This window comes from Nonomuraea sp. N2-4H (genome assembly GCF_045291505.1).
Taxonomy (GTDB): domain Bacteria; phylum Actinomycetota; class Actinomycetes; order Streptosporangiales; family Streptosporangiaceae; genus Nonomuraea; species Nonomuraea fastidiosa.
Genome location: NZ_CP147987.1, coordinates 2,170,142 through 2,282,244, shown reverse-complemented (window position 1 = coordinate 2,282,244; position 112,103 = coordinate 2,170,142). Strand labels below are relative to the sequence as shown.

Genomic DNA, 112,103 nt, shown 5'->3' with positions numbered 1-112,103 from the left:
CGCCGCGCAGCCGCTCGTACGCGCTGCCCCCGGCCTGATCGCGGGACGCCTCGGTCACCACGGCGGTCAGCTCGTCGAGCGCGTCGTCGAGCGCCTGGCCGAGCAGCTGCTCCTTGCTGGTGACGTGGTGGTAGATGGCCGCCTTGGTCAGCCCGAGTTCCTTGGCCAGGTCGCCCATGCTGGTGGCGTCGTAGCCGCGGCGGTTGAACAACTCGACGGCGGCACGCAGGATCGCGGACTGGTCATAACCGGGACGGCCCCGCCGGCGGCGCGGGGCTGGTTCGGCCTGCTCAGTCGTGGTCACAAAAGCAGCATCTCACGCGTCCGCCCCACACATCGCCGTCATGCGGCGCGTACGGACGCCCGGAGCGGCACGCGCACGGCGCCTGGCGGCAGCACGGCCAGGGGGCTGTTGGGGGCCGGGCACGAGACGTCCGCCAATAACATCGGGACCATGATGGCGATGCTGCTGTCCGGCCGCAGGCGCGCCAACCGCGACGAGCGGCGGTTCGACGGCGCCGGCGAGATGCGGCTCGACCGCTCGCCCAACCCCCACGTGGCCTTCGGCGCCGGCCCGCACTCCTGCCTCGGCCAGGCGCGGGCCCGCACCGAGCTGCAGACGGTGCTGAAAGTGCTGAAGGTGCTGCTCGCCCGGCTGCCCGGTCTCGGCCTGGCCGTTGCGGCGGCCGGGCTGCGCCGCCGCGACGGGCTGGTCGCCGGCGTGCTGGTCGCCGGCGGGCTGGAGATGGTGCCGGTGAGATGGTGACATCGGACGGGCCCGCGCCCGAGCGTCGGGGCGTACGGGCCAAGGACACGCGCGAGGCGCTGCTCGACACGGCCGAGCGGCTGTTCGCCGAGCGCGGCGTCGGCGAGGTGTCCGCCCGGCAGATCAGCGAGGCCGCCGGGCAGGCCAACAACTTCGCCGTCGGCTACCACTTCGGGTCGAAGGCCGGGCTGGTGCGGGCGATCGTCCGCCGCTACACCTACGACATGGAGCGGCGGCGGCTGCGGCTGCTGGCCGAGATCGGCGAGTCCGAGGAGCTGCGCGACTGGATCTCCTGCCTGGTCCGCCCCGCCACCGACCATCTGGAGGCGCTGGGCGTGCCGAGCGTGCGGGCCCAGTGCATCGCGCAGATCAACACGGTGCCCGCGATGCGGCAGATCGTCATCGACGAGTCGGTGGCCACGCCGTCCATGCAGGCGAGCCTCGCGGGCATGTTCCGGCTGCTGCCCGGCCTGTCGGAGGAGACGCGCCGCGACCGCTCCGACATGAGCCGGCTGCTGCTGGTGCACGCGCTGGCCGAGCGGGAGCGGGCGCTGAACGAGGGCGCGCCGCTCAGCCGCGCCACCTGGGACGATGCCGCCACCAGCCTCATCGACGCCCTCACCGGCCTTTGGACGGCCCCGGCCACCCGTCACCGCTGAGTCACTTTCCCGGCAGGAGGCCGATGTCGGAGACCGGGCCGAGGTGGCGGAGCTTGTCGGGGTTGGCGACCGCGTGCACCGCCTGCACCACGCCGTCGGCGATCGACAGCTCGACCACGCTCGCCACCCGCCCGTCGGCGTCGCGCAGGACCGCTCCCGGGCTGCCGTTGACCCAGGCGAGCCGGAGCGTGACGCCGTACGCCCTGACCCGGCGCAGGCCGCCGAGCAGCAGCCGCGCGACCCGCACGGGATCGTTCGCCGCCATCGTGAGCGCCCGCGCCTTGCCGCCGCCGTCGCCGTGCAGCACCACGTCGGGCGCCAGCATGCCGAGCAGCGCGTCCAGGTCGCCTCCTGCCGCCGCCTCGAAGAACCGGCGGGCCAGCTCCGCGCTCTCCGCCCGCCGCATCGGGCCGGGCGGCCCGCCGGAGCCCCGCGATCCCGCCGCGATCCGCTGCCGGGCGCGGGCGAAGATCTGCCGGCAGTTCGCCTCGGTCTTGCCGGTGATGCGGGCCACGTCGCGGTAGCCGTACCCGAAGACCTCGCGCAGCATGAACACCGCGCGCTCCACCGGCGACAGCGACTCCAGCAGCACGAGGAAGGCCATCGACAGCGAGTCGGCCAGCTCGGCGTGCTCGGCGGGCCCGGTGATGTCCTCGCCGCCCGGCCCGATGCCCGGCATGACGACCGGCTCGGGCAGCCACTCCCCCACGTACGTCTCCCTTCGCACCCGCGCCGAGCGCAGGTGGTCGATGCCGAGCCGGGTCACGGCCGTCGTCAGGTACGCCTTCGGCTCGGCGATCGTGGTGCCCTTCTGCCGGGCGCGGGTGAGTCCGAGGTAGGCGTCCTGCACGATGTCCTCGGCGTCGCCGACGGACCCGGTCATCCCGTACGCGATGGAGAACAACAGCGGCCGGTAGGCGTCGTCGTCGTCATCGTCCATGTCGGGCCCTTTCGTGCGATGTCCGGCAGGGTATCCGGCGCTCACCAGCCGACCGGTCCCAGGCGGTCGATGAAGACGCCGCTCGGGCCGTCCGCGTCGAGGGTGGCGAGGTGGACGATCGGGTCGCTGCCCTGGGTGACGGTGAGCGTGCCGGTGTGGTGGTTCATGTCGGTGGCGGTGAACGCGTGGTTGGCGACCTCGCCGGGGGTGACCGCGTTGAACTTCACGTGCGGGAGCGCCTGCGCGTACCGGACGGTGAGCATGTTGAGCGCGGCCTTGGACGAGGAGTACGCCAGCTCGTGCATCGCCGATACCGGCTGCTCCGGGTCGGTCACGACGGAGAAGGAGCCGCCGGCGCTGCTCACCATCACCACGCGCGGGTTGGCGGACGCCTCCAGCAGCGGCAGGAAGGCGTGCGTGACCCGGACCGGGCCGTACACGTTGGTGTCGTAGACGGCGTGCAGCTCCTCGGCCGTGGCCTGCGCGGGCGGCAGCACCCTGCCGGGCGCGCCCGCGTTGTTGACCAGCACGTCGAGGCGGTCGGTGTGCTCGCGGACCAGCCGGACCGCCGCCGACACCGACGCGTCCGAGGTCACGTCCAGGGGGACCAAGATCGCCTCGATGCCGTCGGCGGCCAGTTTCCCGACGGCCGCGCGGCCCCGCCCCTCGTCGCGGGAGCCGAGGAAGACGGTCCAGTCCATCGCGCCGAGCCGCCTGGCCGTCTCGAAACCCAGTCCCTTGTTCGCACCGGTGATCAATACACTCGTTCGTTCCATGCCCTCTAAGACGGGGCACCCCGTCCGGCTGTGACAGCTGTGATCGAGGTCACTGCCACGGGGGACGCCGGACCGCGGCTACGACGCCCGCACCCGCCGCCTGCTCGACCAGATCGAGGAGGTCGGCAGGGCGTTCCCCGATGACGCGCTCGACGGCGACGACCTCGTGCACACCGACTTCCACGCCGGCAACGTGCTGGTGGACGCGGACGGCGCCATCACCGGCGTGATCGACTGGGACGGCGCCCGTCGCGGCGAGGCCGCCTTCGACCTGTTCACGCTCCGCTTCGACCTCGCGCACCGGGCGCCCGGGCTGCACGTGGACGTGCCGGAGACGGTGGCGCTGCGCTGCTGGGCCCACATGAGCCTGCGCCTGGTGGACTGGGCGATCCGCCACTTCTCCGCCTCCGAGGTGACGTACTGGCTGGAGGTGGCCGAACGCCTCAGACCCTGACCAAAGTCAGGGTCCGTTCCTGTCTTTGGATCATGCCGGAGGCCATGGGCCGCTCCCTAAGGTGTTCCCCATGATCAGAACCACCGCTCTCATGCTCGCCCTCGGCCTCCCCCTCACGGCCGCGGCCCTTCCCGCCGAAGCCGCCGCCCGCACCGCCGATGTGAAGTTCGCGATCCCGCGGCCGACCGGCGCGTACAAGGTCGGGCGGGACGTCCTGCACATGGTGGACACCGGCCGCCGCGATCCCTGGGCGCCGTCCGCCACCCCTCGCGAGCTGATGGTCTCGATGTACTATCCGGCGCGCTCCGGCGGCCGCCCGACCGCGTACATGACGACCGCCGAGGCGGCGGCGCTGCTCAAGGCCCAGAAGCTCGACACCCGCGTCAAACCGGAGCAGGTCGCGGGGGTGCGCACGAACGCGCGCGAGGGCGCCCGCCCGGTCTCGGGCCGGTATCCCCTGGTGGTGCTGTCGCCGGGCTTCACCCTCAACCGGGCCACGCTGACCATGCTCGCCGAGGAGCTGGCCTCGCGCGGGAACGTGGTCGCCCTGGTGGACCACGCCTACGAGTCGTACGGCACGAGGTTCCCCGGCGGCCGTACGCTGACCTGCGCCGCGTGCGAGGCGGTCGAGAAGGCGCCGTCCGACGAGGAGAGCAAGCGGCTGATGGCCAAGGTCGCCACCGGACGGGCGGCCGACCTGTCGTTCGTCATCGACCGCGTCACCCGCGTCACGGGGTGGCGGCGCGCCGCGATGATCGACCAGAAGCGGATCGGCGCGGCCGGTCACTCGATCGGCGGGAACGCCGCCGCCGCGCTCATGGCCGCCGACCGCCGGGTGCGCGCCGGAGTGAACATGGACGGCACGTTCTTCGCGCCCGTCCCCGCGAAGGGGCTCGGCGGCCGGCCGTTCCTCATGCTCGGCACGAAGTCAGGGCACTCCCCCGGCTCGGCCGACACGAGCTGGCCACGTGACTGGCGGCGGCTGGACGGCTGGAAGCGCTGGCTGACCGTCAAGGATTCGGGCCACTTCACGTTCATCGACCTGCCCGTGCTGGGCGGCCAGGCCGGGATGACCGACCCTGCGGCGCCGCTGTCCGGCAAGCGGTCGGGCGAGATCACCACCTCGTACGTGGGCGCGTTCTTCGACCGGCACCTTCAGGGCAGGAAGCGCCCGATCCTGGACGGCCCCACCCGCGCCAACCCGGAGGTCACCTTCCACAACCCCTGACCGCGACCGCTCCGGTCCCCCTCGCCCCGGAGCACGAGGACATGGGTTCTCGATCGCTCTCTCGTCAGCGGCCCACCCGCCAGGGCCCTTTCGAGAACCCCGGACCACGATCACGCGTGTTCTTGACCTCTCCCATTTCCCTGTCTACTGATAGGTATAGCCGGAATGTGAGAGGTGGTCGCATGCCGTATCGAAACGCCGGACGAGAGGACCTGCCGGGCAGGCGCGCCGTGCTCCGCGCGCTTCCCGCCTTGGGCGGGGCCGCGGTGCTGAGCGGGCCGCTCGCGGGCACGGCGGGGGCCACAGCGCAGGGAGCGGCCGAGGCCGTCAGGCGCGCGGCGGGCCCGATCGTCAAGCCGCTGCCGCCCGAGGTGTTCATCGAGCACGGGTCGAACGCCGAGACCCGCTGGGAGGCGCTGCGCGACATCGGTTACCACGTGCCCAACGAGCGGTTCTTCGTCCGCAACCACACCGCCACGCCGCTGATCGACGCGGCCACCTGGCGGCTGCGCGTGCACGGCTCAGGAGTGCCCCGCCCGCAGGAGTTCAGCTACGCGCAGCTGCGCGCGATGCCGTCGGTGACGGTGGACGCGGCCATCGAGTGCGCGGGCAACGGCCGCTCGTTCTTCGCCACCCAGCAGGGCGAGCAGGCGTCGGGCACGCAGTGGCGGCTCGGCGCGATCGGGGTGGCGCGCTGGCGCGGCGTGCCGCTGGGCGCGGTGCTGCGCCGCGCCGGGCTGTCGAAGAACGCGGTGGACGTCATGCCGTCGGGGCTGGACGCCAACTATGTCAGCGACGGGCAGGACCTCGGCCGCGTGCGCCGGCCGCTGCCGATCGGCAAGGCGCTCGACGACGTGCTGCTGGCGTACGAGATGAACGGCGAGCCGCTGCCGCCCGACCACGGCTTCCCCGTGCGGGTGGTGGTGCCGGGGTGGGTCGGCATCGCCTCGATCAAGTGGGTGGGCGACATCGAGGTGTCCACCGAGCCGCTCCTATCACCGTGGAACACGATCTACTACCGCTTCTTCGGGCCCGGCTACCCGGACGAGGGCAGCGCGCCGCTCACCCGGCAGGTCACCAAGAGCGCGTTCGAGCTGGGCTGGGAGGCGAGCATCCCGGCGGGACGGCCGTACCGGCTGCGCGGCAGGTCGTGGTCGGGGCGCGGTCGGATCACCCGCGTCGAGGTGAGCACCGACGGCGGGACCCGCTGGCGGGACGCCCGGCTGCTCGACGGCGGCCGCCGCGGCCCCTGGACGCGCTGGCAGATCACCTGGCCCGACCCGCGTCCCGGCCGCACGGAGCTGCTGGCCCGCGCCACCGACGAGACCGGCGCCGTGCAACCGGTCACCACGCGGTTCAACACGATGGGTTACCTGTTCGACGCGATCGTCGCCCACCCGGTGCAGGTGACCTGAGCCGCGACCCAGCGGGTCCGCACACCCGCGCCCGAGCCGCCGCCCCTCCTCCAGGCAGGCGGAAAGCTCGGCCGCGTAGGCGCGGGCCCGGTCCGGCGCGCCGGCGTCGAGCTGGAGCGGCGGCTCCCAGAGCGCGAGCCGGGTGATCGGCAGGCCCGCCGCGGCGGCGCGCGGCGCCAGCACCGCCCCCGACGAGTTGCCGAACACCGCCGCCGCTCCCCCGGCCGCCTCGACGACCGCGGCGAGGTCCTCGATCTCGCGCTCCACCGCGTAGGGCGGGGTGTCGCCGCTGCCGCCGCGCCCCCGCCGGTCGTCGTCGAGCCGGACGACGTCGGAGGGGACGAAGCGTTCGAGCCTGGCGTACAGGGCGGCGATCTCCCGCCACGGCGTCTCTTCGAAGGAGGGCGCGGTGGCGTGGCAGGCGGCGATGGCCGCCTGGATCCGGTACGGCCCCGCCCCGCCCCGCCGCAGCACGTCGTCGAGCAGCGCCACGCCCTCGTCGATCTGCTCGCGGTCCCACAGGGAGCGGTCCTGCTCCTCCAGCGGCACCAGCTCGCGCCGTCCGGGCCGCGCGCCGGGCGTCGTGCAGAAGCATCAGCGCCAGCAGCCCACCGGCCTCGGGCTCGCCGGGCAGCAGCCGGACGAGCAGCCGCCCCAGCCGGATGGCCTCGTCCGTCAGCGCCCGCCGGATCGGCTCGTCGCCCGCGCCCGCCGCGTACCCCTCGGAGAAGAGCAGGTAGAGCACGCCGAGCACGGCCGTGGTGAGCCCCGCCAGCGTGCGCAGGGTGAGCGCGGCCCTCGGCTCGACGGCAGGCGGGGATGGCAAGACGTGAAGATCAGCCGGAGCGGTCGTCCTCGACGGCGCCCTCGTGCGAGGCGGGCGGCTCGGCGGTTTCATGGAGTACGGCCGGCTCGCGCAGCTTGGCCGCGCCCACCGAGGCCCGGCGCAGCCGGTCGATCGCCTTGTCGCGGGCGGTCATGGCCAGCCACGCGCCGGGGGCGGGCGGCACTCCGCCCGCGGGCCAGCCGGCCACGACTTCCTTGGGCTCGTCGAAGGGGCCGTCGGTCATCAGCACCTCGCCGCCGCGCACCCGCACCGTGGTGGCGTCGGCGGGCGGTTCGAGGCCGCCGCTCGCGATGAGCCCGTCGCCGCGCGCGTCGGCCCACGCCTGCCGTCGGGCAGGAAGCCGGGGCCGGCCAGCATCGCCTGGTAGGACTCCTCGTCCCCGCAGACCAGCAACAGGTACGTCATCCGGTCAGCCTGAGCGGCGGCCCGGCGCTCAGCGGAAGTCGGAGATGCGGAACACGGCCAGCATGTCCTTGGCGCGGGAGCCGTCCGTCGAGAACGACGCCTCCGCACCGACCCAGCCACGGAACGCACCCGAGTCGTCGATGATCTGCAGAAGCGGCTTGACGTGGGAGTTTCCGTTGTAGCAGAACTGCTTGCGCTCCATCGCCAGGCAGGTGCACCAGTGCCACAGGGTGTCGCGGCGGTCACCCTTGCCGACCATGGTCAGGTAGTACTGGATGGAGCTGATGTTGGCCTTCGTCCCGCCGCCGTACCTCGGGCAGCCGCCCTCCTTCTGGCAGGCGCTGTTGGACGAGGGCTGCAGGTACGTCAGGCACGAGGTGGTGCCGGAGCACTGACGGAACGAGGAGAGGCCGAACGGCTGGTTGGCCGACGGCACCAGCTTGCCGCCCGCCCAGCTCGTCAGGTCCTGCCTGAGCCCGCCGGGAAACGCCTTCACCGAGCTCATCGCGCGGCGGGTGGCGTAGGAGGCGTTGCTGCCGTAGCCGTAGCCGTGCGTGGCGAGCGTGCTCCGCTTGAGGTCGAGGCGGGCCAGCTTGCCGTCGGGCGAGGTGCGGACGTACCACTGCTCGGTCCAGGTCTGGGCGATCTTCCACGTGATCGTGAGCACGTTGCCCGACACCGTGTACGTCCCGGTGCGCCGCTCGGACGGACCGCCGGTGAAGCCGCCCGCGGTGAGCACCTGGCAGGCGCGCACCTTGGTGGCCTTGCCCCCGGCCGTGGTGGTGCAGCTCGCGTCCGGCTTCGTCCCGGTGCTCTGCCTGGCCTTGGGCTGGCGCTGCCACCACAGGTAGAAGCCGGCGCTCACGGTGCCGTTCTTGGCGAAGCTGTAGTTGCCCAGCCGTACCCAGTTCTGCTGCGACGAGGCCTTCAGGTGGCCTTGCGAGACGACGAACGTGGACTTGCCGCCGGGCAGTGACGTGGCGGCCGCCGCCTGGCTCGCCGGTAGGAGGGTGGCGGCGAGCAGAAAACTGAGAATCGCTGCTGCGAAGCGCATGAAGTTTCTCCGGGGGTCACACGGCGTGTCCAGCACAGCACGACACCGTAATGGTCCGGCCCGGAAATGTCATCGAAACCGCGCCAGAAGTCCCGCGCCCACCGGGCTTCGCGGGCGCGGGCGACGACCTCCGCCAGGCGCGGTGACGGCCTCCGCGGGCGCGGGCGACGGCCTCCGCAGGCGCGGTGACGGGCGCGCCCTCGCGCCCGCCGTGTGAGCGCCGGCTCCGACCGCCGGCCATCCCCGGGACCGGCGCGCCCTCGCGCCCGCCGTGTGAGCGGGTGGGCGGCGCGAGGGCGCTACGGCGTCAGGTGACGGCGCGGTCCGACTCCGACTCCGTGCCGGGCACCAGGTCGTCGCCGGGCTCGACCGGCGGCTCCTGCTGCGGGGGCGCGATGGGCCGGACGTGGCGCTGCCGGCCACCGGTCAACCTCGTGCGCCAGCGCAGCCCGGCCCGGCGGCGGCCGGAGGCGGGCGTGGCCGCGGGCTCCCGGCGCTGTTCCTGCGGCGCGGCGGCGGCGTGGCCGTTGTCGGGCTCGCCGTCCTCGCCGTGCCAGTGGGCCAGGCGGCCGCCCCTGCCGACGGCGCGCAGCCGCCGTTCGACCTCGGCACGGGTGGCGGGCGTGGTGACGATGAGCACCTCGTCGCCCTCACGCAGGATGGTGTCGGGCTCGGGTACGAGGGTGTCGCCGCCGCGGATGACGAGGGTGACGATGGACGGCTTGGGCAGCCGCAGCTCGAAGATCTCCACGCCGTGCAGCTTCGAGCCGGGCGGGACGGTGAGCGTGAGCAGCTCGGCCGCGAGGACGTCGAGCGGCGCGGCCTCGATCTCGACCTCCCTGGCCTGGTGCGGCTGGGTGACCTTGAGCAGCCTGGCGACCAGCGGCAGCGTCGGGCCCTGTACGAGGGTGTAGAGGACGACCAGGACGAACACGATGTTCAGCAGGTGCTTGCTGCCGGGCACCTCGGCCACGATCGGGTAGGTGGCCAGCACGATCGGCACCGCGCCGCGCAGGCCCGCCCAGGCGATGAACGCCTGGTGCCGCCAGCCCGTACGGAACCAGGTCAGGCAGGCCGCGACGGACGCCGGCCTGGCGATCAGCAGCAGCACCAGCCCGATGACGACGGCGGGCAGCAGCGCGCTGGGCAGCTCGTGCGGGGTGACGAGCAGGCCGAGCATGACGAACAGGCCGATCTGCGCCAGCCAGCCGATGCCGTCGGCGAACGACCGGGTGGCGGCGCGGTGCGGCAGCTCGGCGTTGCCGAGGACGAGGCCGGCCAGGTAGGCGGCGATGAAGCCGGAGGCGTGCAGGGCCCCGGCCGCGGCGAACGCGATGATGCCGAGGCCGACGGTGGCCAGCGGGTACAGGCCGGTGGCGGGCAGTGCGACGTACCGCAGGGCGAGCGTGCCCGCCCAGCCGCAGGCGAGACCGATCGCCGCGCCGACCGCCAGCTCGAACGTGATCTGCGAGACGATCTCCACGGGGCTGGGCAGGTCGGTGAACACCGTCGAGAACACCAGCACCAAGATGACGGTCGGCGCGTCGTTGAATCCCGACTCCGCCTCCACCATTCCGGCCACGCGGCGCGGCAGCGGCAGCGCGCGCAGCACGGAGAACACGGCGGCGGCGTCCGTCGATGACACGATCGCGCCGAGCAGCAAGGACAGTTGCCAGTTCAAGCCCAGCAGGAAATGCGCTCCAGCGGCGGTGATCGTCACGCTGACCGCCACACCGAGCGTGGCCAGCAGCCCGGCGGGCACCATCAGCCGCTTGATGTCGGCCCACCGGGTGCTCAAACCACCTTCGACCAGGATGATGCCCAGCGCCGACGTGCCGAGGGTCTGCGCGAGCTGGGCGTCGTCGAAATCGATGCCCAGGACGTCCTCACCGAGCAGCACGCCCAGGGCGAGGAACAGCAGCAGGCCGGGCAGGCCGAGCCGGCTCGCGGTGCGCGCCGCGGCGATGCTCGCGAGCAAAACCAGTCCACCGGCCAGTAAAACGCCGTACAACTGCTGCAGACTCATCGTGAACCCCCACGTGGCATCGGTGAAGCGGTCATGCGGCGATCATTTCTCATCGCACGTTGATAAAGCTGAATGGACGGACTCCTCCGTGTGGCAGGGACGGTCTCTTTATCTTCCTGGGCCCACCGGGCCAGTGGGGGTACGGCGCGGCCGGTGGATGCACATGTCGATGGTCGCGGGGCTTCCCGTACCCGGAAAAGAGGGAGAAAGCCCGGAAGTCGCACCTGCCGTCCACTTACGGGATCCTGTCATCCTCGTAAAGGATCGATAGGGGGACGACGGCGAGGTCCGCCGGAGTGATCCCCCGGTCGAGCGGTGCAAGACGGACGTGAGGTGACCGGTGGAGATCGAACAAACAGGGCTGCCAGGGATAGGACTGCGACACGAGTTCACGACGCGCTCCGGGCGGCGTGTCGCCGTCGTGTCGCACCGCACCGGCCGCCGCGATCTGGTGATCTACGATCCGCACGATCCCGACCAGGCGTGCGAGACCGTCACGCTCAACGACGACGAGGCCGACGCGCTGGCCGAGCTGCTGGGCGCGCCGCGCATCATCCGGCGGCTCAACGAGCTGCACCGCGAAGTGGAGGGGCTGGTCAGCGAGAAGCTGCCCATCCCCGCGAACTCGCCCTACGCGGGGCGGCCGATGGGCGACGCGCAGGTGCGCACGCGTACGGGCGCCTCGATCGTGGCCATTGTGCGCGGCGCGCAGATCGTCGCCAGCCCTGCCCCCGACTTCGTGCTGGCCGCCGGCGACGTGGTCGTCGTGGTGGGCAGCGCCGACAGCGTGCAGGCGGTCGCCGGCATCCTGGCCGACGGGTGAGCGGGCGGTCTCTCCGCCGTGGGAGGCGATCTCCCCCGCCGGGGCGGCCCCCCTCCCTCTGACGGGGGAGGCGGCGCTCCCCTTCTGGCGACGAGACTGCCGGCATGAGCATGTTTTCCAGGGCGTCTTCCCCGGCGCCTTCCACGGCGCCTTCCCCGGCGTCCTCCATGGCGGCCCGGCAGGCGCCCGCGCCGCCGCCACGCTGGGCGGTGCGCGCCGCGCACGCCGTCGCCCTCGTCACTCTGCCGTCGGGACTGTGGCGCGTCGCGCTCGTGGCCGGGCTGCCCATCGGATACGTCGCCGACGTGCCGCCCGAGGTGCGCGACCTGCCCCCAGGAGAGGTCGCCTACATCGTCGGCCTCAGCGTCGTCAGTGAGCTGGCCGCGCTGCTGACGATCGGGCTCGTCAAGCCCTGGGCGAGGTCCCGCCCCGCTGGCTGCCGCTGGTGGGCGGGCGGCGCATGCGGCCGCGCCTCGTGCTCGCCGCCGCCTACACCGGGGCGGCGCTGATCGTGCTGCTCTGCGGGTACGCGGTGCTCGCGGTGATCCTGCAGCTCGGCTCGGGTTTCCCGTTCCTGTCGGGTGCCGGGCACGCACTCCTCATCGCCTGCTACCTGCCGCTGCTGGCGTGGGGGCCGCTGACGTTCGCGGTCGCGTACTCGTACCAGCGCCGGCACCGGCACCGCGTCACAGCGGGTCGAGACGCCTCCTGAGCAGGCAGAACACGTTACCCTCCGGGTCGGCGAGCACGTGCCAGGGCTCCTCGCCCGTCTGGCCCACGTCGGCGTGGCGGGCGCCGAGCTTGAGCAGGCGTTCGAGCTCGGCGTCCTGATCGCGGTCGGTGGCGTTGATGTCGATGTGCAGCCGGAAGAGGCCCGCGTCGGGCACGTCGTCCTCGGGGCTGAGCACGATCGTCGGCTGCGGCCCGCCGAACCCCTCGCGCGGCCCGATCTCTATGGAGCCGTCCTCTTCGCGGTCGAGCTCGACGTAGTCCAGCACCTCGCACCAGAACCGCGCCAGCAGCTCAGGGTCGCGGCAGGCGAGCACCAGCTCGCTGATCCGGGACGCCACGCAGAACACCCACTTTCGGTCGAAGGCGACCGAACACCCGTCACCTGGGCCCCAGCCGCCGGAACGGTCCCGCGATCGTATCCGAGAGGCCGGCGCGACCGCGAGCGACTTTTCCGCCCGAAAGCGGCGGCCACCCCCCTCTCACCCGGGGTGGCCGCTTTGCGGGCTGGGGGAGGTCAGCGGCGCTCGCTGTCCAGGCTCGCCATGAGGTGCACGGGGTAACGGTCGCCCCTGGCGGCGTCGCGCGGGATGACGGCCTCGATCTCGGCCAGCTCCTCGGCGGTGAGCGCGAGCCCGCCGGCGTCGATCATGGTGCCGACCTGCTCCAGGGTGCGGGAGCCGACGATGGGCACGATGTCCTCGCCCTGCGCGGCGACCCAGGCGATGGCGAGCTGCGCCACCGAGACTCCCCTGGCCGCGGCCGGCTCCTTCAGGCGGTCGGCGAGCGCGGTGTTGTGTTCGAGGTTCTCCCCCTGGAAGCGGGGGTAGGCCGCGCGGCCGCCGGAGGCGGTCCCGCTGCCGCCGATCAGGCCGCGCGACAGCGCGCCGTACGCGGTGACGCCGATGCCGAGCTCGCGGCAGACCGGCAGGATCTCGTCCTCGACGCCCCGGCTGAACAGCGAGTACTCGATCTGCACGTCGGAGATCGGCGCGACGGCGGCGGCCCTGCGGATGGTCTCGGCACCGACCTCGCTGAGCCCGATGTGGCGCACGTACCCCTTCTCCACCCACTCGGCGATCGCACCCACCGTCTCCTCGATGGGCACCGACGGGTCGAGCCGGGCCGGGCGATAGATGTCCACGTGGTCGGTGCCGAGGCGGCGCAGCGTGTAGGCGAGGAAGTTGCCCACGACGGCCGGGCGGCCGTCGAACCCGGTCATCGCGCCGTCCGGGCCGACCAGGGCCCCGAACTTGACCGACAGCACGACGCCGTCGCGGTCGCGCTCGTCGAGCGCGCGCCGGATGAGCAGCTCGTTGTGCCCCGAGCCGTAGAAGTCGCCGGTGTCGAGCAGGGTGCCGCCGGCGTCGAGGTAGGCGTGCACCACACGTACGCCTTCGCGCTCGTCCATGGGTCCGTACGCGCCGGACAGGCCCATGCAGCCGAGCCCCGGCGAGGTGACGGCAGGACCGGTACGGCCGAGGCGGCGCGTCCCGGGGCGAGTCGTTTCAGTCTGAGTCGTCATGGCTCCACAGTGCTCGCCCGCCGCGTGCGGCATCCAGGCATCCTCAATGCCATGACCGCTGGTCACAGGGGCTGGAATGAACGGCGGGGCGCGCGTGCTGTGACGGATGCAGTCACAGGTGAAAGAAGGCGTTTCGCATGTCAGCGCAGGCCACGCAGAAGACGGCGGCCCAGCTCATCGTGCAGGCCCTGGAGGCGGAGGGCGTCGAGTACGTCTTCGGCATCCCGGGCGAGGAGAACATCCACTTCGTCGACGCGCTCAAAGACTCCTCCATCCGCTACATCCTCGTCCGCCACGAGCAGGGCGCGGCGTTCATGGCGGAGCTCTACGGCAGGCTGACCGGCAAGGCCGGGGTCGCCTCGGCCACGCTCGGCCCCGGAGCGATCAACCTGCAGCTCGGCGTGGCCGACGCCACGACCAACAGCACCCCGGTGGTGGCGATCACCGCGCAGGTCGGCCTCGACCGCATCTATAAGGAGACCCACCAGGTGGTGGACCTGGTGTCGCTGTTCAAGCCGATCACGAAGTGGTCGGAGCTGGCCCCCTCGGTGCAGGCGCTGCCCGAGCTGATCCGCAAGGCGTTCAAGACCGCGCAGACCGAGCGGCCCGGCGCCGTCTACCTGGCCATCCCCGAGGATGTCGAGTCCGCGCCCGCGCCCGGCGACCTCGCGCCGCTGCCGCTCAACGTCGTACGCCCGCAGGACCCCTCCGCCGCCCAGGTCGCCCGCGCCGCCGAGGTGCTGGCCACCGCGCGCCGCCCGATCGTGCTGGCCGGCCACGGCGCCACCCGGGCGGGCGCATCCGACGCGCTCGTGCGCTTCTCGGAGAAGCTGGGGCTGCCGGTGGCGACCACGTTCAACGGCAAGGGCGTCTTCCCCGACGACCACCGGCACGCGCTCGGCGCGGTCGGGTTCATGCGGCACGACTACGTGAACTTCGGCTTCGACGAGGCCGACGTGCTCATCACGGTCGGCTACGAGCTGCAGGAGTTCGACCCGGTCAAGATCAACCCGAACCGCGACAAGAAGATCATCCACGTGCACCGGTTCCCCGCCGAGGTGGACGACCACTACCCGGTGGCGGTCGGCGTGCACGGCGACATCTCCCGCTCGCTGCACGCGCTCGGCGACGCCGTGCACCGCCGGTTCACCATGAACGGCACCGGCGAGAAGATCCGCCGCATGCTGCGCGAGGAGCTGGAGCAGGGCCGCGAGGAGCACGGGTTCCCGCTGTCGCCGCGCCGCGTGGTCGCCGACATCCGCGAGGCCATGGGGCGCGAGGACATCGTGCTGGCCGACACGGGCGCGGTGAAGATGTGGATGGCCCGCATGTACCCGGCGTACGAGCCGAACACGATGATCGTCTCGAACGGGCTGTCGTCGATGGGGTTCGCGGTGCCGGGCGCGCTGGCCGCCAAGCTCGCCTGCCCCCGGCGCAAGGTGCTGGCGGCGACCGGCGACGGCGCGTTCCTGATGAACTCCCAGGAGCTGGAGACCGCCGTGCGCGAGCGCATCCCGTTCGTGGTGCTGGTGTGGGAGGACGGCGCGTACGGGCTGATCGAGTGGAAGATGGACCTGGAGCTGGGCCGCGACTCCAACGTGGCCTTCGGCAACCCCGACTTCGTGAAGTACGCCGAGAGCTTCGGCGCCCGCGGCTACCGGATCAGCAGCGCCGGCGAGCTGCTGCCGACGCTGCGCAAGGCGCTGGCCGACGACGTGGTGTCGGTGATCGCGGTGCCGGTCGACTACTCGGCGAACCTTCAGCTGACCGACAAGCTGGGCGAGCTGACCGGACCCTTCTAAGATCGTCCGGGTGAGCCTGCCCGCCGTATCCGCACCGGGCGCGCCGGCGGTCGAACCGGCGCGCGACCCGTACCACGTCTATCTCGACTCCCTGACCAGCCCCGAGTCGCGCCGCACCATGCGCGGCTGCCTCGACCGGCTGGCCCGCATGCTCACCGGCGACGAGAACGCGACGGGCGCGGGCCAGCCGTGGCACCTGCTGCGGTACGAGCACACCGTGCGCATCCGCACGATGCTCACCGAGCAGGGCTGGTCGGCGGCGTACATCAACAAGCATCTGGTGGCGCTGCGCCGGGTGCTGAAGGAGGCGTGGCGGCTCGGCCAGACCAGCGCGGAGGACATGGCGCGCGCCTCCGACCTGGCCCCGGTACGGCAGAGCCGGCTGCCCGCCGGGCACCACGTGCCGCCCGAGGTGGTCGGCGCGGCGCTGGCGGCCTGCGACGACTCCCCCGCGGGCAGGCGCGACGCGGCGCTGATCGCGGTGCTCTACTCGACCGGCTGCCGCCGCGCCGAGCTGGGCGGGCTCACGCTCGCCGACTACGACCCCGGCGCGCGCTCGCTGCGGGTGCGCGGCAAGCGCGACAAGGAACGGCTCGTCTACCTGACCGCCGACGCGATCGGGCTGCTCGAACGGTGGCTCGCGGTGCGCGGCACCACGCCGGGTGCGCTGTTCAGCCCGATCAGCACCGCAGGGCGGCTGCGGATGCGCGACGGGCGTCCCGTGGGGCTGACCGGGCAGGGCATCTCCGACATCCTGACCCGGCGCTTCGAGGCGGCGAGGGCGGCGCGGCGCACCCCGCACGACTTCCGCCGCACGTTCATCGGCGAGCTGCTGGACGCGGGCGTCGACCTGGCCACCGCGCAGGCCCTGGTCGGCCACGCCTCCCCCGCCACCACCGCCCGCTACGACCGCCGCCCAGAACGCACCCGCAGGGAAGCGGTCGACCGCCTGCACCTCCCCCAGCCCCGGCCTCTGGCCTGAGCAGGGAGCCCCGGCCTGCCCGGTCTGAATCCGCCGGGATGCCGGGGCCGGGGACGGGCCGGGACCCGGCTGAGCCAGGCGGGCGCGGGGCCGGGGTCAGGCCACCGCCGTGCCCTCCAGCTCGACCATCAGGCCAGGCAGCGCGAGCCGGGTCACGCCGAGCATCGTGGTGGCCGGCGCGACCCCGGCCGCGCCGAGCCGCGCCGCCAGCACGCCGTAGTGCTCGAAGACCCGGTCCACGTCGGTGGTGTAGACGTTGAGCCGGACGAGGTTCGCCAGGGACATGCCGCCCTCGGCGAGCACCGCCTCCAGGTTGTCGAGGCTCAGCGCGAGCTGCGCGGCCATGTCACCGGCGTGCTGCGGCTTGCCGTCGGCGCTCATCGCGGTCTGACCCGAGCAGTACAGCGTCCTGGTGTGCCCGGAGACGAGCTCGGCCTGGTTGTAGCCCAGCTCCACCGACCACGGCCACGGGTTGACCGCCGTTCGCTCCATGGTGATATCGGCTCCTTCCGTATCGGCCGGCGCACGATGGCGCGCCGGCGCGGTTGTTCGCGTCGCAGCTCAGCCTTCCGACAAATCACGACATCTTGTGTCGTGTATCTCTGTAGGGTTTTCGCATGCGTGCCGACCGGTTGGTCGCGCTGGTGCTGCTGCTGCGCCGGCACGGCCGGATGACCGCCACCGCGCTGGCCCGCGAGCTGGAGGTCTCCACCCGGACGGTGCTGCGCGACATCGAGGCCCTGTCTGCGGCCGGCGTCCCCGTCTACGCCGAACGCGGGCGGCACGGCGGCTTCGCGCTGCTGCCCGGTTTCCGTACCGAGCTGACCGGGCTGAACCGCGACGAAGCCCTCGCCCTGCTGGTCGCCGGGTCGCGGCGCGGCGCGCAGGCGTTCGGCCTCGGCTCCGCGCTGGCCTCGGCGATGCTCAAGGTGGTGGACGCGCTGCCGGACGGTCATCGCGACACGGCGGCCGGCGCCGCGGAACGCCTGCTCATCGAGCCCGAGACCGATCTGCTCGCGCGCCGGATGCCGATGGACGAGGTGCCCGACGCGGTGATGGCCGCGGTGCTGGGCGCGGTCTTCGCCGGGCGCAGGCTGCGGCTGCACTACGCGACCCCCGGCCGGGAGCCGTCGTGGCGCACGGTCGATCCGATCGGGCTGGTCACCGTACGCGGGCGCGGTTACCTGCTGGCCATCCGCTCGGGTGAGGACCGCACGTACCGGCTGTCGCGTGTGCTGGCCGCCGAGGAGCTGGACGAGCCCGCGGAGCGGCCGGAGCGCGTCGATCTCGACCGGGCCTGGCAGGAGCGCAGCACCCGGTTCCGCCACGGCGACGACCAGGTCACCGTGGAGCTGCGGGTGCACCCCGAGCGGCGGGAGGAACTGGTGGGCACCGCGCTGGCCGTGCACGCCGAGGAGACCGGCGCGGACGGCTGGCTGCGGCTGCTGGTGTCCTTCCAGGACCGCAGGCACGCCGTGTGGGCGCTGTGGCAGCTCGCCGCCGCCGCCGAGGCGCTGTCGCCGCAGTGGTTACGCGACGATCTGCACGCCCGCGCCACCGCCATCGCCACCCGCTACGAGCCCAAACCCTGACCGCCGCACATCACCATCCGCCACGGCGCACACCCCGCCCGCCGCACACCACCGCTTGCCACGCGGCACACCCCTGACCGCCGCACATCACCACCCGCTGCCAGTCGCAGCCCTGACCGTCTGTCCCGCCCCGCGCGACTCCGAGCGCGCCCTCCGCGCACTCCCCGTCTGGATCGCAGCCCGCCCTCGGCGCGTGCCGATCGTCTCGGGGAGGGGGTAGCGCGCGTCGCAACCCTGGACGCGTGCAGGCCTCCCGGGCAGGCAGCGCGCGTCGCGACCCGGGGGTGTGCGCGGCCCGCCCGCCCGGGCCGCGCACGTCAGGGATCCGGCAGGACCGCGGCGAGGTCCCGCCGGGCGAACCGGCCCGGGCCGCGTACATCGCGAGTCCGGGGCCGCGTGAGACGGGGTCAGCCAGCCAGGCGGGGGACGACGCCCGTCGTGTGGAGGCGTTCGCGAGCGGCCGCGATGGCCTCGTCGGTGGTGGCGAACACCCGGCCCGCCTGGTGCAGCCGGGCGATCACGCCGAGCGCTTCAAGAGGCCGATGGTGCCCGTCGGGGATGCCGGAGACGTACACGGCGATGCCGCGCTGCTCCAGCCGGGAGACGGCGTCGCCGAGGACGAGCGCGCCGCTGGCGTCGATGGTGGTGACCCGGCGCATGCGCAGCACCACCACCGACACCCCGCTCACCGCCGACACCTCCACCAGGAAGCGGTGGGCGGCGGCGAAGAACAGCGGCCCTTCCAGGCGGTAGGTGACGATGTGCTCGGCCAGCAGGGCGTGTTCCTCCACGGTGTGCTGGGGCTGCAGGTCGTGGCGGAGCGGCTCCTGGTCGAAGCGGACGTTCCCGGCGATGGCCCGCAGCGCCAGCGCTCCGGCGACGACCAGGCCGAGGATGACGGCCAGCACGGTGTCGAGGGTGAGCGTGGCCACGGCGGTCAGAACGAGCACCGCGGCGTCGGCCCTGGTGGAGCGGACCATGGCGCGTACGGCGCCGATCTCGACCATGCGGACGGCGGTGGCGAGCAGCACGCCGGCCAGCGCGGCGAGCGGGATGCGGGCGACCAGCCCGGCGGCGGAGTAGACGAGCGCGCCCAGGATGAGGGCGTGGGCGAGCGCGGCCAGCCGGGACCGGGCTCCCGAGCGCACGTTGACGGCCGTTCGCACGGTGGCGCCGGTGCCGGGCATGCCGCCGAACATCGGGGTGACGAGGTTGGCGACGCCCTGGCCGAACAGCTCGCGGTCGGGGTGGTGGCGGGCGCGGCCGGTCATGCCGTCGGCCACGGTCGCCGACAGCAGCGACTCCAGCGCCGCCAGTGCGGCCACGGCGACGGCGGGGGCGATGAGTGACGGCAGCGCGTCCAGGTCGAGGAAGCCGAGTGACGGCGCGGGCAGCCCGGCGGGCAGGGGCCCGATGCGGGCCAGCGGCAGCCCGGCGATCTCGGCGACGAGCGTGGCGGCGGCCACGGCGATCAGCGAGCACGGCACGGAGGGCCACAGCGCGGCCCCGGCGAGCAGGACGACGGCGACGACCAGGGCGGTGCCCACGGCCCACCAGTGGGGCCGGGCGAGGAAGTCGAGCACGGCGTGCCAGGCGATGACGGCGACCTTGTCGCCGTCGTGGGCCCGCACGCCGAGCGCGTGGGGGAACTGCTGCAGCCCGATGACGCAGGCCATGCCGACGGTGAACCCGGCGATCACGGGCGCGGGCACCATGGCCACGTGGCGGCCCGCGCCGATGAGGGCGAGCCCGATGAGCAGCAGCCCGGCCAGCACGCCGACGGTGAACACGCCGGTGGCGCCGTGAGCGCTCATGATCGGCATGAGGATGACGGTCATCGCGCCGCTCGCGCCCGACACCTGCACCGCGGAGCCGCCGAACAGCGCGGCGAGCGATCCCGCGACCATGGCGGTGGCCAGGCCGGACGCGGCGCCGAGCCCGGATGAGACGCCGAAGCCGAGCGCGAGCGGCAGCGCGACGACGGCGACGGTGAACCCGGCCATGAGGTCGGTGCGGGGCTCGCGGCACATCTCCGCCAGGTCGCCTCGGCGCGGCAGCAGGGCACGCAGGCGGCGGCCGAGCGCGACCATCACGGAGCGAGACCGTTCATATCGGTGCTGTTACTGCGTTGGCGCGCGAAAGAACCGCTCACCCTCACTCCCTTCGAGTGCCGACGACTAGCCCGCAGATGCTCCAGACTGCATAGCCATGCAAGTGGTCAAGGAGTAGTCAGGATCTTAGCCACTACTTTCTGTGTTCAGTCAAATACTCTGCGTAGTCGTCATCGGGCGAACATGCCGGTGGCGATCAGGTGGGCAACATCGCGAAGGCGCGCTCGGCGGCGCGCACCGCCTCGGCCTCCACCTCGGCGAGCGGCCGGCCGCTGGCCAGCATCGCCCAGTTGCGCCGGGCGAGCACCCGCTGGGTCGACACCAGCAGCCCGGCGAGCAGGGTCGCGGTCAGCTCGTCGGAGGTCTCGGCCAGCGCCTCGGCGAGCAGCTCCTCGTCGCGCGCCATGTGCTGGTGCAGCCGGGCCAGCAGGCTGGGCGTGGTGAAGAAGACCATACGGTGGTACGCCACCACCTCGGGGTCGTCGTTGAGCCCCGTCACGGGATCATGCCTGGCCAGGCCGTCGAGGAAGTGGCGGCGCAGCGCCTCGACGGGCGACTCCCCCGGCGCGCGCCCGCGCACCACGCGGGCCGACTCGCCGAGGTGGTCGGCGATGCGGTGCAGGACCAGGTCCTCTTTGGTCGGGAAGTACTTGAACAGCGTCGGCTTGGACACGCCCGCGGCCGCCGCGATCTCCGTCACCGGCACCTCGTCGAAGCCGCGTTCAAGAAAGAGCGTGATGGCCGCCGATGAGATGGCCTCGCGCACCCGCTGCCGCTGCAGCTCCCGAAGTCCCGCCATGAGGCCAACCCTAGCAAAGTGTTAACCTGGTCAATCTCTTAACCGAGTTAACGCTTTGGGAGGTGTCATGGCGACGCTCGACGAGGAGCGCGCGTACGTCGAACGCTGCAAGGACGGCCTGCGCAGGATGCTCCGGGACGCGCGGGAGAACGTCATCGTCGGCGAGACCGTGGCCGGCGACCGCTACAGCGCCGAACGGCTGGGACGCCACCTGAAGAGCCTGGCCAAGGAGCTGAGCGAGGAGCCCGAGGGGCCGCCGTTCTTCGGCCGGCTCGACTTCGGCCAGGACGCCGGCGAGCACCGCGGGCGGGCGTACCACATCGGGCGGCGGCACATCGCGGGCGAGCACGGCGGCACGCCCGTGGTGGTGGACTGGCGCGCGCCGGTCGCGCGCGCCTTCTACCGGGCCAGCGCCCGCGACCCCCAGGGCGTCGCCGTACGCCGCCGCTTCGGCTGGTCGGGCACCACCCTGACGAGCTTCGAGGACGAGCGGCTCGGTCAGGGCGAGGAGGGCGAGAGCAGGATCCTCGCGGCGGAGATCGAGCGTCCCCGCGTGGGCCCGATGCGCGACATCGTCGCCACCATCCAGCCGGAGCAGGACGACCTCGTACGTGCCGACCTCGACACCTCGCTGTGCGTGCAGGGCGCGCCCGGCACCGGCAAGACCGCCGTCGGCCTGCACCGCGCCGCCTACCTGCTGTACGCGCACCGGCGGCGGCTCGAGCGGGACGGCGTGCTCGTCCTCGGCCCCAACCGCGCCTTCCTCGGCTACATCTCCGCCGTGCTGCCCGCGCTCGGCGAGATGGACGTCGAGCAGACCACGCTCGGGCAGCTGCTCGCCACCGTCCCCGTCACCGCCGTCGACGACCCTGACACGGCCGCCGTCAAGCACGACGTGCGCATGGCGGACGTGCTGCGCAGGGCGCTTTATGGGCGCATACGCAAGCCGGTCGAGCCCGTGGCCGTCCCCGACGGCTCCTACCGGTGGCGGGTCTACGAAGACGAGCTGCGCCGCATCGTGGACGACACGCGCCGCGAGTCCGTGCCGTACGCGGTCGGCCGCGAGCGGGTGCGCGCCCGCGTCGTCGAGGCGATCAGACGCCAGGCCGAGCAGCGCGGCGCCACCCCCAACGCCGCCTGGCTGCGCAAGATCGGCCGGGGCGTCACCGGCTGGCTCGACACCGTCTGGCCGTCGGTCAAGCCCGTCCAGGTCCTGTACGAGGTGCTGCGCGGCCCCTCCGACGACGCCCCCGACCCGGCTCGGGGCCTGCTCACCGATGCCGAACGCGCCGCGCTCACCTGGGACAGACCGCCGCGCAGCGCGAAGAGCGCGAAGTGGTCGGCGGCCGACCTCGTGCTGCTCGACGAGATCGCCGCCCTCATCGAGCGGCCACGCGGCTACGGGCACGTCATCGTGGACGAGGCCCAGGACCTGTCGCCGATGGAGTGCCGGGCGGTCGCCCGCCGCAGCGAGCACGGCTCGATCACCGTGCTCGGCGACCTCGCCCAGGGCACCACCCCGTGGGCGGCCACCTCATGGCCGGAGCGGATGGCGCTGCTCGGCAAGCCCGGGGCCCGCGTCGTCGCGCTCACCACCGGCTTCCGGGTGCCGGCGGCCGTGGTCGATCTGGCCAACTCGCTGCTGGCCGCGCTGGAGGTCGAGGTGCCCGAGACGCGCTCGTACCGGTCGGACGGGCGGCTGCGGGTGACCCGCGTCGCCGACCTGGGCGAGGGGGTCGCCGCCGCCGTGCGCGAGGCCATGGCGTTCGAGGGGTCGATCGGCGTCATCGCCGCCGACGCCCACGTCCCCGCGCTCACCGCCGCGCTCCAGGGCCTCGACGCGGGAGAGCGGCTGAGCGTCATGCCCGCGACGCTGTGCAAGGGCCTGGAGTACGACCACGTCGTCGTCGTGGAGCCCGCCGCGATCGTCGAGGCCGAGCGGCGCGGCCTCAACCGCCTGTACGTGGCGCTCACCCGCGCCGTCTCCCGCCTCGACGTCCTGCACCACCGCCCTCTGCCCGCGCGGCTCTCGATCCCGCGGGAGGCGGACTCGCCGGTCGCCGCGCTCTCGGCGAAGGCCCGGTGACACCGTCTCCACGGGGCCATGCCGGACCCGCCACAGGCGGCTTGAGATGGGCCGATGCCGGGAACGAACGACTCGACAGCTCCGCCCACCCAGGCGTGTGATGTCGCGTCACCGCCTTGAGAGAAGCCTGCCCATGACCTCACCTCATGACCCGTACGACGCCACACCGCACACGCCCCGTGACGAGCCCCGCATGAGCGATCAGATGCTGTCCATCATGGGGTTCGCCTGCGCGGCCATGGCCCTGCTGTTCATCCCCATCCTGTTCGGGCTGGGCGGCGTGGTGCTCGGCATCATCGGGCACACGCGCGGCGAGCCGCTCGGCCGCTGGGCCGCCATCGCGGCGGGCGCGGCCATGCTGATCGGCACCATGCTCGGCATCCTGCTCACCACGACCTGACCAGGGTCGGCAGGCCGTGCAGCCGGCGCGCTTTCCGCGCGGCGTGAGATCCTTGACGGGTGCTTCCGCCCATCGACGAGCTGCGCACGCAGGTCACCGCCCGGCTGGCCGCCTTCCGGCGGCGGCAGGTCCCGCCCGCGGACGGGCTGCGCAGGGCCGGGGTCACGGTGTGCGTGCTCGAGGACGCCGAGCGCAGCCCGTACGTCGTGGTGATCAGGCGCTCCGCCGCGGGCCGCAACGCCGGGCAGTGGGCGCTGCCCGGCGGGCGCGCCGAGGACGGCGAGCGGCCGGAGGACGCGGCGCTGCGCGAGCTGGCCGAGGAGATCGGCGTCACCGGGGTCGAGGTGGCCGGGCTGCTCGACGACTTCGTCACCGACTCCGGGTTCGTGATCACGCCGGTGGTGGCGTTCGGCGGGCCGCAGGAGCCGGTGGCCGATCCCCGCGAGGTGGCGTCGGTGCACGCCGTTCCGCTGGAACGTTTCCTCGCACCCGGCGTGCCGCGCTGGCGGGGCGAGCTGCTGCAGATGCCGCTGGGGCCGTCCATCGTGATCCACGCGCCGACCGGTGCGATCCTGTGGCAGTTCGCCGAGGTGGCGCTGCGCGGCCGCGAACAGCGCGTTTTCGACGTCGCCCAGCCCCGCTGGACACGCACCTGACCCCTTCGCCATCCGTCAGCACCCGGCCTCACTGAACGCGCACCCCGCCGCTGTCCGCACCCAACCCCGCCGGACGCGTACGGAAACCCCCGCCGTCTGCCCGGTGTCGGGTCATTTACGGCGGCGGGAAATCCCTGTTCAGAGGCCGCCGGAGAGCCGCCCATCAGGGCCCCAAGGGCCCGCCACGATTACCTTTAGGGACCCCCGGTGTGCTTAACTCGAGATGCCGATGTGGTTTGTGTCCCCCGGGCCGCAAATTACCGCCTTCACGGAATACCGTTCGGCTGGAGCCGTGTTGTGCATCTCGCCGAGGAGGCGACCGCCACATCGGCCTCAAAGCTTTCTCAGGCGCCCCGCAACACCCGCGAGGCGCCTGCTCTATTGTGGGGTGGCCGCCAGCCCGACGATCAGGAGAGCTCGTTGCTTTACCACGTGGCCAAGTTCGCTTCGACGCCGCTCGTCCATGCGATGTGCCGCCCCCACATCTCCGGCGCCGCGTACGTCCCGCGCACAGGCCCGGCGATCCTGGCCGCCAACCACCTGTCGGTGCTCGACTCGTTCCTGCTGCCCGCGCTGCTGCCGCGCCACGTGACGTTCACGGCCAAGAACGAATACTTCTCCGGCGACCCCATCTCGGGTTTCTTCATGCGGCTCGGCCGCAGCCTGCCGGTCGACCGCGAGAGCGGGCGCTCGGCGCAGGCCATGCTGGAGGAGGCGGCCGCGCTGCTGGAGCGCGGCGAGCTGTTCGGCATCCACCCCGAGGGCACCCGCTCCCCCGACGGCCGCCTCTACCGCGGCAAGGTCGGCGTGGCCTGGCTGGCGCTGCGCACCGGCGCCCCGGTGCTGCCGGTGGCGCTCAGCGGCACCGAGAAGGTGATGCCGTACGGCGCGAAGGTGCCGCGCCCCGCGCCCATCGGCATCGCGATCGGCGCGCCCATGCACTTCACCGGCGACCACACCAAGGCGCAGGACCGCCGCCGGGTCACCGACGAGATCATGGCCGCCATCCAGAAGCTGTCCAGCCAGGAGTACGTCCCGAGATACGCCGCCAGCGTCAAAGCCGAGAATGGTATGTCCTGATTGGGAGCTCCCGCTAGTCTCGTAACTTGTCGTCGAGGAGCAGGGGGCTGATCAGTGGCGCGGGGCCGTACCATCGCGATCGTGTCCGTGACCTCCGTGCTCGCGGTGGGGGCCGCGGCTGGAGGCGCCTACTACGTGCTGCACACGCGCGGCACACCGGCCGAGACCGCGCAGCGGTTCGCCGCGGCCTGGCAGGCGGGCGATAAGAGCGCGATGACGAAGGAGCTGGCCAAGCCGCAGCAGCTCACCGCGTACGACCAGCAGCGCAGCGCGCTCGCCGTCAAGTCCACCAAGATCGAGCTGGGCCGGGTCACCGAGGGCGACGACCGGGCCAGCGTCCCCTATACCGCCACGCTCGACCTGAAGAACGTCGGCGAGTGGACGTACCAGGGCAAGATCGACCTGGTGGTGTCCGACCGCACGTGGAAGGTCGACTGGAAGCCCTCGACGCTGCATCCGTCGCTGACCGGCGGGGAGAAGTTCGCGCTGAAGACCCGCTGGCCCGAGCGCGCCGAGATCACCGACAGTGAGGGCTCGCGCATCGACACCGGCGCGGTCGGCGGTTCGGTGCAGCAGCTCGTGGGCTACCTGGACAAGGCGACCAAGAAGGACGTCGCCAAGCTCGGCTCCTCCTACAAGGTCGGTCAGGCGGTGGGGCGCGGCGGGCTGCAGGAGACGTTCCAGAAGCAGCTCGCGGGCACGCCCACGACGGAGATCAAGCTCGGCGACAAGACGCTGAAGACCATCGAGGGCAAGCGTGGCGAGCCGGTGCGCACCACCCTCGATCCGCGCGCCCAGGAGGCCGCGGTGACGGCCGTCAAGCACATGAAGAAGCCCACGTCGCTGGTCGCCATCAAGGCGTCGACCGGCGAGATCCTGGCCGTGGTCAACACCGTGGGCGGGTTCAACAGGGCGCTCGACGGCCGCTATCCGCCCGGGTCGACGTTCAAGGCGGTGACCGCGATCGGGCTGCTCGCGGCCGGCATGTCGCCGCAGGACCGGGTCACCTGCCCCAAATACTCCACCGTCGGCGGCCTGAAGATCCGCAATTCCGGCGAGGAGTCGTTCGGCTCGGTGTCGCTGCTCGACTCCTTCGCCCACTCGTGCAACACCACGTTCGCGCCGCTGGCGAAGGAGAAGCTGGGCGCGGAGAAGCTGCTCGAGGCGGCCGAGGACGTCGGATTCAACCAGCCGCTCAACATCGGCGTGCCGGCCACCAAGGCCAGCTTCCCCCGGGCGCAGTCCGACGCCGAGCTGGCGGCGGAGTCGTTCGGGCAGGCCAGGATCACCGCCAGCCCGCTGTCGATGGCCTCGGTCGCCGCCGCGATCGCCGACGGCACCTGGCGTCCGCCGACGCTGGTGCCCTCGCTGAAGCAGAAGGCGAAGGAGCGCAAGCTGCCCGACGACGTCAAGCAAGGGCTGCACCAGATGATGGCGGCCGTGGTGACCAAGGGCACCGCGAGCAAGGCCGGCCTGCCCGCGGGCACCCACGGCAAGACGGGCACCGCGGAGTTCGGCACCGGGGATGACCTGAACGAGCACGCCTGGTTCATGGGGTTCAAGGGCGACGTGGCGTTCGCGGTGGTCGTCGAGGGCGGTGGCGGCGGCGGTGCGGTCGCGGCGCCGGTCGCGGCCACGTTCCTGAAGAACTACTGATCGCGCAGCAGGAAGCGGCGGATCTCCTCGGCCGCCCGCTCCGGGCTGCCGCGCTCGGCGGTGTCGGAGGTGGCGCTGTGGTCGAGGCCCTCCATCAGCACCTTGGTGGCGTGCGGCAGCACCCGTTCCAGCCCGTCGAGCGCCGCGAGCAGGTAGGGGCGGGTCTTGGTGCCGCCGAGCAGCAGCACCTTCGGGCGTACCTCGCGATAGACCTCCATGTCACCGGCCGCCTCCAGCGCCAGTCCGAGGTCCTGGCGCAGGGTGGGCGCCAGCTCCGCGAACGACGCTCCCGGGCCCTTCATCATCCTGCGGGTCAGCGGCTCCAGCACCGGACGCGGCATCACCTTGAAGATCGGCGGGCCGAGTTCGGCCGCCTTCATGCCGGTGACCAGCGCCGCGGCGGTGTCGCCCGCGTCGAGCTCGCTCTCCAGGCGGCGCAGGTGACCTCTTAGAGCGGTGGCGTCGGGGAGCAGCGGCGGCTCGAACACGACGGCCCTGCGCACGCCGCCCGGCCTGGCGAGCAGCGTCCGCAGCGTGATGATCGCGCCGGAGCTGACACCGGCGACATAGGAGGCTCCGGTGGCCTCCAAGAGCGCGCCGAGGTCGGCGACCTCGCGCTCCAGCCCGTACGCGGGGCCCACCGGGCCGCTCGCTCCCCTGCCGCGCCGGTCGGGCAGGTAGCAGGTGAAGTCGTCCGCCAGGGCGCGGGCGAGGTCGAGCTGGCTGCGGCCGGTCTGCATGGCGCCGTGCACGATCACCAGGCCGGGGCCGCTGCCGACCTCGTGGTAGCCGATCGTGGTGCCGTCGGCGGACGTCACCGCGCCCGTGATGGTCGTGGTCATGAGGGCTCCCTCTCTCTGTTCGGTCATGTGAAGGGAGCCCGGCTATCGTTGTCGGTGCCATCTCGTGGCCGAGGCTCCGCTTCAGGGGTTCTTCGGATGCGAGGTACGCCCGGCGGCGGTGTTGCAGCACCTCCGCCGGGCTCTTCGCGGTCAGCCGTCCGGTGCGCCTCTGGCGGCGACGTCCGCCGATCCGTCCGGGAGCTCGCCCGTACGGTGATAGGTCCGCCACTCGTCGAGGCCGGGGAACGTGCCGCCTTCCAGCTCCTCCACCAGCGCGCGCACCCAGGCGGCCTGGGCCTCGCGCATCGCCAGCGCGTACTCCGACTCGACGAGGAAGAGGCGCGGCAGCTCGGCCCGCTCCGCCTCCAGCGCCCGCCGGTCGGCCTCGATCTGCTCCTCCAGCCGTTCCAGCCTGCGGCGCAGCAGCGGGCCGACCTCGTCGGGGCCGAGCCCGCCCATCACCGACAGCCCCGCCTCGAACGCCGTCGGTTCCCTGGCGGGCTCCGACAGCAGCTCGCGCGTCCAGTCCGCGGCCTCGCGACGACCGGCCTCGGTGATGCGGTAGACGGTCCGCTCGGGCCTGCCGCCCTCGCGGCGGCTCTCCACCTCCTCCAGCAGGCCGTGCTTGTGCAGGTTGCGGACGACGGTGTAGAGCGAGCCCCATTTGATGGGCATGTCCTGATCCTTGCCCCGCGCCCGCAGGACGGAGGCCATCTCGTACGGGTGCATGGGGCGCTGGACGACGGCGGTGAGCACGGCGAGCGCCAGCAGGTTGGTCACCGGTCGCCGCCTGCCCATGGTGTGCCCCCTCGCAGCCGAGTACTCGTATGCGAATATACGCATGCGAGTAATGTGCGAACAAGAGCCACCTCGATGGAAAGCCTGGCGACGCTGTTTCGATACGTTCGTCCTGCCGAACCCCCGACGAGAGCGAGGACGAAGCGCCGATGAGCCGCCTGCACCACCACAAGACCGTCGTCACCTGGACCGGCAACAAAGGCACCGGCACCAGCGGCTATCGCGACTACGGCCGCGAGCACGAGCTGACCGCCGACGGCCGCGAGGTCATCCTCGGCAGCTCGGACCCGGCCTTCCGCGGCGACCCGGCGCGCTGGAACCCCGAGCAGCTCCTGGTGGGCTCGCTCTCGCAGTGCCACATGCTCTGGTACCTGCACAAGTGCTCGACGGCCGGGGTCGTCGTGACCGGCTACGTCGACACCGCCGAGGGCACCATGGCCGAGACCGCAGAGGGCGGCCACTTCACCGAGGTCGTGCTGCGGCCGGTGGTGACGGTGGCCTCGCCGGAGATGGTGGAGACGGCGATCGCGCTGCACGCCGACGCCCACAAGGCCTGCTTCATCGCCGCCTCGGTCAACTTCCCCGTCCGCCACGAGCCCACGGTCCGCGTGGCCGGCTGACCTTGATCCCCGGTGGCCCGCGGCGACCCCGCCGGGCCACCGTCACAAGACGTGGCGACGAGCACGACGGCTCAACGCCCGACGATCCCGTGCCCACCGCGAGCCCGCCACCACACAGAGAGCGTGCAAGATCCGCGACGGCAAGACGTCGGCGTGACCGACGGCGGGGCGTGCCGGTATGACCGGGAGCGGACTGTCACCGTGCGACCGGTAGCGGGCCGTCACAACACAATGGCCGGAGGCGAGACACGCAAGCTCAGCGGACCTCATACGACGCCGACCGCTACCCCGAACCTCCCTCAGAGCATGGTCGTCAGGGCCAAGGCGGCAGCGGCCTCATGACGGAGCACCATGACCAGCAACGTTGCGACCAATGTGGCGATCAGAATCCAGCTGATCAAGATGATGACCGTCGAGCGGCGCGGCCGGCGCTTGAGACCCGGCTGCCCCTTTGACCTCGCCTCATTACGACGCACCCGCTCGTTGAAGGACTCAAGCCGAGCCACAAGTCGCGGATCGTCGTCGACGAGGTGCTGCTCGATCTGGGCCAGCATCCGCTCCTCGTCCTGCGACCAGGCCATAGGTGCACCTCCCGAACGCAAGCTCCGTGGCGTCTTTCTGCCCAACCATGAAGATCATTAGCCCCCTGCTGACCATGTAATTGCGACCTCTTTTCGGTTTGCGATCAAGCTCGAATACTTGTTCTAATCATGGCATGCGCTGGGACAACCTGCGCCTGGCCGGGCCCGGCCGGGACGATCCGGCCGTGCCGCTGTTCGCTCGCGGCGCGGTGACCAGAACGTTCGACACCCCTGAGTTCAAGGGGATGACCTTCTACGAGATTCAGGCCCGATCCATCATCAACCGCGTGCCCGCCGCGAGCCGGGTGCCGTTCGAGTACACGATCAACCCCTACCGCGGGTGCACCCATCGCTGCGTTTACTGCTTTGCCCGAAAAACGCACGAATATCTGGATTTCGATGCCGGGGCCGACTTCGACTCGAAGATCGTGGTCAAGGTCAACGCCGCCGAGCTGGCCCGCAAGGAGCTGGCCTCGCCGCGCTGGGGCGGCCACCACATCGCCATGGGCACCAACGTCGACTGCTACCAGCGCGCCGAGGGCCGCTACAAGCTGATGCGCGGCATCCTGGCCGCGCTGCGCGACGCCGCCAACCCGTTCTCCATCCTCACCAAGGGCACGCTGATCCTGCGCGACCTCGACCTGCTCACCGAGGCCGCCGACGTGACCGAGGTGGGGGCCAACGTGTCGGTCGGCTTCGTCGACCAGGAGCTGTGGCGCGCGGTCGAGCCCGGCACGCCGCACCCGCGACGGCGGCTGGAGACGTGCGCGACGCTCAATGACAACGGCATCGCCTGCGGCGTGCTGATGGCGCCGATCCTGCCCTACCTCACCGACTCCCCCGCCCAGCTCGACCGCACGGTCAAGGAGATCGCCGACTCGGGCGCCACCCACATCTCCCCCATAATCCTGCACTTGCGCCCTGGGGCCCGGGAGTGGTGGCTGTCGTGGCTGTCCCGCGAGCACCCGCGACTCGTCCCGCGCTATCTGGAGCTGTACGGTCGCGGCGCCTACGCGCCGAAGGCGTACCAGCAGCGCGTCATCGGGCTAGTGAGGGAGCTGGCCGAACGGCACGGAGTCGGCCGCGCCACCCCCGCCACCGCCCGCCGCCTCCCACCCGCTCGCCCCGCTCCCCCGGCCAGGCAACCCGCCGCCGAAGCCGAACAGCTACGCCTGCTGTAGAGAACGGGGCGGGGCCTTCGCCGTGCAGCCTGCCCGGAGCCCGGGACACCGCAGGGGCCGCGGCGTACCCGCCGCCGCGTGCGACCCGCCTGCGTGTGACCGGGGCGCGGCGAACCCGAGCTCGAGCGAGCCGAAGCGCGGCCAGGCCGAGGGCGGGTGAGATCCGGCCCAGGCCGGCGACGACCCGCCGAATGCGAAGCCCGGCGCTCACGCACCGCGCCGAGCGGCGCGAACACGGCCGCGCTCGTTGCACACGCCGACCGCGATCGACAGTACCGACTCGGGATCGAGGCGGCGCTCGCGCCGGCGGGGCGCGGGTGGGGGGCGGTCGCCTTACTGCGGGAGGACGAGGACGGCCGCGCGGGCTAGCGACACTCCTGCGGGACGACCGCGACGACCACGCGAACACCGTTCCTCGGGAGGACAGGGGCGGCCGTGCGGCCGGCGGCGTGCCTGCGGAAGGACGGGGGCGACCGCGCGGGCCGGTGGTGTCCCGGTTCGAGGCCCGCGTGGAAAATCGTTGGCGGCGGAAGCGGTGCGGGTGGGACTATGGCCGGCGCACGCGTACGTCGATGATCAGGAGTTCGAGATGAGGTGCCACGGAATCTCCCAGTGCCCTGTTGGCTCGAGAGTTTCCCGAGGCTTCCTCACGCATGCACATACTGAACATCGGCATCCTCGCGCACGTGGATGCGGGCAAGACCAGCCTGACTGAGCGGCTGCTGTTCGAGACCGGCGTCATCGACCGGCTCGGCAGCGTTGACGACGGTAACACCCAGACCGACACCGGCGAGATCGAACGACGCCGGGGCATCACGATCCGCACCGCCGTGGCCTCGTTCACGCTGGGCGACCTGCGGGTCAACCTGGTGGACACGCCGGGGCACGCCGACTTCGTGGCCGAGGTGGAGCGGGCGCTCGGTGTGCTCGACGGCGCCGTGCTGGTGCTGTCGGCCGTCGAAGGGGTGCAGCCGCACACCCGAGTCCTCATGAAGACCTTGCGCAAGCTGCGCCTGCCGACGCTGATCTTCGTGAACAAGATCGACCGGGCGGGGGCACGCGAACACGACCTGCTGGACGAGATGCGGCGGCGGTTGTCGCCGTCCTGCGTGCCGATCACCACCGTCGAGGGGATCGGCGGGCGCGGGGCCGTCACCCGGCCGCTCGCCTCGCTGCGACCCGCCGCAGAGGTGCTGGCCGAACGCGACGACGCTCTCCTGGAGCTGCTGGTCGAGGGCGGCGAGCCGACATCCGGCCAGGTACGTGCGGCGCTGGCCGGGCAGTGCGCGGCCGGGGAGGCGTACCCGGTGCTGTTCGGCTCGGCGATCACCGGGCAGGGCGTGACCGAGCTGCTCGACGGCATCGCCGGCCTGCTCCCCTCCGTGGCCCAGCCAGAAGAGGGAGGGCGGCCGCACGGGCTGGTGTTCGCGGTCGAGCGCGCCCCGTCCGGGGAGAAGGCGGCGTACGTACGGCTGCGCGCGGGCGCACTCCGTACCCGCGAGAAGATCGGCTTCTACCGCGACGGGACGCACGCCTACGACGGACGGCTGACCGCGCTCACCGTGGCCGGTGCGCCGCAGCGGCGGACGGCGCTGGCCGGCGACATCGTCAAGGTGCAGGGCGTGCCGGAGATCCGGGTCGGCGATCACCTGGGCGGGCCGGGCCCGGCCGGGCAGGCGCACTTCACGCCGCCCAGCCTGGAGACGGTGGTGCGGGCGCGCGTCCCCGGCGAGGAGCCGCGGCTGCACGCGGCGCTGCTCGCGCTGGCCGAGCAGGACCCGCTGATCGGCACGCGCACGCTTGCGGGCGGCGAGACCTCGGTCCTGCTGTACGGGGAGGTGCAGAAGGAGGTCATCGGCGAGACCCTGGCCAGGGAGTTCGGGGTGGAGGCGACGTTCGAGCCGAGCCGCCCCGTCTACTTCGAACGTCCCGCGGGCACCGGCGAGGCGCTGGAGGAGATGCAGCGGCACGGCCCCAACGAGTTCATGGCGACGGTGGGGCTGCGGGTCGAGCCGGCCCCGCCGGGCACGGGGGTGCGCTACCGGCTGGAGGTCGCGCTCGGGTCGCTGCCGCTGGCGTACCACCGGGCGATCGAAGAGAGCGTACGCGCGGCGCTGCGCGAGGGCCCGCACAGCTGGCCGGTGACCGACGTGGTGGTGACGGTGACCGAAACCGGTTACGACGCGCCGACCACGGTGGCGGCCGACTTCCGCGGCCGCGCGCCGAGGGTGCTCGCGGAGGCGCTGCGCCGGGCGGGCACGATCGTGCACGAGCCGTGCCACCGGTTCGAGGTGGAGGTGCCGCTGGAGACGTTCGGCCCGGTCACGGCGCAGCTCGCGGCGCTGGGCGGTGAGCTGCGCGAGACGTGGCGGCGGGCCGACACGTGGCTGCTGACCGGGGAGATCCCGGCGGCGGCTGTGCACGTCTTCGAGCAGCGCCTGCCCGGGCTCTCGCATGGCGAGGGGGTGTGGTGGTCGGAAGCGGCGGGTGATCGGCCGGTTCGCCATCCGGCCCCGGGCGCGCGCTCGGCGGCCGTCCGGTGAGAGTCGCACGCGGGTGTTCGCAGGCGATACGGCTGCGTGGTCGAGGCGTTACGAAGAGTACATAGGAGGTATGTCGGGTTTCGTCGTTCGATGGGTATTAAGGGCCGTGGTGCACCAATCCGGTGCGCCACGTCCGTACAGGGGGGATGATCCTCATGGCTGACACGAAGAAGAAACCCGCGGCCAAGTCCGGCAAGTCCAAGAAGCAGGCCATCAAGACGAGCCGGCAGGCCAAGGAGACCAAGCGGGAGACCAAGCCGACCGGCGAAGAGTGATCTTCCGGGCAGCCCTCGCAGGCTGCCCGTCCGGTGAGGTGATCGGACGGCCGAGGCCGGGGCCTCGACCGTCCGATCGACTGTGAGGCTGCGCCCATGTCGGCTTACCTGCGTTTCCCCGCCGTGTTCCAGGACGTGGTGGTGTTCGCCGCCGAGGACGACCTGTGGATGGTCTCCGCCCAGGGCGGCCGCGCGTTCCGGCTGACCGCGGGGCTGGCCGAGGCCGGCTATCCGCGCATCTCGCCGCGCGGCGACCAGCTCGCGTTCGTGGGACGCGAGGAGGGCCCTGAAGAGGTGTACGTGATGCCGGCCGGCGGCGGCGCGGCCCGCCGGGTGACCTTCCACGGCGCCCGCTGCACGGTGACCGGCTGGGATCCGGAAGGGCGCATCCTGTACGCCAGCGACCAGGGCCAGCCCTTCGACGGACGCAAGTGGCTGCACCGGGTGGCGCCGGGCGGGGTGCCGGAGCGGCTGCCGTACGGACCGGCGAACTCGATCGCGTACGCCCTCGACGGCAAGATCGTGCTCGGCCGCAACACCGCGGACCCGGCACGCTGGAAGCGCTACCGCGGCGGCACGGTCGGCGACCTGTGGATCGACCCGACCGGCGACGGCGAGTTCCGCCGCCTGATCCGGCTGCCGGGCAACCTGGCCTCGCCCTGCTGGAGCGACGGCCGGGTGTGCTTCATCTCCGACCACGAGGGCGTCGGGAACGTCTACTCGTGCACCCCCGAAGGCGACGACCTGCGCAAGCACACCCATCACGACGACTATTACGCCCGCAACCTGTCGGGTGACGGGCATCGCCTGGTCTACCACGCCGGCGCGGACCTGTACCTGCTGGAGCCCGGCGAGCCGCCGCGAAGGGTGGAGGTGCGGCTGGCCAGTTCCAGGACGCAGCGCAACCGCAGGTTCGTCGACGCCGCCGAGTACCTCGACAGCGCCACACTCGGCCCTGACGGCAGCACGGTGGCGATCACGACGCGCGGCAAGGCGTACGGGATGGCGAACTGGGAGGGCCCGGTCCGGCGCTACGGCTCACCTGACGGGGTCCGCTACCGCTTCCTCACCTGGCTGAACGACGGGGTCAGGCTCATCGCGGCGGCCAGCGACGACGGCGACGAGGAGCGGCTGGTCATCCTGGAGCCGGGCAAGGTCGGTGACCTGGCAAGCGGTGACGACCTGCGCGCGGGCAGCGGCGCCTGCTCCGGCATGAGTCCCGGTGCCGAGGTGGCCCGCCTGGGGCGGATCAACGAGCTGGTCCCCGACCCCGTCCACGACCGGGTGGCGATCATCAACCACCGCCACGAGCTGCACCTGCTCGACCTGTCCCACGGCCGGTCGGTGCTGGTGGAGGCCAACCCGCACGGCGCGCCCGAGGGTCCGGCGTGGTCGCCGGACGGGCGGTGGCTGGCGTACGCGAGCCCGCTCAACGCCCAGACGACCGCGATCAAGCTGCACCATCCGGAGACGGGCCGCACGGTCCTGGCCAGCGAGCCGGTGCTGAAGGACTCGGCGCCGGCCTTCGACCCCGAGGGCCGCTACCTGTATTTCATCGGCCGGCGCGTCTTCTCGCCGGTCTACGACCAGCTCCAGTTCGACCTGGGCTTCCCGCTGGGCACCCGGCCGTACGCGGTGGCGCTGCGCGCGGACGTGCCGGACCCGTTCGTCCCGGTGCCGCGCCCGCTCACCCAGGACAAGGACGACGACCATGACGAGGGGGACGACGAGGGCAGGGAGCCGCTGCGGGTGGACCTGGACGGTCTGGCCGGGCGGGTGACGGCGTTCCCGCTGCCGGAGGGCCGCTACGAGCAGGTGGCCGGGCTGCGCAAGGGCAAGGCGCTGATCCTCACGACCTCGCTGGAGGGCGAGGGCACGCTGCACCTGTTCGACTTCGCCAAGGGCGAGAACGAGACGTTCGCCGAGGGCGTCACCGCGTTCGAGCTGGGCCGCGATCACCGCACGCTGCTGTATCGCGCCGACGACCGGCTGCGGGTGGTCAAGGCGGGCGAGGTGCCGGCCGACGGCGACACGCCGGGCCGCGACACCGGCTGGATCGACCTGTCACGGGTCAAGGTGCCGGTCTGCCCGGAGGCGGAGTGGCGGCAGATGTTCCGCGAGGCGTGGCGGCTGCAGCTGGAGAACTTCTGGACCGAGGACATGGCGGGCGTGGACTGGCCGGCCGTGTACGACCGCTACCTGCCGCTGGTTGACCGGGTCACGACCAGGAGCGAGTTCTCCGACCTGCTGTGGGAGCTGCACGGTGAGCTGGCCACGAGCCACGCCTTCGAAAGCGGCGGCGAGTACCGTCCAGGCCCGGACTACACCCAGGGCAAGCTGGGCGTGGACTGGGATCTCAGGGACGGCGTCTACCACATCAAGTCCATCGTGACCGGCGACCGGTGGGATCCGCAGGCGACCTCGCCGCTGAACCGGCTCGGTCTCGACGTGCGGCCGGGCGACGCGGTGCTGGCGATCAACGGCGCGCCGATCGGCCCCATGGCCACCCCGAACGAGCGGCTGGTCAACCAGGCGGGCGAGGAGGTCGAGCTGACGCTCCGGCGCGGCGACCGGGTGTTCACGGTCACCGTACGCGCGCTCGCCGACGAGCGCCCGGCCCGCTACCGCGACTGGGTGAACCAGAACCGGGCCCGCTGCCACCAGCGCTCGGGCGGCCGGGTGGGCTACCTGCACGTGCCGGACATGGGGGCCGAGGGGTTCGGCGAGTTCCACCGGGGGTTCCTGGCCGAGTACGACCGCCACGCGCTCATCGTGGACGTGCGGTTCAACGGCGGCGGGCACGTCTCGGCGCTGCTGCTGCAGAAGCTGTCCAGGCGGCGGCTCGGCTACGACTATCCGCGGTGGGGCGACGCGGAGCCGTACCCGCCGGAGTCACCGCGCGGCCCGCTGGTGGCGGTGACCAACGAGTGGGCGGGCTCGGACGGCGACATCTTCAGCCACACCTTCAAGCTGCTCGGTCTCGGCCCGCTGGTGGGCAAGCGCACGTGGGGCGGCGTGATCGGGATCTGGCCGCGCCACCGGCTCGCGGACGGGACGGTGACGACGCAGCCGGAGTTCTCGTTCGCCTTCGACGACGTGGGCTGGCAGGTGGAGAACTACGGCACCGATCCGGACATCGAGGTGGACATCACGCCGCAGGATTACGCCAGGGGTGTGGACCCGCAATTGGAGAAGGCGATCGACGTCGCTCTTGAGCTGCTCGCCGAGCATCCGCCGCACACGCCGGACCCCCGGCACCGGCCCGGCATGCAACCTTAGTCACCTTTATGGCGTCTAACGATCATTGGAGGGGAAAGCGCATAAGAGATGAACAATGCGCACCCCGCCGATCGTGATCGGGCCGGTGGCGAGGCTCACGTCCTCACCACCGGCGATGTGTGTGTACAGCTCATTGGCGGCTGATAGGAGATATGACAGGTGCGCGCACTCGCACGCAAGGGCAAGTCGGCGGTGGGCCGGCTGTATCGGGGGTACAACCGGCGCAAGGCACGCACCGCGCCGCCGCCCTCGACGAGGCGGATACGCATCCTCCTCCTGCATGCGCACGGCATGGGCGGCACGATCAGGACCGTGTTCAACCTCGCCTCTTACCTGGCCGACAGGCACGAGGTGGAGATCGTCTCGGTGCTCAGGGAGGCCGAGCAGCCGTTCTTCCCGATCGACCCGCGGGTGAAGTTCCGCTTCCTCGACGATCGCCTCGAACCGAGTCGTGATCCCGTACGGGCGATGCTGTCGAAGCTGCCGAGCCGGCTGATCCCCAAGGAGGAGTCGGCCTACCACCGGTTCACGCTGTGGACCGACCTCAAGCTGGCGCGGTTCATCCGCTCGGTGGACGGCGGCGTGCTCATGGCCACCCGGCCGGGGCTGAACCTCGCGGTCGCGCAGCTCGCACCGCCCGGCGTCATCACGATCGGGCAGGAGCACGTGGCCCTGGCCACCCAGCCCGAGCCGGTGCAGGAGCTGATCAAGTGGCGCTACCGCCGTCTGGACGCCCTGGTCACGCTCACCAAGGCGGACCTGAACGACTACCGCGAGACGCTCGCCAAGCAGCCGCGCAAGCTGGTCCGCATCCCGAACGCGGTGCCGCCGATGAGCGGCGAGGTGTCGAAGCTCGACGCCAAGGTGGCGGTGGCGGTCGGCAGGATGACCCGCATCAAGGGCTTCCACCGGCTGATCAGCGCCTGGGAGACGGTCGCGCAGGCGCATCCCGACTGGACGCTGCGCATCTTCGGGGCGGGGCCGCAGGAGGAGAACCTGGCCAGGCAGATCGCCGAGGCCGGGCTCGAGGGCAAGGTCGAGCTGCCCGGCCCGACCACGGACATCGGCGCCGAGCTGGAGAAGGCGTCGATCTACGTGATGAGCTCCCGGCACGAGGGCTTCCCGATGACGATCCTGGAGGCCATGGCGAAGGGGCTCGCCATCGTCAGCTTCAACAGCCCGCACGGGCCCAAGGAGATGATCAAGAACGGGGTCGACGGGCTGCTGGTCAAGCCGCGTACGAACGCCAACCTCGCGGCGGCCATCATCCGGGTCATCGAGGACGAGCAGCTACGGCGCGACCTGGGGGCGGGGGCGCTGGAGACCGCGCGGAAGTACGACCTTCCGGTGATCGGGCAGAAGTGGGACAAGCTGCTCGCCGACCTGCTGGCCCGCCGCGAGGCCCGCTACCGCAAGCAGACCGCGGCCAAGCAACCCGCCGAGCCCGCGACCACCTGACGCGAGGTCAGACGCCGGTGCCGGTGAGCTCCACCGGCTCGGCGATGACGTCCACCAGCGCCCCGTTGCGGTGCACGGTGATGGGCAGCGGCCGCCCGATCGCGTCGGCGAACATCAGCCGCTGCAGGCTCTGCGCGTCGCTCACCGGCGTACGGCCCGCGCTCAGCATCAGGTCGCCGGCGCGTAACCCGGCGCGCTGGGCGGGCGAGCCGGGCACCACCTCGACCACGCGCAGCGCCCTGTCCTGCCCGGTGCGCCGCCGCAGCGGCTCGGGCAGCGGGGCGGGCGTGGTCACCAGGCCGAGGAACGCCCGTCTGACCCGGCCGTCCCTGATCAGCGCGGCGATGATGGACCTGGTGGTCGCGTTGACCGGCACGGCCAGGCCCACGCCGACCCCGGCGACCGCCGTGTTGATGCCGACCACCCGCGCGTGCGCGTCGGCCAGCGCCCCGCCCGAGTTGCCGGGGTTGAGCGCGGCGTCGGTCTGGATGACGTCCTCGATGAGCCGCATGCCGGCGCCGCTGCGGGCGGGCAGCGAGCGGCCGAGTCCGGACACCACTCCTGCGGTGACCGATCCGGTCAGCCCGAGCGGGTTGCCCACGGCCACCACGAGCTGCCCCACCACGAGGCCGTCGCTGTCGCCCAGCTCGGCCGGGGGCGGGGTGGGGGTCTGCGCCCTGATGACCGCGAGATCCGACAGCGGGTCGCGGCCGACCACCTCGAAGCCGCCGGAGACGCCGTCGGCGAAGGCGACGGTGCCGGTCCTGGCGCCGTTGATGACGTGCGCGTTGGTCAGCAGGAACCCGTCGGCGGTGAACACCACCGCCGACCCGCTCCCCGGCCGGCCCGTACGCCGGCCACTTTCGGCAGCAACTCGGCCGCCACGGACGACACGACGCGAGAGTAGGCGTCGAGGGGATCGGCCATCACGCCTCCAGGAGATGATTACTTGCTTACACAGTAACTCCAGAAGGCGTCCCAGCCGGAAAGCCGGACACACCCGAATGATCGGACCGCGCAGGCGTGGCCGCATCGCCCGGCCCAGACGGACGCCTGCACGACGGCGACGCCTGCTCAGCGGCTCAGGCGATCGTCTGGGCGATGGCCATGCCGCAGTAGGCCGCACCGAGCCCGGCGACCACGCTGGCCACCGCGTTGGCGACCGAGTGGAAGCGGGCGCCCTCCTCCATCAGGCGGACCGTCTCGTACCCGAACGTCGAGTACGTCGTCAGCGCCCCGCAGAACCCGGTGCCCGCCAGCGCCATCACGCCATCGCCCAGAGGCAGCGCGGTCAGGAAGCCGAGCAGCGCGGATCCCGCGATGTTGACGGTCAGCGTCCCCCAGGGGAAGGACGTGTCGTGGCGCGCCTGCACGGCACGGTCCGCAAGGTAGCGCAGCGGCGCGCCAAGGGCGGCCCCGAGCACGATCAGCAGCAGCGTCATCGGATACGCACCCCGGCCACCCGCCGGGTCAGCCGCATCCCGGCGACCACCGCGAGCAGCGCCGCCACCAGGGTCGCCCCGAGGTAGGCGAGCGCCGTCACCGGCGCGCCCGCGGCGACCGTCCGCAGCGTGTCCACGACGTACGTGGAGAACGTGGTGTAACCGCCGAGCACCCCCACCCCGAGGAACGGCCGCACCAGCCGGTGGGCCGTGCGGACCTCGGTGACGACCACCATGAGCACCCCGATGAGCAGGCAGCCCGACACGTTGGCCAGGAACGTCGCCCACGGGAACCCGCCGGACGGCGTGGGCAGCGCCGCCTGCACACCGTGGCGGGCCAGCGCCCCCAGCGCCCCACCCGCGGCGATCGCGGCGAGCAGCGGCCAGTGGAGTTCGGTACGCCGGGCGGGAACGTGAAGATCAACATCCACATCGGTGGGACGATCAGTCACATAACCCTCCCCGTGTCGTCATGCGGCCAGCCGGGAATCTCTCTAGACAACCCGGAGCTCATGGAGGCTTGCTTGAGCACCAAGGACGCGGTCGCCGTCCTCGCCGGAGCCATCATCGTCGCTTCTCTCATCAGTACTGCGAAAACCCCTCAGGCCGCCACCGCGGCAAGCCCGCTGGGCAACGTCACGGGCACGCTGCCCGGACTGGCCCCCATCATCTCGAAGGCCGACAAGGCCGAGGCACGCGGGATCATCAGACGCCTGCGCACGAAGGGCTTCGGCCCCAACACCGGATACGCGCGCACCCGTTTCGGCGACAACTGGGCCGACTCGGCCACCGGGGTGCCGTACGCGCGCAACGGCTGCCGTACCCGCGACGACCTGCTGGCCCGCGACGGGCGGAACGTGAAGTTCCGCAAGGGCTCCGACTGCGAGGTCGTCTCCATGGAGCTGACCGACCCCTACACGGGCCGGGTCATCCATTGGCGGAAGAAGAACGCCGACGAGGTGCAGGTCGATCACGTGGTACCGCTCAACTACGGCTGGCGCATGGGAGCGCCGCGCTGGCCGATGTCCAAACGGCTCGACTTCGCCAACGACCCGCTCAACCTGCTGCCGGTCTACGGGCGCGCCAACGAGCAGAAGGACGCATCAGGTCCGGCGAGCTGGCTGCCGCCGAGACGCGGCATCCGCTGCGCGTACGTGACCCGTTTCGCGCAGGTCGCGCTCAAGTACGACCTGCCGGTCCGTCCGGCCGACAAGAAGATCATGCTGGCCCAGTGCCGGTGAGCGCCCCCGGCTCAGCGCGGGTCGAGCCAGCGGAAACCGCGGCGATAGGTCTGCTCGGCCAGCACCCGCTGTCCCTCGGAGTTGGGGTGGAAGTAGTCCCACCGGCTGACGTGGTCGAGCGTGAACGGGTAGTCGAAGACCGCTCCCCCGTCGGTGCGGCAGGAGGGGCCGTAGGCGGCGCAGGCCGCGGCGGCGGCCCTGTTGTACGCCATGACGCGGGCCCGCACCCTGGCCCGGCGCTGCTCGTCGGCGCGGCGGGTGGAGGCGGGCTTGGCCAGCATCGACTGGCAGATGCGGCCCGCGCCCCAGAACGTCCTGGCCAGCGCGCTGGACTTGCCGACCTGCCACAGCCGCCGCAGGTCGGGAATGCTGGCGAAGAACACCCTCGCTCCCGGCATGCCGGCGCGCAGCTCGGCGAGCGCGGCGTCGATGCGGCGGCGGTAGGTGGCGACCGGCGTCATCTGCTCCTCGGTGCGGACGCAGGCGTCCTGGGCGCCGATGAGAATCGTCACATAGTCGGCCTTGGCGGCGACCGCCTGCTTCACCTGGCCGAGCAGGTCGGCGCTGGTCGCGCCGGGCTTGGCGAAGGTGAGGTTGTGCTTGTGAAGCGTTCCAGACATCTCCGACAGCCGCAGGTAGTGGCTGTTGACCGTCTTGTTGTCACCCGTGGACCAGGAACGGGCGGTGCAGGAGACGTACCAGCCGCAGGCGTTGAACCCGGTCGAGATGGAGTCGCCGAGCGCGGCCATGACCTGGGGCACCGGCTGGGCGATCGGGGCGGCTTGCACGGCCGTGCCCGAGGCCGTGAGGACGACGGCGGAGGCGAGCACGCAGCCCAGTCGAGCGATCATGGGCACAAAGGTAGAGACGCGATCACCGGCCTGCCATGATCTCGGGACGCGTACTACCTGTTCAGGACCGAGTTCATAGGGCGGCTTGACAGCCGGAGCCGCTCCCCGCCGACCCCTGCACCGGGCCGCAGCCGGCTCTTTCCGCGTTCTTTAGCAGTAACAGTGCATTCACGGGGGTCTGAGTCGAACGTGTTCAGTTCCCGCATAGAGTGTCTTGAGTGAGTGTCGCGCTCGGAACAACCCGCCCGCTGCCGGTTCGCACAACCCCTGTCGGCGACCCCGGTGACCTGCTGGCATCCCTCCCCCACACGGCCCCGTACGCATGGGTCAGGAACGGAGAGGGCCTCGTCGGATGGGGTGAGGCCGCCAGGGTGGCCGTCCCCCGGGACCCGGGCGGTTCGCCTGGGCCCGCAAGTGGCTGGCCACCGTCCTCGGTGAGGCTCAGGTCGACGACTCCGTACGCACGCCGGGCTCCGGGGCGGTCGCCTTCGGCAGCTTCACCTTCGACGAGGACGCCCACGGCTCCGTGCTCGTGGTGCCGCAGGCCGTGCTGGCCCGCCGGGGCGGCCGGGCGTGGCTGACCACGATCGGCGAGTCGCCGCTTGAGACGTTCACGCCCATCCGCGACCCTGGGCGCATCAGCTACGGCGACGGCAGCCTGTCGGCCCCCGAGTGGGAGCACGTCGTGGCGCAGGCCGCCAAGCGCATCCGCGAGGGCGAGCTGGAGAAGGTGGTGCTGGCCCGCGATCTGGTCGCCACCGCCGAGCGGCCGATCGACGTGCGGCTGCTGCTGACGCGGCTGGCCCGCCGCTACCCCGAGTGCTACACGTTCTCGGTCGCCGGGCTGGTGGGCGCCACGCCCGAGCTGCTGATCCGGCGCACCGGGCAGGAGATCGAGTCGCTGGTGCTGGCCGGCACCACGCCGCGGGGCACCGACCCGGCCGACGACCTCGCGCGCGGCGCCGCGCTGCTCGCCTCGGCCAAGGACCGGCACGAGCACGAGTGCGCGATCGCCTCCGTACGCCAGACTCTGGCCCCGCTGTGCTCGTCGCTGACCACGCCCGACGAGCCCGAGCTGCTGGTGCTGCCCAACGTGCAGCACCTGGCCAGCCACGTCACCGGGCGGCTGGCCGACGGGGCGTCGGTGCTCGACGTGGTCGCCGCCATGCACCCGACGGCGGCCGTCGGCGGCACCCCCACCCACACCGCCATCCAGGTCATCCGCGAGCTCGAGGGCATGGACCGCGCCGGCTACGCCGGTCCCGTCGGCTGGATCGACGCGCACGGCGACGGCGAGTGGGGCATCGCGCTGCGCTCGGGGCTGATCGAGGGGCGGCGCGCCCGGCTGTTCGCCGGCGGCGGCATCATGGGCGACTCCGACCCGGCCGCCGAGCTGGCCGAGGCGCAGGCGAAGTTCCGCGTGATGCAGTACGCCCTGGAGGGCTGACCACCCCGCCGCACGCCGGAGAGCGGGGAAGCGGCGGGCGGCGCGGGAAAGGACGCCGGACCAGAGCATGCAGGCGGGACGCTGCGGCGTGGCGGATCAGAACACGCAGGCAGGGCGCTGCGGCGTGGCGGATCAGAGCACCCAGGCAGGGCGCTGCGGCGTTACGGATCAGAGCACGCAGGCGGGGCGCCCCGCCGGAGCGGGTCAGGCGGGGACGTGGAGGCTGTCACCGAGCTCGACGCGGGCGCGCCCGGCCGTCAGCGTGGCCACCCAGTCGGTGAACGCCTCGACCTCGTCATCCCCCACCGCGACGGCGAAGGTCACCTCGGCCGCGTACGTGACATCGCGCACCGCGTACCGGGATGCCCGCAGGTCGTTCTCGACCCGCCCGGCCTGGTCGTGCGCGACGGAGACGTGGACGAGCCTGGCCGGCACCATCCGGACGGGCTCCACCCGGTCGAGCGTCTCGGTGACGGCCGAGCCGTAGGCGCGCACGAGCCCGCCCGCGCCCAGCAGGGTGCCGCCGAAGTAGCGGGTCACCACCGCCACCACGTCGCTGAACCCCCGGCCCACCAGCGCCTGCACCATGGGCGTGCCCGCGGTGCCGCCGGGCTCGCCGTCGTCGTCGCCTTTCTGGATGCGCTCGCCGATCACGTAGGCGGTGCAGTTGTGGGTGGCGTCGGCGTAGAGCCTGCGGCGCTCGGCGATGAACGCGTTGGCCTCCTCCACGCTGCGCGCCGGGGCCAGCGCGCAGATGAAGCGCGAGCGCCGCGCCTCGGTCTCGTGTTCGACGACGGTGTTCAACGTGAGGTACGGGGCTGGCACATCCGACAGATTACGCCCACGCCGGACCGCCCTCGCGCGAGCTACCATCGCGTCGATGCCGCCAGGACCGGGAGGGGTCTCATGGACAGTCAGAAAGACGTCGCGCCCCACGAGACCGCGCCCCACAAGACCGCGGCCCATGAGACCGCGGCCCACGAGACTGCGGCCGCGGTCATGCCGTACGTGACGGCGGCGATCGACGCCTACGGCACGGGCGTGCTGGCCAGGACCCGCGAGCTGGCCTCGGACACGCCGATGGCCAGGGGCGCGCGCATCCTGCAGCGGATCTTCGGCCGGGGCGACGCCGCCTCCCGCGAGGTGATCGGCGCGGTGGCGGGCGCCAAGCCCGACGACGAGAGCTGCCGGGTCGCGCTGAGGCTGGCCATCACGCAGGAGTTCCGCGCCGACCCGCTGCTGCGTGCCGAGGTGGCGGCCATGCTGCCCCGCACGCCCGAGCCCGCGAGCGCCGGACGCGACTCTTCCCCCTGAGGTGCAGGCAGGGGCGGTCTGCACTTCTGAACGGCTCCGTTTGTGCGCGACGCCCAAGATCGCGTGAACGGCGTTACATACCGTTCACAGCATGAGTTACCGCGTCGCCATGGACATCGGCGGCACCTTCACCGACGTCGTCTGCTACGACGAGCGCACGGGTGCCGTGACCGCGTCGAAGGCGCCCACCACCCCGGGCGACCTCGCGGACGGCGTCTTCGCCGCGCTGGGCCGGGTGGTCGGCGACCTCTCGGAGATCTCGTTCTTCGTGCACGGCACCACCCAGGGGCTGAACGCGCTGCTGGAGCGCAAGGGTTCGAGGGTTCTGGTGCTGGCCAGCGCGGGCGGGCGCGACGTCTACCGGATCGCGCGCGGCAACCGCGACCGCATGTTCGACCTGCGCTACCGCAAGCCGGAGCCGCTGGTGCCGCGCCGTCACGTGATGGAGGCGGGCGGCCGGCTGGACTACCGGGGCCGCGAGCTGGTCCCCCTTGACGAGGACGCGGTACGCGACGCGGCCAGGCGGGCGCGGGACGAGCGGTTCGACGCGGTGGCGGTGTGCCTGCTGTTCTCGTACGTCAACCCGGAGCACGAGGTGCGGGCGGGCCGGATCCTGCGCGAGGAGCTGGGCGACGACGTGCAGGTGGTGCTCTCGCACGAGGTGGCGCGCGAGTGGCGCGAGTACGAGCGCACCTCGTCGTCGGTGCTGGAGGCGTACACCGGGCCGGTGGTGCGGCACTACCTCGCGGGCATCGAGCGGCGTTTCGCCGAGCGCGGTCTTCGCGTGCCCGTGCACGTCATGCAGTCGTCGGGCGGGCTGGTCAACGCCTCGTACGCGATGCGCCGGCCGCTGCAGACGCTGCTGTCGGGCCCGGTCGGCGGCACGATGGGCGGGGTGGCGGCGGCCCGGCTGCTGGGCAGGGAGAACGCCATCTGCATCGACATGGGCGGCACCTCGTTCGACGTGTCGCTGGTGGTGGACGGCAGGCCCGACGTCAGCGCGGAGGCGCGCATCGAGGGCCACCCGGTGCTGATGCCGATCGTCAACCTGCACACGATCGGCGCGGGCGGCGGCTCGATCGCCTACACCGAGGCGGGCGCGCTGCGCGTCGGGCCGCAGTCGGCGAGCGCGGTGCCCGGGCCGGCCTGCTACGGCAGGGGCGGCACGCAGCCCACGGTCACCGACGCGAACGTGGCGCTCGGCCGGGTGGATCCGTCCTGGTTCGCGGGCGGGCTGCTGACGCTGGACGCCGAAGCGGCCGGCGCGGCGGTGGCGGATCTGGCCGGTGAGCTGCGGCTCGACCCGCTGCAGCTGGCCGAGGGCGTCTGCGCGGTGGCCAACGCCAAGATGGCGCAGGCCATCCGTACGCTCACCGTGGAGCACGGGCTGGAGCCGCGCGACTTCGCGCTGGTCGCCTTCGGCGGCGCGGGCCCGATGCACGCCGCGTTCATCGCGCAGGAGCTCGGCATCTCGGAGGTGGTGGTGCCGCGCTTCCCCGGCGCGTTCTCCGCCTGGGGCATGCTGGAGGCGGACGTGCGCAGGGACCTGACCGACCCGTACTTCCGGCCGCAGGAGGTCCTCGACGGCGGCGACATGTCGCAGCGGCTGGTGTCGCTGGAGCGGGAGGCGCTCGCCGCGCTCGACGCGCAGGGCGTGCCCGAGGACCGCCGCCGTGTGGAGCACGCGGTGGACATGCGCTACGAGGGCCAGGACTACACGCTGACGATCCCGCTGCGCGACGCCACCGAGCCCGCGCAGGCCGGTTTCCTGGAGTGCATCGCCGCCCGCTACGCCGAGGCGCACACCAGCCGGTACGGGCACGCCACCCCGGAGGCGCCGGTGGAGTTCGTCATGCTGCGCAGCACCGGGTTCGGCTCCTTCCCCCGCGCCGCCGCCCCCGAGGCGGGCGCCGCGGGGCCGCAGGAGGTCGGCGTACGGGACGTGATCTTCGACGGCGAGGTGCACCGCACGCCGGTGCTGCGCCGCGCCGGGCTGGACGGCGAGCTGACCGGGCCGGCGATCGTGGTGGAGGAGACCGCGACCACGGTGATCCCGCCGGGCTGCCTGGCGAGCGTGGACGACAACGGTTTCCTCATCGTGAAAGTGGACAAGTGATCGACCCCGTCACCAATGAGATCATCCGCTGCGCGTTGCTGCAGGCGGCGGAGGACATGAACACCACCCTGATCCGCAGCTCCTACACCCCCGTCATCTACGAGGCCAAGGACTGCGCGGTCGCGCTGCTCGACCGCGACCACAACGTGCTCGGTCAGTCGTCCGGCCTGCCGATCTTCCTCGGGAACCTGGAGGTGTGCACCCGCGAGACCGAGCGCCGGTTCGGGCGGGACGTGTGGCAGGAGGGCGACGTGTGGGTGCTCAACGACTCCTACGTCGGCGGCACCCATCTCAACGACGTCACCGTCTATGGGCCGATCTTCGTGAACGGTGAGCTCGCCGGGTTCGCCGCCTCGCGTGCCCACTGGCTGGACGTCGGCTCGAAGGACCCCGGCGGCTCCATGGACTCCACCTCGATCTACCAGGAGGGCCTGCGGATGGGCCCGGTCAAGGTGTACGAGGGCGGCGAGCCCTGCCGCGACCTGCACGAGGTGATCTTCCGCAACGTGCGCTTCCCCCATGCCGCGCTGGGCGACCTGCGCGCCCAGGTGAGCTGCGTCATGACCGGCCGGCGGCGGCTGAAGGAGATCGCCGGCCGGTGGGGCATGGACACGCTCGCCGAGGCGCGCGAGCAGATCTACGACCAGACCGAGCGCATGGAGCGCGCCGCCATCGCGGCCATCCCCGACGGCGTCTACCGGGCGTCGGGCTTCCTCGACAACGACGGCATCGACCTGGACACCCCGCTGCCGGTCACGGTGGTGATCACGGTGTCGGGCGACTCGATGCACGTGGACCTCACCGACTGCGCCGACCAGGCGACCGGCCCGGTCAACTGCGGCGTCGCGCAGGCGGTGGCGGCCGTACGGGTCGGCTACAAGCTGCTGCTCTCCGGCGATGTGCCGCTCAACGGCGGCTCGTTCCGCCCGCTGACGGTGCGCACCAGGCCGGGCTCGATGCTGGCCGCCGAGTCGCCGGCCGCCTGCCAGTACTACTACTCCCACCTGGGGCTGCTCATCGACCTGGTGGTCAAGGCGCTGGCCCCGGTGCTGCCGGACAAGGCGGCGGCCGCGTCGTACGGCGACTCGATGATCGTGCAGTTCACCGGCATCGACCCGCGCACCGGCAAGCTGTACGTCTCGCAGGAGGCCACGGTCGGCGGCTGGGGCGCCTGGGAGGGCGGCGACGGCGAGAGCTGCCTGATCAACAACGTCAACGGCTCGCTGCGGGACATGCCGATCGAGGTGCTGGAGACGCTGTTCCCGGTCCGCGTCACCCGGTACGAGATCCGCCCCGGCACCGGCGGCGCGGGCCGCTGGCGGGGCGGCAACGGCGTGGTGCGCGAGTACGAGTTCCGCGGCGACGCCGCGCTGTCGCTGTGGTTCGAGCGGTCGGTCACGCCCGCGTGGGGCCTGGCAGGCGGGCGCGACGGCGCGCCGCCGCGCGTGACGCTCAACCCCGGCACGCCCGGCGAGCGGCGCCTGCTGAAGGTGAACGCGCTGCCCGTCAAGGCCGGCGACGTGCTGCGCTGCGAGACGGGCGGTGGCGGCGGCTACGGCCCGCCCGAGCTGCGGGCGCCCGACGCGGTGGCCGAGGACCTCGCCGAAGGCATGGTCACCCGCTGAGGCCCACCCGCCGCACCCCGCCGGCGACGGCCCCGCCCCCGGGACCCGCCCGCCGGACACACCCGCAAGGACCGCCCGCCGGACCCGCCGGCGACGGACAAGCCCGCCAGACCAGCCCGCAAGACCAGCCCGCCGTCCCGATGCTTTCCCCTGGCACCGGGGCGGCGGGCCGCGGCGTTCGGCAGCAGCTCAGGCGTTCCAGGGCTCAGGCGTTCACGAGGACGGCCGGTCCGGCAGCACGTCGCGCAGCAGCCGCCGGTTGCCCGGACGGGGCTTCCACTCGCGCGGGTAGCCGAGCGACACCTCTTCGAAGCGCACCCCGTCGTGGCGGGTGACGCGCGGGATGTGCAGGTGGCCGTAGATCATCGCGGCGGTGGGGTGGCGTACGTGCCAGTCCTTCGTGGCCGTGGTGCCGCACCACTGGGCGAACTCGGGGTAGCGCAGGATGTCGGTCGGCTGGCGTACCAGGGGGTAGTGGTTGACGAACACCAGCGGCACGTCGTCCTCCAGCGCGGCCAGCCGGCGCTCGGTGATCGCCACGCGGGCCCGGCACCAGGCCTCGCGGGTGGGGTAAGGGTCGGGGTGGAGGAGGTATTCGTCGGTGCAGACGACGCCGGTGCTGTGGGCGTAGGCGAGCGCGCTGTCCTTGGTGGTGTGGCCCGCGGGGAGGAAGGTGTAGTCGTACAGGAGGAACAGCGGGACGATCCGCACGGGGCCGCCCGCGCCCAGCCATAACGGATAGCCGTCCTCCGGGGTGAGCACGCCCAGCTCGCGGCACATGCGCACCAGCTCGTTGTAGCGCGCGACGCCGCGCAGCTCGGGCGGGTCGCCGGGCGGGGTCCACAGCTCGTGGTTGCCCGGCACCCACACCACCCGCTCGAACCGGCCGGCCAGCAGGCCGAGCGCCCAGCGGATGTCGTCGAGCCGCTCGCCGACGTCGCCGGCGACCAGCAGCCAGTCGCCCGGTGAGTAAGGCTTCAGCTCTTCCACGATGGCGCGGTTCTCCGGGTAGGCGACGTGCAGGTCGCTGACCGCGAGCAATCTGCCGTCGGGCTGGGGTTCGGGCAACGAGGGTCTCCTTTCCTGCCGCTGCTACGAGCATGTCATGCCGGCGTCGCGTGCGACGTACCCGATGATCTCCGGACGACGTGGCACGCGAGTTGCAGAGCGAGCCGCGTGGTCGGGTCGTCGAGGTCGAACCCGGCCGCCTTGATCCGCTCCAGCCGGGTGGTGATCGTGTTGCGGTGGACGCCGAGCCGTTCCGCGGCGCGCAGCGCGCCTCCTTCGTCGAGCAGCGCGGCCAGCGTCTCCAGCAGCGTGCCGTCCTTGTCGACGGCCAGCAGCGGGCGCAGCACGACCGCCGCCGGGGCCTGAAGCCCGGCGACCGGCAGCGCGCCCAGCAGTTCGGCGGGGCCCATGCGGTCGGCCCGCGCCACCGTGCCGGGACCGGCGACGAATGCCGCCGCCTGCGCGCCCAGCAGCGACTCCTCCGCCGCGGCCAGCCCGTTGACCTGGGTGCCGACGCCCGCGGCGGCCGGCCACGGCATGGCGGGCAGGCAGCGCCGCAGCCGCTCGGCGACGTCCTGCGGGGGCAGCGCCGACCAGCCCGCCCAGCCGCCGCCCCGCATGAGCACCGGCACCTGACCGAGCGAGGCCGTGATGAGCACGGCGGCCGAGGCGGGGTCGGTCTGCGCCGGGGCGCCGTCCTCGTTCGGGCGTACGTGGTAGGCGGTCAGCGGACCCTGCACCTGCCAGCCGAGCGCGACGGCCGCCGCGCGTTCCTCCTGCTCGCCGTCCGCGTCGGTGGCGGGCTGCTTGGCGGCTTTGAGCAGGCGCTCGGCGAGCGACGCCTGCAGCGCGAACTCGCGCGAGGCGTGCAGCCGCTCCCCGGCCGCCCACGCCGTCAGCGGCGCCACCGCGAGGTCCAGCACCGTACGCACGACCGCGGGCCACCCGGGCGAGCGGGACGAGCCCGACGCCACCAGCCGGCCCAGCGCCTCGCCGGCCAGGCCGGGCACCTCCACCTCGGCCGACCACCGGCCGCGCCCCGACGCGGGTTCGCCGGCGTCGCGGCGGCCCGCGAGCGGCAGACCGTACCGGTCGAGGAAGGCCACGGCGGTGCCGGGCAGCTCGGCGTTCAGCACGCCGAGCACCCGACGCGCGGACGGGCCCGCCTCCGCCAGCCGGGTCGCGCAGCGGGCCACGAGCTGCGTACGCGCCGCGTCGGGACGTGAGGCCGCCGACGCCACCCGCAGCGCGACCAGCAGCGGGTCCTCGTCCACGAAGACCAGCGTGACGCCGAGCCGCTCGGCGAGCACCTTGCCCGAGCCCTCGCTGAGCCCGCCCGACGGCGCGATGACGCAGGCCGCGGCCTGCTCCCAGGCGCGGCGCATGGCCATCTCGATCGCCCATCCGCCGCCGGCCGCGGGCCCGGTCAGCACGACCGCCGTGTGCGGCGCGACGGTCGCGAAGACCGACAGCTCGTCGACGATGCGCACGCCGCGTACGGAGTGCTCGCCCGCGCCGTACATGCGGGCTCCGGCCAGCGGTCCCGCGTTGACCAGCTCGGCCACCGTGACGGGGGCCTCCCAGCCGGCCGCGCGCACGCCGCTCACAGCGGCATCCCGAACGCGCGCGGCCCGCCCAGGGCCAGGCCCCGCTCGGAGTGCCACACCGGCGCCGCCCGCACCACCATGATCTCCACCTCCAGGCCGGGCTCGGCGTTGTCCACGTCCACCACCATGCCGCCGGTGGTGGAGATCATGCAGATCTGGTCAGGAACGGTCGCCACCACGGCGCCGTCGGCGAGCGCCAGCACCACCTCGTTGTGCGCCTCCAGGCGTACCAGGCGGCGCAGCCCCTCGGACTCGCGGATCACGATGGACGACGGCTGCGACGGCAGTCCCACGGTGGGGCCGTGCCCGGTGCCGCCCTCCACGGCCAGGATGCGGCCCCGGCAGAGCGTGCGCGCGCCGTACGGGGCCGCCGCCGAGCGCGGCACCCCGGGCTCGCCCGCCCGCATGAGCAGGCTCACCGTCCCCGGCACCACGACCTTGACCAGGTCGCGGGCCGTCATCGGGTAGCAGGCGGCGACTCCCCAGCCGCCGACCGACAGCACCACGGGGCGCAGCAGCTCCTCCACCCGGTCGGCGGCCGTCTCCAGCACCACCAGCTCGCCGGAGCCGCCGGCCAGCGCGAGCGGCGCCACGTTCACCCCGCCCAGCGTGTACGTGGTCTGCTCCACCAGCGGGAACACCCGCCCGGTTCCGTCGCCGTCCACCAGCGGCACCCCCAGCCCGGCGGCCGTGATCAGCGGGAACAGCGCGTTCTCGGCGGCCAGGTTCAGCGCCACCACCGCGCCGACCGGCTCGCCCAGCCGCCGCTCCAGCGCCCGCACCGCCCGCTCGGGCTCGTCGCCCGCCGGGATCTGCTCGCCCAGCGCGGTCGTCGAACCGACCAGCGTGATGGCCACGCATCTCGTTTCGGCGGGCAGCTCGTCCGCCGCGACCAGCTCCACCCCGTCGCCGATGGCCGAGCGCGCCCAGTCCAGCGACAGGTTGAACGACGACTCCGCCGCCCCCGTCGCGAGCACCCGCGACCCGGCCGAGAACCGGCTCAGCCCGTCGCGATCGATCAGACGGGCCACAGCTGCCCGCCCGCGGTCACCCGCACCCGGTACAGCCCGTCGGGCAGGTACGACAGCGGGTTCACCGTCGTCTCGGCGATCCTGGCCGACCCGGGCGCGGCTCCGGCGCTGACCACCCGGGTCAGCGCCTCGTCCCTGGCGTCCTGCAGCACGCGCTCCAGCTCGGCCCTGCCGCGCGCCTGCACGATCCGCTCCACCAGCGCGACCGGCTGGCCGCGTGCGGCGCCGTACGCCGCCGCCACTCCGTCGGGCACGTCGGGCCCCAGCTCGGCGCGGCCCCGCTCGCGGCTCGCCGTCGCGCCCAGGTCGCAGGCCAGCGGGAAGCGGCGGAAGTAGCTCGCCGACACCAGCCCGCCGTCCGATCGCGCGAAGTAGGCGGGCACGCCGGGCAGTTCTCTCGCCACGTCGCCGGCGATGCGGTCCGCCTCCGCCGACAGGGCGGTGTTGCGGATGGCCTGAGCCTCCCGCTCGCGCAGCCCGGGGTGGCCGAACTCGTACGACAGCGTGATGCGCGCCTGCGGCACCTCGGCCATGATGATCGCGGCGACCTCCAGCTCGTGCTCGGGCAGGACGGGCGACCCGGTCGCGGTCACCGCGAAGTCGAGCAGTCCGCATCCGGCCGCGAAGCGCCGGACGGCCTCGGTGTCCAGCGGCGCGAGCCGCCGTCCCGTCAGGCTGTGGCCGCCGCGCACGATGGTCGCCACGCCGGGGTCGGCCACGGGGCGCAGCGCCTCGGGGCAGGGCCCGCCCACCCGGATGGCGGCGACCGGCGCCGTCGGGGCGTCGGTGAGGTCGAGCGCCACGCACACGCGGGCCGCCGTACGCGCCGCCGCCCGCGACACCGGCCACATCGGCCCGCCCTCGCCCGCCGCGACCAGCACGGGAGCGGGGCCCTGCCCGCCCGCCGCCTCCTCAAGCGCGACGCCGAGGATCACTCCAGCTCGCGTCCTTCCGTCTCGGGCAGCGGCAGCGCGAGCAGCGCCGTGGCCACCATGAACGCGTTGATGATCAGCATGGTAGCCGTGAAGCCCGTGGCGGCCGCGAGCAACGCACCCACCGCCGCCGGCGCCACGGTGGTGGCCACGAGCTGCGCCGCCGTGGCCCACGAGTAGCCGGTGCCGCGCAGCCTGGTCGGATAGAACTCGCCGTTCCAGGTGTTCCACACGCCCCAGGCGCCGAGGCTGAAGAACGACAGCACGAAGTTGCCGAGGTACAGGCCGGTCGTGGAGGAGGCGGTGGCGAACCACAGGCCGCCCAGGGCGGCGGCGGCCACGTACGCGAGGAAGACCTTCTTACGGCCGTAGCGGCCGGTCAGCAGGGAGGCGCTGACGTAGCCGGGGATCATCATGAGCGCGCTCAGCGCCGCGAACCCGAGCGAGGCCGACAGCGTCAGCCCGCGCTCCTGCAGCAGCGTCGGCAGCCATGCTTGCAGCCCCCAGTAGCCCCAGCTGAAGACGAAGTTGAGCGCCAGCATGACCACGGTGATCCGGGCGAGGCCGCTGCCGAACAGATCGAGCGGCAGGCCCGCGCGCTCGCCGGCCACGGTGAAGGTGGCCTCGGCGTCGGGGCTGCGCAGCTCGCGCAGCACCGCCCGTGCCTGCTCATGCCTGCCGCGCGCGGCCAGCCAGTACGGCGACTCCGGCACCCATCCGCGCACCGCGAACGCCCACAGCCCGGCCACCGCGCTGGCGATCACCACCACGCGCCAGCCGAGGTCGCCGAGGAGCACGGCCGCGCCGATGGCGGTCAGCATGCCGATGGGCCAGCCGATCGACAGGTAGACCGCCGCCCGGCCCCGGTGCCGGGTCGGCAGCAGTTCCAGGAAGTACGGGAACGTGATCGTGTAGATGCCGGCCAGCGCCAGCCCCGAGGCCACCCGCACCGCCACCAGCATCTCCGCGCTGGTGGCGAAGGCCGAGGCCAGCGCGAGCACCCCGTACGCCAGCAGCGACCAGAACGCGGTGGGCCGGCGGCCGATCCTGTCGGCCACCGGCCCCCACACCAGAACGCCGGGGATCATCCCGAACGCGACCGCCGACAGCACCACGCCGATGCCCGCCTCGCCGATACCGAGCCGCACACCGAGGTCGCCGGAGACGTAGACGAGAGCGAGCTGCTCCCACGACTCGATGACGAACGCGATGAACAGCGCGAGCCCGATGAGCACGTGCCGGCGGGTGAACGGCATATGGTCGAACGCCGCCCCGATGGGCAGCGTCCGCGCACCTGCGGCGGTCATGTAAACTCCCTAGAGGACGGAGTTAACTTCACTGTTACGTGGAGTTAACACGTGGGGAGCTGTGCGACCAGCTCCCCTGAGGTCCGCCCCGCTCTGAGATTGAGCGGACCGCCCCGGCAGGGCGGTCCGCCCGCCGGTCACTCGCCCGGGTGTCAGCACCATCCGGGAGAGGCACCGGCCAGAGCATCATGGCCCGCGTCCTTACCGCGCGGTCTTCAGCCACTCGCGGAGCTTGCTGGTGGCGAGCTCCAGGGCGCCCTTGGCGGCGTTGGTGTTGCGCAGCGTGTCCAGCATCACGAAGTCGTGCACGATCCCGCCGAAGCGCACGGCGGTCACGTCGCCACCGGCCTCGCGGAGCTTGGCGGCGAACGCCTCGCCCTCGTCGCGGAGCACGTCGGCCTCGCCGGTGATGACGAGCGTGGGCGGCAGGGTGCGCAGCTGCTCGGCGCTGGCCCGCAGCGGGGAGGCGTGCGGGTTCGCCCGCTCCTCGGGGTCGGTCGTGTACTGGTCCCAGAACCACTTCATGCCCTCGCGGTGCAGGAAGTAGCCGGTGGCGAACTGCTCGTAGGAGCCGTTGTCGAAGCTCGCGTCCGTCACGGGGTAGAACGCCAGCAGGCCGTTGAGCTCGACATCACCGCGCTCCTTGGCCATGAGGGCGAGCACGATCGACATGTTGCCACCGACCGAGTCACCGGCGACCACCACGCGGGAGGCGTCGAGGCCCTTCTCGGCGCCGTGCTTCACGACCCACTGGGCGGCGGCGTAGTTCTGCTCGATCTGCGTCGGGTACTTCTTCTCCGGCGCCCGGTCGTACTCGACGAAGACGACCGCGGCGTTCGAACGGACCGCCAGCTCGCGGACGAGGCGGTCGTGGGTGTTGGCCGAGCCGAAGACCCATCCGGCGCCGTGGATGTAGATGATCACCGGAAGCGTGCCGGTGGCGCCCTTCGGCTTGACGATCCGCACCGGCACCGACCCGGTCGGGCCGCCCTCGACCTTGATCCACTCTTCGTCGATCTCGGGCTTCTCGACGCCCTCGCCGGACTGGACCTGCTCCACCGTCGCACGGCCCTGCTCGACCGGGACCTGGTAGAGGAAGGGCGGGTTCGCGGTGGCCTCAACGAACTCCTGAGCGGCCTGCTCCAGAACGACTCGACCCGTCGCGGTCGTGGTCATGACGATCACACCTTTCTGTCGTGTTCGGCATGTTCGATGAACTCTGCCTGCCATAAGCCATGATCGACCGCGAGATCATCCCAAATGTTGGCCAAATCACTCCTGACAATCCCTGTAAATTCCGGCGTTTGCGTAAAGTTCCAGGTCAGCGATGGTGTGGCGTGACGCAGACCACATTTGCGCACGCCGGTGTCGAGTGACGTGCACCACAGCGAATGTCAACGCCCGGAGTGACGCACGCCACCATTCACACCCGCGAAAGTGACGCGGGTCTCCTCATTCGCGCCGCAGCTCGTGCTCGAGCTCCGCCAGCTCCGCACCGCCCGCCATGAGCGATGTCAGCTCTTGAGGGGTTATGTCCGCTTTGGCGTAATCGCCGATGCAGGTGCCCCGGTTCAGCAGCAGGAAGCGGTCGCCCACCGGATAGGCGTGATGCGGGTTGTGCGTGATGAAGATCACGCCGAGCCCCCGATCGCGGGCGCGGGCGATGTAGCGCAGCACCACCCCCGCCTGCTTCACGCCGAGCGCCGATGTCGGCTCGTCGAGGATGAGCACGCGCGCACCGAAGTACACGGCCCTGGCGATGGCGACCGACTGACGCTCGCCGCCCGACAGCGTGCCGACCGGCTGGTCCACGTCGCGGATGTCGATGCCCATCGCGCGCAGCTCCTCGCGCGCCACTTTGCGGGCCTTGGCCACGTCGAACGCCAGGCCCTTGCGCGGCTCGGAGCCGAGGAAGAAGTTCCGCCAGACCGACATGAGCGGGATCATCGCCAGGTCCTGGTAGACGGTGGCGATGCCGCGATCGAGCGCGTCGCGCGGGCCGGTCAGCCGCACCTCCTGGCCGTCCACCAGGTACTGGCCAGAGTCGTGCTGGTGCACCCCCGACAGGATCTTGATGAGCGTGGACTTCCCCGCGCCGTTGTCGCCGAGCACGCAGACGACCTGCCCGGCCGACACGCTCATGGACACCTCGCGCAGCGCGAGCACCGAGCCGAACGTCTTGCCGATGCCGCGCGTCTGCAGGATCGGTGTCAATGCCGCACCTCCTCGGCATAGCGCCGGACCAGGCGGTTGGCCAGCGTCGCGAGCAGCAGCATCGCGCCCAGGAAGAAGGTGAACCAGTCGGCGTCCCAGCCCAGGAACACGATGCCCTTGTCGGCCATCCCGAAGATCAGCGCGCCGATGGCGGCACCGATCGCCGAGCCGTAGCCGCCGGTGAGCAGGCAGCCGCCGATGACGGCCGCGATGATGTAGATGAACTCCTGGCCGATGCCGATGTTGGCCTGCACCGACGTGTAGCGCAGCGCCAGGATCGAGCCGACCAGCCAGGCGGCGAACGCCGTCGTCATGAACAGCGCGATCTTCGTACGGGCGGCCGGCACGCCCACCGCCCGCGCCGCCTGCTCGTTGCCGCCGACGGCGAAGATCCAGTTGCCCGCCCGCGTGCGCATGAGCACCCAGGTCGCCACCGCCGTCACCGCGATCCACCACAGGATCGCCACCCGGAACGAGGTGCCGCCGATGTCGATGGTGCCGGCGAAGATCGCGTTGGCGAGCTCGAACCCCTCGGCCCTGCGCAGCCCGCTGACCTGCACGGTTCCGGTGATCGCCTTGGTGACGCCCAGATTGACGCCTTGGAGCATGAGGAACGTGCCCAGCGTCACGATGAAGCTGGGCAGCTTGGTCCTGGTGACCACGATGCCGTTGGCGAACCCGATCGCCAGCGCCACGACCAGCCCGGCCAGCATGGCCGTCCAGACGTTGAAGCCGAACCTGGTGGCCAGCGTCACCAGCACGAGCCCGCTCGTCCCCGTCAGCACGCCCGCCGACAGGTCGAACTCGCCGCCGATCATCAGCAGCGCCACCGCGACCGCCATGATGCCGAGCGTCGCGGCCGGGTCGAGCCAGTTGGCGATGCCGTCGGGCGAGCGGAACACCGCCGACTGCGCGGCGAAGAACGCGAACACCAGCACCAGGCCGACCACCGCGCCGAGCTCCGGCCTGATGAGCAGGCGGCGGGCCAGCCCGGCCTTCGCCACCCGCTCGTCCGCCACCGCCGTCATCGCGTGCCCGCCTCCGCCAGCTCGGCCACCTGCGCGGCGTTCTCCTTGGTGACGAACCCGGGCCCGGTGTTGACCGGCAGCCCGCCGCCGACCGTGTTGAGGTTGGACTTGTACAGGTGGAGGAACGTGATCGGCAGGTAACCCTGCAGGTACTGCTGCTGGTCCACGGCGAAGAGGATGTCGCCGTCGTTGATCGCGCTCACCACGTCGGCCGACAGGTCGAACGTGGCCAGCTTCGCCTGCGAGCCCGCGTCCTTGATGGCGTCCCTGGCGGCCACCGCGACGGCGGGGTTGAGCGCGAGCACGCCGTTGACCTGCTTGTCGGTCTGCAGCTTGGCGGCGACCTTCGAGGTGACGTCGGCCAGGTTGCTCACGTTCACCTGCAGCCGCTCGACCGTGCCGCCGAGCGTCTCCTCCGCGCCCTTGCAGCGCTGGTCGAGCCCGACGTTGCCGGCCTCGTGGATCACGCACAGCAGCTTGGTGACGCCGGCCGCCTTGAGCTGCTCGCCGGCGCCGCGCCCGGCGACGTCCTCCGACTGGCCGACGTGGGTGATCGCGCCGAACTCCTTGGAGAAGTCGGCGCCCGAGTTGATGGTCACCACCGGGATCTCGGCCGCGACGGCCTTGCCGATGGCCTCCTTGAGCGCGTCGGGGTTGGCCATGGAGACGACGATGCCGTCCACCTGCTCGGACACGGCCTGGTCGATGAGCTGTGACTGCCTGGCCGGGTCGTCGTCGCCCTGGTAGGTGACGGTCACGCCGTACTCCTTGCCCGCGGCCTCCGCACCGTTCTTGACCACGTCCCAGAACGAGTCTCCGGCGGCGGCGTGGGTGATCACGGCGTAGGTGGCGTCGCCCGCCTGCGCGGCGGAGGCGGGCGGGGCGCTCTCGCCTCCGGAAGAAGGGGAAGAGGAAGAGGAACAGCCGCTGATGGCGAGCGCTCCTAGCAGGGCCAGCACGATCGGGGTACGTCTCACAGGGCACCTCCAGCACCAACAGGCTCGCCCCGGTTGTACCTCAATATCATTCCTATGTATAGACATGCTGACTTATGGCGTCAGCGTGCCGAGGTCACGGCCGTGCTCCGCCCTCCTGCTCGGTGCCGGTATCCTGACGAGACTTTGCGAATTGTCGTTCTTCTGGACCGCCCATGACCGCCCGCACAGAACCGCAGCTCGACCTGATCGACGTGTTCAAGGCGCTCGCCAATCCCGTGCGCCTGCAGGTGCTGTCCTGGTTGCGCGAGCCCGAACGGCACTTCCCCGTGGCCGAGGGCATCGCCGACCCGCACGAGGCCGGCGTGTGCGTCAGCCACATCCAGGCCAAGACCGGGCTCGCGCAGTCGACCGTGTCGTCCTACATGGCCTCGCTCGAACGCGCCGGGCTGGTGCGCTCCACCCGGATCGGCAAGTGGACGCACTACCGGCGCGACGAGGAGCGCATCGCGGCCTTCGTCGCGCTGCTCGGCCGCGCGCTGTAGCCCGCCTCGCTCTCGTCCGTCAGGGGGCGGTGTCGATCAGGGGCCGGTGTCGATCAGGGGGCGGTGTCCGTCCAGGTGTGCGCGCCCACGGTCACGGTGGCGGCGGCGCTCACCTCGTACGGCTTGGTGAGATCGATCGGCGCGGACTCCAGCGTCGCCCGGTCGAGCGTGACCGCGACGCCCGTCCCCGCGAACGCCGGCTTGGCGGTCACCTCCTTGCCGAACGCCACGACGGTCCACGCGCCCTTGGCACCCGTGAGCGTCACCGTCGCGCTCTCCCCCGACTGGGTGAACGTGGCGGTCCAGCGGCTCTCCCCGGCGCCCTCCGCCGGAGGCTCGGCCGGGACGGCACCGCCGGTGAGCCACTCCAGCCGCACGCTGTCCTCGCCGCCCTTGGCCACCGCCGCCGTCAGGTCCGCGTACGCGGGCGGCGTGCCCGCACCTGGACCGCCCGGCCTGGCGTCACCGGCCGCGTCGCGCACGGCGGCGCCCAGGAACGGCGGCTCCTCCGGCTTCGGCATGCGGCAGGTCAGGTCGGCCTTGGTGGTCTCGTCCGCCTTGACCTTGGCGAGCGTCCAGCACTTGGTGCCGCCGAGCAGCGTCTGGAGGCGGTATCCGCCGGGGAGCAGCGAGAAGCGATAGCCGTCGCGGTCGGCGCGCCGGCCGGTCACGCGCTTGCCCTTGTCGTTGAAGACCTCGACCAGGCCGGGCTGGTACTCCTTGGGCGCGGACGCGCCCGCGTACCGGATGCCGCCCACGATCGCGCCCTCCGTCGGGGTGGGCGTGGGGTCGGCGGGCTCAGGGGACGGGGACGTGGTGGTCCGCGAGGTCTTCGGGGTCTCGCTCGGCTCGGGCTCCTTCGTGTTCGTCACGAAGTCGGGCGTGGGGTCGGCCGGGCGGGACGCCTCCGCCGTCACCTCGGCTCCGGCCTGCGCCGGCGTACGCGCGTCGTCCGGCAGCAGCGCCCACGCGGCGGCGGCCGCGATCGCGGCGCCGGCCAGCGCGCCCGCGGTGGCCGCCGCCCGCTTCCGGCTTCCTGCCCGCTCACGGCTCCTGGCCCGGGCGCGGGTCGTCCCGTCGGCCGCTCTCCCCGCCGGCTCCGCGCCTCCGCCGCGCGGTCCCGCCGGGCCCCTGGCCGCGCCCGCACCGCCGCGTGTCCCGGCCGCCCGGTCCGGGGCGCCGCCCTGCGGCTCCGCCGGGCGTGCGGCCGTCTCAGGGGCGCCGTCGCGCGGGCTCGCCGCTGACGCGGTCTCCGTGCGCTGGCCGGGGACGGGGAAGCCGTCGGTCAGCGGCGAGTCGCCGCTCACCTGGGCGGACAGGGCGCGGGCCGCCGCGGCCATGGCGGCGGCGCTGGGCCAGCGGGCCGCCGGGTCCTTGGCCAGGGCGCGCATCACGACCTCCGCGACCGCCGCGGGCACGTCGCCGGGCAGCGGCTGCGGCGGGTCATGGACGTGCTGGAGCGCGATCGCGACCGCGTTCTCGCCGCGGAACGGCGGCCGTCCCGCCAGGCACTCGTACGCGACCACGCCCAGCGCGTACACGTCCATGGCGGCGCTCGGCTCTGCGCCTTCGGCCTGCTCGGGCGCGCAGTAGGTGGCGGTGCCCAGCACGATGCCGGAGGCGGTCAGCTTGTGCCCCTCGGCGGCGCGGGCGATGCCGAAGTCGGTCAGCACGACGCTGCCGTCGGCCTTGACGATGAGGTTGGCCGGTTTGACGTCCCGGTGCACCACGCCGTTGTCGTGCGCGGCCTGCAGCGCCTCGGCGGTCTGGGCGACGAGGTCGAGCGTCGCACCCGCCGAGATGCGCCCCCTGCGCTCGAGCAGCAGGTGCAGCGGCTCGCCGTCGAGGTATTTCATCACCAGGTACGGCGTGCGCCGCCCGTCCACGTCGGCGATCCCGTAGTCGAACACCCCCACCACTCCGGGATGCTCGACGGTGGCCATCGCCCTGGCCTCGGCGTGGAAGCGGGCCACCGCGTCGCCGTCGAGCCCCGACCGCACGGTCTTCACCGCCACGACGCGATCGAGCAGGATGTCCCGGGCCCGCCAGACCTCGCCGTGTCCCCCGCTGCCCAGCCGCGACAGCAAGCGGTAGCGGCCCGCCAGCACGGTCTCCGGCATGATCATGTTCGTCCGGTCCACCTTTCACTCCGATAAGCCCCCGTTCTACTTGAAGACGTTGGAAGTGCCGTAACGGTTCGGCGATCCGCGAAATCGGGCAGAACGGGCAAGGCTTGAAGCTGGACCTATACTTCGGAAGCCGGATTTCCGCTCGCAGGCGATAGGGAGGGCCGCGTGCCCGGGCAACGGTCGATCACCGAGGCGGAGAAGCTGGTCGAGGCCAGGCTCGGCGACATGCCGATCGACCGCGAGCGCATGGCCGTGGTGGCGAACATCTACCGCGCCGCGGCCGCCGTACGCCAGCACCTGGAGAACGCCGTCCTGCGCGGCAGCGGCGATCTCACCTGGACCGCGTTCGTGGTGCTGTGGGTGATCTGGCTGTGGGGCGAGCCGGAGAGCCGCCACGTCGCCCAGGAGGCCGGCATCTCCAAGGGCACGCTGACCGGCGTCCTGCGCACGCTGGAGTCGCGCGGGCTGGCCCGGCGGCTGCGCCATCCCACCGACGGCAGGCTCGTGCTCTGCCGGCTGACCGCCGCGGGCGAGGAGTTCATGCGGCGGTCGCTGCCCGCCTTCAACGCCGAGGAGGTGTTCGTCACCTCCCGGCTCGACGGCGAGACCTGCCGGGCGCTGGCCGACGGGCTGCGCCAGGTCGTGCTCCAGGTGGAGGAGCAGGGCGAGGCGCGGCGGCTGGCGCTGCTCGCCGGTGCCGAACCCGCGCCGCGCCGCAGCGGACGCCGCCGCCGCTCCCCCGCCGCCCAAGACTGATCACCCGCGTTCCTCCCCCGCCGCCCGGGACCGACCACCTGCGTCAAGGCGCCGCGTATCAACCGGCCACCTGCGCCAGGACGCCGCGTATCAACCGGCCACCCGCATCAAGACACCGCTTACACCCGGCCGCCTGCATCAAGGCACCCGCGGAAGAGTGCAATCAGGCACGCCCGGGGGTGTACTTAGGTGCATTCCCCGGCCGGCGGGCCGCTCCTAGCGTCGGTGAGGCACTGAGAGATCACCTCACCACTAGGAGTCGCAGATATGAGTGACGTCACGCGCCGGCGACTGCTCGGCGGCACGACCGTGCTCGGCGGGGCCGCCACCGCGGGCCTGCTTCCGGCGCTGCCCGCCGCCGCCACGACCGCCACGGGGAAGGACCCCGGCCCCGTCCGCGTCGGGAAGCCGGACCCGCGATACGCGGACCTCGTCGTGCGCGGCATGAACCAGCGCTTCCGCCCCCAACCCGAGTACTTCCACGTGGTCACCTCCACCGAGCAGGTGGTCAAGGCCGTCGGGGACGCGGTACGCGCGGGCAAGCGGGTGACGGTGCGCAGCGGCGGCCACTGCTACGAGAACTTCGTCGGCGACGGCGCGCAGGTCGTCATCGACATGTGCGAGATGAACAAGGTGTACTTCGACGAGCGGCGCGGCGCGTTCGCCGTCGAGCCAGGGGCGACGCTGATGGACGCGTACCGGACGCTCCACCTCGGCTGGGGCGTGACGCTGCCCGGCGGCCAGTGCGGCACCGTGGCGGCCGGCGGTCACATCGTGGGCGGCGGGTACGGCGCCCTGTCCCGCAAGTACGGGCTCACCGTCGATTACCTGCACGCCGTGGAGGTCGTGGTGGTGGACCGGTCGGGCCGGGCCCGCGCGGTCGTCGCCACCCGCGACCCGCGCGACCCCCATCACGACCTGTGGTGGGCGCACACCGGAGCCGGGGGCGGCAACTTCGGCATCGTCACCCGCTACTGGCTGCGCGATCCGAAGGTCAAGGGCAACGACCCCGCCACGCTGCTGCCCAAGCCGCCCGCCGCGCTGCTCACCGGCGTCGCGTACTGGCCGTGGAAGGGCATGACGAAGGAGTCGTTCCGCAGGCTGGTCCGCAACCATGGCGAGTGGCACGAGCGCAACAGCGATCCCGGCTTCCCGTACGCCTCGCTGTTCGGCGTGCTCATGCTCAACGGCAAGAGCGACGCGGCCGACCCCGGCGGCATCACGCTGGCCTGCCAGATGGACGCCACCGTCCCCGACGCCGAGAAGAAGATGCGGGCGTTCTTCGCCGCCGTGGCCGAAGGGGTCAAGCCGGATATGACGGTCCTGCCGATCGAGCGGCAGCCGTGGTACCACGCGGTGCGCTCGTTCGCGCTCAGCGAGGCCGAGCAGTCCAGCCACTTCAAGGTCAAGTCCAGCTACCTGCGCAAGCGCTTCACCGACCGGCAGATCGACGTCGCCTACGACCACCTCAGCAGGCCCGCCTCCATGCCGCGGACGCTGTGGGCCATCTCGTACGGCGGGCAGGTCAACACCGTGCCGTCCGCCGCCACCGCCACCGCCGAGCGCGACTCCATTCTCAAGGTCATCTGCCTGTCCTCCTGGCAGGACGGCCAGGACGGCGCCGCCCAGCTCCAGTGGGTGCGGGAGCTGCACCGGGACCTGTACGCGACCACCGGAGGCGTGCCGGTGCCGGGCGGGAACTGCGGCGGCGCGTACATCAACTACCCCGACATCGACCACGCCGACCCGAAGTGGAACACCTCCGGCGTCCCGTGGACGACCCTCTACTACGGCGGGAACTACGCCCGGTTGCAGCGGGTGAAGGCGCGCTGGGATCCGCGCGACGTCTTCCGCCACGCCATGTCGATCCGCCTCCCCAAGCCCTGACCCGCTCCGGGGACCCGCCCTCGCGGCTCGCCCCGCCGCCCCCTCACCCTGGCGCTGCCGGCGGTTGCCGCTCCCTCATGTGGGAAAACTGCTCATCGGAGACTTCGCGTCCGCCTGCGGCTCCTCCCCGCAGGCTGTCCCGGCCCTCCTGCGTCCCCGCCCAGGGCGAGGAGGAACCCCCGTCAGGCCGAGGAGGTCGCCGTGCGCAAGGACCTGTGGATGCTGATCGTGCCGCTGATGTTCTTCGACTTTCTTTACGGAATCGGTCACCCGGACTCCGATTTCGCGGGAGTGGTCTTCGTCATCCTCGCTTTCCTGCTCGCTGTCGTCCTGACCCCGGCTGACTCCGGTCGCAGGAGCAGTGACTACGGCGGCGGTGGCGCGAGCTACGGGGGCGGAGGCGGCGGCTTCGGCGGCGATGGAGGCGACGGGGGCGACTGACCCGATCCCGGCGTCCGGGGCTGCTGCGGTGCTGGCCGGGCGGAGAGGGGGCTTTTAGGCTGGGTACGAGGTGATTGTCATGTACGAGACACATGTCCAGCCTCATCGTTACGTCGCCTGGAAGGACCCCGGCGACCCCGACGCCGAGGAGGAGTGCCGCGTCTGCGGGGAGCCGGAGGATCCCCGGCGGCCAGGACTGCACCGTGGCGAGATCGCGCCCGAGCGGCCCGCCGACCCGGCCGAGCTGCCGCTGCTCGACCACCTCGTACAGGTGATACGCACCGAGCTGGCCGACACCCGGGTGCCGCTGCTCGACGCGCACCTCGACATCCTCGCGCGGCGGGCCGCCAACGCCCTGTACCTGCGCGGGGCGATCCGGCCCCGGCGCTCCGACTGGCGCCCGCCCGCCGGTCACGGCGTACGCGGCGGCGACCGGCGAGCGGGGTCCTGCCCGACCTAGCGGCCAGCTGGGTGCTGCCCGACCCAGCGGCCAGCTGGGTCCCGCCCGACGTAGCGGCGAGCGGGGTCCTGCCCGACGTGGCGCGGTTTCAGCGGGTCCCGGTCGGTGGGCAGGTGAGGGTCCGGCCTACGGCGCGTACCCCGGTGGCGGTTCAAGCGGCGGCCGGGGTGCAGGTGAGTACGAGGTGGCCGAGCGGGGTCATGTGCGTGCCGGTCACCTCCAGCGACGCGGCGTCCGCGAGGGCCCGGTACTGCTCCAGGGTGCGCTCGCGACCTCCATTGATGACCAGCATGCGCAGGTCCATCTCGGCGCGCATCGCCGGCGCGGCGTCCGTACCGCCATGAAACTCGATCACGACGATCCGGCCGCGCGGGCCTGCCGCCTCGGCGCAGCGGCGCAGGATGCGTACGGCGGAGCCGTCGTCCCAGTCGTGGATCACGCGGCGGAGCACGTAGACGTCGGCTCCGGCGGGCAGCGGGTCGAAGAAGCTCTGCCCGGCGAAGAAGCAGCGATCGTCCAGTCCGCGATCGGCCAGGAACCGGCGGCCGCGCCCGGCCGTGTCCGGCAGGTCCACGAGGGTGCCGCGCAGGCCGGGGTGTGCCCGCAGCAGCTCGGCGAGCAGGACGCCGGTGCCGCCGCCGACGTCGGCGACGTGCCGTACGCCGGACCAGTCGAAGCCGGCGGCGGCGTCGGCCAGGTAGTCGGAGCCGTCGGCCATCATGGCGTCGAACGTCGCGCCCAGGTGCTCGTCGGAGGCCAGGTGCGACCAGATGGACAGCCCGAAGACCGTCTCCCAGGCGGGCTCCCCGGTCCGTACGGTGTGCAGCAGCCCGGTGCAGGCGAGGTCCATGCGCCCGCCGAAGCCGTCGAGGTCGAGGCGGGCCCGCATCCCCGAGGGATGGCCGGAGGCCAGAAGCGCCGCGGGCTCGTTCACCGCGAACACGCCCGGCTCGGGCTCGGTGTAGACGCCCTGATGGGTCAGGTGGCGCAGCATCCGGTCCAGCGCGTCGGCGTTCGTGCCGCTGCGCCGGGCCAGCTCCTGCACCGGTACGCGGTCGCCGCCGATGAGGTCGGTCAGGCGCAGGGTGGCCGCCACGCGTACCGCCATGGGCGTGACCAGGTCCGTCACCGGCGCGAGCACCTTCCACGCCGACTCCCACGCCGCCTCGCCGCCCGCTGCCTCCGTCATGCCCGCCTCCTTCCACGCCCTGAGAGTACGAAGGCAGGGCCGTAGGCGACAGGCCCTTTCCGGAGCCTGACGCCGCGATGACCACGCCGCGGTGCGGCAGGCTCTAGCATGTCGCCGGTGAGCACCTACGGCGGCCCCGACGCGTTCGAATACCTCGACCTCCAATCGCTGCCCCGGCGGCAGCAGCACATCCTGGCCACGATCAGGGACCACGTGGTCAGATACGGCTACCCGCCGAGCACGCGCGAGATCGCCAAGGCGGTGGGGCTGCGCTCGGCCTCGTCGGTGTCGAAGCACCTCAAGGCGCTGGAGGACCAGGGGCTGCTGCGCCGGAGCTCGACGATGACGCGGCCGATCGACGTGCGGTCGTTCCTGCGCCCCGAGTCCGCCGAGCCGAGCGCCGACCTGGTGAGCGTGCCCGTGGTGGGCGACATCGCGGCGGGCGTTCCCATCCCGGCCGATGAGGTGATGGACGAGGCGCTGACGCTGCCGCGCGACCTGACGGGGCGGGGCACGGTGTTCGCGCTGCGGGTGCGCGGCGACTCGATGATCGAGGCGGCGATCTGCGACGGCGACATCGTCATCGTGCGGCAGCAGCCCGAGGCGCACTCGGGGCAGATCGTCGCCGCGATGATCGACGGCGAGGCCACCGTCAAGGTGTTCCGCCGCCGGGGCGGGCACGTCTACCTCGAGCCGCGCAACCCGGCGTACGAGGTGATCGACGGCGACGAGGCCACGGTGCTGGGCATCGTGGTGTCGGTGCTGCGCAGCGTCTGACCGCTCAGCGTCCCACCAAGCGGGGTCTGACGCTCAGCGTCTCACTAAGCGGGTCTGACACGGCGAGCCGGGTCAGGGCTTGCGGCCGAGACCGCCGTACTGGAACACCTCGCGGTCTTGGAAGCTGGTCTGCGGATCGGGACGCCACTTCGGCAGCGAGACGACGCCGGGCTCCAGCAGCTCGAACCCGTCGAAGAAGGCGCGCAGCTCCTCCTCCGTGCGCAGCGTCAACGGGGTGGCGCCGCTGGCGTTCCACGCGGCGGCGGCCTTGTCCATCGACGGGCTGTGCACGCTGTGCGCGATCGCGAGGTAGCTGCCGGACGGGAGCGCGTCCACGAGCGTGCGGACCGAGCGGTGGGCCGGCTCGGCGTCCGGCACGAACTCCAGCACGCCCATCAGCAGCAGCGCGACCGGGCGGGAGAAGTCAAGCGTGCGGGCCGCGTCGCGCAGGATCGGCTCGGGTTCGCGCAGGTCGGCGTCGAGGTAGTCGGTCGCGCCCTCCTCGGTGCCCACCAGCAGCGCCCGCGCGTGGGCCAGCACGATCGGGTCGTTGTCGACGTACACGATCCTGGCCTTGGGGTTCACCCGCTGGGCCACCTCGTGCGTGTTGTCGGCGGTGGGGATGCCGGTGCCGACGTCGAGGAACTGGTCGACGCCGCACTCACCGGCCAGGTGGCGCACGACGCGGCCGATGAACTCGCGTTCCGCGCGCGCGTTGACCGGCAGGTCCGGCATCACCTCCACGATCTCGTCGCCGACCTGGCGGTCGGGGGCGTAGTTGTCCTTGCCGCCGAGCCAGTAGTTCCAGACCCTGGCGGGGTGCGGCACGGAGGTGTCCATCCGCTCGGCCGGCGCGGCGCGGTCCGCCCTTCGGCGCTCCTCCCCCATCACGACTCCCCATCAGTAACATTTTTCACGTTTCAGTGATCAACATAGACCGCATCGGCCGCCTTCGCAGGGAGAACGCCGCAGGTCCCGCCATCAGCTCAACACGGGCTCAACACAGGCTCAACACGGCGCCTCCTAGCGTCTCCCCCGACGGATCGACACCGTGATCCACTTCGAAAGGGGGAGACGATATGAGCGTTCTCGGACGCGGCACCGGCCGGGCACGGCGCACGCTGGTACGGGCCGGCGCGGTGATCGCCGCGGGCGCCGTCGTGGCGGGCGGGCTCAACGCCGCCCCGGCCCAGGCGGCGGCCAACGCCGCGCGGATCAACGCGTACCTGGCGGCGATCCCGCACGGCACGAAGATCAGCAACAACGAGATCGCCTGGGAGGGCGGCTCGGTGCGGCTGCTGCTGTCGGCCACGGCGGCGTCCTGCCCGAGCGGCTGGTACTGCGTGTACGAGCACAGCAACTGGCGCGGCGCCATGGCGAAGTGGCGTTCGTCACCGGCGCGATGCAAGAAGTTCGAGTTCACCCGCTACTGGCGGGACAAGATCTCGTCGTTCTGGGCGCGCGGCAACTGCGAGCGCAACAACTACTTCCTCAAGGACAAGAAGAAGTGGCAGCCGGACCCGTTCCAGCTCTTCGAGGGCAAGAAGGCGTACGTCCGCTACAACGACCGCTACGACTACGCCGCCAAGGGCCTGTGAGACGGGCCGGAGACAAATCTTCTGAGGCGTGTCGATTCCGGCGCCGCGTGTTCGACGCGCTGGCGGAAAGGCCGGTGGCCGGCCCCGGCGCACCGCCGGGGCCGCGCACCGGCCCCGCCCGGAGGGCCGGCACCCCGAGGCCCCCATCGGATCGCTGGACGCGCAGCATCTCCCCATGGACCCGCATGTGGTCGTCCAGGGCGAGCGCGTGCCTCACGTCCGCTGCCGCGTCCGCCGCTCGCACCCGCCGCAGCCGCCTGAGCCGCCCCGCTAGGGCTCGACGCGGGAGTCCGGCCGGGCGGCGGCGGGGCGGCCCGGTCTGCGGGGGCGGGGCTGCTCCGCCGCGGGCCGGGGGCTCGACGTCGAGTGTCCCAGCGCGATCGAGAACTCCGCCGCCGTCTGCGCGACGATCTCACCGATCTCGTGCAGCCGGGACCGGCCGGCGGCCCGGGTGACCGACACGCTCAGCGCCGCCGTGATCAGCCCCCGGTGGTCGCGTACGGGCGCCGACACCGCGATCTCGCTGTCGTCCAGCTCGGTGTCGGAGATCGCGTACCCGGCCGAGCGAGCGTGCGCGATGTCGGCCAGCCACTGCTCCTCGCTGCTCACCGCGCTGTCCAGCCCCGACGGCAGGGTGGCCTTCAGCAGTTCGCGAACGCGGTCGTCGTCCCAGTCAGCCAGCAGCGAACGCCCCGCCCCGGCCATGATGACCGGCACCGACACCCCCTCCCAGACCCGGTGGTAGGCCCGCGACGAGGGCACCGACAGCAGGGTCAGGACCATGCTGCCGCGCAGCACGCACAGGTAGGCGTCCTCGTCGAACGCGGCGGCCAGGCGCCGCACGTAGGGCGCGGCCAGGCGGACCAGCCGCGCATGCTGGGTGCGGGCGGCCAGCGCGAACAACCGCCACCCCAGGCGATAGCGCCTGGTCAGGGGATCCCGCTCGACCATGCCTTCGAGCTCCAGCGACCGCAGGGCCCGCGAGACCTGGCTCTTCTCGCGGCCCAACCGCTCGGCGATCCAGCTCACGCCGAAGCCGTCGGCGTCCCGATCATCCCCATGACCTGCCAGCACTTCGAGGATCTCCAGGTCCCGGCGTAGCCCGGCCGAGGACAGTGGCGGCTTCTCCGTCATCCTTGTCCGTTCGTAACGAAAGCATTGCACTAGTGTTGCGCTCACTGCATCACATTTTGCGCTCACCGCAACAGATCGCATACGTTTGCGAATCCATGCAAGCGTAAGCGAAGGTGGTCACTTCATGAGTTTCGGCGAGTACGTGGTCTCTCGATGGGACACTCTCTCGCTGGCCGCCGCGGAACATGCTTTGGTCGTGGGGATCGCGATCCTCATCGCCACCGTGATCGGCGTCGGCATCGGACTCCTCTCCTACGACCGGCCGAGAGTGCGCGGCAGCTCGATAGCGGTCTCGGCGGCGGTGCTCACGATCCCCTCGCTGGCGCTGCTCACCCTGCTCATCCCGATCACCGGGCTGGGCTGGGGTTCGACGCTGGTCTCGCTCGTCGTGTACGCGTTCCTGCCGATCATCCGCAACACCGTGACCGGGCTCAACGGCCTGGACGCGGCCACCGTGGAGGCGGGACGCGGGATGGGCCTGACCCGTACGCGGGTGCTGTTCCAGGTGCAGCTCCCGCTGGCCTGGCCGCTGATCCTCGCCGGCGTGCGGATCTCGGCGCAGATGCTCATCGGCATCGCCGCCATCGCCGCCTTCGTCGACGGCCCCGGCCTCGGCAACCAGATCTTCGAGGGTCTGTCCAGGCTCGGCTCGGTGAACTCACTCAACGCCACGCTCGCCGGCACCCTCGGCGTCGTGGTCGTCGCCGTGCTGTTCGACCTGTTCTTCTTCGCCGTCCGCCTACTGACCACCCCGAGGGGGCTTCGTGTTCGACCGTGACTCCGAAGGCGTGCGCATCGAGCTGCGCTCGCTGACCAAGCAGTACCCGGGGCAGGAGGCCCCAGCGGTCGACAACGTCACCCTCGACATCCCCGCAGGCGAGCTCGTGGTGTTCGTGGGGCCGTCGGGGTGCGGCAAGACGACGACGATGAAGATGATCAACCGGCTGGTCGAGCCGACGTCCGGCGAGATCCGCATCGGCGGCCAGGACGTGCTCAGCCTCAACCCGGACGAGCTGCGCCGCCACGTCGGGTACGCCATCCAGCAGGTCGGCCTGTTCCCCCACCTGACCGTGGCGCAGAACATCGGCCTGGTGCCCAAGCTGCTCGGCTGGCCCGCGGCCAAGATCGCCGAGCGGGTCGAGGAGCTGCTCGCGCTGGTCAGCCTGGAGCCGTCCGCGTTCCGCGACCGCTACCCGCGCCAGCTCTCCGGAGGCCAGCAGCAGCGCGTCGGCGTCGCCCGCGCCCTGGCCGCCGACCCGCCCGTGATGCTCATGGACGAGCCGTTCGGCGCCACCGACCCGATCACCCGCGAGCACCTGCAGAACGAGTTCGTCCGCCTGCAGAAGCAGCTCCGCAAGACGATCATCTTCGTCACCCACGACTTCGAGGAGGCCATCAAGCTGGGCGACCGCATCGCGATCCTGCGCGAGCGCTCCCACATCGCCCAGTACGACACCCCGGCCAACATCCTCGCCAGCCCCGCCGACGACTACGTGGCCAGCTTCATCGGCCAGGACGGCACGCTCAAGCGGCTGGCCCTGCTGCGGGTCGAGGACGTGCCGGTGGAGAGCCCCGAACCCGACCCCGCGCTCCCCCAGGTGGCGGCCGGCACCACGCTGCGCGAGGCGCTCGACTTCATGCTGGCCCACGGCACCGACCGGTGCAGCACGCCGTCGGGGGTGGTGACGTACGCCACGCTCTGCGCGGCGGTCGGCGCACCGGAACAACAGCGCGCGGGGAGCGGAGGTGGCCGATGACCGCCCAGACGCTGCCCGCCGCCACGGCGGCGCCGGTCCGCCCGCTCGAACGGCGCTTCCCCCACCTGCGCCAGCTGCTGTTCACCCCGTTCGCCGTGGCCGTCGTGCTCGTCGCCCTGTACGCGTGGGTCGGCACGCTCGAGCTCGACTCCATCGAGCAGCGCAGCCTCAACACCTCGGTCATCCTCACCAAGGCCGTCGAGCACCTGAAGATGACGGCCGCCGCGACGTTCCTCGTCGTGATCATCGCGATCCCGCTCGGCATCGTCGCCTCGAGGGCCCGCAACAAGCTCATCGCCCCGATCATCCTCACGGTGGGCAACCTGGGCCAGGCCGTCCCCGCCATCGGCCTGCTGGTGCTCGCCACGTTCCTCATGGGCGTCGGCTTCAAGACCGCGCTGGTCGGCCTGGTCGCCTACGCCGTGCTGCCGGTGCTGCGCAACACCATGGTCGGCGTCCAGCAGGTGGACCCCGCGCTCATCGAGGCCGCGCGGGGCATGGGCATGACCCGCGGCCAGGTGCTGTGGCGGGTGGAGCTCAAGCTCGCGGTGCCGGCGATCCTGGCCGGTCTGCGTACCGCGCTCGTGCTGACCGTCGGCGTGGCCACGCTCGGCGCGTTCGTCGCCGCCGGCGGCTTCGGCGAGCTGATCATCAACGGACTCAAGCTGAACCGCATGCCCGTCACCATCGTCGGCGGCGTGCTCACCGCGTGCATCGCGTTCCTCATCGACTGGCTCGGCGGTCTGGCCGAGCACGTGCTCAAGCCGCGCGGCATGTGATCTTCCCCTGGAAATCCCCCCGTTTCGTCAAGCAGTACTCGTAAGCAACCCCCACACGAGGTGTATCCGACATGCGTTTCCGTCCCCTCAGGACGACCCTCACCTTTCTCGCCGCCGCGGCGCTGACCCTGTCGGCGAGCGCGTGCGGCGGCGCCGACGCCGTCGAAACGGGAAGCGCCGGCAACGAGCTGGCGGGCGCCAAGTTCGTCGTCGGCTCCAAGGACTTCACCGAGAACATCATGCTCGGCAAGATCGCGGTGCACCTGCTGAAGGCGCACGGCGCGGAGATCGTGGACAAGACGAACCTCGGCGGCACCGTGCCGAACCGTAAGGCGCTGGAGTCCGGCGAGATCGACCTGTACTGGGACTACTCGGGTACGGGCTGGATCGAGTTCCTCAAGAACACCAAGCCGATCCAGGACTCGGCCGAGCAGTTCAAGGCCACCGCCGAGGCGGACCTGAGCAAGAACAAGATCAAGTGGATCGGGCCGACCCCGCTCAACAACACCTACGCCCTGGCCATCCGCTCCGAGAAGGCGCAGGAGCTGGGCGTCAAGACCGTCTCCGACGTGGCCGAGCTGCTCAAGACCAAGCCGCAGGAGGTCACGCTCTGCATCGAGACGGAGTTCTCCACGCGTGACGACGGCCTGCCCGGCCTGTCCAAGGCGTACGGCATGGAGATCCCGAAGAACCAGGTGAAGCTGCTCGACACCGGCGTGGTCTACACCGAGACCGACAAGGGGCAGACCTGCAACTTCGGTGAGGTGTTCACCACCGACGGCCGGATCGCCGCGCTCGGCCTGACGGTGCTGGAGGACGACAAGAAGTTCTTCCCGATCTACAACGCCGCCGTGACGGTGCGGCAGGAGACGTTCGAGAAGTACCCGGCGCTGGAGAAGGTGCTGCAGCCGGTCATCGCCAAGCTGGACGACGCCACCATGCAGCAGCTCAACGCCCAGGTGGACGTCGAGGGCATGGAGCCGGACAAGGTCAGCGCCGAGTGGCTGAAGAAGGAGGGCTTCCTGGGCTCGGACGCGGCTTGATCCGGGTTCACCGGACTTTCGCCGTACGCCGGGTCGGACGCGGCCTGATCCGCGTTCACCGATAGCTCTCGCCGCACCCCCTTCGGTGGGAGAGATGCGAGCGGCCCGCGCCATCATGGCGCGGGCCGCTCCTGCGTTCGGGGATCGGACCGGTCCATTGACCGGAACCGCTTGCGCGTCAGTCAGAAATCGTTAATTCTTAGTAAGGTTTCCTTTTTAATCCTGTCCTCACCCCCCAGGAGCGCAGGTGCGCAAGAGAACGTTCGTCGCCACCGTCACCGCGGCCACCGGAGTGCTGGTGCTGCTGCCCGCATCCGCCGCCCACGCCCACGGCACCATGTCCAACCCGCCGAGCCGCGTCTACGTCTGCAAGAACGAAGGCCCGGAGTCGCCGAAGTCCGAAGCCTGCAAGGCGGCCGTCGCCGCCGGCGGCACCCAGGCGTTCTACGACTGGAACGAGGTCTCGCTCCTCGAAGCGGGCGGCAGGCACCGCGAGCTCATCCCCGACGGCAAGCTCTGCAGCGCGGGCCGCGACAAGTACCGTGGCCTCGACCTCCAGCGGGCCGACTGGCCCGCCACCCCCGTGCGGCCCGGCGACTTCACGCTCACCTACCACGCGACCGCCCCGCACGCGAACAGCAACTTCGAGTTCTACATCACCCGCGAGGGCTGGAACCCCACCATGCCCCTCAAGTGGTCGGACCTGGTGCACATCAAGACGTTCACCAACCAGAACCCGACCACGTTCACGAACTGGACCATCACCCTGCCGCAGCGCACCGGCCGGCACATCCTCTACTCGATCTGGCAGCGCGTGGTCGGCAGCAACGAGGCCTTCTACACCTGCTCCGACATCGACTTCGGCGGCGGCGGCACGCCCGGCCCCGAGCCGGAGCCCGAGCCCAGCCCCACGCCGACGGACCCGAACCCCGACCCGCAGCCCGGCGGCACCTGGAGCCCGAACCACGCGTACGGCGTGGGCGACCGGGTGACGTACGGCGGCGCGACGTACGAGTGCATCCAGGCGCACACCTCGCTCACCGGCTGGGAGCCGCCGAACGTGCCCGCCCTCTGGAGGCGGGTCTGACCTTCCTCGACAGAGGCGCCTGACCGTCGTAGAGAGGGATCCGCTGTAGGAGGGATCGTCCGCTTCGCCGGCGGACGATCCCTTCCTGTTTCATGGCTTCAGTGCTGGACGGTGGCGAGGAAGACGTCGCCGTTGCCGAGCGCGCGGCCGCCCTCCGGCGTGCCGTACGTCAGGCCCGCGATCGCCACCTTCCCCTCCCCCGCCGCGGCGGCGTAGACGTTGGGCTCGGAGAACGGGTCCACGGCGTCGTCCCTGGCGGTGCCGAGCTGGGCGGCGGCGCGCTGACCGCCCTTGGCGTCCAGGCGGAGCGCCACCACGTCGGCGCCGCCCGCCGGCACCCCGACCTTGCCCCGGGTGTAGCCGACCACCTCGACCTCGCCGCCGGGCAGCGCGGCCAGCGCGGCGCCCTCGTCCGCCTGGGCGGTGGCGAGCGAGTGCTGCCAGCGGCGCTTTCCCCGGTCGGTGTAGGCGACGGTGAGCGCGTCTCCGGAAGCGGCACCCGTGGCGACGACCAGGCCGGTGGTGGTGACGGTGACCGCGTTGAGCCGGTCGTCTCCCGCGCCGCCCTCGGTGGCGGCCCAGGTCCTGGCGCCGTCGGCGGTGTAGGCGGCCAGCCAGCCGTCCATGCCGCCGCGCGCGGTCGTGCCGGGCATGGCGGCCGAGGTGCTGCCGGTCAGGTAGAGGCCGGCGGGCGCGGCGGCGACGCCGGTGGCCTTGTCCTCGCCGGGGCCGCCGTACTGGCGGATCCACGCCACCTCGCCGCCGGGCGTGATACGGGCGGCGATGGCGTCCTTGTCTCCGGCGTTCTCGCCGTCCAGCGCGCCCTTGGTGTAGCCGGCGACGTACGCGCCTCCGTCAGGGGCGGCGGCCAGCCCGTAGACGCGGTCGGCGGCGTCCGGCGCGCCGAACTGGGTGATCCAGCGGACCTCGCCGTCCGCGCCGATCCTGACCACGAACGCGTCGTCGCCGGTGTTGCCCGCGTGCTTCCCGTCCAGGTCGCCCTTGGTGTATCCGGCCGCGAGCACGCCGCCGTCCGGCAGCGCGGCGACCCCGTACAGGCGCTCGTCGGCGGGGGTGGAGATGCGGCGCGTCCAGCCGCCGATCCTGCTCACGACGGCGTCCAGGTTGCCGTTCTCCGTGGTGGCGTACCCGATGGTCAGGGTGCCGTCGGCGGAGGCGGCGACGCCGCCCGCCCAGTCGACGCCGGAGCCGCCGTGCAGCGGGGCGGGCAGGCCCGTCGGCGGGGTGACGCTCAGTGCGGGGCCGAGGTCGGCCATGGCCTGCTCGAACGCGGGCGTCCAGACGTCCCAGTCGTGGCCGCCGTCCAGCACCCGGAGCTGCGCGGAGATCGCGGGCGAGCGGCGGGCGGCGTTGTAGAGCGCGGCGGACTCGAAGTCGAGGTCGTGGCGGGCGTCGGCGGGGTCGGGGTTGGCGTACTCGTCGTCGCCGACCGCCACGAACAGCCGTACCGGCAGGTCGGGGTCGAGATCCGGCAGCAGGGCCGGGTAGTTGAGCTCCTTGTAGACCTCGTCGTCGAACTTCTCGCCGCCCTTGCCGAACGCGCCGTAGTCGCGGGCCGAGGAGTCGGACGGCGGCAGCGGCGTGTAGACGGCGGGGCTGAGCACGGCGGCGGCGCCGAACAGGTCCTGATGGGCGAGCGCGTAGCGCAGCGCGCCCGCGCCGCCCATCGAGTAGCCGCCGACCAGGCGGGCCTGCCTGATGGGCGCCGTCCGGTACGTCGCGTCCACGTGCTTGACGAGGTCCCTGGTCAGCGCCGTCTCCACCGGGCGGCCCGGCAGGTCGGCGCCGGTGTACCGGGAGTCGACGTACCAGCTTCCGCGCTCGCTCCAGGGGGCGTCCGGCATGACGGCGATGACGGGCGGGATGCGCTTGGTCCTGATCATGTCGTCGAGGGTCGTCTTGACCCGGGTCCACGCCTGCATGCTGTCGCCCCGGCCGTGCAGCAGGTAGAGCACGGGGTGGCGGGCCTTGTCCCGGTCGTAGCCGGCGGGCAGGTAGACGTTGTAGGCGATGTCCTCGCCCAGGGCCGGTGAGGGCGCGGCGCCGGTCGTGATCGTCCCGCCGGCCCGCACATCGGTCTGGCCGGGAACGCTCAGGCTGAGCGCGGTGACGACGGCGAGCGCGCCGGCGGTGATCCATCGGGGCAGGGGCATCGACCACTCCTGTAAACGTTTACCGAACGCGCCTCATGTTTCGGGAGAGTTTCATGGGGCGGGGGGTTCCTGTCAACCGGTCACGTGATCACCCGCCGGACAAGGCGGCCGCGCGGCGCCGACCGGCGACACCGTGGCCGAACTTAATACTTTTAAGTTGCTGCATAATAGGTATAACTTCTCCCTTCTTCTCCCAGGCCGAGGCGATGAACAGCGAACTGATCACCACACCCGTGACCGCGGATCTGCTGCGGGGCGCGCTCGACGTGGAGCGCACGCCGTACGGGCTGCTCCCCCACCGGCTGCCCGCGCGGGCGCGCAGGCAGATCCCCGACGAGCAGCTCGCCATGGCCGAGAGCCAGCCGTCCGGCGTGCGGCTCACCTTCCGCACCGCCGCCACCGTCATCGAGCTGGACACGCTGCCCACCAAGCGCGCCTACCGCGGGCTGCCGCAGCCGCCGGACGGCGGGTACGACCTGGTGATCGGCGGGCGGCTCGCCGCCCAGGCCACGGTGCCGGGCGGGCGGGTGCGCATCACCGACCTGACAAGCGGGGTCGTCGAGCTGCGCGAAGGGCCGGCACCGCCCGCTTCACCGGCCTGCCCGCCGGTGACAAGGACGTCGAGATCTGGCTGCCGCACAACGAGACCACCGAGCTCGGCGCCCTGCGTACCGACGCGCCGGTCTCGCCGGCGCCCTCCGGCGGGCGGCGGGTGTGGCTGCACCATGGCAGCTCGATCAGCCACGGCTCCAACGCCACCCACCCCACCGCCATCTGGCCCGCCCTGGCCGCCGCTCTCGGCGGGGTCGAGCTGGTCAACCTGGGCTTCGGCGGAGGCGCGCTGCTCGATCCGTTCACCGCCCGTACGATGCGGGACACCCCGGCGGACCTCATCAGCGTCAAGATCGGCATCAACCTGGTCAACTCCGACGCCATGCGGCTGCGTGCCTTCGCTCCCGCCGTGCACGGCTTCCTCGACACGATCAGGGAGGGGCACCCGGAGACGCCACTGCTGGTCGTATCGGCCATCCTCTGCCCGATCCAGGAGCACACGCCGGGGCCGCTGACGGCCGCGCTCGAGGACGGCACCGTACGCTTCCGGCCCACCGGCGACCCGGCGGACCGCGCGTCCGGCCGCCTCACCCTCGACGTCATCCGCGGCGAGCTGTCCCGCATCGTCGCCGAACGGGCCGCCGACGACCCGCACCTGCACTACCTCGACGGCCGCTCCCTCTACGGCGAGCGCGACCACGCCGAGCTGCCGCTGCCCGACGACCTGCATCCGAGCGAGGAGGGGCACCGCCGGATCGGGACGAACTTCGCCCGCCTGGCCTTCGGCCCGGGTGGCGCGTTCGCGTGAGGGGGCGGCCCCGCCGGGGGCGGCAGCGTCGCTTGCGCGGCGGCTCCGCACGAGGGGCGATTGGGGGCGGCACCACGCGGGGAGCGGCGCCCCGCCGATGACGGGCCATTTGCCCAGTTCATCGGCTTGTGAGGGGTTTCGTCCGGTGAAAGACTGGAGGTTGACGGAAGGGGGGACCGTCATGATCGAGGTCAAGAACATCGACAAGCCGGACGAACGCCGCGACTTCCCCATGGGGCATCTGGAAGTCTGCAACCTGTCCGGATGCACCTTCGGCATCGCCACGTTCGAACCGGGCTGGCACTGGTCGGAGTCCGTCAAGCCGATCGCGGGCACCGACTCCTGCCAGGTGCACCACAACGCGTTTGTGGTGCAGGGCAGGATGCGGCTGCACGCCGACGACGGCACGGAAGCCGAGATCGGGCCTGGCGACATCTTCGTCTGCCCACCGGGACACGACGCCTGGGTGGTAGGCGACGAACAGGTCATCATGTACGACTTCGCCGGCGGCGCCGCAACGTACGCCAAGGCGTCCACGTAGGCCGTGCACAGGGCCGGCGACAACGGCCGGCCCGCCAACGGGCAGAGCGGCGGCCGGGCGACGCGCCGGCGATGAGCAGATGTCAGTCGTCGCTCAGCATCCGCCTGACCGCAACGTCCACCAGGTCGTGGATCTCCTGCTCCGTGAAGATCTCGGGCAGAGTCAGACGTTCGACGATGAGCCAGTTGAGCGATTCGCGACTGCGCGCAATGGTGGCCTCATCGGGCAGCAGCCGCTCATAGATCCGCCCGCCCACCTGGGTGAACAGGTCGTCGCGGGAGGAGAAGTAGTTGGACGCGGTGCCGACGGGCACGCCCGCTCCCGCATCGACGGCACGAAAGGTCAGCCCGCGCGCTCCCTCTCTGGCGAGCACCTCGACGGCCGCGTCGATCAGCGCCCGTCGCCGCTCAGGATTCTTCCGCACTAACGTGCCCACCACCAGCCCGTACGCGCACCTGCGCCAGTACGTCGTCTCCCGCACGATCACCATCGACGACCCGGCCGTCCAGGTGGAGCGGGGCGACCCCATCGAGCTGGTACGCAGGCTGAAGGCCGAGGACACCGGCCTCGACATCTACCTGGGAGGCGGCGGCAAGCTCGCCTCGTCGCTGCTGCCGGAGATCGACGAGCTCATCGTCAAGAGCTACCCCGTGGTTGCGGGCGGGGGCATCCCGATGTTCAACGGCGGCTTCCAGCCCACCCTGTTCACGGTGACGCACCGGGAGGTCTTCAGCAACGGCTCCCAGGTCACCTGGCTCACCAGGTCCTGATCGGCGGGTGGGCGCGGTCGCACGCGCATCGGCCACCGGCGCGCGACCGCGCCGCCCCGGCGATCGGCCCAGGTCCTCACGTCGGACCTGGGGGGTGGTCGTCACATCTCCATGCCGTCCGGCGTCATCACCGGCCGTACGTCGACGCCGCCGCCACGGCCGCCGAGGAGCAGTACGGCCAGCTCCACGGCGCGTTCGCGATCCGCGCACTCGATCACGTACTGTGCGGCGGCGGGCGGGCGGGCCTGGACGTACGTCCCGCAGCTCACGCGCGGCACGCCGTCCAGAACCCGTACGACGACACCGATGGACGGATCGGCGAGCGCGTGCCCGCCGATCAGCTCGCCCGCCTCACCCGTCACGGCCAGGAATCTCCCGTCCCCGAGGCCCTCCTCCGGCTCGCGATGCAGGGTCAGGACGAAACGCACCGCCCGCTCAGTCCTCGCCCGTCGCCGAGAAGACGACCGGGCGCACCTCGATGCCGAGGCCGTCGACCGCCGCGTCGGGAATGAGCGCGGCCAGCTCCAGAGCACGCTCGCGGTTTTCGACCTCGACCAGGTAGTAGCCGCCGAAGTACTCCTTGGCCTCCAGGTACGGCCCGTCGGTCACGGCCGGGACGCCACCGCGGACGCGGACCACGGCGCTCTCCGACGGATCGCCCAGCGCGGCGGTCTCGATCAGCTCGCCGGACTTCTTGATCGTCTCCATGAACGCGCCGTGGCCGTTCATCACCGCGTTGCGCTGCTCCTCGGTCAGCCCGTCCCAGACCTGCGGGTTCACGTGCATGATCAACAGGAACTTCACGTCGTCTCCTTCGCACGGACGGCGGCACCGCCATCGGCGCCGCTCACCAGGTAGTCGGGGCGGCCGCGGCGTCTTCGACATGCCGGAGCCACCAATGTACGCGCGACCCGCCACAGACAGCGCCGGCACCGATAAAAGCACAGGCCAGACGGTAAAAGTTGGGCGATGAAGCCTCCAGGGGGCGTTTCGCGGGAAGGATCCGGCGAACCGCCGGGTTGCCGTAAATGTTGGCATCAATATGCGAGTACGAAGTACCGCACTTCGCTAAGTAACGGGGGTTGTCATGGCGATGCTGCACTACCTCGGTTTGATGGGTTTCGGGGCCGCCCGCCCGCCGAAGGATCTTCCCGGTGGGGGCAGTAACGGTGGGAACGCCGGCTCTAGCGCCCGCCGCCGGCGCCGCCGCCGCTGAGCGGAGGTCACCGAGGTGACCGATCACATGACAGAACACGAGAGGGCCGAACGCACACAGCGTCCGGCCCTCTCCTTGTGTCCGGCCCTCTCCTTGCGTCCGGCCCTCTCCTTGCGTCCGGCCCTCTCCTTGTGTCCGGCCCTCTTCTTGTGTCCGGCCGTCTCTCGTGTGCGGCTCAGCAGGTGGGCGCTTTCGGGACGTCCTCGCCGTACTTCGCCCACGAGCACACCGTGCGGAACGCGATCTTCCACCGGCCGCCCTGCTGCACCGCCTTGCCCCGTCTGCTCGACAGCAGGGTCCGCTCGCCGCGGCGCAGCACGTACGACACCTGGGCCTGCGTCGGCGAGTCGAAGCGCACGTTCCTGACCCGGCTCGACATGTGGCCGAACCGCTCGTCCGTGGCGAACGCCTGCACCATCAGCTCGTTCATCTCGCCGTTCTCCACGATCTTCACCTTGGCCGCGGTCGAGCCGCGCTCGTCGAAGAACGTCTCCCAGGCGCGTCTGATCTCCCCCTCGGCGCGGGCCGGGTTGGGGGGCTCCGACGCGGTGGCGCTGGGGGAACCGCTCGACGTCGTGGAGGCCGTCGGGCTGAGCGTGCCCGCCTCGGGTGACGTGCCGGACGGCGGCGCGGAGCCGGTGGGAGATGTCGCGCCAGGGCTCGGGGTCGCCCGCGGTTCCTGCTCGCCGGAGCAGCCCGCCGTGAGGAGCGCGGCCGTGGCCATGATGGCGCAGATCTTCTTCGTGACGGTGGGGGTGGTCGTCGCGGATCGGGCGGGTTTCACGGTCTCGCCCTTGAGACCTCAGTACGCATGGGCACGCGACGACCGTATGGGGACGGCCGGAGATTCGCCAAGCAGTACGGCCATGTGTCCCGCAGACGGCACGCCGCGCCTGACCGGGACCAGGCGGTGCGCGGGCATGCACCGATGCGCACACCGCCAGCAGCCCGCCGAACGCGTGCGCCCGCGCCCCGCCGGCAGCCTCCTCGCCCGGCTGCGATCGCGGCTACGCCGAGGGCGTCGGCGCCCAAACCCCGGCCGCGGTCCCCTCTTCGACGTGCTTGCGGTAGATCACGACCTTGTCGTGAATGATCTCCAAGCTCGCCGTCAGCGCGGCGATCTTCTCCCGTACGGCCTGCTCGTGCTCTTCCAGCAGCGCGAGCCGCTCCTCCTCATTGCCGGGCCCTGACCGCACGAGCTTCGCGAACCTCTTCAGCGTGGCGATGGGCATGCCGGACTCCCGCAGCCGGTTGCACAGCAGCAGCCACTCGACATCTGCCTGCTCGTAGACGCGCCGCCCACCGGCCGTGCGCGGGATCGGACGGAGAAAGAGCTGCTCGCGCTCGAAGAACCGCAGCGCGTGCACGCCCAGACCGGTCGCCTTCGCGACATCTCCGATGGACAGTCCGCCCTTCACGCCCACTCCGCCGCACCGCCCGTAGCTTGACCTAGATCGCACTCTAGATTCTAGCCTCCGGCGCATGGCGATCACCCAGCACAAGATCGGCTCGGGCTTCGGCGAGCACAGCACCGCGGACGACGTCCTGGCCGGCATCGATCTTTCCGGCAAGACCGTTCTCATCACCGGCGGCTACTCGGGCCTCGGCCTCGAAGCCACCCGGGCCCTGGTACGGGCGGGCGCGCACGTGGTCGTGCCCGCCCGCCGCCCCGCCGTGGCGGAGGAGGCGCTGCGCGGCATCCCGCGTACGGAGGTCCGGCGGCTCGACCTGGCGGACCTCGCCGGCGTCGCAGCGTTCAGCGACCGGTTCCTGCAGACCGGCAGGCTCATCGACATCGTCATCGCCAACGCGGGCGTCATGGCCTACCCCGACAAGCACATAGGCCCAGGGTGGGAGGCGCACTTCGCCATCAACCACCTCGGGCACTACGCCCTGGTCAACCACCTGCGCCCGGCCCTCTCGCCCACGGGGGCACGCGTGGTGTCCGTCGCCTCGGCGGGGCATTTCCTGTCGGACATCCGCTGGGACGACCCGCACTTCCGCGACGGTTACGATCACTGGCTCGCGTACGGGCAGTCCAAGACGGCCAACGCCCTGTTCGCCGTACATCTCGACGCCCTCGGCGCGAGCGACGGAGTGCGCGCCTTCGCGGTGCACCCCGGCAGCATCCTCACCCCGCTGCAGCGGCGTATCCCGCGCGACGAGCAGATCGCCCTGGGCTGGATCGACCGGGACGGCCGCCAGGCGGACGGCTTCAAGACGCCCGCCCAAGGGGCGGCGACGGCCGTTTGGGCGGCCACCGCACCTCGGCTCGGCGCGTACGGCGGCGCGTACTGCCAGGACTGCGACATCGCCGAGATGGCGACCACCGACGACATGCTCATCGGCGGCGTGAAGCCCTGGGCGATCGACCCCGCCTCCGCGTCCCGGCTCTGGACGCTCTCCGCCGAACTCACCGGGCTCGACGCCTTCTCCTGAGCCGGCGCACGCGGGTGCGGGAACCGTGCGATCCGGGGCCGCAGCGCATGAATATTGCAATCGGTTGTTGCAGTGATCTCTAGCATGACCAGCGCGAACGTCCCGCAGCGTTTGCAGTTTTACCTGGACGTATTGACGTTTCATCCGCGTAACGTCACTGTTACTGCAACCGGTTGTCATCCCGTACCCCGCAGAACCAGACACCAGCGACCCGCGCGTGCCGCCCGCCCCCACGCATAACGGCCACCGTCCACCGCCGCCTTCCCGCGGCGGGCGGCACGCCCGGACACGACACCCCCCTCGTACGAATGGAGCTGGGACGTGCGCAAGAACGAACCATTCGCCAGAAGGCTCACCATCGTCCTGACCAGCGGCCTCATCGCGACCGGCGGCCTGGTGTCCGCGGTGGACGCCCCGGCCGCGGCGGCCCCCGCGAACGGCGACTACACGCTGGTCAACGGCGCCAGCGGGCTGTGCGCCACCGTGCCGGGGCAGAGCACCGGCGACGGCGTGCAGCTCGTACAGAACGCCTGCTCCGACGCCGCAGGTCAGGTGCTCACGATCACCGCGTCCGGCGGCGGCTACCAGATCAAGGCCGCGCACAGCGGCAAGTGCCTCGGCGTCAAGGACGCCTCCACCAGCGCGGGCAAGGCCGTGCAGCAGGAGACGTGCACGGGCGCCGCCTCCCAGACCTGGCAGCTCACCGAGTCCGGCTCGAACTACCGGGTCGTCAACGTCAACAGCGGCAAGTGCCTCAACGTCAAGGACAACTCCACCTCGTCAGGTGCCGCGCTGCAACAGAACTCCTGCGACTCGGCCGCCACCAAGCAGTGGACGCTCAAAACGGCAGGCAGCGGCGACCCCGATCCCGACCCGGACCCGACCGACCCGCCTACCAGCGACGTCCTGTACGTCGCGCCCAACGGCAGGGACGGCGCGAGCGGCACCCAGTCCGACCCGACGACGCTCACCTCGGCGATCACCCGCATCGCCCCCGGCGGCACCATCTACCTGCGCGGCGGCACGTACAACCACTCGCAGACGATCACCATCGCGCCGGGCAACAACGGCACCTCCAGCGCCCGCAAGAAGATCTCCGCCTACCCGGGCGAGACGCCGATCCTGAACTTCTCCGCCCAGAGCGAGAACTCGGCCAACCGAGGACTCGCGGTCAACGGATCGTACTGGCACATCTACGGCATCGTGGTGGAGCGGGCCGGCGACAACGGCATCTTCGTCGGCGGCAGCAACAACATCCTGGAGCGCACGGTGACCCGCTACAACAGGGACACCGGCCTGCAGCTGTCCAGGATCGCCTCCGACACGCCGCGCGACCAGTGGCCGTCCAACAACCTCATCCTGAGCGCGCTGTCGCACGACAACGCCGACTCCGACGGCGAGGACGCCGACGGCTTCGCCGCCAAGCTCACCGTCGGCTCCGGGAACGTCTTCCGCTACTCGGTCGCCCGCAACAACATCGACGACGGCTGGGACCTCTACACCAAGGACGACACCGGCCCCATCGGGCCGGTGACCATCGAGGACTCGCTGTCGTACAACAACGGCACGCTCAGCGACGGCAGCCAGGCCGGCAACGGCGACCGCAACGGCTACAAGCTCGGCGGCGAGGACATCGGGGTCGACCACGTGATCCGGCGCAGCATCGCCTACCGCAACGGCAAGCACGGCTTCACCTACAACCGCAACCCGGGCACGATGACGATCTCCGACAACGTCGGCATCGACAACGCCCAGCGCAACTTCACCTTCGACGCCGGCACGTCGGTCTTTCGCAACAACGTCTCGTGCCGCAGCGGCAGCGGGTCGAACGACAAGATCGTGGGCAACGCCGACGGCTCCAACCAGTTCTGGATGGGCTCGAACGGCTCTCGCTGCTCCTCCTACAGCGGCCCGCTGAGCTGGTCGTTCGCCTCGGACGGCCGCCTCATCGTCACCTTCGGCGGCGCCCCCGCGACGCCCTGACGATCCCAGAGCGGGGAGCCCTCCGCGAACCCTGCGCCCCCTCGCGGGGAGCCCTCGGTGGCGCCCTGCGCCCCCTCACGGGAGCCCTCAGCGGGGCCCCGCGCCCCCTGACGCTCCTCCAGGCGGGAAGCCCTCGGCGGCTCCCCGCCTCTCCCCCGGCGGCCTCGGGCCCTCCGCCTCCCGAGGCCGCCGTCCTCTTTTTCAAGATTTTCCGGGGCGGTCGTCGAAATCGGGGCGTTCCGTTCGCCGCGTACGTGACAGGGCCGCACGGGGCGGCCCGCGAACGCGAGGACGACGACCATGACGACCGCATCCCTCTCCACCACCTCCGGCTCCCCCCGCCCGCTGCTGGCGTTGGGCATCGCGGCCGGGCCCCTGTACGTGACGGCGGGCCTGGCGCAGGCGCTGACCCGGGACGGCTTCGACCTGACCAGGCACTCCTGGAGCCTGCTCGCCAACGGTGACCTCGGCTGGATCCAGACCGCGAACTTCCTCGTCACGGCCCTCCTCACGATCGGCGGCGCGGCCGGGCTGCGCGCGGCGACGGCTCCAGGGCGGGGCTCGCGCTTGGCGCCGATGCTGGTGGCCGCGTACGGGGCGAGCATGATCGGCGCGGCGATCTTCCCCGCCGACCCGGCGATGGGCTTCCCGGCCGGCACCCCCGAAGGCCCCGGTACGGTCACCGCGTCCGGGCTCGCCCACCTCGCCGTCGGCGGCGCCGGGTTCCTGTGCATGACCGCGGCCTGCTACGTTGTCGCCTCCCGGTTCGCCCGCGAGGGTCGCCGCGGCTGGGCCACCTACTCCCGGATCACCGGGACAACGTTCCTGGCGGCGTTCGCGGGGATCGTGAGCGGGAGCGGCGCGGCCTGGAGCACGCTCGGATTCGTCGCCGGGATTGTGGCGATCTGGTGCTGGCTGTCGCTGGTGTCGCTGCATTTCGCCCGTACCGCCGCCTGACTCCACGCCATCGCACACGGCTCGTACCGCCGCCTGAGTCCGCCCATCTCGTACAGAAGGAGACCGCCATGCGTTACCTGGTCACGTTGCGCGTCGACGCCCAGCCAGAAGGACCGCCACCCGCCGAGCTGATGGAGGCCATCATGGAGCTCGGCCGGCAGGCCACCGAGTCAGGGGCGCTGCTCGACCAGAGCGGGCTCGCACCCAGCTCCGAGGGCGCCAGGGTCGAGGTGTCCGGCGGCCGGCTGGCCGTCACCGACGGGCCGTTCGCCGAGGCCAAGGAGCTGATCAGCTACGCGTTGTACGAGGTCAGGAGCAAGGAGGAGGCGGTGGAGTGGGCCACGCGCTTCGTCCGGCTGCACCGCGACCTGTGGCCGGGCTGGGAAGGTCAGGCGGACGTCCTGCGGCTCTTCGGTCCCCAGGACTTCGCACCGCCCGCCCCCTGAGCCGGGCGCGCGCCGCGCGTCCTGATGCGGTATCCAGGAGGCGTGACGTCAGCCGATTCCCACCGTGCGGTGGAGGCCGTGTGGCGGATCGAGTCCGTCCGGGTGATCGCCGGCCTCGCCCGCATGGTCGGCGACGTCGGTCTCGCCGAGGAGCTCGCACAGGACGCGCTGGTGGCGGCGCTGGAAGAGTGGCCGCGCAACGGCGTACCGGATAATCCGGGCGCGTGGCTGATGACGACCGCCAAGCATCGCGCGATCGACCGGTTCCGCAGGCGCGACACGTACGAGCGCAAGCTGCGCGAGGTCGGCCGCGACCTGGAGCTGCGCGCGCACCTCGCCGAGCACGACCTCGACGCGGCGCTCGACGATCACATCGGCGACGACCTGCTCCGGCTCGTCTTCACCGTCTGCCACCCGGTGCTGCCTGCCGAGGGCAGGATCGCCCTGGCCCTGCGCGTCCTGGGCGGCCTGACCACCGAGGAGATCGCGCGGGCGTTCCTGGTGCCGGAGCCGACCGTGGGGCAGCGCATCTCCCGGGCCAAGCGCGCGCTCGCCGCCAAGAAGGTGCCGATCGAGCTGCCCCCACCCCAGGAGCTGCCCGCCCGGCTCGCCTCGGTGCTGGAGATCATTTACCTGATCTTCAACGAGGGGTACGCGGCGACCGCGGGCGACGACTGGGTCCGGCCGTCCCTGTGCCAGGAGGCGATGCGGCTCGGCCGCGTCCTGGCCGGGCTGATGCCCGGCGAGCCCGAGGTGCACGGGCTGGTCGCGCTGATGGAGATCCAGGCCTCGCGCATCCCGGCCAGGACCGCTCCCGACGGCAGCCCGATCCTCCTCCTCGATCAGGACCGCAGCCGCTGGGACCGCCTCCTGGTGCGCCGCGGCCTGGCCGCGCTCGGCCGGGCCGAGGCGCTGGGCAGGCTGGGCCCGTACGCGCTGCAGGCCGCCATCGCCGCCTGCCACGCCAGGGCGCTCACTCCCGAGGCCACCGACTGGGCCAGGATGGCCGCCCTCTACCGGCTGCTCGCCCACGTCGCGCCGTCGCCGGTGGTGGAGCTGAACCGGGCGGTCGCGGTCGGCATGGCGTACGGCCCCGAACGCGGGCTGGAGATCGCCGACGCGCTCGTGGCCGAGCGGGCGCTGCGCGGGTACGCCCAGCTCCCGGCCGTACGCGGTGACCTGCTGGCCAGGCTGGGCCGGGACGAGGAGGCGGCGGCCGAGTTCGCGCGGGCGGCCGGGCTGACCCGCAACGCGCGCGAGCGCGAGCTGTTCGAAGCCCGCGCCGCCGCCCTGATCGGACCGTAGGCCGGGCCTCAGTCCGCCGCTTCGGTCGTCGCCTTGCCGGGATCAGGGGCCTTGATCCGCGTCTTGGCGCCCCACCCGGTGAACCGGCTGTCGATCGTGATCGTCTTGCCCTCGTGGGCGTTGGTGCCGAACACGCCCGTGGCCGCGTACGAGCTCTTCACCCGGCTCACCACCCCCGACGCCGACAGCGTGAGCGTGTAGGAGACCTTCGTGTCGTTGTGCATGCGCAGCGGGATCGAGGCGTCGAACCAGCGCGACACCTTCGCCAGGTCCTTGAACGTGATCTTCCCGGTGAGCGTACGGCCGGACAGCCGGCCCTTCTTGACCAGGGCGGCCAGAGTCTTCGGCTCGGCGGGGTTGATGACCTGGCCGTGGAAGCCGGCCCCGCCGCCGGGCAGTCCGCGCGACTTGTACCAGGTGGCCCCCGAGGCCAGCTTGCCCGCGTAGATGCCGCCCGAGGTGTAGGTGTACGTGCCCACGCCGATGACCCGCTCGCGCGGCCGCGACTTCGACGTGGCGGTGATGTCGGAGGCGGCGATGCCCTTCTTGTCGAACTGGAACGCGCCCTTGCGCTTCTGCAGGGTGATCTTGCCGTCGCCCGACAGGACGGTGGTCTCGGTGAAGCGTACGCCGTGGCCGGCGACCAGTTTGCTCTTCAGCGCGCGTAAGGGGTCCTCGGCGGGCGCGGCGTGCGCCGGAACGGCGGGCGCCAGCACGGCCCCGCAGGCCGCCAGCGCGATGATCGTCTCCTTCATGCGGCGATCATGCGGGTCCTGATCACGGACCGGCCACAACGGGTTTGCCCGCTGCGTCGCCGCTGCGCTAATAGTGAACGATGCTCCACCTCCGCGACCTCCAGCCCGCCGACGCCGCCACGATCGCCACCTGGATCGACAGCCTGGACGCGCTCATTCTGTGGTCCGGCAAATCCGGCTTCACCTGGCCCTTCGCCGGGGAGCAGCTCCTCGCTCTGCGGGCCGCCGACTCCGACCGCCGCCTCCTGGTCGCCACCGATCCCGCCGGCGCCGTCATCGGCCATTTCTCGCTGCGGCCCGTCGATGACGACAGCGCCGTACGCCTCGGACTTGTTCTGGTGGCGCCCTACGCGCGGGGCAAGGGCTACGGCGCGGCCATGGTGGCCGCGGCGCTCGACACCGCCTTCGCCGACCCGGACGTCTCCCGGGTGACCCTCGGCGTCTACGCGCACAACACGGGGGCCAGGCGGCTGTACGAACGCCTCGGATTCCGAGAGGAGCGCGTCTATGAAAGTTCCATCGAGGTCGGCGGGAAATGGTGGACGTCGGTGACGATGGGCCTGGTACGGGAGGCGTGGGAAACGGGACGGTGACCGAGCGCGGAACGGACCTTGACCGAAATTCACGCTGCGGGCTGTAATCACGGGCACAGGCCGTCATGACCGAAGCTCACCACCACGGTCAGGAATCTCGGTAATTCCGCAGAAACGGAAAGGTGATCTCGTGCGTCTGCTCGCCGGATTATCGATCAGTGCAGTGCTCGCCGCCGGCCTTCTGGCCGCCCCACCCGCCCTGGCCGCCGAGGCGGTGCCGTTCGCCGCGGACTCGGGCGACGCCTGCCTGCGCGGGTCCACCGAAGGCACCATCCAGCGCTACGACGGCCCCGTCATCCGGCCGCGGATCGACATCGAAGGCGCGCTCCTCGACGAGGCGAAGCCGAGCGTGTGCAACCCCGACGACATGCACTCCACGGCCACCTTCAGCGGCTACTACGGGAGCGAGCTGGTCGACACCGAGACGTACAAGGCGGACGACGAGACGGTGAAGTTCGCCTTCTCGCTCTCCGACTCGGCGGGGGTGCGCACCATCGACCGGGTCGTGGTGCAGGTCTGCCGCTTCAGCAACACCCCGTTCGGGACCAGCTACTGCGGCCAGGCGCAGGAGTACAAGATCCCGTGAGCCCGCGCGGGCGGGCGCGCCGTTCCGTACGTGCCCGCCCCGCCACGACGATCGGCAGCGGGCAACGCCCGCGTGTGCCGATCGTCACCAAGCCTTGAAGCCGCCGCCCGGTAGCCGCGCGGCGGGGCGGGCAGCGTAACCCCGCCGACCGGACACGAGCAGGGCCGCGCGCGAGACAGGGGACCGAGCCCCGCTCCGGACGAGCCTTCCGGCCGGTCAGGAACGGGGACATCATGCAAGCCGAGCACGTTCACCACCTCGACAACCCGAACGCCACCACCCCGCCGCCGGCGATCGACCTCGTCGCGTCGGTGCCGGCGCCACCGGTGCCGGACGACGCGGAGGTGATGACGATCCTGGTCACCCTGCCGCCCGGCAGCGAGGGCAACCCGCCGCACCGGCACACCGGGCCCGCCTTCGGATACCTGATCAAGGGCGAGATGCTCTTCGAGCTGGAAGGCGAGCCGGAACGCGTCATCAAGGCCGGGGAGGCGTTCTGGGAGCCGGGCGGCGACGTCATCCACTACCAGGACGCCAACAACCTCTCCGACGAAGAGACCACGTTCGTGGTGACGATGTTCGGGGTGAGAGGGCAGCCGATGCTCATCCCGGTGAGCGAGGAGGAGCTGGAGGCCCGCCGCGACCGCCGTGCCCCACGCCCCTGACGCCCGGCCCGCACGCGTGCGGGGCATCAGGGGCGTGCGGCGGCCGTCAGGCGAGGCCGGCCGTTCCCGGAGACCGGGCGGGCCATCAGGCGGGGGCGGCGGTCTCCAGAAGCCGGCCGTCCGACAGCTCAAGCCACCGCTCCACCTTGATCTCCGTGAGGAACCGCTCGTCGTGACTGACCACGATGAACGCCCCCTCGTACGCACCGAGCGCACTCTCCAGCTGCCCCACGCTGACCAGGTCGAGGTTGTTGGTGGGCTCGTCGAGCAGCAGTAGCTGGGGAGCCGGTTCCGCGCACAGCACGCAGGCCAGCGTGGCGCGCAGCAGCTCGCCGCCCGACAGCACGCCGACCTGCCGGTGCGCGCTCTGGCCCCGGAACAGGAAGCGGGCCAGCAGGTTCATCCGGTCCGCCGCGGCCATGCCGGGGGCGAACGCGGCCAGGTTCTCGGCCACCGTACGGGCGGGGTCGAGCAGGTCGAGCCGCTGCGACAGGTACGCGACCCGCCCTTCGGCCCGCCGGGTCGTGCCGGAGTCCGGCGCGAGGTCGCCGTTGATCATGCGGAGCAGGGTGGACTTTCCCGCGCCGTTCGGGCCGGTCAGCGCGATGCGTTCCGGGCCGCGTACGGACAGATCGATGCCCGGCTCCGCGAACAGGCCCCGCGCCAGCAGCCCGTGGCCCTCGAACACCGTGCGCCCGGCCGGCACGCGGGTGTCCGGCAGCTCGATGACGATCTTCTGGTCGTCGCGCAGCGCCCGCTCGGCCTCCTCGAGCCGGGCCTTCGCGTCGCCGACGCGGGAGGCGTGCATCTGGCCCGCCCGCCCGGCCGACTCCTGCGCGCTGCGCTTCAGCCCGCCCGCGACGATGCGGGCCAGACCGGCGTTCTTCAGGTTGCGCGCGGCGTTGCCCGCCCGCCGCTCGGCGCGCTCGCGGGCCTGCTGCATCTCCCGCTTCTCGCGCTTGAGCTCCTGCTCGGCGTTGCGCACGCTGCGCTCGGCGGCCTCCTGCTCGGTGCGCACCGCCTCCTCGTACGCGGTGAAGCCGCCGCCGTAGAAGCGGATCTCGCCCCGCTCGAGCTCGGCGATGCGGTCCATGCGGTCGAGCAGCTCGCGGTCGTGGCTGACCAGCAGCAGGCAGCCGTTCCAGTCGCCGAGCACGTCGTAGAGGCGGCGGCGGGCGGCGCGGTCGAGGTTGTTGGTCGGCTCGTCGAGCAGCAGCACATCCGGCCGCTTGAGCAGCTGCGCGGCCAGGCCGAGTGAGACGATCTGCCCGCCGCTCAGCGTCTCCAGGCGGCGGTCGAACGCGAGACCGCCGAGGCCGAGCCGGTCGAGCTGGGCGCGGGTGCGCTCCTCGATGTCCCAGTCGTTGCCGATGGTGGTGAAGTGCTCCTCGGCCGTGTCGCCCGCTTCGATGGCGTCGAGCGCGGCGATCACGGGCGCGATGCCGAGCACCTCGGCCACGGTCAGGTCGCCGGTGAGCGGCAGGGTCTGCGGCAGGTAGCCGAGCTCGCCCTCCACCGTGACGGAGCCGCCGCGCGGGCGCAGCTCGCCGGCGATCAGCTTGAGCAGCGTGCTCTTGCCCGCGCCGTTGGGCGCGACCAGCCCGGTACGGCCGCCGCCCACGCTGAAGGACAGGTCGGTGAAGACCGGGGTGTCGTCGGGCCAGGAGAAGGACAGGTGGGAGCAGACGATGGACGCGTCGGACATGGGGAGACCTCGTACGGAACGCGGGCGCGCGCGAAGCCGCCCGTCATGAAGACTGGGACTGAGGGAACGACGAACTCACGGCCACGCGCGGCGGCGCTCAACACGCGCCCGCCCGGGGGCCGGGGTCTCCGGTATCACCCGGAGATGTCGTCGTCACCTGCCATGTCTGGTCTCCTCGTCGAGTCGTGTCGCGGAACGTGCCCGGCTAGGGCACATCCGATACGAAAGCGCATCACACCATAGCAGCCTCCGCTAGCCGTCTCACCGCCTTTTCACCTGCGGTCAGGCGTCGCGGACCCGCCACACGGCGGGCACCGGCAAGGTCGCGACGGTCAGCAGGACAGCGACCGCGGCGCAGGCCCAGCAGGACCGGGGCGGTGCCGAGCAGCTCGGCGGCCGGGCCGGCCAGTCCCGTGCCGAGGGGTGCGGCGACCAGCGCGCCGACCGTGGTGACCGAGTATGCGCGGGCGACCAGGTCCGCGGGCAGGTGCCGCTGGACGACCGTGGTCTGGACGACGTTGTGCACCCTGCTGCGCGAGATGGAGATCAGCGAGTTGGCGGCCTGCAGGTCGTCCTCGGCCGCCAGGGATGTGATCAGGCCCGCGGCGGCCGGGTTGAAGAAGGCGGTGCCGACCCCGGCGAGCACCTGCAGGACCACCAGCAGCCATAACTGCGCGTGCCCGGTGAGCAGCAGGACCGCCGTCACCCCGTGCGCGGCGAACCTCACCAGGTCGGCGGTCAGCATGACCGTCCGGCGCGGAAACCGGTCGCCCACCGCACCGCCCAGCAACGTGAGCGCGACGATCGGCAGCCGGGTGGCCAGGACGACGATGCCGAGGTCCATCGGGGATCCGGTGAGGTGGAGCACGGCGAACGCGATCGCGAGCGGCGTCAGCGAGTCCCCGAACGCGGAGGCGGTCTGGCCGGCGTAGTAGCGCCGGAAGTCCCTCGCCCGCAGCGGCGCCACCATCGCCGAGATCTTTCCCGCTCTGCGCACCACCAGGCGTTCCCGACCGCCGCTCACACGCGCCTCGTGCCCGGAGCCCGGACGATCATCCAGCTCCGGTCGGTCATCGGGGCTGAGCGGTCGTCAGGGGCCGGGTGGACGTCCGGAGCCGAGCGGGCATCCGGACCGGCGCGGCGTCCAGGGCAGAACGGGCGTCGCCGTCGGCGGGTGAGCCGACGTCGGTGGGCTCGGGCACGAAAGCGCTCCTTTCGACGGGCGTAACGACTCGACGGGCGTGACGACTCGACGGGCGTGTCGAGGGGCACGGCGAAACGGCTGTGGGGGCGCGGGCGGGTGGCACGCGCGGCGAGGCAACTCTGGCAGGCCGGACCGACAGATCCCCGCGCCCGGCCTACCCCGGCGGCGGGCAGCCCCTCGGCCACCACCCGGCGGCGGCCCTCGTGCCCCGCGGGCACGCTCAGCGGCCGGCCTCCCGACGGACGCGGCGGCCCCGGCCGCGGGGCCGGGTGGGCGGCGGGTGGGGTGGCGAGGGGCGGTCGGATAATGGGGCGCATGGGGAGCGGGGCGGGTGCGGGCGGGCGGCCGGCGGAGTTCGAGGAGCACCGCGATCACCTGTGGGGCGTGGCGTACCGGATCACGGGGACGAAGACGGACGCCGACGACGCGGTGCAGGAGGCGTGGCTGCGGTGGCGGCACGCCGACGTCGCGCAGGTCAGGGACGTGCGCGCCTATCTCACCACGACCGTGAGCCGCATCTGCTACGACCTTCTCACCTCCGCGCGGGTCCGGCGGGAGGCGTACGTCGGGCCGTGGCTGCCGGAACCGGTCGTGAAGGAGCTCGGCCCCGAGGACAGGGTCGCCATGGACGACTCGGTCAGCATGGCGATGCTGGCGGTGCTCGAGCGGCTGACGGCGGCGGAGCGGGTGGCGTTCGTGCTGCACGACGTGTTCGGGGTGCCGTTCGGGGAGATCGCGGAGGTGCTGGGCCGCAGCGACGAGGCGGTGCGGCGGCTGGCGTCGCGGGCGCGCGCAAGGGTGCGCGAGCACGGTCCCCGGCGTACGACGGACCGCTCGACGCATCGCAAGGCGGTGGAGGCGTTCGCCGCGGCGGCGCTGAACGGCGACCTGTCGGGCCTGGTCGCGGCGCTCGATCCGGACGTGGTGTGGCGCTCGGACGGCGGCGGCGCGGTCTCCTCCGCGCTGCAGCCGGTGGCGGGCGCGGACCGGGTGGCCAGGCTGGTGCACGGCCTGGTGAGCCGCTGGCTGGAGGGCATGACGGTGGAGTTCGCCGAGGTCAACGGCGGTCTCGGGGTGGTGGTGCGGGCTGCGGACGGCACCGCGGACACGGTGGCGGCGTTCTCCGTGGCCGAGGACGGCCGCGTCACGGAGGTCGACGTCGTACGCAATCCCGCCAAGCTCGCCACGGTGTGACGAAGCCGACGTCATACGCGATCCCCAAACTCGACGTGGCGCGACGAGGCCGGCGTCGTACGCGATCCCGGCCAGGCCCGCCATAGTGTGATGCGGATCACCATCACATTTCCGGGGGCTGTCTCGTCTCTGTCGCAGAACTTCCCACAAGGAGGCACGACATGGACGCCAAACAGAACATCGTCATCATCGGCGCGGGCTATGCGGGCCTGACGACGGCGCTGCGGCTCGACAGGAAGCACCGGATCACCCTCATCAGCGCGGACTCGCACCTCACGCAGCGGATCCGGCTGCACGAGCTGGCCGCGGGCCGTCCCGAGGTGACGGTGCCGCTGAAGGAGCTGACGAAGGACACCGGCATCACGACCGTGCGGGGCCGGGTCAACGCCATCGACCTGGACGGCAAGCGGGTGCACACCGAGGACGGGCGGGAGTTCGCGTACGACACGCTCGTGTACGCGCTGGGCAGCCGCACCGACACCGGCGTCCCCGGGGTGGCCGAGCACGCCTACACCGCCGAGCAGGCGGGCGACCTGCGGGCCAGGCTGGACGGCGGCAGTGGTGAGCTGGTGGTGGTCGGCGGCGGGCTGACGGGTGTTGAGATGGCCGCCGAGCTTGCCGAGTCGTACCCGGCGTGGCGGGTGGCGCTGGTCACCGGCGGCGTGGCGGGCGCGGGGCTGTCGGAGAAGGGCCGCCGCCACCTGGCCCGTACGCTGACCAGGCTCGGTGCGCGCATGCACGAGGGCACGCGTGTGGAGAGCGTCGGGCCTGACGGGGTGCGTACGGACCAGGGCGTGCTGGCGGCGGATGTCGTGGTGTGGGCGGGGTCGTTCCGTGTGCCCGAGCTGGCCGCCGAGGCCGGGCTGGCCGTGGACGACCGCGGCCGGGTGGTGGTGGACGAGACGCTGCGTTCGGTGTCGCACCCCGACGTGTACGCCGTGGGCGACGCGGCCGCCGTGCAGCTGCCGAGCGGAACGCACCGGATGTCGTGCGCCGCGGGCATGCCGATCGCCGCGCACGCCGCCGATGTGATCAACGCCAGGGCCGCGGGGCGGCCCGCCGAGCCGTTCCGGTTCCGCTACCTGCTGCAGTGCGTCAGCCTGGGCCGGCGGGACGGGCTCGTTCAGTTCGTCCACGGTGACGACTCGCCGAAGGAGCGGATCCTGAGCGGGCGTACCGCGGCGTGGGTGAAGGAGCAGATCTGCCGGTTCACGGTCACGGCGCTGAAGATGGAGCGCCGTCGTCCCGGCACCTACATGTGGGCGAAGGGTCCGGCGCGTCGGAAGGCTGTCGCGGACGGCCGGGTGGAGGCCCGCCGTAGCGACGCGACGGCCGCCCGTTGATCGGGCCGCACGTTTTACGCTGCGGCGTAGCTGCCCTGGAGGATCTCGTCGATCACGGAAGGGCCGGACGGCTTCCAGCCGTACAACCGCTCGGCCCGCGAGGGGTCGAGGGGCGTGGAGCTGGTGAGCGCGAGCGCCATGGGGCCGAAGGACTTCATGGCCTCGTCGAGGGGCAGCGAGACGGCGCGCGCCCCCGTGAGGGTGGCGACCGCCTCGGCCATGTCGCGGATGGCCGTGCCGGTGCGGGTGGCGGCGTTGACGATGCCGCCACCCTCCTCCCTGGTGACGACGGCGGCGTAGAGGGCGGCGAGGTCGTCCACGTGGACGGTGGACCAGGTGTTGGCGCCGTCGCCGACGTACGTGACGACGCCCTGCTGCCGAGCCTGGCCGATCATGAGCTGGAGCAGGGTGGTGCCGCCACGCCCGTAGATCATGCCGGCCCTGACGACGGTGGTGGCGAGGTTCGTGGCGGCGAGCACGCGGCGCTCGCCGAGGTATTTGTGCGGCTGCCTGGCGGTCTGCTCGCTGACCTCCTCGTCCTCGGTGACCGGCCTGCCCTTGGTGTCGGGGTAGACCAGGCCGGTGCTGGTGTAGACGAAGGGGCGGCCGTCGGGAAGCCCGGACAGGAGCGCGTCGAGCGCCGGCTGCTCGACGTTCTGCATGTCCCGGTCGCCGTAGTCGACGGCGGCGTGCACGACGGCGTCGCTGCGGGCGGCGGCCTCGTGGAGGACGCCGGTGTCCGACAGGCTGCCCGCGACGGGGGTGGCGCCCAGCTCGGAGACGCGGTCGCGGGCGCGGTCTGAACGGGCGAGGGCTTCGACGGTGTGACCGGCGGCGATGAGGTGCTCGGTGAGCGCGCCGCCGAAGTAGCCGCTGGCGCCGGTGATGAAGATGCGCATGGTCGTTCGCTTCCTTTCAACGGTCAGGAGACATCGCGAGGGCGGAGGCGGGCGTGCGCCCTTTCCGGCCTCTGCTTCGACCGTACCAGAAAAGCGGATGACTCATCCGAATCGACAATCTATCCGTTTGCTGTACGCGAAAAGGGGCCCGGCCTTCCGGCCGGGCCCCTGGACGGTCAGTCGTCGTCGCGGCGGCGACGCAGCTCGTGGCGGGCCTGGCGGCGCTCGCGACGGCGCGTCTCGCGACGGTAGAGGGCCCATTCGCGGCCCCCGTTCAGCCGGCCCTCACCGAACAGGAACGCATCGGTCGCCCTCAGGCGCCGGGAGAGCGAGGCGCTCTCGCGGTCGATCCGCTCGGGCAGCGTGCAGGCGCCGTCGCGGTGGTCGTGAACGGGCCGGCAGTACACCATCGGCGCGTCGGCCAGCTTCACCCACCAGGGCCGGGTCTTGTCGGTCTTGCTCATACGGTCACCTTTCGGCTCCGTGACGCCCCGGGATGGGGCCGTCAACAGACCGGGTGCACCGTGATCGCCTCCTCAACCTGGCGGGCACTTGCTTGATCCACGCTACGCCGGATCCCGGGCCGCGCGCGGGGGCCGTTATACAAGTAGCAAACCTGTCATACGAGTTGTGGGGAGCGCGGCGCGCGGTGGTCACCGAGGGCTACGACGTGGTGCTGGTCGGCGGCGGCGTCATGAGCGCCACCCTCGGCGTGCTGCTGCGCCGCGTTCAGCCGGACTGGTCGGTGCTGGCGCTGGAACGGCTCGACGGCCTCGGCCTGGAGAGCTCGTCGGCGTGGAACGACGCCGGCACGGGGCACGGGGGGTTGTGCGAGTTCAACTACACGCCGCTCACCGGCGACGGCTCGATCGACGTGACCGGCGCTATCAGGATCAGCGAGCAGTTCCAGCTCTCCCGCCAGCTCTGGGCGACGCTGGTGGAAGAGGGCACGCTCGGCGATCCGGCGGGCTTCATCCGGCCGGTGCCGCACTTTTCGTTCGCCCGGGGCGCGGCCGGGGCCGAGCACCTGCGGCTGCGTCACGCGGCGCTGCGCGGGCACCCGCTCTTCGAGGGCCTGGAGCTCGTACGCGACCGCGACGCCATGGCGGAGCTGCTGCCGCTGATGTTCGCCGGCCGCCCCGCGGGCGAGGAGGTGGCGCTGTGCCGCTCGCGCGGCGGCACCGACGTCGACTACGGCGTGCTGACCAGGCGGCTGTTCGCGGCACTCGAACGCGACGGTGTCGAGGTGCGGACCGGGCACGAGGTGCGCTCGCTCTCCCGTGACCGCAGGTCGTGGCGGCTGCGGGTGCGCGACCTGGCGGGCGAACGCGACTAGTTCTCGCCCCGCTTCCTCAAGCGCGGCCGCCTCACCGACCTGCCGGGCTCCATCACCCCCGGCAACCTGCCCACGCTGCTCGGCGCCGCCCACGCCGAGCGCGACATGCTGCGCTACCTCGTGGGGCAGCTCGCACAGACCGGCCGCGACCGGCTGCGGGCGCTGCGCGGGTTCGTCCCGCAGGCGCGGGCGGGCGACTGGGAGCCGATCACCGCGGGCCAGCGGGTGCAGGTGGTCAAGCCGGTGCACGGGCGCGGGTCGATCGCCGGGTTCGGCACCGAGGTGGTGACGTCGGCGTACGGCGGGCTGGCCGCCCTGCTCGGCGCATCCCCGGGCGCGTCCGCGTCCGTGGCGATCATGCTGGACGTGCTCGAACGCGCCTTCCCCGCCCGGCTGCCGGGCTGGCGGCCCGCTTTGCGCGAGCTTGTTCCGACGTACGGGATCGTGCTGTCCGACCAGCCCGGGCCGGCGCGGGAGACGGCCGGCAGGACGGCCAGGACGCTGGACCTGGACTGAGCAGAGCGAAAAACTTTACCTGTTCAGAAACCCCGGCGACATGGGGCTTACGGGCGGGTAACTCGCGCAATGCGAAGGTAATCCCTTTAGGATGCTTGCGGATACTTTTGCTAACTATGTACTTTTGCGGGTCGAGGGACGCCCACGCGTTACCTCGCATCTTTGACCGGACCGTACGCCTTCCCGATGGCGTGCGGCCGCCGAATCCGCGTTCTCGCGGAACCGGGGACCCACCTTTCCGGGGTGAATCGGACGCCCGCCCCTGGCGGCGTCCGTAGGGCACTTCCAGTCCCGAACCCGTCAGCTAACCCGGTAGGCGGCATGGAAGCAAGGAGTCAACCCCGCATGCCCAAGCTTGCCGACAACCGCAAGCGCCTCGGACTGGCGCTCGGCGGAGCCGTGCTCGCCGCCGTCACCGCCGTCACCGGCACCGCCCACGCCTCCACCGCCGACCACGGTGCCCCGCACGAGGCCACGCAGCACACCTCCCAGCACCAGGCTCGCTCCCTGACCTACGGTCTCGACATCTCCCACTACGAGCCGCAGTACGACTGGAGCTCCAGCTCCGCGCAGTTCGGCATCATCAAGGCCACGGAGGGCACCGACTTCGTCGACTCCTCCTTCGCCAGGCACTGGCGTGAGCTCGGCAGCAAGGGCATCGTGCGCGGCGCGTACCACTACGGCCACCCCGCCAACGACCCCATCGCAGACGCCAACCACTTCCTGGCCACGGTGAACTCCCAGCCCGCCAAGCCTGGCGACCTTCTGGTCCTGGACCTGGAGACCACTGACGGCAAGTCCGTCGAAGAGGTCAACGCCTGGGCCAAGGCGTGGCTGTCGTACGTGGAGAAGCAGACCGGCGTCAAGCCGATCTTCTACAGCGGCTGGAACTTCGCCAACACCTATGGCCACGGCCTGTCGCAGTACCCGCTGTGGGTCGCCCACTACAGCCGGGCCAAGGGCGCGGTCACCCCGCCGGCCGACTGGAAGACCTGGACGATCCACCAGTACACCGAAACGCCGATCGACCAGAACGTCTCTTCGCTGACGCCCGACCAGCTCCGCGCCCTCGGCCGCAAGTCCGCCTGACACGGACCCCCTCCCCCGCCGGTCCGCTGAACGCCCGGCGCGGAAACCCTCCCAGGGCTCGACCTGCGCGCCGGGCCCGCCCATGAAGCCGCGCGACGGTCCTGTTGCACGACAGGACCGTCGCGCGGCTTCTGCACGCAGACGGGCGGCCTCCTCGTGGCCTGTGTGAACGATCCGGGGGCCGTCAGGTGGCGGCAGCGGCGGCGACCCAATCCCCGTACCGGATCCCGCCGAGCCGTGCCTCACCCAGCGGAACGAGCGAGTGCTCGGCAAGCTCACTGCCGAAGTAGCGAGCGTCCGGATCGGCGACCACCTCGCGCGGGTCGCCCAGGGCGGCCAGCGCCTCGCGGAAGAACTCGTCCATCCTGACCCGCTCCGGCCCGGCGATCTCCATCCGGCCGTTGAGCGGCGGCCCCTCCGCGACCTCGCACAGCACCGCCGCCACGTCGTCCCCGGCGATCGGCTGGAACAGCACCGGCGCGATCCGCACCACTCCCCCATCGTCGGCCTCGTCGGCGATCCCCTTCACGAACTCGAAGAACTGCGTCGCGTGCACCAGCGAGAACGGGACGCCCGACTTCTCGATCAGCCGCTCCTGGGCGACCTTGGCCCGGAAATAGCCGTTGTCCGGTGAGCGTTCGGTACCGACGATGGACAGCGCGACGTGGTGCCCGACCTCCGCCTCCGACTCGGCGGCGAGCAGGTTGCCCGTGGAGGTTTCGAAGAAGCCGAGCACGGCGGCCGGTTCGAACGACGGCGCGTTCGACACGTCGACCACCACCTCCGCCCCTTCCAGCGCCTCGGCCAGCCCTTCGCCGGTGAGCGTGTTCACCCCGGTGCGCGGCGAGGCCGCCAGCGCCTCGTGGCCGTCCCGCGACAGCCTGTTCACCAGCTTCGATCCGATCAGGCCGGTCCCACCGACCACCACGACCCTCATGACGCGCCTCCTCGGAACGGTCCACGCCACCCTCCCCTCCGCGCCCGGCGCTAACCCCTCGCGGCGGCAAAGTCCCAGCGTGCTCATGCAGCAGGCGGCATGACGGCCATAAGACCCACTGACAACGAACGAAGGAACGAGCACATGACCACTCAACTCGACGCCCGGGTGGCGATCGTCACCAGCGCCGGCTCAGGCATCGGCCGGGCCACCGCGATCGCCCTGGCTGAGGCGGGCGCGCACGTGCTCGCCGCCGGCCGCCGCCCCGGCCCCCTGGAGGAGACCGCCGCCCGGCACCCCGGCATCGCCGTCCTGCCCGCCGACATCACCGCCGCCGGCGCGCCGCAGGCCGTGGTGGACGCGGCGATCGGCCGCTGGGGCCGCCTCGACATACTGGTCAACAACGCCGGAGGCACGGCGATCATGCCGCTGGCCGACACCGACGCCGACCGCGTCACCGCCCTGCTCGCGCTGAACGTCACCGCGCCCAGCCTGCTCGCCCACGCCGCCCTGCCGCACCTGCGCGACACCCGGGGCACGATCGTCAACGTCTCCAGCACGTACGGCCACCGCCCCCTGCCGGGCGCCGCCCACTACGCCGCCTCGAAGGCCGCGATCGAGCAGCTCACCCGGAGCTGGGCCCTGGAGCTGGCCGCCGACGGCATCCGCGTGAACGCCGTCGCCCCCGGCCCCACGGAGAGCGAGGCGCTGAGCGCCGCCGGACTGCCCGCCGAAGTCGTCGAGCAGATCAAGAAGGACGAGGCCGCCCGCATCCCCCTCGGCCGCCGCGGCACGCCCGAAGAGGTGGCCGCCTGGATCGTGCACCTCGCCGCCCCGAACGCCGCCTGGATCACCGGCCAGATCATCGCCGTAGACGGCGGTTTGGCCCTCACGTAGGCCCACCCGCCGGGCACAGTTCCCGGACCCGGCTCCCGGAGCCGGGCGGCTGGGCCCGGCCGCCGGGCTGGGGCACAACGTCAAGCAGCCGGCCCCTCGCCCGGGGACCGGCTGCGCAAGCGGCCAAGGTCGTCAGTACTGCCGGTGGACGCTTCAAGCGTCTCCGCGCTTCACCCTCTCGATGAACTGGCGGTACGCGCTGGCCGTCACCACGAGAGGCTGCTGGCCAGGGTTCTTGCTGTCGCGAATGGCGACCATATCGTCATCCAGCCGGCGAACCTCAACGCAGTTGCCGTTGTGCCCGCAGAAGCTGGAGCGCGTCCACTGATCTTGCATGCGGGGAATATAGCCTGCCGCCTCACCGCCTCAGGCGTCACACCTGCAACTTCTCCAATTCTTTATGGATGGCCTGACGGCTCTCCTCGGGATCCAGTGCCAGCTCACGGAAGTGGTCGAACATCTTCTCGAAGTAGACCGAGCGCTGCTCGTCCAGCAGAAACTGGCTGGTGAGATTGTGGTCAATATAGACCAGGCACTGCTCCAACGGGTTGTTGCGATCCAAGTTGAGCAGCGTGAAGGATTCCTCGAACACCCCCCGAGGGCGACTGAGCGGCGCAACCTGAAGCTTCACATTGGGCAGTAGCGAGAAGTCAACAAGCTGCCGCAGCTGCTCGGCCATCACCTCCGGCCCGCCAACGGTCCGCAAAAGGATAGATTCGTCCATAATTATCCAGATTTGTGCGGATTCAGGGGGCAAGAAGCGTTTCTGGCGGGCCAATCTGATGGCGACGCGGTCCTCGATCTGGAGGGGCGTCAGCGTCGGGTCGATATCGCGCCAGCTCTTGATCAGATGCCTGGCGTACGCCTCTGTCTGAAAGACGCCGGCACCACCCCCACCTCCCACTGCCGGATCGAGTCGGCGACCCTCTCGACGTCGAGGAAGGACAGGTACTCCTGGGTCGGCGCCGGATAGGCGCGCCACGACTGCGGGGTCTGGGTCTTGCCGGCCAGCGCGAGGAGGCGTTCGCGCTGGCTGTCGGTCGCGTCGTACACATCGAGCAGCTGCTCGATGTCCTTCTGCGAGACGCTGATCCGGGCGTTCTCGATTCTCGACACCTTCGACGGCGACCAGCCGAGGAGGTCTTTGATGTCGTCGCCGGTCAGGGACTTGCGCTCACGCAAATGTCGCAGCTCCCGCGCCAGGATGCGACGCTGCACGGTGGGCGGAGTAGTGCGATTGGCCATGTATGTCCTAAAAGTGGCTAATTCCCGGATTGCGCCTTGATCACTCCAGCCATTGAGCCACAGAAGTAAGACTGCGTGCAAGATTGCATGCAGACTTACCGTACCTCACCATAGTAAGCGGGAGGGGTGCAATGACAAACGAATTGGCCGACGACGGGGAAGTGCTTCAAAGGCCCGCACGTCGGCAGCTCGGCATCCCTGGTTCCGCCAGGCAGAGGGGAGCCTTGCATGGCCCTGGTTCTCACGTGCGGGTCAAGGGCGGTATGCAGCATGGCCGGCTTACCTCGTGGGGTCGCCGCCCCACGGGCACCGATGTGGTGACACCCCGGGGCATCTGGCATGTGGAGTGGCAGGAGCTGCACGTCGGCTACCTGCACGATGTCTACCTCGCCCTCGTCCGCAGGGCCATTCAGCCGAGCGACCACTGGATTGCGGAGTTCCTGCCACGTTCGGCGTCGATTCTCATCGAGGACCGCGAGCTCGTCGACGAGTGCCTCCTGGGGCTCGCCTGGGACGAGGAGAGCGGGTGGCGGTTCGGCAGCTTCGTGCAGGGAGACGTGCGCTGCCCGACGCTGCTGAGACGGCAGCGGTACTTCGGCGGTGACGTGCTGCCCGATCCCGCCGAGGTGGGGGACACGGTGCTGGCCATGATGGAGCGGCTGCGGCAGCCGCGCCGCTGGTGGTGGGGGCACCACCGGGAGCAGCCCTGGGGGTGGCACTACCCGCCGGCGTACCGGTCGTACCGGGACGTGGACGACGGTTTCGACGATCGGCTGCGGGCGCATCTGCCGCCCGACGTGCCGTACGCGGGGTCACCCGAGCAGCCGCCCGCGGGCGCCTGACCCCCTGCGCGGGGTCGGGGTCAGCCGGCCGGTAGGCGTTCCGCCGCTGGCGCGGCGGACGGCTCCGGGCTGCGGCGGGGACGGCGCAGCAGGACGGCGGCGGCGACGGCGATCACCAGCAGGACCGCCGAGACGCCGAGGCAGAGCCGCATGCCGTCGAGGAACGCGCCCGACACGGCGGCCAGGGCGGGCCCGGCTGCGGCGCCGAGGTCGAGCCCGGCGACCGCGCCGAGCCCGTCCGCCTCGCCGGCCCGGACGAGGGGGATGGACCTGGCGCACAGCGCGACCAACGCGCCCGCGGCGCACAGGGCGAGGGCCACCTGGCAGGTCTTCTTGCGCCCGTGCACGTCGGCGAAGACCCCTGCGGTGAGAATCAGCGCGGCCACCGGCGGCCAGCGTGCGCGCGGCGCTGGAGGCGGCCGACGTGCGCTGCACCGTGCGCGCGGACACCGAACGCGTCCTGCACCCACGACAGCTGCACGGTGGAGGCGTGCAGCGCCCGCTGGATCGCGGGCAGGCGGACGGTGACGGTGACGACGGGGCGATAGGCGACGAAAACGCCCGCGCCGGCCCGCGCAATGGCGGCGCAGGGCCGCGCACTGGTGGCGCGGGGCCGCGCAATGGCAGCGCCGGGCCGGTGCGCGGGCGGCGCCTCCGGAGTCGGAGCGTTCACGGGGACCTCTCTTGCGGCAGAGCCGCCGTAACCGCTGTGACCTGCGAAAACTCCTGTGACGGACAACGGACGAGCGGAGCAGAGACCCCAAGTCTGCTCATATGAGCAAATTTCGGCTCAAGTGTTGCAACGGGGTTAATTCCCGACTTACGGTGCGTTACCTACGTCACATACGGAGGCCCCAATGAGTAGATTTCGGCTGCTCACCATCCCCTCACTCCTCCTGATCAGCGCTCTGACCGCCTGTTCGGTGTCCACCACGCCGGGCGGTTCCACGGACGCGGCCGGCGGGAGCTCCGACGGCCCCGTCGCCATCGGCTTCAGCCAGGCGACCCAGCAGTCGCCGTTCTACGTCCAGCTCCGCGAGGGCGCGGAGGCCGCCGCCAAGCAGGCGGGCGCCTCGCTGTACTTCGCCGACGCGGGCGGCGACGTCACCAAGCAGAACAACGACATCCAGGACCTCATCACCCGCCAGGTGGACGTCCTGCTCGTCAACCCGGTCGATCCCCAGGGTGTGCAGCCGGGCATCGCCGCGGCCAAGGCGGCCGGCGTGCCGGTCGTGACCGTGGACCGCCCGGTGCCCGAGGGCGCGGTCGCCCAGGTCGGGCGGGACAACAAGGCGATGGGCGAGCTCGTCGGCAAGCGGCTCAGCGAGGCACTCGGCGACAAGGGCGGCAAGGTCATCGAGATCCGCGGCGACGCGGGCGGCGCGGTGGCGCGCGACCGCAGCGCCGGGTTCCACGACGCCGTGAAGAGCAACCCGAACATCAAGATCATCGAGGGGCCGTACTCGGACTACGTGCGCTCCAAGGCGGTCACCGCGATGCAGGACCTGCTCCAGGTGCACCCCGACGTCGCCGCCGTGTACGCGCACAACGACGACATGGCGCTCGGCGCGCTCCAGGTCCTCAAGGAGAACGGCAAGGACAAGGTCCTGGTCGCGGGCGTGGACGGCCTCATGGAGGCGGTCAAGCAGATCCCGAACGGCCAGTACGTGGCCACCGCGCTCAACGACCCCATCTCCCTCGGGGCCAAGGCCGTCGAGACCGTGCTCAAGGTCAAGAAGGGCGAGCAGGTCGAGGCGAACATCAACGCCGGCACCGCGCTGATCGACAAGGACAACGCGGCCGAGTACATCGGCGAGACCGAGTTCGCCCAGGCGACCACGAAGTAGCCCAGGCAACCACGAAGTAGGAAAGGCACAACGATGGCGGAAACCATGCAGGCGGCGGTGCTCCACGCGCCCGGGGACATCAGGGTCGAGCGGGTGCCCGTGCCCGAGCCGGGTCCGGACGAGGCGCTCGTACGCGTGGCGGCCTGCGGGGTGTGCGGGTCGGACATCGCCCGCATGCTGCAACCGGGGATCGCCTACCACTTCCCGATCATCTGCGGGCACGAGTTCTCCGGCCACGTCGTACGGCTCGGCGCGGACCTGGCCGCCGAGGGCACCGTGCGCGAGGGCGACCTGGTCACCGTTCCGCCGCTGATCCCGTGCCGCACCTGCGCCCCGTGCAGCCAGGGCCACTTCAGCCTGTGCAAGCGGTACGGCTACTTCGGCAGCCGGCGCGACGGCGCGTACGCCCAGTACGTGACGGTCCCCGCCGGCAACCTCATGGTGCTGCCCGCGGACCTGGACCCGAGGGCGGCGGCCATGATGGACCCGGCCGCCATCGCGCTGCACGCCCTGTGGCGGACGAACATGCGCGGCGGCCGCCGGGTGGCGGTGGTCGGCGCGGGCCCGATCGGGTTGTTCGCGGTGCAGTGGGCGCGGATCGCGGGCGCCTCCGAGGTGCTGGTGATCGAGCTGAACGAGCAGAAGGCCGCGATGGCGACCGAGGCCGGGGCCACGCACACGGCGACCAGCGCGCAGGAGGCGGCCGACGTGGCCGGCGAAGGCTACGACATCGTCATCGAGTCGGCGGGCGTGCCGGCGACGATCGACCAGGCGGTGGCGCTGGCGGGGCGGCACGGCGAGGCGGTGTTCATCGGCATCCCGCACGACCCGGTGGTGCTGCCGGAGGCGACGTTCAGCGCGTTCCTGCGCCGCGAGGTGACCCTGCACGGCGCGTGGAACTCCTTCTCGGCGCCGTTCCCCGGCGACGAGTGGCGGACGACGGCGCGCGCGCTGTCCTCGGGCGAGCTGAAGTGGAAGTTCATGATCACGCACGAGCTGGGTCTGGACGCGCTGCCGGAGACCATGGCCGCGCTCGGCGAGCGGTCGATCTTCAGCTCGAAGGTTCTCTTCCTGCCGAACGAGGAGTAGAGCATGGCTGCCTTCCTCGCCCTCGATCTGGGGACCGAAGGCGCCCGCGCGGCGGTCTACGGCGAGCAGGGGGCGCTGCTGGGGTCGGGCGCCGCGGCGTATCCGACCCGCTTCCCCGGCCCGGCTGGGCCGAGCAGGATCCGGACGACTGGTGGCGGGCGAGCGTGTCGGCCGCGCGGCAGGCGCTCGCCGCGGCGGGCGGCCCGGCGGTCGAGGCGGTCGCGGTGGCGACCACGGCCTCGACGGTGGCGGTGCTCGACGCGCACGGCCGGCCGCTGCGCCCGGCGCTGCTGTGGATGGACTGCCGCGCCGGCGAGGAGTCGGAGCTGACCGCGCGCACCGGCCACCCGGTCCTGCGGTACGCGGGCGGCAGCGACGCCGTGGAGTGGCTGGTGCCCAAGGCCATGTGGCTGGCCCGGCACGAGCCGGAGACGTACCGGGCGGCGGCGCGCATCGTCGAGGCGGTCGACTACATGGTGTGGCGGCTCACCGGCCGCTGGGCCGGGTCGCGCATGAACGCCGTCTGCAAGAGCAACTACGACCCGCGCGGCGCGGGCTTCCCCCACGACCTGTACGAGCGGCTCGGCGTCCCCGACCTGGCGGACAAGCTGCCGGACGAGATCGTCCCCGTCGGCGACCCGATCGCCCCGATGGCCGCCGGAGCCCGCGATGAGCTGGGCGTCACCGGCGCCCCCACGGTGGTCTGCGGCGGCATCGACGCGCACCTGTCGCTGCTGGCCATCGGCGGCGCGCACGAGGGTCACGTGTCGATCGTGTGCGGCACGTCCAACGCGTTCGTCACGGAGATCGCCGAGCCGGTGTTCCCGCCCACGGTGTGGGGGCCGTACCCGGACGCGCTGCGCACGGGGCGGTGGCTCGTGGAGGGCGGTCAGGTGAGCGCGGGCTCGGTGCTGTCGTGGGCGGGCGAGCGGCTCATCGGCCGGCCGCGCGCGGAGATCGGCGGCCTGATCGCGGCGGCGGCGCAGGTGCCGCCGGTCGAGCACGGCCTGATCGTGCTCGACTACTTCATGGGCAACCGCACCCCGCTGCGCGACCCGCATCTGCGCGGCGCGGTGCTGGGCCTGACGCTGGCCAGCACGCCCGAGCAGGTCTACCGGGCGGCCGTCGAGGGCGTCGCCTACGGCACCCGGCAGGTCATCGACTCCTTCACCGAGGGCGGCGTCCCGGTGTCGGAGATCTTCCTGTCGGGCGGCATCCAGCACAACGAGCTGTGGCTGCAGACCACCGCCGACGTGCTCGGCCGCCCCGTCCACCTGGTCACGGGCGACAACCTGACGCTGCGGGCCTGCTCGGTGCTGGCCGCGGCCGGCTCGGGGCGGCACGCATCCCTCGCGGAGGCGGCGGCCGAGTACGCGCCGAAGGTGCGCACGGTCGAGCCGGTCGCAGCGCACGCCCAGGCGTACGAGACGGGCTACGCCGACTACCTGGCGGCCACGGCCGCGACGACCGGCATCTCCCACCGGCTGAGCGGAGGCCGCGATGACCGATGACGACCAGCTCTACCAGGTGGCCGTCCGCTACTACGAGGCGGGCGAGACGCAGGAGCAGATCGCGAACGCGCTGCACCTGACCCGCTGGAAGGTGGGCAGGATGCTGGCCGAGGCGCGCGAGGTCGGCATCGTGCGCATCGAGGTGCTGCATCCGCGCTCGCGGGTGCGCACGCTGGAGCAGGAGGTCAAGGAGCGGTTCGGGCTGCGCGACGCCGTCGTGGTGTCGGTCGGCGGCGACGACGCCGAGCAGGCCCGCGACCGGGTGGCCGCGGCGGGCGCCGACCACCTCATGGAGATGCGCCCGGCGCCCCGGCTGATCGGGGTGTCGTGGGGGCGCACGCTCGACCGGCTGGCCGGCAAGCTCGTCCCCGGCTGGGCGACGGGTGTGCACGTGGTGCAGATCAACGGCGCGCTGAGCCGTTCCCGCCAGCCCACCAGCGCCCACAGCATGGCCAGCATGATCGCCCACCACGGCGGCGGCACCGCGACGCTGCTCGCCGCCCCGGCGATCCTGGAGCAGCGGAGCACCCGCCAGGTGCTGGAGAGCGACCGCGCCGTCGCCGACGTGCTGGCCCTGGCGACCAAGGCGGATCTGTTCCTGTTCAGCCCCGGTGCGATGGGCAGCGACTCGGTGCTGGTCGACTCCGGGCAGATCGACGCGAGCGACCTCGCCAGGCTGGCCGCCGCGGGCGCGGTCGGCGACGTGCTCGGCCGTTTCATCGACGCGGAGGGACGGATCGTCGACCCCGATCTCGACGGCCGCACCCTCGGGCTCTCGCTCGACCTGCTGCGCTCGCCCACCACGTCGGTCGCGCTGGTCAGCGGCACGGCCAAGCGCGCGGTGTGCCGGGCGGTGGTGACCAGCGGCCTGTGCGACGTGCTGATCACCGACGACCACAACGCCAGACACCTGCTGGAGGCGGCATGAGCCAGACTCCCGAACGCCTGCACATGTCGGGGATCGTCAAGCGCTTCCCCGGCACCGTCGCGCTCGACGGGGTCGAACTCGGTGTGCGGCCCGGCGAGGTGCACTGCCTGCTCGGCGAGAACGGCGCGGGCAAGAGCACGCTGATGAAGATCCTGGCGGGCTCGTACCAGCCGGACGAGGGCACGATCCTGCTGGACGGCGAGCCGTACGCGCCGGCCACACCGCACGCCGGGCTCGCGGCCGGCATCGCGGTCATCTACCAGGAGCTTGACCTGCTGCCCGACCTGACCGTGGCGCAGAACCTGCTGCTCGGCAGGGCGCCCAGGCTGGGCCCGTTCGTCCGCAGGGCGCAGCGCGCCAAGCTGGCCCGCGAGGCGCTGGACCGGGTGGGCGCGACCTTCCCGGTGACCGCCAAGGTCGGCGACCTGCCGATCGCGGCGCAGCAGCTCACCGCCATCGCCAAGGCGCTCACGGCCGACGCCCGGGTGATCGTCATGGACGAGCCGTCGGCCACACTCGGCGAGGCCGAGCTGCAGGCGGTCTTCGACGTCATCAGGTCGCTCACCGCCGAGGGCCGTTCGGTGATCTTCATCTCGCACCGCATGGACGAGGTCATGGAGATCGGCGACCGGGCCACGGTGCTGCGCGACGGCCGCGCGGTCGGCGTCTACGACCTTTCGTCCACCGGACCGGACGAGCTGGTGGCCGCCATGATCGGCGAGGCGGGCGAGCTGGTGGGCGCGACCGACAGGCCCGCGCCGGCGGGCGAGCCGCTGCTCAGCATCGAGCGGGTGCACGTGCCGGGGCTGCTGGACGTGCGCGGCCTCGACGTGCGGCCGGGCGAGGTCGTCGGGCTGGCCGGGCTCGGCGGCGCGGGACGTACGACGCTGCTGCGCGCCCTGTTCGGCGACCTCAAGGCCCACGTGACGGCCAGGCTCGGCGGCCGGCCGCTCAAGGTCGCGAGCCCGGCCGCCGCCGTACGCGCGGGTCTCGCGCTCGTACCGGAGAGCCGCAAGGAGCAGGGCCTGATGCTGGGCCTGTCGGTCAGCCGCAACGCGGCGATCAGCGCGCTCGGCCGCCCGCCGTGGCTGCTGCCGGGGAAACTCGGCCGGCGCCTGACCAGTCCTGCGCTCGCCGACCTCGGCGTCAAGGCATCGGGACCGAACCAGCTCGTCGGCCAGCTCTCCGGCGGCAACCAGCAGAAGGTCGTGCTGGCCAAGTGGATCACCCGGGGCGGGATCAAGGTCCTGCTGCTGGACGAGCCCACGCGCGGCCTGGACGTCGGCGCCAAGGCCGACCTCTACCGCCAGGTGCGCCACCTGGCCGACCAGGGCGTGGCCGTGCTGCTCGCCAGCAGCGAGCTCAACGAGCTGACCGCCAACGCCGACCGGATCCAGGTCCTGTACGAGGGCCGCAACGTCGCGCACTTCGACCCCCGGGTCAGCCCCGAGAACGTCATCGCGCACACCGTCATCACAGGAGCCGCACCATGACAGCATCGCTCGGATCCACGGGTTCGCCGGGATCGACCCTCGCCTCAGCCGTCCCCCAGGGCGAGGCCCGCCGGCGCCGCGGCGCCGACCTGATCGTCAAGTCCAACCTGCTGCTGGTCTTCCTCGGGCTGTGCGTGGTCGCGTCGCTGCTGGCGCCGCAGTTCCTGACCGGCCGCAACATCGCGAACCTGCTCCAGCAGTCCTCGCTGACCGGGATCGTGGCCATCGGCATGACGATGGTCGTGCTGACCGCCGGCATCGATCTGTCGGTGGGCAGCGTGGCCGCGTTCGGCGGCATGACGATCGCGCTGCTGCTGGGGTCGGGGGTGCCGGTGCTGCCGGCGATCCTCATCAGCGTGGCGGCCGGCGCGGTGTTCGGCGCGTTCATGGGCGGCATGTCGGCGTACCTGTCGCTGCCGTCGTTCATGACCACGCTGGCCGGGCTGACCGCGATCCGCGGCCTGACGTACCTGCTGACCGACGGCAAGCCCGCCGAGGCGGGCGGCTCTGAGGCGTTCCAGCTCCTCGGCGGCGGGTTCATCGGCTACGTGCCGATCGTCGGGGTCATCTTCGTGGCGATCACCGTGCTGGCCGCGCTGGTGCTGCGCGGCACCACGTTCGGCGAATACGTCTACGCCGTCGGCAGCAACAAGGAGGCCGCCCGGCTGTCCGGCCTGCCGGTGCGCGGGGTGATCACGACGGTGTTCGCCGTGTCGGGCGCGCTGGCCGCGCTGGCCGGGGTGCTGCTGACCTCCCGGCTGACCGTGGGGCAGCCCACCGCGTTCAACGGGCTCGAGCTGGACGCGATCGCGGCCGTCGTGCTCGGCGGCACCAACCTGTTCGGCGGCCGGGGCGGGGTGTTCGGCACGTTCGTGGCGGTGCTGCTGCTGTCGGTGCTGCGCAACCTGTGCAACCTGCTCGGCCTCGGCTCCTTCTTCCAGATGGTGGTGACCGGCCTCATCCTGCTGGTCGCCCTCGTACTCAACATGCTCATCGAGAGGCGTGGCGCTCGTGCCTGACACCATCCCCGGCTCCTTGCGTGCCTACCTGCACGGACTGCCCGGCGTCGACGAGGTCGGCGTGCAGCGGCGGGCCGCCGGCCTGGCCACCAGGTCGATCAAGACGACGGCCAAGCGGGAGGCCATCGACCTGGCCATCCGCATGGTCGACCTGACCACCCTCGAAGGGGCGGACACGCCCGGCAAGGTGCGCGCGCTGGCCGCCAAGGCCGTGCGCCCCGACCCGGCCGACCCCACCGCGCCGTCGGTGGCCGCTCTGTGCGTCTACCCCGACATGGTCGCCACGGCGGCGGAGGCGCTGGCCGGGACCGGGGTCGGGCTGGCCTCGGTGGCCACCGGCTTTCCCTCGGGACGTACGTCGCTGGAGGTCAAGCTGTCCGACACGGCGGCGGCGGTCGCGGCGGGCGCGACCGAGATCGACATGGTGATCGACCGGGGCGCGTTCCTCGCCGGCGACTACCGCAAGGTGTTCGACGAGATCGTCGCGGTCAAGGAGCAGTGCGGCGACGCGCACCTGAAGGTCATCTTGGAGACCGGCGAGCTGGCCACCTACGACAACGTGCGCCGCGCGTCCTGGCTCGCGCTGCACGCGGGCGCCGACTTCATCAAGACCTCGACGGGCAAGGTCTCTCCCGCCGCGACGCTGCCGGTCACGCTGGTGATGCTGGAGGCCGTACGCGACTACCGGGCCGCCACCGGGCGGCAGGCCGGCGTGAAGGCCAGGCGGGATCCGCACCACCAAGGACGCCATCCGCTATCTCGTGCTGGTCAAGGAGATCGCCGGCGCCGACTGGCTGGACCCCGCGTGGTTCAGGCTGGGCGCGTCATCGCTGCTGAACGACCTGCTCATGCAGCGGACCAAGCTCGACACCGGACATTACTCCGGGCCCGACTACTACACCATCGACTAGGGAGAGGCGTGGAGATCTTCGAGTACGCGCCCGCGCCGGAGTCACGTTCCATCGTGTCCATCCGGCCGTCGTACGACCTGTTCATCGACGGCGACTTCGTGCCGGCCAAGAGCGACGAGCGCATCGTCACCGTCAATCCGGCCGACGAGGAGCCGCTGTCGGAGGTGGCCGCGGCCGGCGAGGCCGACGTGGACCGGGCCTTCGCCGCCGCGCGGCGCGCGTTCGAGCGGGTGTGGTCGC

The 112,103-nt window shown here is 72.0% G+C and carries 108 protein-coding genes, 6 pseudogenes and 1 riboswitch (2 of these 115 running past the window's edge); of the genes and pseudogenes, 64 read left to right on the top strand and 50 right to left on the bottom strand.

Annotation, left to right across the window (positions count from 1 at the left end; genetic code table 11):
* Positions 1–304 carry the start of a TetR/AcrR family transcriptional regulator gene (locus tag WBK31_RS10385; protein WP_364064868.1) on the bottom strand. It extends 326 nt beyond the left edge of the window, so 304 of the gene's 630 nt are visible here — the first part of the coding sequence; it begins with the start codon at positions 302–304; its stop codon lies beyond the left edge, outside the window.
* Positions 305–397: 93 nt separating this feature from the next.
* Between WBK31_RS10385 and WBK31_RS10380 the strand changes: the two are divergent.
* Together WBK31_RS10380 and WBK31_RS10375 are read left to right on the top strand one after the other, a co-directional pair.
* A pseudogene (locus WBK31_RS10380) lies at positions 398–766 on the top strand (cytochrome P450); the annotation flags it as partial.
* Positions 760–1,425 (top strand): helix-turn-helix domain-containing protein, encoded by a 666-nt coding sequence (locus tag WBK31_RS10375; RefSeq protein ID WP_364064870.1) that lies wholly within the window; start codon positions 760–762, stop codon positions 1,423–1,425. The pseudogene WBK31_RS10380 and the gene WBK31_RS10375, both read left to right, overlap by 7 nt.
* 1 nt (position 1,426) lies before the next feature.
* Here the strand turns inward: WBK31_RS10375 and sigJ (WBK31_RS10370) are convergent, their stop codons facing one another.
* Together sigJ (WBK31_RS10370) and WBK31_RS10365 are read right to left on the bottom strand one after the other, a co-directional pair.
* The gene (gene sigJ / locus WBK31_RS10370; protein WP_364064871.1) at positions 1,427–2,365 is read right to left on the bottom strand and encodes an RNA polymerase sigma factor SigJ; all 939 of its coding nucleotides are present in this window, start codon (positions 2,363–2,365) and stop codon (positions 1,427–1,429) included.
* Between the two features lie 41 nt (positions 2,366–2,406).
* Positions 2,407–3,141, bottom strand: a complete 735-nt coding sequence (locus WBK31_RS10365) for an SDR family oxidoreductase (protein WP_364064874.1) — start codon at positions 3,139–3,141, stop codon at positions 2,407–2,409.
* A gap of 52 nt (positions 3,142–3,193) precedes the next feature.
* On the opposite strand from WBK31_RS10365, the gene WBK31_RS10360 reads away from it, so the two are divergent.
* From WBK31_RS10360 to WBK31_RS10350, 3 genes are all read left to right on the top strand, one after another.
* Complete coding sequence (locus tag WBK31_RS10360) at positions 3,194–3,595, top strand: phosphotransferase (RefSeq protein WP_406675471.1); 402 nt, start codon at positions 3,194–3,196, stop codon at positions 3,593–3,595.
* 70 nt (positions 3,596–3,665) lie between these two features.
* Complete coding sequence (locus tag WBK31_RS10355) at positions 3,666–4,823, top strand: alpha/beta hydrolase family protein (protein ID WP_406674707.1); 1,158 nt, start codon at positions 3,666–3,668, stop codon at positions 4,821–4,823.
* A 182-nt stretch (positions 4,824–5,005) separates the two neighbouring features.
* Positions 5,006–6,238 (top strand): sulfite oxidase, encoded by a 1,233-nt coding sequence (locus WBK31_RS10350; protein WP_364064880.1) that lies wholly within the window; start codon positions 5,006–5,008, stop codon positions 6,236–6,238.
* 486 nt (positions 6,239–6,724) lie between these two features.
* Here WBK31_RS10350 and WBK31_RS10345 read toward each other — a convergent pair.
* The 4 genes and pseudogenes from WBK31_RS10345 to WBK31_RS10330 form a co-directional block, all read right to left on the bottom strand.
* Positions 6,725–7,136 (bottom strand): annotated as a pseudogene (locus tag WBK31_RS10345) (DUF6596 domain-containing protein); the annotation flags it as partial.
* Entirely contained in the window at positions 7,075–7,329 is a 255-nt protein-coding gene (locus WBK31_RS10340; protein ID WP_406674706.1) for a hypothetical protein, read from the bottom strand. The pseudogene WBK31_RS10345 and the gene WBK31_RS10340, both read right to left, overlap by 62 nt.
* Before the next feature lie 189 nt (positions 7,330–7,518).
* Positions 7,519–8,544, bottom strand: a complete 1,026-nt coding sequence (locus WBK31_RS10335; RefSeq protein ID WP_364064885.1) for a hypothetical protein — start codon at positions 8,542–8,544, stop codon at positions 7,519–7,521.
* 307 nt (positions 8,545–8,851) lie between these two features.
* Positions 8,852–10,570: a potassium/proton antiporter gene (locus WBK31_RS10330; protein WP_364064888.1), complete on the bottom strand. Its 1,719-nt coding sequence runs from the start codon at positions 10,568–10,570 to the stop codon at positions 8,852–8,854.
* A 421-nt stretch (positions 10,571–10,991) separates the two neighbouring features.
* On the opposite strand from WBK31_RS10330, the gene WBK31_RS10325 reads away from it, so the two are divergent.
* From WBK31_RS10325 to WBK31_RS10315, 3 genes are all read left to right on the top strand, one after another.
* Complete coding sequence (locus WBK31_RS10325; protein WP_364064891.1) at positions 10,992–11,393, top strand: TrkA C-terminal domain-containing protein; 402 nt, start codon at positions 10,992–10,994, stop codon at positions 11,391–11,393.
* 167 nt (positions 11,394–11,560) lie between these two features.
* Positions 11,561–11,902: a hypothetical protein gene (locus WBK31_RS10320; RefSeq protein WP_406674705.1), complete on the top strand. Its 342-nt coding sequence runs from the start codon at positions 11,561–11,563 to the stop codon at positions 11,900–11,902.
* Complete coding sequence (locus tag WBK31_RS10315; RefSeq protein WP_406674704.1) at positions 11,854–12,105, top strand: hypothetical protein; 252 nt, start codon at positions 11,854–11,856, stop codon at positions 12,103–12,105. The genes WBK31_RS10320 and WBK31_RS10315 overlap by 49 nt, the downstream gene beginning before the upstream one ends.
* Here WBK31_RS10315 and WBK31_RS10310 read toward each other — a convergent pair.
* The gene (locus WBK31_RS10310; RefSeq protein WP_364064896.1) at positions 12,080–12,463 is read right to left on the bottom strand and encodes a VOC family protein; all 384 of its coding nucleotides are present in this window, start codon (positions 12,461–12,463) and stop codon (positions 12,080–12,082) included. The two genes, WBK31_RS10315 and WBK31_RS10310, sit on opposite strands and share 26 nt — an antisense overlap.
* 176 nt (positions 12,464–12,639) lie before the next feature.
* Positions 12,640–13,647 (bottom strand): aldo/keto reductase, encoded by a 1,008-nt coding sequence (locus WBK31_RS10305; protein ID WP_406674703.1) that lies wholly within the window; start codon positions 13,645–13,647, stop codon positions 12,640–12,642.
* A gap of 137 nt (positions 13,648–13,784) precedes the next feature.
* Between WBK31_RS10305 and WBK31_RS10300 the strand changes: the two genes are divergently transcribed.
* Positions 13,785–15,449, top strand: a complete 1,665-nt coding sequence (locus WBK31_RS10300; RefSeq protein WP_378789942.1) for an acetolactate synthase large subunit — start codon at positions 13,785–13,787, stop codon at positions 15,447–15,449.
* A 10-nt stretch (positions 15,450–15,459) separates the two neighbouring features.
* Positions 15,460–16,431 carry a tyrosine-type recombinase/integrase gene (locus WBK31_RS10295; RefSeq protein WP_406674702.1) on the top strand — a complete coding sequence of 324 codons (972 nt, stop codon included), beginning with the start codon at positions 15,460–15,462 and terminating at the stop codon, positions 16,429–16,431.
* Positions 16,432–16,527: 96 nt separating this feature from the next.
* On the opposite strand, the gene WBK31_RS10290 is transcribed toward WBK31_RS10295, so the two are convergent.
* Positions 16,528–16,923 (bottom strand): RidA family protein, encoded by a 396-nt coding sequence (locus tag WBK31_RS10290; RefSeq protein ID WP_364064908.1) that lies wholly within the window; start codon positions 16,921–16,923, stop codon positions 16,528–16,530.
* Between the two features lie 125 nt (positions 16,924–17,048).
* On the opposite strand from WBK31_RS10290, the gene WBK31_RS10285 reads away from it, so the two are divergent.
* Positions 17,049–18,023, top strand: coding sequence for a WYL domain-containing protein (locus tag WBK31_RS10285; protein WP_364064911.1), 975 nt, complete (start codon positions 17,049–17,051; stop codon positions 18,021–18,023).
* 407 nt (positions 18,024–18,430) lie between these two features.
* Here the strand turns inward: WBK31_RS10285 and WBK31_RS10280 are convergent, their stop codons facing one another.
* Both WBK31_RS10280 and WBK31_RS10275 read right to left on the bottom strand, forming a co-directional pair.
* Complete coding sequence (locus WBK31_RS10280) at positions 18,431–20,113, bottom strand: SulP family inorganic anion transporter (protein ID WP_406675470.1); 1,683 nt, start codon at positions 20,111–20,113, stop codon at positions 18,431–18,433.
* A gap of 217 nt (positions 20,114–20,330) precedes the next feature.
* Entirely contained in the window at positions 20,331–20,933 is a 603-nt protein-coding gene (locus WBK31_RS10275; RefSeq protein ID WP_378789946.1) for a TetR family transcriptional regulator, read from the bottom strand.
* 67 nt (positions 20,934–21,000) lie between these two features.
* On the opposite strand from WBK31_RS10275, the gene WBK31_RS10270 reads away from it, so the two are divergent.
* From WBK31_RS10270 to WBK31_RS10250, 5 genes are all read left to right on the top strand, one after another.
* Positions 21,001–23,019 carry a HelD family protein gene (locus tag WBK31_RS10270; protein ID WP_406674701.1) on the top strand — a complete coding sequence of 673 codons (2,019 nt, stop codon included), beginning with the start codon at positions 21,001–21,003 and terminating at the stop codon, positions 23,017–23,019.
* Positions 23,020–23,152: 133 nt separating this feature from the next.
* On the top strand, positions 23,153–23,419 hold the full coding sequence (locus WBK31_RS10265; RefSeq protein ID WP_406674700.1) for a hypothetical protein: 267 nt from the start codon (positions 23,153–23,155) through the stop codon (positions 23,417–23,419).
* A 59-nt stretch (positions 23,420–23,478) separates the two neighbouring features.
* Entirely contained in the window at positions 23,479–24,075 is a 597-nt protein-coding gene (locus tag WBK31_RS10260) for a CoA pyrophosphatase (RefSeq protein WP_364064923.1), read from the top strand.
* Between the two features lie 432 nt (positions 24,076–24,507).
* On the top strand, positions 24,508–25,155 hold the full coding sequence (locus WBK31_RS10255) for a lysophospholipid acyltransferase family protein (protein WP_406674699.1): 648 nt from the start codon (positions 24,508–24,510) through the stop codon (positions 25,153–25,155).
* Between the two features lie 81 nt (positions 25,156–25,236).
* Positions 25,237–26,811: a penicillin-binding transpeptidase domain-containing protein gene (locus tag WBK31_RS10250; RefSeq protein WP_406674698.1), complete on the top strand. Its 1,575-nt coding sequence runs from the start codon at positions 25,237–25,239 to the stop codon at positions 26,809–26,811.
* Here WBK31_RS10250 and WBK31_RS10245 read toward each other — a convergent pair.
* Positions 26,805–27,653 carry an alpha/beta hydrolase gene (locus WBK31_RS10245; protein ID WP_364064931.1) on the bottom strand — a complete coding sequence of 283 codons (849 nt, stop codon included), beginning with the start codon at positions 27,651–27,653 and terminating at the stop codon, positions 26,805–26,807. The two genes, WBK31_RS10250 and WBK31_RS10245, sit on opposite strands and share 7 nt — an antisense overlap.
* A 150-nt stretch (positions 27,654–27,803) precedes the next feature.
* The gene (locus tag WBK31_RS10240) at positions 27,804–28,496 is read right to left on the bottom strand and encodes a PadR family transcriptional regulator (protein WP_406674697.1); all 693 of its coding nucleotides are present in this window, start codon (positions 28,494–28,496) and stop codon (positions 27,804–27,806) included.
* Positions 28,497–28,600: 104 nt separating this feature from the next.
* On the opposite strand from WBK31_RS10240, the gene WBK31_RS10235 reads away from it, so the two are divergent.
* Positions 28,601–29,071, top strand: a complete 471-nt coding sequence (locus WBK31_RS10235; protein WP_364064936.1) for an OsmC family protein — start codon at positions 28,601–28,603, stop codon at positions 29,069–29,071.
* Positions 29,072–29,370: 299 nt separating this feature from the next.
* Here WBK31_RS10235 and WBK31_RS10230 read toward each other — a convergent pair whose 3' ends face one another.
* Positions 29,371–29,652 (bottom strand): DUF3040 domain-containing protein, encoded by a 282-nt coding sequence (locus WBK31_RS10230; protein WP_364064939.1) that lies wholly within the window; start codon positions 29,650–29,652, stop codon positions 29,371–29,373.
* 134 nt (positions 29,653–29,786) lie between these two features.
* On the opposite strand from WBK31_RS10230, the gene WBK31_RS10225 reads away from it, so the two are divergent.
* The 4 genes from WBK31_RS10225 to WBK31_RS10210 all read left to right on the top strand — a co-directional run bounded on the left by WBK31_RS10225 (position 29,787) and on the right by WBK31_RS10210 (position 38,388).
* Complete coding sequence (locus WBK31_RS10225; protein WP_406674696.1) at positions 29,787–30,833, top strand: Rv2578c family radical SAM protein; 1,047 nt, start codon at positions 29,787–29,789, stop codon at positions 30,831–30,833.
* A 653-nt stretch (positions 30,834–31,486) separates the two neighbouring features.
* On the top strand, positions 31,487–33,376 hold the full coding sequence (locus WBK31_RS10220; protein ID WP_406674695.1) for a GTP-binding protein: 1,890 nt from the start codon (positions 31,487–31,489) through the stop codon (positions 33,374–33,376).
* A 371-nt stretch (positions 33,377–33,747) separates the two neighbouring features.
* A complete protein-coding gene (locus tag WBK31_RS10215; protein WP_406674694.1) occupies positions 33,748–36,930 on the top strand; it encodes a PDZ domain-containing protein in 3,183 nt (1,060 codons plus the stop codon).
* A 159-nt stretch (positions 36,931–37,089) separates the two neighbouring features.
* The gene (locus WBK31_RS10210) at positions 37,090–38,388 is read left to right on the top strand and encodes a glycosyltransferase family 4 protein (RefSeq protein ID WP_364064950.1); all 1,299 of its coding nucleotides are present in this window, start codon (positions 37,090–37,092) and stop codon (positions 38,386–38,388) included.
* 7 nt (positions 38,389–38,395) lie between these two features.
* On the opposite strand, the gene WBK31_RS10205 is transcribed toward WBK31_RS10210, so the two are convergent.
* The 3 genes from WBK31_RS10205 to WBK31_RS10195 all read right to left on the bottom strand — a co-directional run bounded on the left by WBK31_RS10205 (position 38,396) and on the right by WBK31_RS10195 (position 40,282).
* The gene (locus tag WBK31_RS10205; RefSeq protein ID WP_406674693.1) at positions 38,396–39,211 is read right to left on the bottom strand and encodes a S1C family serine protease; all 816 of its coding nucleotides are present in this window, start codon (positions 39,209–39,211) and stop codon (positions 38,396–38,398) included.
* 259 nt (positions 39,212–39,470) lie between these two features.
* Complete coding sequence (gene crcB, locus WBK31_RS10200; protein ID WP_364064956.1) at positions 39,471–39,830, bottom strand: fluoride efflux transporter CrcB; 360 nt, start codon at positions 39,828–39,830, stop codon at positions 39,471–39,473.
* Positions 39,827–40,282, bottom strand: coding sequence for a CrcB family protein (locus tag WBK31_RS10195; protein ID WP_364064959.1), 456 nt, complete (start codon positions 40,280–40,282; stop codon positions 39,827–39,829). The genes crcB and WBK31_RS10195 overlap by 4 nt, the downstream gene beginning before the upstream one ends.
* Positions 40,283–40,354: 72 nt before the next feature.
* On the opposite strand from WBK31_RS10195, the gene WBK31_RS10190 reads away from it, so the two are divergent.
* Positions 40,355–41,071, top strand: a complete 717-nt coding sequence (locus tag WBK31_RS10190) for an HNH endonuclease family protein (RefSeq protein WP_364064962.1) — start codon at positions 40,355–40,357, stop codon at positions 41,069–41,071.
* A gap of 11 nt (positions 41,072–41,082) precedes the next feature.
* Here WBK31_RS10190 and WBK31_RS10185 read toward each other — a convergent pair whose 3' ends face one another.
* On the bottom strand, positions 41,083–41,922 hold the full coding sequence (locus tag WBK31_RS10185) for a GDSL-type esterase/lipase family protein (protein ID WP_364064964.1): 840 nt from the start codon (positions 41,920–41,922) through the stop codon (positions 41,083–41,085).
* 218 nt (positions 41,923–42,140) lie between these two features.
* Here WBK31_RS10185 and WBK31_RS10180 point away from each other — a divergent pair.
* A pseudogene (locus WBK31_RS10180) lies at positions 42,141–43,369 on the top strand (isochorismate synthase MenF).
* Between the two features lie 204 nt (positions 43,370–43,573).
* Here the strand turns inward: WBK31_RS10180 and WBK31_RS10175 are convergent.
* Positions 43,574–44,194, bottom strand: a complete 621-nt coding sequence (locus tag WBK31_RS10175; protein ID WP_364064970.1) for a YigZ family protein — start codon at positions 44,192–44,194, stop codon at positions 43,574–43,576.
* A gap of 81 nt (positions 44,195–44,275) precedes the next feature.
* Here WBK31_RS10175 and WBK31_RS10170 point away from each other — a divergent pair, with 81 nt between their 5' ends.
* From WBK31_RS10170 to WBK31_RS10160, 3 genes are all read left to right on the top strand, one after another.
* Entirely contained in the window at positions 44,276–44,683 is a 408-nt protein-coding gene (locus WBK31_RS10170) for a hypothetical protein (protein WP_406674692.1), read from the top strand.
* A 91-nt stretch (positions 44,684–44,774) separates the two neighbouring features.
* The gene (locus WBK31_RS10165) at positions 44,775–46,799 is read left to right on the top strand and encodes a hydantoinase/oxoprolinase family protein (RefSeq protein ID WP_406674691.1); all 2,025 of its coding nucleotides are present in this window, start codon (positions 44,775–44,777) and stop codon (positions 46,797–46,799) included.
* Positions 46,796–48,424 (top strand): hydantoinase B/oxoprolinase family protein, encoded by a 1,629-nt coding sequence (locus tag WBK31_RS10160; RefSeq protein ID WP_406674690.1) that lies wholly within the window; start codon positions 46,796–46,798, stop codon positions 48,422–48,424. The genes WBK31_RS10165 and WBK31_RS10160 overlap by 4 nt, the downstream gene beginning before the upstream one ends.
* 213 nt (positions 48,425–48,637) lie before the next feature.
* On the opposite strand, the gene WBK31_RS10155 is transcribed toward WBK31_RS10160, so the two are convergent.
* From WBK31_RS10155 to WBK31_RS10115, 9 genes are all read right to left on the bottom strand, one after another.
* The gene (locus WBK31_RS10155) at positions 48,638–49,492 is read right to left on the bottom strand and encodes a metallophosphoesterase (RefSeq protein WP_364064982.1); all 855 of its coding nucleotides are present in this window, start codon (positions 49,490–49,492) and stop codon (positions 48,638–48,640) included.
* Positions 49,493–49,527: 35 nt separating this feature from the next.
* Positions 49,528–51,039: a helix-turn-helix domain-containing protein gene (locus WBK31_RS10150; RefSeq protein ID WP_364064985.1), complete on the bottom strand. Its 1,512-nt coding sequence runs from the start codon at positions 51,037–51,039 to the stop codon at positions 49,528–49,530.
* A complete protein-coding gene (locus WBK31_RS10145) occupies positions 51,036–52,070 on the bottom strand; it encodes a DUF917 domain-containing protein (protein WP_364064988.1) in 1,035 nt (344 codons plus the stop codon). The genes WBK31_RS10150 and WBK31_RS10145 overlap by 4 nt, the downstream gene beginning before the upstream one ends.
* A complete protein-coding gene (locus WBK31_RS10140; protein WP_364064991.1) occupies positions 52,058–53,005 on the bottom strand; it encodes a hypothetical protein in 948 nt (315 codons plus the stop codon). Before WBK31_RS10140 ends, WBK31_RS10145 begins: the two co-directional genes overlap by 13 nt.
* Positions 53,002–54,309 (bottom strand): MFS transporter, encoded by a 1,308-nt coding sequence (locus WBK31_RS10135; RefSeq protein WP_406674689.1) that lies wholly within the window; start codon positions 54,307–54,309, stop codon positions 53,002–53,004. The genes WBK31_RS10140 and WBK31_RS10135 overlap by 4 nt, the downstream gene beginning before the upstream one ends.
* Positions 54,310–54,510: 201 nt before the next feature.
* On the bottom strand, positions 54,511–55,485 hold the full coding sequence (locus WBK31_RS10130) for an alpha/beta hydrolase (RefSeq protein WP_364064997.1): 975 nt from the start codon (positions 55,483–55,485) through the stop codon (positions 54,511–54,513).
* Between the two features lie 276 nt (positions 55,486–55,761).
* Positions 55,762–56,523, bottom strand: coding sequence for an ATP-binding cassette domain-containing protein (locus WBK31_RS10125; RefSeq protein ID WP_364065000.1), 762 nt, complete (start codon positions 56,521–56,523; stop codon positions 55,762–55,764).
* Entirely contained in the window at positions 56,520–57,551 is a 1,032-nt protein-coding gene (locus tag WBK31_RS10120; protein ID WP_364065002.1) for an ABC transporter permease, read from the bottom strand. Before WBK31_RS10120 ends, WBK31_RS10125 begins: the two co-directional genes overlap by 4 nt.
* The gene (locus WBK31_RS10115) at positions 57,548–58,528 is read right to left on the bottom strand and encodes a sugar ABC transporter substrate-binding protein (protein WP_364065005.1); all 981 of its coding nucleotides are present in this window, start codon (positions 58,526–58,528) and stop codon (positions 57,548–57,550) included. The genes WBK31_RS10120 and WBK31_RS10115 overlap by 4 nt, the downstream gene beginning before the upstream one ends.
* 173 nt (positions 58,529–58,701) lie before the next feature.
* Between WBK31_RS10115 and WBK31_RS10110 the strand changes: the two genes are divergently transcribed.
* Positions 58,702–59,031: a metalloregulator ArsR/SmtB family transcription factor gene (locus WBK31_RS10110; RefSeq protein WP_364065008.1), complete on the top strand. Its 330-nt coding sequence runs from the start codon at positions 58,702–58,704 to the stop codon at positions 59,029–59,031.
* A 53-nt stretch (positions 59,032–59,084) separates the two neighbouring features.
* Here WBK31_RS10110 and WBK31_RS10105 read toward each other — a convergent pair whose 3' ends face one another.
* Entirely contained in the window at positions 59,085–61,172 is a 2,088-nt protein-coding gene (locus WBK31_RS10105; protein WP_406674688.1) for a protein kinase domain-containing protein, read from the bottom strand.
* Positions 61,173–61,325: 153 nt separating this feature from the next.
* Between WBK31_RS10105 and WBK31_RS10100 the strand changes: the two genes are divergently transcribed.
* The 4 genes from WBK31_RS10100 to WBK31_RS10085 all read left to right on the top strand — a co-directional run bounded on the left by WBK31_RS10100 (position 61,326) and on the right by WBK31_RS10085 (position 64,704).
* A complete protein-coding gene (locus WBK31_RS10100; protein ID WP_364065014.1) occupies positions 61,326–61,916 on the top strand; it encodes a MarR family transcriptional regulator in 591 nt (196 codons plus the stop codon).
* A 267-nt stretch (positions 61,917–62,183) separates the two neighbouring features.
* Positions 62,184–63,803 carry an FAD-binding oxidoreductase gene (locus tag WBK31_RS10095; protein WP_406674687.1) on the top strand — a complete coding sequence of 540 codons (1,620 nt, stop codon included), beginning with the start codon at positions 62,184–62,186 and terminating at the stop codon, positions 63,801–63,803.
* Positions 63,804–64,004: 201 nt separating this feature from the next.
* Positions 64,005–64,244: a hypothetical protein gene (locus WBK31_RS10090; RefSeq protein ID WP_406674686.1), complete on the top strand. Its 240-nt coding sequence runs from the start codon at positions 64,005–64,007 to the stop codon at positions 64,242–64,244.
* Positions 64,245–64,323: 79 nt separating this feature from the next.
* Positions 64,324–64,704: a hypothetical protein gene (locus tag WBK31_RS10085; RefSeq protein ID WP_364065023.1), complete on the top strand. Its 381-nt coding sequence runs from the start codon at positions 64,324–64,326 to the stop codon at positions 64,702–64,704.
* 151 nt (positions 64,705–64,855) lie between these two features.
* On the opposite strand, the gene WBK31_RS10080 is transcribed toward WBK31_RS10085, so the two are convergent.
* Entirely contained in the window at positions 64,856–65,893 is a 1,038-nt protein-coding gene (locus WBK31_RS10080) for a methyltransferase (protein WP_406674685.1), read from the bottom strand.
* A 108-nt stretch (positions 65,894–66,001) separates the two neighbouring features.
* Between WBK31_RS10080 and lexA the strand changes: the two genes are divergently transcribed.
* Entirely contained in the window at positions 66,002–66,670 is a 669-nt protein-coding gene (lexA, locus tag WBK31_RS10075; RefSeq protein WP_364065029.1) for a transcriptional repressor LexA, read from the top strand.
* 72 nt (positions 66,671–66,742) lie between these two features.
* On the opposite strand, the gene WBK31_RS10070 is transcribed toward lexA, so the two are convergent.
* A complete protein-coding gene (locus WBK31_RS10070) occupies positions 66,743–67,558 on the bottom strand; it encodes an SAM-dependent methyltransferase (protein WP_364065031.1) in 816 nt (271 codons plus the stop codon).
* A 191-nt stretch (positions 67,559–67,749) separates the two neighbouring features.
* Here WBK31_RS10070 and WBK31_RS10065 point away from each other — a divergent pair, with 191 nt between their 5' ends.
* Positions 67,750–68,268 carry a peptidase inhibitor family I36 protein gene (locus WBK31_RS10065; RefSeq protein ID WP_364065034.1) on the top strand — a complete coding sequence of 173 codons (519 nt, stop codon included), beginning with the start codon at positions 67,750–67,752 and terminating at the stop codon, positions 68,266–68,268.
* A 270-nt stretch (positions 68,269–68,538) separates the two neighbouring features.
* On the opposite strand, the gene WBK31_RS10060 is transcribed toward WBK31_RS10065, so the two are convergent.
* Complete coding sequence (locus tag WBK31_RS10060) at positions 68,539–69,402, bottom strand: IclR family transcriptional regulator (protein ID WP_364065037.1); 864 nt, start codon at positions 69,400–69,402, stop codon at positions 68,539–68,541.
* 124 nt (positions 69,403–69,526) lie between these two features.
* Between WBK31_RS10060 and WBK31_RS10055 the strand changes: the two genes are divergently transcribed.
* The 5 genes from WBK31_RS10055 to WBK31_RS10035 all read left to right on the top strand — a co-directional run bounded on the left by WBK31_RS10055 (position 69,527) and on the right by WBK31_RS10035 (position 74,068).
* Positions 69,527–70,180: an ABC transporter permease gene (locus WBK31_RS10055; RefSeq protein WP_364065040.1), complete on the top strand. Its 654-nt coding sequence runs from the start codon at positions 69,527–69,529 to the stop codon at positions 70,178–70,180.
* A complete protein-coding gene (locus tag WBK31_RS10050) occupies positions 70,167–71,159 on the top strand; it encodes an ATP-binding cassette domain-containing protein (protein WP_364065043.1) in 993 nt (330 codons plus the stop codon). Before WBK31_RS10055 ends, WBK31_RS10050 begins: the two co-directional genes overlap by 14 nt.
* On the top strand, positions 71,156–71,938 hold the full coding sequence (locus WBK31_RS10045) for an ABC transporter permease (RefSeq protein ID WP_364065046.1): 783 nt from the start codon (positions 71,156–71,158) through the stop codon (positions 71,936–71,938). The genes WBK31_RS10050 and WBK31_RS10045 overlap by 4 nt, the downstream gene beginning before the upstream one ends.
* 71 nt (positions 71,939–72,009) lie before the next feature.
* On the top strand, positions 72,010–72,981 hold the full coding sequence (locus WBK31_RS10040; protein ID WP_364065049.1) for a glycine betaine ABC transporter substrate-binding protein: 972 nt from the start codon (positions 72,010–72,012) through the stop codon (positions 72,979–72,981).
* Positions 72,982–73,228: 247 nt separating this feature from the next.
* A complete protein-coding gene (locus WBK31_RS10035; protein WP_406674684.1) occupies positions 73,229–74,068 on the top strand; it encodes a lytic polysaccharide monooxygenase in 840 nt (279 codons plus the stop codon).
* Between the two features lie 98 nt (positions 74,069–74,166).
* Here the strand turns inward: WBK31_RS10035 and WBK31_RS10030 are convergent, their stop codons facing one another.
* On the bottom strand, positions 74,167–76,242 hold the full coding sequence (locus WBK31_RS10030) for an alpha/beta hydrolase-fold protein (RefSeq protein ID WP_364065055.1): 2,076 nt from the start codon (positions 76,240–76,242) through the stop codon (positions 74,167–74,169).
* Positions 76,243–76,448: 206 nt separating this feature from the next.
* Here WBK31_RS10030 and WBK31_RS10025 point away from each other — a divergent pair.
* A pseudogene (locus tag WBK31_RS10025) lies at positions 76,449–77,602 on the top strand (GDSL-type esterase/lipase family protein).
* 181 nt (positions 77,603–77,783) lie between these two features.
* Positions 77,784–78,143, top strand: a complete 360-nt coding sequence (locus WBK31_RS10020) for a cupin domain-containing protein (RefSeq protein ID WP_364065060.1) — start codon at positions 77,784–77,786, stop codon at positions 78,141–78,143.
* An 82-nt stretch (positions 78,144–78,225) separates the two neighbouring features.
* Here the strand turns inward: WBK31_RS10020 and WBK31_RS10015 are convergent, their stop codons facing one another.
* Positions 78,226–78,567, bottom strand: a complete 342-nt coding sequence (locus WBK31_RS10015) for a TetR family transcriptional regulator (RefSeq protein ID WP_364065062.1) — start codon at positions 78,565–78,567, stop codon at positions 78,226–78,228.
* Positions 78,568–78,571: 4 nt separating this feature from the next.
* Here WBK31_RS10015 and WBK31_RS10010 point away from each other — a divergent pair, with 4 nt between their 5' ends.
* The gene (locus WBK31_RS10010) at positions 78,572–78,913 is read left to right on the top strand and encodes a dihydrofolate reductase family protein (protein ID WP_378789981.1); all 342 of its coding nucleotides are present in this window, start codon (positions 78,572–78,574) and stop codon (positions 78,911–78,913) included.
* 101 nt (positions 78,914–79,014) lie between these two features.
* Here the strand turns inward: WBK31_RS10010 and WBK31_RS10005 are convergent, their stop codons facing one another.
* The 4 genes from WBK31_RS10005 to WBK31_RS09990 form a co-directional block, all read right to left on the bottom strand.
* Positions 79,015–79,341: a hypothetical protein gene (locus WBK31_RS10005; protein WP_364065063.1), complete on the bottom strand. Its 327-nt coding sequence runs from the start codon at positions 79,339–79,341 to the stop codon at positions 79,015–79,017.
* Positions 79,342–79,348: 7 nt separating this feature from the next.
* A complete protein-coding gene (locus tag WBK31_RS10000; protein WP_364065065.1) occupies positions 79,349–79,717 on the bottom strand; it encodes a YciI family protein in 369 nt (122 codons plus the stop codon).
* 587 nt (positions 79,718–80,304) lie between these two features.
* Positions 80,305–80,913, bottom strand: a complete 609-nt coding sequence (locus WBK31_RS09995) for a hypothetical protein (protein ID WP_364065067.1) — start codon at positions 80,911–80,913, stop codon at positions 80,305–80,307.
* 223 nt (positions 80,914–81,136) lie between these two features.
* Entirely contained in the window at positions 81,137–81,547 is a 411-nt protein-coding gene (locus WBK31_RS09990; RefSeq protein WP_364065069.1) for a MerR family transcriptional regulator, read from the bottom strand.
* A gap of 64 nt (positions 81,548–81,611) precedes the next feature.
* Here WBK31_RS09990 and WBK31_RS09985 point away from each other — a divergent pair, with 64 nt between their 5' ends.
* From WBK31_RS09985 to WBK31_RS09965, 5 genes are all read left to right on the top strand, one after another.
* The gene (locus tag WBK31_RS09985) at positions 81,612–82,568 is read left to right on the top strand and encodes an oxidoreductase (protein ID WP_406674683.1); all 957 of its coding nucleotides are present in this window, start codon (positions 81,612–81,614) and stop codon (positions 82,566–82,568) included.
* A gap of 321 nt (positions 82,569–82,889) precedes the next feature.
* A complete protein-coding gene (locus tag WBK31_RS09980) occupies positions 82,890–84,551 on the top strand; it encodes an RICIN domain-containing protein (RefSeq protein ID WP_406674682.1) in 1,662 nt (553 codons plus the stop codon).
* A gap of 300 nt (positions 84,552–84,851) precedes the next feature.
* The gene (locus WBK31_RS09975; RefSeq protein ID WP_406674681.1) at positions 84,852–85,508 is read left to right on the top strand and encodes a DUF998 domain-containing protein; all 657 of its coding nucleotides are present in this window, start codon (positions 84,852–84,854) and stop codon (positions 85,506–85,508) included.
* A 68-nt stretch (positions 85,509–85,576) separates the two neighbouring features.
* The gene (locus WBK31_RS09970) at positions 85,577–85,954 is read left to right on the top strand and encodes a YciI family protein (RefSeq protein ID WP_406674680.1); all 378 of its coding nucleotides are present in this window, start codon (positions 85,577–85,579) and stop codon (positions 85,952–85,954) included.
* A gap of 42 nt (positions 85,955–85,996) precedes the next feature.
* Positions 85,997–87,259, top strand: a complete 1,263-nt coding sequence (locus tag WBK31_RS09965) for an RNA polymerase sigma factor (protein ID WP_406674679.1) — start codon at positions 85,997–85,999, stop codon at positions 87,257–87,259.
* Between the two features lie 8 nt (positions 87,260–87,267).
* Here the strand turns inward: WBK31_RS09965 and WBK31_RS09960 are convergent, their stop codons facing one another.
* Entirely contained in the window at positions 87,268–88,014 is a 747-nt protein-coding gene (locus tag WBK31_RS09960; RefSeq protein WP_406674678.1) for a hypothetical protein, read from the bottom strand.
* A gap of 80 nt (positions 88,015–88,094) precedes the next feature.
* Here WBK31_RS09960 and WBK31_RS09955 point away from each other — a divergent pair, with 80 nt between their 5' ends.
* From WBK31_RS09955 to WBK31_RS09945, 3 genes are all read left to right on the top strand, one after another.
* Entirely contained in the window at positions 88,095–88,607 is a 513-nt protein-coding gene (locus WBK31_RS09955; RefSeq protein WP_406674677.1) for a GNAT family N-acetyltransferase, read from the top strand.
* A gap of 130 nt (positions 88,608–88,737) precedes the next feature.
* Positions 88,738–89,193 carry a hypothetical protein gene (locus tag WBK31_RS09950; protein ID WP_406674676.1) on the top strand — a complete coding sequence of 152 codons (456 nt, stop codon included), beginning with the start codon at positions 88,738–88,740 and terminating at the stop codon, positions 89,191–89,193.
* A gap of 233 nt (positions 89,194–89,426) precedes the next feature.
* The gene (locus WBK31_RS09945; protein ID WP_378789989.1) at positions 89,427–89,858 is read left to right on the top strand and encodes a cupin domain-containing protein; all 432 of its coding nucleotides are present in this window, start codon (positions 89,427–89,429) and stop codon (positions 89,856–89,858) included.
* Positions 89,859–89,943: 85 nt separating this feature from the next.
* Here the strand turns inward: WBK31_RS09945 and WBK31_RS09940 are convergent, their stop codons facing one another.
* Both WBK31_RS09940 and WBK31_RS09935 read right to left on the bottom strand, forming a co-directional pair.
* Positions 89,944–91,563 carry an ABC-F family ATP-binding cassette domain-containing protein gene (locus tag WBK31_RS09940; protein WP_406674675.1) on the bottom strand — a complete coding sequence of 540 codons (1,620 nt, stop codon included), beginning with the start codon at positions 91,561–91,563 and terminating at the stop codon, positions 89,944–89,946.
* 232 nt (positions 91,564–91,795) lie between these two features.
* Positions 91,796–92,587 (bottom strand): MFS transporter, encoded by a 792-nt coding sequence (locus tag WBK31_RS09935; RefSeq protein ID WP_406674674.1) that lies wholly within the window; start codon positions 92,585–92,587, stop codon positions 91,796–91,798.
* A 495-nt stretch (positions 92,588–93,082) separates the two neighbouring features.
* Here WBK31_RS09935 and sigJ (WBK31_RS09930) point away from each other — a divergent pair, with 495 nt between their 5' ends.
* Entirely contained in the window at positions 93,083–93,961 is an 879-nt protein-coding gene (sigJ, locus tag WBK31_RS09930) for an RNA polymerase sigma factor SigJ (protein ID WP_364065098.1), read from the top strand.
* Between the two features lie 161 nt (positions 93,962–94,122).
* Positions 94,123–95,304: an FAD-dependent oxidoreductase gene (locus WBK31_RS09925; protein ID WP_364065100.1), complete on the top strand. Its 1,182-nt coding sequence runs from the start codon at positions 94,123–94,125 to the stop codon at positions 95,302–95,304.
* Between the two features lie 14 nt (positions 95,305–95,318).
* On the opposite strand, the gene WBK31_RS09920 is transcribed toward WBK31_RS09925, so the two are convergent.
* Both WBK31_RS09920 and WBK31_RS09915 read right to left on the bottom strand, forming a co-directional pair.
* Positions 95,319–96,203 (bottom strand): NAD-dependent epimerase/dehydratase family protein, encoded by an 885-nt coding sequence (locus tag WBK31_RS09920; protein WP_364065103.1) that lies wholly within the window; start codon positions 96,201–96,203, stop codon positions 95,319–95,321.
* A gap of 176 nt (positions 96,204–96,379) precedes the next feature.
* On the bottom strand, positions 96,380–96,667 hold the full coding sequence (locus WBK31_RS09915; RefSeq protein ID WP_406674673.1) for a hypothetical protein: 288 nt from the start codon (positions 96,665–96,667) through the stop codon (positions 96,380–96,382).
* Between the two features lie 185 nt (positions 96,668–96,852).
* On the opposite strand from WBK31_RS09915, the gene WBK31_RS09910 reads away from it, so the two are divergent.
* From WBK31_RS09910 to WBK31_RS09900, 3 genes and pseudogenes are all read left to right on the top strand, one after another.
* Entirely contained in the window at positions 96,853–97,539 is a 687-nt protein-coding gene (locus WBK31_RS09910; RefSeq protein ID WP_378789994.1) for an FAD-dependent oxidoreductase, read from the top strand.
* 12 nt (positions 97,540–97,551) lie between these two features.
* Positions 97,552–98,055, top strand: a pseudogene (locus WBK31_RS09905) (malate:quinone oxidoreductase); the annotation flags it as partial.
* 188 nt (positions 98,056–98,243) lie between these two features.
* Positions 98,244–98,389: riboswitch (cyclic di-AMP (ydaO/yuaA leader) on the top strand.
* A gap of 11 nt (positions 98,390–98,400) precedes the next feature.
* Positions 98,401–99,144, top strand: a complete 744-nt coding sequence (locus WBK31_RS09900) for a glycoside hydrolase family 25 protein (protein WP_406674672.1) — start codon at positions 98,401–98,403, stop codon at positions 99,142–99,144.
* 184 nt (positions 99,145–99,328) lie between these two features.
* Here the strand turns inward: WBK31_RS09900 and WBK31_RS09895 are convergent, their stop codons facing one another.
* Positions 99,329–100,081: an SDR family oxidoreductase gene (locus tag WBK31_RS09895; RefSeq protein ID WP_378789997.1), complete on the bottom strand. Its 753-nt coding sequence runs from the start codon at positions 100,079–100,081 to the stop codon at positions 99,329–99,331.
* 144 nt (positions 100,082–100,225) lie between these two features.
* On the opposite strand from WBK31_RS09895, the gene WBK31_RS09890 reads away from it, so the two are divergent.
* Positions 100,226–100,978 (top strand): SDR family NAD(P)-dependent oxidoreductase, encoded by a 753-nt coding sequence (locus WBK31_RS09890; RefSeq protein WP_406674671.1) that lies wholly within the window; start codon positions 100,226–100,228, stop codon positions 100,976–100,978.
* Between the two features lie 153 nt (positions 100,979–101,131).
* On the opposite strand, the gene WBK31_RS09885 is transcribed toward WBK31_RS09890, so the two are convergent.
* The 3 genes from WBK31_RS09885 to WBK31_RS09875 are packed head-to-tail and all read right to left on the bottom strand — an operon-like array spanning position 101,132 to position 102,223.
* Positions 101,132–101,314, bottom strand: coding sequence for a DUF397 domain-containing protein (locus tag WBK31_RS09885; protein ID WP_364065118.1), 183 nt, complete (start codon positions 101,312–101,314; stop codon positions 101,132–101,134).
* 37 nt (positions 101,315–101,351) lie between these two features.
* Positions 101,352–101,882, bottom strand: a complete 531-nt coding sequence (locus WBK31_RS09880) for a DUF5753 domain-containing protein (RefSeq protein WP_406674670.1) — start codon at positions 101,880–101,882, stop codon at positions 101,352–101,354.
* Complete coding sequence (locus WBK31_RS09875) at positions 101,825–102,223, bottom strand: helix-turn-helix domain-containing protein (RefSeq protein WP_406674669.1); 399 nt, start codon at positions 102,221–102,223, stop codon at positions 101,825–101,827. Before WBK31_RS09875 ends, WBK31_RS09880 begins: the two co-directional genes overlap by 58 nt.
* A gap of 314 nt (positions 102,224–102,537) precedes the next feature.
* On the opposite strand from WBK31_RS09875, the gene WBK31_RS09870 reads away from it, so the two are divergent.
* Entirely contained in the window at positions 102,538–103,065 is a 528-nt protein-coding gene (locus WBK31_RS09870) for a DUF6292 family protein (RefSeq protein ID WP_364065122.1), read from the top strand.
* A 20-nt stretch (positions 103,066–103,085) separates the two neighbouring features.
* Here WBK31_RS09870 and WBK31_RS09865 read toward each other — a convergent pair whose 3' ends face one another.
* Complete coding sequence (locus WBK31_RS09865) at positions 103,086–103,451, bottom strand: hypothetical protein (RefSeq protein WP_406674668.1); 366 nt, start codon at positions 103,449–103,451, stop codon at positions 103,086–103,088.
* Positions 103,439–103,738: a hypothetical protein gene (locus WBK31_RS09860; RefSeq protein WP_406674667.1), complete on the bottom strand. Its 300-nt coding sequence runs from the start codon at positions 103,736–103,738 to the stop codon at positions 103,439–103,441. Before WBK31_RS09860 ends, WBK31_RS09865 begins: the two co-directional genes overlap by 13 nt.
* 184 nt (positions 103,739–103,922) lie before the next feature.
* Between WBK31_RS09860 and WBK31_RS09855 the strand changes: the two genes are divergently transcribed.
* The 8 genes and pseudogenes from WBK31_RS09855 to WBK31_RS09820 all read left to right on the top strand — a co-directional run.
* Positions 103,923–104,912: a substrate-binding domain-containing protein gene (locus WBK31_RS09855; protein WP_406674666.1), complete on the top strand. Its 990-nt coding sequence runs from the start codon at positions 103,923–103,925 to the stop codon at positions 104,910–104,912.
* Between the two features lie 33 nt (positions 104,913–104,945).
* Entirely contained in the window at positions 104,946–106,001 is a 1,056-nt protein-coding gene (locus WBK31_RS09850; protein ID WP_364065134.1) for a galactitol-1-phosphate 5-dehydrogenase, read from the top strand.
* On the top strand, positions 105,884–107,512 hold the full coding sequence (locus tag WBK31_RS09845; RefSeq protein ID WP_406674665.1) for a ribulokinase: 1,629 nt from the start codon (positions 105,884–105,886) through the stop codon (positions 107,510–107,512). Before WBK31_RS09850 ends, WBK31_RS09845 begins: the two co-directional genes overlap by 118 nt.
* Positions 107,502–108,440 carry a sugar-binding transcriptional regulator gene (locus tag WBK31_RS09840; RefSeq protein ID WP_364065140.1) on the top strand — a complete coding sequence of 313 codons (939 nt, stop codon included), beginning with the start codon at positions 107,502–107,504 and terminating at the stop codon, positions 108,438–108,440. Before WBK31_RS09845 ends, WBK31_RS09840 begins: the two co-directional genes overlap by 11 nt.
* Positions 108,437–109,933 carry a sugar ABC transporter ATP-binding protein gene (locus tag WBK31_RS09835; protein ID WP_364065143.1) on the top strand — a complete coding sequence of 499 codons (1,497 nt, stop codon included), beginning with the start codon at positions 108,437–108,439 and terminating at the stop codon, positions 109,931–109,933. The genes WBK31_RS09840 and WBK31_RS09835 overlap by 4 nt, the downstream gene beginning before the upstream one ends.
* Positions 109,930–110,952, top strand: coding sequence for an ABC transporter permease (locus tag WBK31_RS09830; protein WP_364065146.1), 1,023 nt, complete (start codon positions 109,930–109,932; stop codon positions 110,950–110,952). Before WBK31_RS09835 ends, WBK31_RS09830 begins: the two co-directional genes overlap by 4 nt.
* Positions 110,936–111,863, top strand: a pseudogene (deoC, locus tag WBK31_RS09825) (deoxyribose-phosphate aldolase). Before WBK31_RS09830 ends, deoC begins: the two are co-directional and overlap by 17 nt.
* Positions 111,864–111,877: 14 nt before the next feature.
* Positions 111,878–112,103: the 5' portion of an aldehyde dehydrogenase family protein gene (locus tag WBK31_RS09820; RefSeq protein WP_364065932.1), read on the top strand. 1,196 nt of this gene lie beyond the right edge of the window; only the first 226 of its 1,422 coding nucleotides appear in the window; it begins with the start codon at positions 111,878–111,880; the stop codon falls past the right edge of the window.

What these genes read in the sequence shown, in the direction of transcription:
- WBK31_RS10300 (WP_378789942.1), top strand. Translation starts at nt 13,785, where the DNA reads ATGTCAGCGCAGGCCACGCAGAAGACGGCGGCCCAGCTCATCGTGCAG.
- WBK31_RS10055 (WP_364065040.1), top strand. Translation starts at nt 69,527, where the DNA reads ATGAGTTTCGGCGAGTACGTGGTCTCTCGATGGGACACTCTCTCGCTG.
- WBK31_RS10080 (WP_406674685.1), bottom strand. Translation starts at nt 65,893, where the DNA reads ATGACGGAGGCAGCGGGCGGCGAGGCGGCGTGGGAGTCGGCGTGGAAG.
- WBK31_RS10165 (WP_406674691.1), top strand. Translation starts at nt 44,775, where the DNA reads ATGAGTTACCGCGTCGCCATGGACATCGGCGGCACCTTCACCGACGTC.
- WBK31_RS09900 (WP_406674672.1), top strand. Translation starts at nt 98,401, where the DNA reads ATGCCCAAGCTTGCCGACAACCGCAAGCGCCTCGGACTGGCGCTCGGC.
- WBK31_RS10060 (WP_364065037.1), bottom strand. Translation starts at nt 69,402, where the DNA reads ATGACGGAGAAGCCGCCACTGTCCTCGGCCGGGCTACGCCGGGACCTG.
- WBK31_RS10095 (WP_406674687.1), top strand. Translation starts at nt 62,184, where the DNA reads ATGAGTGACGTCACGCGCCGGCGACTGCTCGGCGGCACGACCGTGCTC.
- WBK31_RS10265 (WP_406674700.1), top strand. Translation starts at nt 23,153, where the DNA reads ATGACCTCACCTCATGACCCGTACGACGCCACACCGCACACGCCCCGT.
- WBK31_RS09985 (WP_406674683.1), top strand. Translation starts at nt 81,612, where the DNA reads ATGGCGATCACCCAGCACAAGATCGGCTCGGGCTTCGGCGAGCACAGC.
- WBK31_RS10335 (WP_364064885.1), bottom strand. Translation starts at nt 8,544, where the DNA reads ATGCGCTTCGCAGCAGCGATTCTCAGTTTTCTGCTCGCCGCCACCCTC.
- WBK31_RS10290 (WP_364064908.1), bottom strand. Translation starts at nt 16,923, where the DNA reads ATGGAGCGAACGGCGGTCAACCCGTGGCCGTGGTCGGTGGAGCTGGGC.
- WBK31_RS10230 (WP_364064939.1), bottom strand. Translation starts at nt 29,652, where the DNA reads ATGGCCTGGTCGCAGGACGAGGAGCGGATGCTGGCCCAGATCGAGCAG.
- WBK31_RS10120 (WP_364065002.1), bottom strand. Translation starts at nt 57,551, where the DNA reads ATGACGGCGGTGGCGGACGAGCGGGTGGCGAAGGCCGGGCTGGCCCGC.
- WBK31_RS10185 (WP_364064964.1), bottom strand. Translation starts at nt 41,922, where the DNA reads ATGATCGCTCGACTGGGCTGCGTGCTCGCCTCCGCCGTCGTCCTCACG.
- WBK31_RS09895 (WP_378789997.1), bottom strand. Translation starts at nt 100,081, where the DNA reads ATGAGGGTCGTGGTGGTCGGTGGGACCGGCCTGATCGGATCGAAGCTG.
- WBK31_RS09945 (WP_378789989.1), top strand. Translation starts at nt 89,427, where the DNA reads ATGCAAGCCGAGCACGTTCACCACCTCGACAACCCGAACGCCACCACC.
- WBK31_RS10225 (WP_406674696.1), top strand. Translation starts at nt 29,787, where the DNA reads ATGCGCTGGGACAACCTGCGCCTGGCCGGGCCCGGCCGGGACGATCCG.
- WBK31_RS10315 (WP_406674704.1), top strand. Translation starts at nt 11,854, where the DNA reads ATGCGGCCGCGCCTCGTGCTCGCCGCCGCCTACACCGGGGCGGCGCTG.
- WBK31_RS10130 (WP_364064997.1), bottom strand. Translation starts at nt 55,485, where the DNA reads ATGACCACGACCGCGACGGGTCGAGTCGTTCTGGAGCAGGCCGCTCAG.
- WBK31_RS09955 (WP_406674677.1), top strand. Translation starts at nt 88,095, where the DNA reads ATGCTCCACCTCCGCGACCTCCAGCCCGCCGACGCCGCCACGATCGCC.
- WBK31_RS10045 (WP_364065046.1), top strand. Translation starts at nt 71,156, where the DNA reads ATGACCGCCCAGACGCTGCCCGCCGCCACGGCGGCGCCGGTCCGCCCG.
- WBK31_RS09835 (WP_364065143.1), top strand. Translation starts at nt 108,437, where the DNA reads ATGAGCCAGACTCCCGAACGCCTGCACATGTCGGGGATCGTCAAGCGC.
- WBK31_RS10240 (WP_406674697.1), bottom strand. Translation starts at nt 28,496, where the DNA reads ATGCGTATATTCGCATACGAGTACTCGGCTGCGAGGGGGCACACCATG.
- WBK31_RS10085 (WP_364065023.1), top strand. Translation starts at nt 64,324, where the DNA reads ATGTACGAGACACATGTCCAGCCTCATCGTTACGTCGCCTGGAAGGAC.
- WBK31_RS10215 (WP_406674694.1), top strand. Translation starts at nt 33,748, where the DNA reads ATGTCGGCTTACCTGCGTTTCCCCGCCGTGTTCCAGGACGTGGTGGTG.
- WBK31_RS10070 (WP_364065031.1), bottom strand. Translation starts at nt 67,558, where the DNA reads ATGGGGGAGGAGCGCCGAAGGGCGGACCGCGCCGCGCCGGCCGAGCGG.
- WBK31_RS10355 (WP_406674707.1), top strand. Translation starts at nt 3,666, where the DNA reads ATGATCAGAACCACCGCTCTCATGCTCGCCCTCGGCCTCCCCCTCACG.
- WBK31_RS10245 (WP_364064931.1), bottom strand. Translation starts at nt 27,653, where the DNA reads ATGACCACGACCATCACGGGCGCGGTGACGTCCGCCGACGGCACCACG.
- WBK31_RS10040 (WP_364065049.1), top strand. Translation starts at nt 72,010, where the DNA reads ATGCGTTTCCGTCCCCTCAGGACGACCCTCACCTTTCTCGCCGCCGCG.
- WBK31_RS10350 (WP_364064880.1), top strand. Translation starts at nt 5,006, where the DNA reads ATGCCGTATCGAAACGCCGGACGAGAGGACCTGCCGGGCAGGCGCGCC.
- crcB (WP_364064956.1), bottom strand. Translation starts at nt 39,830, where the DNA reads ATGACGCTGCTGCTGATCGTGCTCGGGGCCGCCCTTGGCGCGCCGCTG.
- WBK31_RS09875 (WP_406674669.1), bottom strand. Translation starts at nt 102,223, where the DNA reads ATGGCCAATCGCACTACTCCGCCCACCGTGCAGCGTCGCATCCTGGCG.
- WBK31_RS09920 (WP_364065103.1), bottom strand. Translation starts at nt 96,203, where the DNA reads ATGCGCATCTTCATCACCGGCGCCAGCGGCTACTTCGGCGGCGCGCTC.
- WBK31_RS09890 (WP_406674671.1), top strand. Translation starts at nt 100,226, where the DNA reads ATGACCACTCAACTCGACGCCCGGGTGGCGATCGTCACCAGCGCCGGC.
- lexA (WP_364065029.1), top strand. Translation starts at nt 66,002, where the DNA reads ATGTCGCCGGTGAGCACCTACGGCGGCCCCGACGCGTTCGAATACCTC.
- WBK31_RS10135 (WP_406674689.1), bottom strand. Translation starts at nt 54,309, where the DNA reads ATGACCGCCGCAGGTGCGCGGACGCTGCCCATCGGGGCGGCGTTCGAC.
- sigJ (WP_364065098.1), top strand. Translation starts at nt 93,083, where the DNA reads ATGGGGAGCGGGGCGGGTGCGGGCGGGCGGCCGGCGGAGTTCGAGGAG.
- WBK31_RS10170 (WP_406674692.1), top strand. Translation starts at nt 44,276, where the DNA reads ATGGACAGTCAGAAAGACGTCGCGCCCCACGAGACCGCGCCCCACAAG.
- WBK31_RS09975 (WP_406674681.1), top strand. Translation starts at nt 84,852, where the DNA reads ATGACGACCGCATCCCTCTCCACCACCTCCGGCTCCCCCCGCCCGCTG.
- WBK31_RS09830 (WP_364065146.1), top strand. Translation starts at nt 109,930, where the DNA reads ATGACAGCATCGCTCGGATCCACGGGTTCGCCGGGATCGACCCTCGCC.
- WBK31_RS09840 (WP_364065140.1), top strand. Translation starts at nt 107,502, where the DNA reads ATGACCGATGACGACCAGCTCTACCAGGTGGCCGTCCGCTACTACGAG.
- WBK31_RS10280 (WP_406675470.1), bottom strand. Translation starts at nt 20,113, where the DNA reads ATGGTCGCGCTCGGCCGCCGCCTGCGTGCCCTGCTGCCGCGCCGAGGC.
- WBK31_RS10030 (WP_364065055.1), bottom strand. Translation starts at nt 76,242, where the DNA reads ATGCCCCTGCCCCGATGGATCACCGCCGGCGCGCTCGCCGTCGTCACC.
- WBK31_RS09855 (WP_406674666.1), top strand. Translation starts at nt 103,923, where the DNA reads ATGAGTAGATTTCGGCTGCTCACCATCCCCTCACTCCTCCTGATCAGC.
- WBK31_RS09850 (WP_364065134.1), top strand. Translation starts at nt 104,946, where the DNA reads ATGGCGGAAACCATGCAGGCGGCGGTGCTCCACGCGCCCGGGGACATC.
- WBK31_RS10065 (WP_364065034.1), top strand. Translation starts at nt 67,750, where the DNA reads ATGAGCGTTCTCGGACGCGGCACCGGCCGGGCACGGCGCACGCTGGTA.
- WBK31_RS10235 (WP_364064936.1), top strand. Translation starts at nt 28,601, where the DNA reads ATGAGCCGCCTGCACCACCACAAGACCGTCGTCACCTGGACCGGCAAC.
- WBK31_RS09925 (WP_364065100.1), top strand. Translation starts at nt 94,123, where the DNA reads ATGGACGCCAAACAGAACATCGTCATCATCGGCGCGGGCTATGCGGGC.
- WBK31_RS09915 (WP_406674673.1), bottom strand. Translation starts at nt 96,667, where the DNA reads ATGAGCAAGACCGACAAGACCCGGCCCTGGTGGGTGAAGCTGGCCGAC.
- WBK31_RS10305 (WP_406674703.1), bottom strand. Translation starts at nt 13,647, where the DNA reads ATGACGACTCAGACTGAAACGACTCGCCCCGGGACGCGCCGCCTCGGC.
- WBK31_RS10220 (WP_406674695.1), top strand. Translation starts at nt 31,487, where the DNA reads ATGCACATACTGAACATCGGCATCCTCGCGCACGTGGATGCGGGCAAG.
- WBK31_RS09960 (WP_406674678.1), bottom strand. Translation starts at nt 88,014, where the DNA reads ATGAAGGAGACGATCATCGCGCTGGCGGCCTGCGGGGCCGTGCTGGCG.
- WBK31_RS09885 (WP_364065118.1), bottom strand. Translation starts at nt 101,314, where the DNA reads ATGCAAGATCAGTGGACGCGCTCCAGCTTCTGCGGGCACAACGGCAAC.
- WBK31_RS10375 (WP_364064870.1), top strand. Translation starts at nt 760, where the DNA reads ATGGTGACATCGGACGGGCCCGCGCCCGAGCGTCGGGGCGTACGGGCC.
- WBK31_RS10285 (WP_364064911.1), top strand. Translation starts at nt 17,049, where the DNA reads ATGCGTGCCGACCGGTTGGTCGCGCTGGTGCTGCTGCTGCGCCGGCAC.
- WBK31_RS09940 (WP_406674675.1), bottom strand. Translation starts at nt 91,563, where the DNA reads ATGTCCGACGCGTCCATCGTCTGCTCCCACCTGTCCTTCTCCTGGCCC.
- WBK31_RS10110 (WP_364065008.1), top strand. Translation starts at nt 58,702, where the DNA reads ATGACCGCCCGCACAGAACCGCAGCTCGACCTGATCGACGTGTTCAAG.
- WBK31_RS10330 (WP_364064888.1), bottom strand. Translation starts at nt 10,570, where the DNA reads ATGAGTCTGCAGCAGTTGTACGGCGTTTTACTGGCCGGTGGACTGGTT.
- WBK31_RS10365 (WP_364064874.1), bottom strand. Translation starts at nt 3,141, where the DNA reads ATGGAACGAACGAGTGTATTGATCACCGGTGCGAACAAGGGACTGGGT.
- WBK31_RS09970 (WP_406674680.1), top strand. Translation starts at nt 85,577, where the DNA reads ATGCGTTACCTGGTCACGTTGCGCGTCGACGCCCAGCCAGAAGGACCG.
- WBK31_RS10020 (WP_364065060.1), top strand. Translation starts at nt 77,784, where the DNA reads ATGATCGAGGTCAAGAACATCGACAAGCCGGACGAACGCCGCGACTTC.
- WBK31_RS10270 (WP_406674701.1), top strand. Translation starts at nt 21,001, where the DNA reads ATGGCGACGCTCGACGAGGAGCGCGCGTACGTCGAACGCTGCAAGGAC.
- WBK31_RS10320 (WP_406674705.1), top strand. Translation starts at nt 11,561, where the DNA reads ATGGCGGCCCGGCAGGCGCCCGCGCCGCCGCCACGCTGGGCGGTGCGC.
- WBK31_RS10275 (WP_378789946.1), bottom strand. Translation starts at nt 20,933, where the DNA reads ATGGCGGGACTTCGGGAGCTGCAGCGGCAGCGGGTGCGCGAGGCCATC.
- sigJ (WP_364064871.1), bottom strand. Translation starts at nt 2,365, where the DNA reads ATGGACGATGACGACGACGACGCCTACCGGCCGCTGTTGTTCTCCATC.